Origin of the sequence: Luteimonas fraxinea (assembly GCF_021233355.1) — a bacterium.
Taxonomy (GTDB): domain Bacteria; phylum Pseudomonadota; class Gammaproteobacteria; order Xanthomonadales; family Xanthomonadaceae; genus Luteimonas; species Luteimonas fraxinea.
Genome location: NZ_CP089507.1, coordinates 56,754 through 169,752, shown reverse-complemented (window position 1 = coordinate 169,752; position 112,999 = coordinate 56,754). Strand labels below are relative to the sequence as shown.

The 112,999-nt window shown below is 67.5% G+C and carries 104 protein-coding genes and 1 riboswitch (2 of these 105 only partly in view); of the genes, 62 read left to right on the top strand and 42 right to left on the bottom strand.

Annotated elements, in window-relative coordinates; genetic code table 11:
* From LU699_RS00800 to LU699_RS00775, 6 genes are all read left to right on the top strand, one after another.
* A protein-coding gene (locus LU699_RS00800; RefSeq protein WP_232134833.1) for an HD domain-containing protein crosses the window boundary here: on the top strand, positions 1–70 show its final stretch. Its footprint begins 560 nt before the window's first position; 70 of the gene's 630 nt are visible here — the last part of the coding sequence; its start codon lies beyond the left edge, outside the window; the stop codon is at positions 68–70.
* Positions 71–106: 36 nt separating this feature from the next.
* The gene (locus LU699_RS00795; RefSeq protein ID WP_232134834.1) at positions 107–472 is read left to right on the top strand and encodes a DUF6164 family protein; all 366 of its coding nucleotides are present in this window, start codon (positions 107–109) and stop codon (positions 470–472) included.
* A 128-nt stretch (positions 473–600) separates the two neighbouring features.
* The gene (locus tag LU699_RS00790) at positions 601–816 is read left to right on the top strand and encodes a hypothetical protein (protein ID WP_232134835.1); all 216 of its coding nucleotides are present in this window, start codon (positions 601–603) and stop codon (positions 814–816) included.
* A gap of 264 nt (positions 817–1,080) precedes the next feature.
* Positions 1,081–2,655: a leucyl aminopeptidase gene (locus LU699_RS00785; RefSeq protein WP_232149205.1), complete on the top strand. Its 1,575-nt coding sequence runs from the start codon at positions 1,081–1,083 to the stop codon at positions 2,653–2,655.
* 232 nt (positions 2,656–2,887) lie between these two features.
* Complete coding sequence (locus LU699_RS00780; RefSeq protein ID WP_232134837.1) at positions 2,888–3,637, top strand: sulfurtransferase; 750 nt, start codon at positions 2,888–2,890, stop codon at positions 3,635–3,637.
* A complete protein-coding gene (locus LU699_RS00775) occupies positions 3,634–3,855 on the top strand; it encodes a hypothetical protein (RefSeq protein ID WP_232134838.1) in 222 nt (73 codons plus the stop codon). Before LU699_RS00780 ends, LU699_RS00775 begins: the two co-directional genes overlap by 4 nt.
* A 28-nt stretch (positions 3,856–3,883) precedes the next feature.
* Here LU699_RS00775 and LU699_RS00770 read toward each other — a convergent pair whose 3' ends face one another.
* Positions 3,884–4,639, bottom strand: coding sequence for a type 1 glutamine amidotransferase (locus LU699_RS00770; protein ID WP_232134839.1), 756 nt, complete (start codon positions 4,637–4,639; stop codon positions 3,884–3,886).
* Between the two features lie 261 nt (positions 4,640–4,900).
* Positions 4,901–6,757: a DEAD/DEAH box helicase gene (locus tag LU699_RS00765; protein ID WP_232134840.1), complete on the bottom strand. Its 1,857-nt coding sequence runs from the start codon at positions 6,755–6,757 to the stop codon at positions 4,901–4,903.
* Between the two features lie 210 nt (positions 6,758–6,967).
* On the opposite strand from LU699_RS00765, the gene LU699_RS00760 reads away from it, so the two are divergent.
* From LU699_RS00760 to LU699_RS00745, 4 genes are all read left to right on the top strand, one after another.
* On the top strand, positions 6,968–7,642 hold the full coding sequence (locus LU699_RS00760) for a glutathione S-transferase (RefSeq protein WP_232134841.1): 675 nt from the start codon (positions 6,968–6,970) through the stop codon (positions 7,640–7,642).
* Positions 7,639–9,231 (top strand): protein adenylyltransferase SelO, encoded by a 1,593-nt coding sequence (locus LU699_RS00755; protein WP_232134842.1) that lies wholly within the window; start codon positions 7,639–7,641, stop codon positions 9,229–9,231. Before LU699_RS00760 ends, LU699_RS00755 begins: the two co-directional genes overlap by 4 nt.
* Positions 9,232–9,488: 257 nt before the next feature.
* Positions 9,489–11,375, top strand: coding sequence for an ATP-binding cassette domain-containing protein (locus tag LU699_RS00750; protein ID WP_232134845.1), 1,887 nt, complete (start codon positions 9,489–9,491; stop codon positions 11,373–11,375).
* 40 nt (positions 11,376–11,415) lie between these two features.
* Positions 11,416–12,765, top strand: coding sequence for an aminodeoxychorismate synthase component I (locus LU699_RS00745; protein WP_232134846.1), 1,350 nt, complete (start codon positions 11,416–11,418; stop codon positions 12,763–12,765).
* Positions 12,766–12,782: 17 nt separating this feature from the next.
* Here LU699_RS00745 and LU699_RS00740 read toward each other — a convergent pair whose 3' ends face one another.
* Positions 12,783–13,118 carry a hypothetical protein gene (locus LU699_RS00740; protein WP_232149206.1) on the bottom strand — a complete coding sequence of 112 codons (336 nt, stop codon included), beginning with the start codon at positions 13,116–13,118 and terminating at the stop codon, positions 12,783–12,785.
* A gap of 132 nt (positions 13,119–13,250) precedes the next feature.
* Here LU699_RS00740 and mltG point away from each other — a divergent pair, with 132 nt between their 5' ends.
* From mltG to LU699_RS00720, 4 genes are read left to right on the top strand one after another with little or no spacing between them, the layout of a single operon-like run.
* Entirely contained in the window at positions 13,251–14,429 is a 1,179-nt protein-coding gene (gene mltG, locus LU699_RS00735) for an endolytic transglycosylase MltG (RefSeq protein WP_232134851.1), read from the top strand.
* Positions 14,426–15,067: a dTMP kinase gene (gene tmk, locus LU699_RS00730; protein ID WP_232134853.1), complete on the top strand. Its 642-nt coding sequence runs from the start codon at positions 14,426–14,428 to the stop codon at positions 15,065–15,067. The genes mltG and tmk overlap by 4 nt, the downstream gene beginning before the upstream one ends.
* Positions 15,064–15,996 (top strand): DNA polymerase III subunit delta', encoded by a 933-nt coding sequence (locus tag LU699_RS00725; protein ID WP_232134854.1) that lies wholly within the window; start codon positions 15,064–15,066, stop codon positions 15,994–15,996. Before tmk ends, LU699_RS00725 begins: the two co-directional genes overlap by 4 nt.
* Positions 15,997–16,018: 22 nt before the next feature.
* Positions 16,019–16,378 carry a PilZ domain-containing protein gene (locus LU699_RS00720; protein ID WP_232134856.1) on the top strand — a complete coding sequence of 120 codons (360 nt, stop codon included), beginning with the start codon at positions 16,019–16,021 and terminating at the stop codon, positions 16,376–16,378.
* Between the two features lie 45 nt (positions 16,379–16,423).
* On the opposite strand, the gene LU699_RS00715 is transcribed toward LU699_RS00720, so the two are convergent.
* The gene (locus LU699_RS00715; RefSeq protein ID WP_232149208.1) at positions 16,424–16,687 is read right to left on the bottom strand and encodes a hypothetical protein; all 264 of its coding nucleotides are present in this window, start codon (positions 16,685–16,687) and stop codon (positions 16,424–16,426) included.
* 79 nt (positions 16,688–16,766) lie between these two features.
* Between LU699_RS00715 and LU699_RS00710 the strand changes: the two genes are divergently transcribed.
* A complete protein-coding gene (locus LU699_RS00710) occupies positions 16,767–17,348 on the top strand; it encodes a TetR/AcrR family transcriptional regulator (protein WP_232134861.1) in 582 nt (193 codons plus the stop codon).
* Between the two features lie 170 nt (positions 17,349–17,518).
* Here the strand turns inward: LU699_RS00710 and LU699_RS00705 are convergent, their stop codons facing one another.
* Positions 17,519–19,600: a 3-hydroxyacyl-CoA dehydrogenase NAD-binding domain-containing protein gene (locus LU699_RS00705; RefSeq protein WP_232134863.1), complete on the bottom strand. Its 2,082-nt coding sequence runs from the start codon at positions 19,598–19,600 to the stop codon at positions 17,519–17,521.
* A 274-nt stretch (positions 19,601–19,874) separates the two neighbouring features.
* Here LU699_RS00705 and rpoE point away from each other — a divergent pair, with 274 nt between their 5' ends.
* The 10 genes from rpoE (at position 19,875) to recO (ending at position 29,164) form a co-directional block, all read left to right on the top strand.
* Positions 19,875–20,501, top strand: coding sequence for an RNA polymerase sigma factor RpoE (gene rpoE / locus LU699_RS00700; protein WP_232134865.1), 627 nt, complete (start codon positions 19,875–19,877; stop codon positions 20,499–20,501).
* Positions 20,498–21,448, top strand: coding sequence for a sigma-E factor negative regulatory protein (locus LU699_RS00695; RefSeq protein WP_232134867.1), 951 nt, complete (start codon positions 20,498–20,500; stop codon positions 21,446–21,448). The genes rpoE and LU699_RS00695 overlap by 4 nt, the downstream gene beginning before the upstream one ends.
* Positions 21,449–21,545: 97 nt before the next feature.
* Positions 21,546–23,090, top strand: coding sequence for a Do family serine endopeptidase (locus tag LU699_RS00690; protein WP_425491093.1), 1,545 nt, complete (start codon positions 21,546–21,548; stop codon positions 23,088–23,090).
* A gap of 187 nt (positions 23,091–23,277) precedes the next feature.
* Positions 23,278–25,074 carry a translation elongation factor 4 gene (lepA, locus tag LU699_RS00685; protein WP_232136144.1) on the top strand — a complete coding sequence of 599 codons (1,797 nt, stop codon included), beginning with the start codon at positions 23,278–23,280 and terminating at the stop codon, positions 25,072–25,074.
* A 60-nt stretch (positions 25,075–25,134) separates the two neighbouring features.
* Positions 25,135–25,929, top strand: a complete 795-nt coding sequence (gene lepB, locus LU699_RS00680; RefSeq protein ID WP_232134869.1) for a signal peptidase I — start codon at positions 25,135–25,137, stop codon at positions 25,927–25,929.
* Between the two features lie 28 nt (positions 25,930–25,957).
* Positions 25,958–26,338 (top strand): DUF4845 domain-containing protein, encoded by a 381-nt coding sequence (locus LU699_RS00675; RefSeq protein WP_232134871.1) that lies wholly within the window; start codon positions 25,958–25,960, stop codon positions 26,336–26,338.
* Positions 26,322–27,005 (top strand): ribonuclease III, encoded by a 684-nt coding sequence (gene rnc, locus LU699_RS00670; RefSeq protein ID WP_232134872.1) that lies wholly within the window; start codon positions 26,322–26,324, stop codon positions 27,003–27,005. The genes LU699_RS00675 and rnc overlap by 17 nt, the downstream gene beginning before the upstream one ends.
* Before the next feature lie 66 nt (positions 27,006–27,071).
* On the top strand, positions 27,072–27,977 hold the full coding sequence (era, locus tag LU699_RS00665) for a GTPase Era (RefSeq protein WP_232134874.1): 906 nt from the start codon (positions 27,072–27,074) through the stop codon (positions 27,975–27,977).
* 13 nt (positions 27,978–27,990) lie between these two features.
* Positions 27,991–28,428: a GFA family protein gene (locus LU699_RS00660; RefSeq protein WP_232134877.1), complete on the top strand. Its 438-nt coding sequence runs from the start codon at positions 27,991–27,993 to the stop codon at positions 28,426–28,428.
* Positions 28,429–28,447: 19 nt separating this feature from the next.
* A complete protein-coding gene (gene recO, locus LU699_RS00655; protein WP_232134878.1) occupies positions 28,448–29,164 on the top strand; it encodes a DNA repair protein RecO in 717 nt (238 codons plus the stop codon).
* 3 nt (positions 29,165–29,167) lie between these two features.
* Here recO and LU699_RS00650 read toward each other — a convergent pair whose 3' ends face one another.
* On the bottom strand, positions 29,168–29,905 hold the full coding sequence (locus tag LU699_RS00650) for a response regulator (protein ID WP_232134880.1): 738 nt from the start codon (positions 29,903–29,905) through the stop codon (positions 29,168–29,170).
* A 32-nt stretch (positions 29,906–29,937) separates the two neighbouring features.
* Here LU699_RS00650 and LU699_RS00645 point away from each other — a divergent pair, with 32 nt between their 5' ends.
* From LU699_RS00645 to LU699_RS00610, 8 genes are all read left to right on the top strand, one after another.
* The gene (locus LU699_RS00645) at positions 29,938–31,965 is read left to right on the top strand and encodes a hypothetical protein (protein WP_232134883.1); all 2,028 of its coding nucleotides are present in this window, start codon (positions 29,938–29,940) and stop codon (positions 31,963–31,965) included.
* 33 nt (positions 31,966–31,998) lie between these two features.
* Positions 31,999–32,598, top strand: coding sequence for a YdbL family probable chaperone protein (locus tag LU699_RS00640; RefSeq protein WP_232134885.1), 600 nt, complete (start codon positions 31,999–32,001; stop codon positions 32,596–32,598).
* A 118-nt stretch (positions 32,599–32,716) separates the two neighbouring features.
* Positions 32,717–34,054: a 23S rRNA (uracil(1939)-C(5))-methyltransferase RlmD gene (rlmD, locus tag LU699_RS00635; protein ID WP_232134887.1), complete on the top strand. Its 1,338-nt coding sequence runs from the start codon at positions 32,717–32,719 to the stop codon at positions 34,052–34,054.
* Positions 34,055–34,061: 7 nt separating this feature from the next.
* Positions 34,062–34,565: a CYTH domain-containing protein gene (locus LU699_RS00630; RefSeq protein WP_232134888.1), complete on the top strand. Its 504-nt coding sequence runs from the start codon at positions 34,062–34,064 to the stop codon at positions 34,563–34,565.
* 37 nt (positions 34,566–34,602) lie between these two features.
* Positions 34,603–35,286 carry a DsbA family oxidoreductase gene (locus tag LU699_RS00625; RefSeq protein ID WP_232134891.1) on the top strand — a complete coding sequence of 228 codons (684 nt, stop codon included), beginning with the start codon at positions 34,603–34,605 and terminating at the stop codon, positions 35,284–35,286.
* An 88-nt stretch (positions 35,287–35,374) separates the two neighbouring features.
* Positions 35,375–36,361, top strand: a complete 987-nt coding sequence (nagZ, locus tag LU699_RS00620; RefSeq protein WP_232134893.1) for a beta-N-acetylhexosaminidase — start codon at positions 35,375–35,377, stop codon at positions 36,359–36,361.
* Positions 36,358–36,918: a hypoxanthine-guanine phosphoribosyltransferase gene (locus LU699_RS00615; RefSeq protein ID WP_232134895.1), complete on the top strand. Its 561-nt coding sequence runs from the start codon at positions 36,358–36,360 to the stop codon at positions 36,916–36,918. Before nagZ ends, LU699_RS00615 begins: the two co-directional genes overlap by 4 nt.
* A gap of 191 nt (positions 36,919–37,109) precedes the next feature.
* Complete coding sequence (locus LU699_RS00610; RefSeq protein ID WP_232134897.1) at positions 37,110–37,865, top strand: S-methyl-5'-thioinosine phosphorylase; 756 nt, start codon at positions 37,110–37,112, stop codon at positions 37,863–37,865.
* Between the two features lie 48 nt (positions 37,866–37,913).
* Here the strand turns inward: LU699_RS00610 and btuB are convergent, their stop codons facing one another.
* The 3 genes from btuB to LU699_RS00595 all read right to left on the bottom strand — a co-directional run bounded on the left by btuB (position 37,914) and on the right by LU699_RS00595 (position 41,031).
* Positions 37,914–39,785, bottom strand: coding sequence for a TonB-dependent vitamin B12 receptor (gene btuB, locus LU699_RS00605; RefSeq protein WP_232134899.1), 1,872 nt, complete (start codon positions 39,783–39,785; stop codon positions 37,914–37,916).
* 125 nt (positions 39,786–39,910) lie between these two features.
* A riboswitch (cobalamin riboswitch) is annotated at positions 39,911–40,127 on the bottom strand.
* Between the two features lie 50 nt (positions 40,128–40,177).
* On the bottom strand, positions 40,178–40,552 hold the full coding sequence (locus LU699_RS00600; protein ID WP_232134901.1) for a TfoX/Sxy family protein: 375 nt from the start codon (positions 40,550–40,552) through the stop codon (positions 40,178–40,180).
* The gene (locus LU699_RS00595) at positions 40,549–41,031 is read right to left on the bottom strand and encodes a GAF domain-containing protein (RefSeq protein WP_232134903.1); all 483 of its coding nucleotides are present in this window, start codon (positions 41,029–41,031) and stop codon (positions 40,549–40,551) included. The genes LU699_RS00600 and LU699_RS00595 overlap by 4 nt, the downstream gene beginning before the upstream one ends.
* A gap of 76 nt (positions 41,032–41,107) precedes the next feature.
* Between LU699_RS00595 and LU699_RS00590 the strand changes: the two genes are divergently transcribed.
* Positions 41,108–41,806, top strand: coding sequence for a TMEM175 family protein (locus LU699_RS00590; RefSeq protein ID WP_232134905.1), 699 nt, complete (start codon positions 41,108–41,110; stop codon positions 41,804–41,806).
* Positions 41,803–42,489: a dethiobiotin synthase gene (bioD, locus tag LU699_RS00585; RefSeq protein ID WP_232134907.1), complete on the top strand. Its 687-nt coding sequence runs from the start codon at positions 41,803–41,805 to the stop codon at positions 42,487–42,489. The genes LU699_RS00590 and bioD overlap by 4 nt, the downstream gene beginning before the upstream one ends.
* Before the next feature lie 177 nt (positions 42,490–42,666).
* Here the strand turns inward: bioD and LU699_RS00580 are convergent, their stop codons facing one another.
* The 3 genes from LU699_RS00580 to LU699_RS00570 form a co-directional block, all read right to left on the bottom strand.
* Positions 42,667–45,846: an efflux RND transporter permease subunit gene (locus LU699_RS00580; protein ID WP_232134909.1), complete on the bottom strand. Its 3,180-nt coding sequence runs from the start codon at positions 45,844–45,846 to the stop codon at positions 42,667–42,669.
* Positions 45,847–45,950: 104 nt separating this feature from the next.
* Positions 45,951–47,153 carry an efflux RND transporter periplasmic adaptor subunit gene (locus LU699_RS00575; protein WP_232134911.1) on the bottom strand — a complete coding sequence of 401 codons (1,203 nt, stop codon included), beginning with the start codon at positions 47,151–47,153 and terminating at the stop codon, positions 45,951–45,953.
* An 11-nt stretch (positions 47,154–47,164) separates the two neighbouring features.
* Positions 47,165–47,938, bottom strand: coding sequence for a TetR/AcrR family transcriptional regulator (locus LU699_RS00570; protein ID WP_232134913.1), 774 nt, complete (start codon positions 47,936–47,938; stop codon positions 47,165–47,167).
* A 209-nt stretch (positions 47,939–48,147) separates the two neighbouring features.
* On the opposite strand from LU699_RS00570, the gene LU699_RS00565 reads away from it, so the two are divergent.
* The 5 genes from LU699_RS00565 (at position 48,148) to LU699_RS00545 (ending at position 56,782) form a co-directional block, all read left to right on the top strand.
* On the top strand, positions 48,148–49,398 hold the full coding sequence (locus tag LU699_RS00565; RefSeq protein ID WP_232134915.1) for an efflux RND transporter periplasmic adaptor subunit: 1,251 nt from the start codon (positions 48,148–48,150) through the stop codon (positions 49,396–49,398).
* A 6-nt stretch (positions 49,399–49,404) separates the two neighbouring features.
* Positions 49,405–52,575 (top strand): multidrug efflux RND transporter permease subunit, encoded by a 3,171-nt coding sequence (locus LU699_RS00560; RefSeq protein WP_232580449.1) that lies wholly within the window; start codon positions 49,405–49,407, stop codon positions 52,573–52,575.
* A 159-nt stretch (positions 52,576–52,734) separates the two neighbouring features.
* Positions 52,735–53,982: an FAD-dependent oxidoreductase gene (locus tag LU699_RS00555; protein ID WP_232134919.1), complete on the top strand. Its 1,248-nt coding sequence runs from the start codon at positions 52,735–52,737 to the stop codon at positions 53,980–53,982.
* A gap of 1,025 nt (positions 53,983–55,007) precedes the next feature.
* Positions 55,008–55,310 carry a metalloregulator ArsR/SmtB family transcription factor gene (locus LU699_RS00550; protein WP_232134920.1) on the top strand — a complete coding sequence of 101 codons (303 nt, stop codon included), beginning with the start codon at positions 55,008–55,010 and terminating at the stop codon, positions 55,308–55,310.
* Between the two features lie 5 nt (positions 55,311–55,315).
* Positions 55,316–56,782 (top strand): DUF2867 domain-containing protein, encoded by a 1,467-nt coding sequence (locus tag LU699_RS00545; RefSeq protein WP_232134922.1) that lies wholly within the window; start codon positions 55,316–55,318, stop codon positions 56,780–56,782.
* Between the two features lie 40 nt (positions 56,783–56,822).
* Here the strand turns inward: LU699_RS00545 and LU699_RS00540 are convergent, their stop codons facing one another.
* Genes LU699_RS00540 through LU699_RS00525 form a run of 4 tightly spaced genes read right to left on the bottom strand, consistent with a single transcriptional unit; the run spans position 56,823 to position 60,773 of the window.
* A complete protein-coding gene (locus LU699_RS00540; protein ID WP_232580448.1) occupies positions 56,823–58,601 on the bottom strand; it encodes an ABC transporter transmembrane domain-containing protein in 1,779 nt (592 codons plus the stop codon).
* Positions 58,601–59,191 carry an IMPACT family protein gene (locus LU699_RS00535; protein ID WP_232134926.1) on the bottom strand — a complete coding sequence of 197 codons (591 nt, stop codon included), beginning with the start codon at positions 59,189–59,191 and terminating at the stop codon, positions 58,601–58,603. Before LU699_RS00535 ends, LU699_RS00540 begins: the two co-directional genes overlap by 1 nt.
* Positions 59,191–60,210, bottom strand: coding sequence for a hypothetical protein (locus LU699_RS00530; RefSeq protein ID WP_232134928.1), 1,020 nt, complete (start codon positions 60,208–60,210; stop codon positions 59,191–59,193). Before LU699_RS00530 ends, LU699_RS00535 begins: the two co-directional genes overlap by 1 nt.
* Complete coding sequence (locus tag LU699_RS00525; RefSeq protein WP_232136146.1) at positions 60,207–60,773, bottom strand: RNA polymerase sigma factor; 567 nt, start codon at positions 60,771–60,773, stop codon at positions 60,207–60,209. Before LU699_RS00525 ends, LU699_RS00530 begins: the two co-directional genes overlap by 4 nt.
* 143 nt (positions 60,774–60,916) lie before the next feature.
* Here LU699_RS00525 and LU699_RS00520 point away from each other — a divergent pair, with 143 nt between their 5' ends.
* A complete protein-coding gene (locus LU699_RS00520; protein ID WP_425491649.1) occupies positions 60,917–63,802 on the top strand; it encodes an EAL domain-containing protein in 2,886 nt (961 codons plus the stop codon).
* Positions 63,803–63,863: 61 nt separating this feature from the next.
* The gene (locus LU699_RS00515) at positions 63,864–64,796 is read left to right on the top strand and encodes a M14 family metallopeptidase (protein WP_232134932.1); all 933 of its coding nucleotides are present in this window, start codon (positions 63,864–63,866) and stop codon (positions 64,794–64,796) included.
* A gap of 72 nt (positions 64,797–64,868) precedes the next feature.
* Here LU699_RS00515 and LU699_RS00510 read toward each other — a convergent pair whose 3' ends face one another.
* Complete coding sequence (locus LU699_RS00510; RefSeq protein WP_232580446.1) at positions 64,869–67,664, bottom strand: TonB-dependent receptor; 2,796 nt, start codon at positions 67,662–67,664, stop codon at positions 64,869–64,871.
* Positions 67,665–67,867: 203 nt separating this feature from the next.
* Between LU699_RS00510 and LU699_RS00505 the strand changes: the two genes are divergently transcribed.
* From LU699_RS00505 to LU699_RS00495, 3 genes are all read left to right on the top strand, one after another.
* Positions 67,868–68,770 carry a dienelactone hydrolase family protein gene (locus LU699_RS00505; protein ID WP_232134935.1) on the top strand — a complete coding sequence of 301 codons (903 nt, stop codon included), beginning with the start codon at positions 67,868–67,870 and terminating at the stop codon, positions 68,768–68,770.
* Positions 68,771–68,772: 2 nt separating this feature from the next.
* Entirely contained in the window at positions 68,773–69,168 is a 396-nt protein-coding gene (gene gloA2, locus LU699_RS00500) for an SMU1112c/YaeR family gloxylase I-like metalloprotein (protein WP_232580445.1), read from the top strand.
* Between the two features lie 63 nt (positions 69,169–69,231).
* Positions 69,232–69,795: a DUF6151 family protein gene (locus LU699_RS00495; protein ID WP_232134940.1), complete on the top strand. Its 564-nt coding sequence runs from the start codon at positions 69,232–69,234 to the stop codon at positions 69,793–69,795.
* A 1-nt stretch (position 69,796) separates the two neighbouring features.
* On the opposite strand, the gene LU699_RS00490 is transcribed toward LU699_RS00495, so the two are convergent.
* Positions 69,797–70,759, bottom strand: a complete 963-nt coding sequence (locus tag LU699_RS00490) for a glutathione S-transferase family protein (protein ID WP_232134942.1) — start codon at positions 70,757–70,759, stop codon at positions 69,797–69,799.
* Between the two features lie 265 nt (positions 70,760–71,024).
* Here LU699_RS00490 and LU699_RS00485 point away from each other — a divergent pair, with 265 nt between their 5' ends.
* Positions 71,025–74,132, top strand: a complete 3,108-nt coding sequence (locus tag LU699_RS00485; RefSeq protein WP_232580444.1) for a discoidin domain-containing protein — start codon at positions 71,025–71,027, stop codon at positions 74,130–74,132.
* Positions 74,133–74,216: 84 nt separating this feature from the next.
* Complete coding sequence (locus LU699_RS00480) at positions 74,217–75,176, top strand: glutaminase (protein ID WP_232134946.1); 960 nt, start codon at positions 74,217–74,219, stop codon at positions 75,174–75,176.
* Positions 75,177–75,210: 34 nt separating this feature from the next.
* Here the strand turns inward: LU699_RS00480 and LU699_RS00475 are convergent, their stop codons facing one another.
* Positions 75,211–76,572, bottom strand: a complete 1,362-nt coding sequence (locus LU699_RS00475; RefSeq protein WP_232134948.1) for a glycoside hydrolase family 16 protein — start codon at positions 76,570–76,572, stop codon at positions 75,211–75,213.
* A 246-nt stretch (positions 76,573–76,818) separates the two neighbouring features.
* Complete coding sequence (locus LU699_RS00470; protein WP_232134950.1) at positions 76,819–77,520, bottom strand: pirin family protein; 702 nt, start codon at positions 77,518–77,520, stop codon at positions 76,819–76,821.
* Between the two features lie 100 nt (positions 77,521–77,620).
* Between LU699_RS00470 and LU699_RS00465 the strand changes: the two genes are divergently transcribed.
* Entirely contained in the window at positions 77,621–78,535 is a 915-nt protein-coding gene (locus LU699_RS00465; RefSeq protein WP_232134952.1) for a LysR family transcriptional regulator, read from the top strand.
* A gap of 10 nt (positions 78,536–78,545) precedes the next feature.
* On the opposite strand, the gene LU699_RS00460 is transcribed toward LU699_RS00465, so the two are convergent.
* Positions 78,546–79,550, bottom strand: coding sequence for an MBL fold metallo-hydrolase (locus tag LU699_RS00460; RefSeq protein ID WP_232134954.1), 1,005 nt, complete (start codon positions 79,548–79,550; stop codon positions 78,546–78,548).
* 289 nt (positions 79,551–79,839) lie between these two features.
* Here LU699_RS00460 and LU699_RS00455 point away from each other — a divergent pair, with 289 nt between their 5' ends.
* Both LU699_RS00455 and LU699_RS00450 read left to right on the top strand, forming a co-directional pair.
* Positions 79,840–80,907: a D-hexose-6-phosphate mutarotase gene (locus LU699_RS00455; RefSeq protein WP_232134955.1), complete on the top strand. Its 1,068-nt coding sequence runs from the start codon at positions 79,840–79,842 to the stop codon at positions 80,905–80,907.
* 180 nt (positions 80,908–81,087) lie between these two features.
* Entirely contained in the window at positions 81,088–83,217 is a 2,130-nt protein-coding gene (locus LU699_RS00450; protein WP_232134957.1) for a M13 family metallopeptidase, read from the top strand.
* A 95-nt stretch (positions 83,218–83,312) separates the two neighbouring features.
* Here LU699_RS00450 and LU699_RS00445 read toward each other — a convergent pair whose 3' ends face one another.
* The 4 genes from LU699_RS00445 to LU699_RS00430 all read right to left on the bottom strand — a co-directional run bounded on the left by LU699_RS00445 (position 83,313) and on the right by LU699_RS00430 (position 86,781).
* Complete coding sequence (locus tag LU699_RS00445; RefSeq protein ID WP_232580443.1) at positions 83,313–83,555, bottom strand: hypothetical protein; 243 nt, start codon at positions 83,553–83,555, stop codon at positions 83,313–83,315.
* Positions 83,556–83,596: 41 nt separating this feature from the next.
* Positions 83,597–85,420, bottom strand: coding sequence for a DUF885 domain-containing protein (locus LU699_RS00440; protein ID WP_232134961.1), 1,824 nt, complete (start codon positions 85,418–85,420; stop codon positions 83,597–83,599).
* A gap of 72 nt (positions 85,421–85,492) precedes the next feature.
* Entirely contained in the window at positions 85,493–86,092 is a 600-nt protein-coding gene (locus tag LU699_RS00435) for a nitroreductase family protein (RefSeq protein WP_232134963.1), read from the bottom strand.
* A 137-nt stretch (positions 86,093–86,229) separates the two neighbouring features.
* On the bottom strand, positions 86,230–86,781 hold the full coding sequence (locus LU699_RS00430; protein ID WP_232580442.1) for a M48 metallopeptidase family protein: 552 nt from the start codon (positions 86,779–86,781) through the stop codon (positions 86,230–86,232).
* 29 nt (positions 86,782–86,810) lie between these two features.
* Here LU699_RS00430 and LU699_RS00425 point away from each other — a divergent pair, with 29 nt between their 5' ends.
* A complete protein-coding gene (locus tag LU699_RS00425) occupies positions 86,811–87,347 on the top strand; it encodes a DUF2058 domain-containing protein (RefSeq protein WP_232134967.1) in 537 nt (178 codons plus the stop codon).
* A 78-nt stretch (positions 87,348–87,425) separates the two neighbouring features.
* On the opposite strand, the gene LU699_RS00420 is transcribed toward LU699_RS00425, so the two are convergent.
* The 6 genes from LU699_RS00420 to LU699_RS00395 all read right to left on the bottom strand — a co-directional run bounded on the left by LU699_RS00420 (position 87,426) and on the right by LU699_RS00395 (position 91,224).
* On the bottom strand, positions 87,426–87,791 hold the full coding sequence (locus LU699_RS00420; protein ID WP_232134969.1) for a glycine zipper 2TM domain-containing protein: 366 nt from the start codon (positions 87,789–87,791) through the stop codon (positions 87,426–87,428).
* 119 nt (positions 87,792–87,910) lie between these two features.
* The gene (locus tag LU699_RS00415) at positions 87,911–88,711 is read right to left on the bottom strand and encodes an SDR family oxidoreductase (protein WP_232134971.1); all 801 of its coding nucleotides are present in this window, start codon (positions 88,709–88,711) and stop codon (positions 87,911–87,913) included.
* Positions 88,712–88,791: 80 nt separating this feature from the next.
* Positions 88,792–89,037, bottom strand: a complete 246-nt coding sequence (locus tag LU699_RS00410; RefSeq protein ID WP_232134973.1) for a hypothetical protein — start codon at positions 89,035–89,037, stop codon at positions 88,792–88,794.
* Positions 89,038–89,050: 13 nt separating this feature from the next.
* On the bottom strand, positions 89,051–89,353 hold the full coding sequence (locus LU699_RS00405) for a YkgJ family cysteine cluster protein (protein ID WP_232134975.1): 303 nt from the start codon (positions 89,351–89,353) through the stop codon (positions 89,051–89,053).
* Positions 89,350–90,018 (bottom strand): class I SAM-dependent methyltransferase, encoded by a 669-nt coding sequence (locus LU699_RS00400; RefSeq protein ID WP_232134976.1) that lies wholly within the window; start codon positions 90,016–90,018, stop codon positions 89,350–89,352. The genes LU699_RS00405 and LU699_RS00400 overlap by 4 nt, the downstream gene beginning before the upstream one ends.
* Positions 90,019–90,177: 159 nt before the next feature.
* Complete coding sequence (locus LU699_RS00395; protein ID WP_232134978.1) at positions 90,178–91,224, bottom strand: ROK family protein; 1,047 nt, start codon at positions 91,222–91,224, stop codon at positions 90,178–90,180.
* 104 nt (positions 91,225–91,328) lie between these two features.
* Between LU699_RS00395 and LU699_RS00390 the strand changes: the two genes are divergently transcribed.
* From LU699_RS00390 to LU699_RS00375, 4 genes are all read left to right on the top strand, one after another.
* A complete protein-coding gene (locus LU699_RS00390; RefSeq protein WP_232134980.1) occupies positions 91,329–91,955 on the top strand; it encodes a DUF998 domain-containing protein in 627 nt (208 codons plus the stop codon).
* Positions 91,956–92,056: 101 nt separating this feature from the next.
* Positions 92,057–92,233 (top strand): DUF1328 domain-containing protein, encoded by a 177-nt coding sequence (locus tag LU699_RS00385; RefSeq protein WP_159681721.1) that lies wholly within the window; start codon positions 92,057–92,059, stop codon positions 92,231–92,233.
* A 156-nt stretch (positions 92,234–92,389) separates the two neighbouring features.
* Positions 92,390–92,635 carry a DUF2789 domain-containing protein gene (locus LU699_RS00380; RefSeq protein WP_232134982.1) on the top strand — a complete coding sequence of 82 codons (246 nt, stop codon included), beginning with the start codon at positions 92,390–92,392 and terminating at the stop codon, positions 92,633–92,635.
* The gene (locus tag LU699_RS00375) at positions 92,632–94,002 is read left to right on the top strand and encodes an amidohydrolase family protein (RefSeq protein ID WP_232134984.1); all 1,371 of its coding nucleotides are present in this window, start codon (positions 92,632–92,634) and stop codon (positions 94,000–94,002) included. The genes LU699_RS00380 and LU699_RS00375 overlap by 4 nt, the downstream gene beginning before the upstream one ends.
* A gap of 48 nt (positions 94,003–94,050) precedes the next feature.
* Here LU699_RS00375 and LU699_RS00370 read toward each other — a convergent pair whose 3' ends face one another.
* The 5 genes from LU699_RS00370 to LU699_RS00350 all read right to left on the bottom strand — a co-directional run bounded on the left by LU699_RS00370 (position 94,051) and on the right by LU699_RS00350 (position 100,477).
* Complete coding sequence (locus tag LU699_RS00370) at positions 94,051–95,355, bottom strand: short-chain fatty acid transporter (protein WP_232134986.1); 1,305 nt, start codon at positions 95,353–95,355, stop codon at positions 94,051–94,053.
* Positions 95,356–95,542: 187 nt separating this feature from the next.
* Positions 95,543–95,956, bottom strand: coding sequence for an MliC family protein (locus LU699_RS00365; protein ID WP_232134988.1), 414 nt, complete (start codon positions 95,954–95,956; stop codon positions 95,543–95,545).
* Between the two features lie 105 nt (positions 95,957–96,061).
* Positions 96,062–96,484 (bottom strand): MliC family protein, encoded by a 423-nt coding sequence (locus LU699_RS00360; protein ID WP_232134990.1) that lies wholly within the window; start codon positions 96,482–96,484, stop codon positions 96,062–96,064.
* A 385-nt stretch (positions 96,485–96,869) separates the two neighbouring features.
* The gene (gene ggpS / locus LU699_RS00355) at positions 96,870–99,212 is read right to left on the bottom strand and encodes a glucosylglycerol-phosphate synthase (RefSeq protein WP_232149253.1); all 2,343 of its coding nucleotides are present in this window, start codon (positions 99,210–99,212) and stop codon (positions 96,870–96,872) included.
* Positions 99,209–100,477 carry an MFS transporter gene (locus tag LU699_RS00350; protein WP_269781367.1) on the bottom strand — a complete coding sequence of 423 codons (1,269 nt, stop codon included), beginning with the start codon at positions 100,475–100,477 and terminating at the stop codon, positions 99,209–99,211. The genes ggpS and LU699_RS00350 overlap by 4 nt, the downstream gene beginning before the upstream one ends.
* Before the next feature lie 212 nt (positions 100,478–100,689).
* Here LU699_RS00350 and LU699_RS00345 point away from each other — a divergent pair, with 212 nt between their 5' ends.
* On the top strand, positions 100,690–101,460 hold the full coding sequence (locus tag LU699_RS00345; RefSeq protein ID WP_232134996.1) for a hypothetical protein: 771 nt from the start codon (positions 100,690–100,692) through the stop codon (positions 101,458–101,460).
* 57 nt (positions 101,461–101,517) lie between these two features.
* Here the strand turns inward: LU699_RS00345 and LU699_RS00340 are convergent, their stop codons facing one another.
* Together LU699_RS00340 and LU699_RS00335 are read right to left on the bottom strand one after the other, a co-directional pair.
* Entirely contained in the window at positions 101,518–101,805 is a 288-nt protein-coding gene (locus LU699_RS00340) for a DUF3247 family protein (protein WP_232134998.1), read from the bottom strand.
* Between the two features lie 104 nt (positions 101,806–101,909).
* Complete coding sequence (locus tag LU699_RS00335) at positions 101,910–102,632, bottom strand: Crp/Fnr family transcriptional regulator (RefSeq protein WP_232135000.1); 723 nt, start codon at positions 102,630–102,632, stop codon at positions 101,910–101,912.
* 194 nt (positions 102,633–102,826) lie between these two features.
* Between LU699_RS00335 and LU699_RS00330 the strand changes: the two genes are divergently transcribed.
* The gene (locus LU699_RS00330) at positions 102,827–103,027 is read left to right on the top strand and encodes a hypothetical protein (protein ID WP_232135002.1); all 201 of its coding nucleotides are present in this window, start codon (positions 102,827–102,829) and stop codon (positions 103,025–103,027) included.
* A gap of 7 nt (positions 103,028–103,034) precedes the next feature.
* On the opposite strand, the gene LU699_RS00325 is transcribed toward LU699_RS00330, so the two are convergent.
* The gene (locus LU699_RS00325) at positions 103,035–103,214 is read right to left on the bottom strand and encodes a CPXCG motif-containing cysteine-rich protein (protein ID WP_159681730.1); all 180 of its coding nucleotides are present in this window, start codon (positions 103,212–103,214) and stop codon (positions 103,035–103,037) included.
* 109 nt (positions 103,215–103,323) lie between these two features.
* Between LU699_RS00325 and LU699_RS00320 the strand changes: the two genes are divergently transcribed.
* The 3 genes from LU699_RS00320 to LU699_RS00310 all read left to right on the top strand — a co-directional run bounded on the left by LU699_RS00320 (position 103,324) and on the right by LU699_RS00310 (position 107,390).
* Complete coding sequence (locus tag LU699_RS00320) at positions 103,324–105,654, top strand: FdhF/YdeP family oxidoreductase (RefSeq protein WP_232135004.1); 2,331 nt, start codon at positions 103,324–103,326, stop codon at positions 105,652–105,654.
* Between the two features lie 120 nt (positions 105,655–105,774).
* Complete coding sequence (locus tag LU699_RS00315) at positions 105,775–107,004, top strand: MFS transporter (RefSeq protein ID WP_232135006.1); 1,230 nt, start codon at positions 105,775–105,777, stop codon at positions 107,002–107,004.
* A gap of 5 nt (positions 107,005–107,009) precedes the next feature.
* Positions 107,010–107,390, top strand: a complete 381-nt coding sequence (locus tag LU699_RS00310) for a VOC family protein (protein ID WP_232135008.1) — start codon at positions 107,010–107,012, stop codon at positions 107,388–107,390.
* Between the two features lie 11 nt (positions 107,391–107,401).
* Here LU699_RS00310 and LU699_RS00305 read toward each other — a convergent pair whose 3' ends face one another.
* From LU699_RS00305 to LU699_RS00295, 3 genes are read right to left on the bottom strand one after another with little or no spacing between them, the layout of a single operon-like run.
* The gene (locus LU699_RS00305) at positions 107,402–108,466 is read right to left on the bottom strand and encodes an ATP-grasp domain-containing protein (protein ID WP_232135010.1); all 1,065 of its coding nucleotides are present in this window, start codon (positions 108,464–108,466) and stop codon (positions 107,402–107,404) included.
* Positions 108,463–109,677 carry a peptidase MATCAP family protein gene (locus tag LU699_RS00300; RefSeq protein WP_232135012.1) on the bottom strand — a complete coding sequence of 405 codons (1,215 nt, stop codon included), beginning with the start codon at positions 109,675–109,677 and terminating at the stop codon, positions 108,463–108,465. Before LU699_RS00300 ends, LU699_RS00305 begins: the two co-directional genes overlap by 4 nt.
* On the bottom strand, positions 109,674–110,522 hold the full coding sequence (locus tag LU699_RS00295) for an N-formylglutamate amidohydrolase (RefSeq protein WP_232580441.1): 849 nt from the start codon (positions 110,520–110,522) through the stop codon (positions 109,674–109,676). The genes LU699_RS00300 and LU699_RS00295 overlap by 4 nt, the downstream gene beginning before the upstream one ends.
* A 108-nt stretch (positions 110,523–110,630) precedes the next feature.
* Between LU699_RS00295 and LU699_RS00290 the strand changes: the two genes are divergently transcribed.
* Together LU699_RS00290 and LU699_RS00285 are read left to right on the top strand one after the other, a co-directional pair.
* Positions 110,631–111,182, top strand: coding sequence for a YaeQ family protein (locus LU699_RS00290; RefSeq protein WP_232135016.1), 552 nt, complete (start codon positions 110,631–110,633; stop codon positions 111,180–111,182).
* Between the two features lie 363 nt (positions 111,183–111,545).
* On the top strand, positions 111,546–112,999 hold the 5' portion of the coding sequence (locus LU699_RS00285) for a S46 family peptidase (RefSeq protein WP_232135018.1). Its footprint extends 700 nt past the window's final position; the window shows 1,454 of its 2,154 coding nt (coding positions 1–1,454); its start codon is at positions 111,546–111,548; its stop codon lies beyond the right edge, outside the window.

Here is a 112,999-nt window from a genome sequence, read left to right as displayed (position 1 = left end):
CGGCTTCCACGCGCGGCTCGACGCGCAGGCCCGGCACAACCTGCGCCGCGCGGTGACGACCAAACGCTGACGCGCCCGCGCGGCGCCGTGCCGGTATCATGGCCGCATGGCGAAAATGCTGCTCAATCTGCGTTACGTGCCCGACGATGAAGCCGCCGATGTCTGCGCGTTTCTCGACGAGGCCGGCATTCCCTGGTACCAGACCCGCCCGAGCCCGTTCGGCATCTCGCTGGGCGGGATCTGGCTGCGTGAGAACGACGATCTGCCGCGCGCGAAAGCGTTGATGGCCGAGTACCAGAAGGAACGACAGGCGCAGGCGAAATCCGTGCAGTCGCAGGCCGAGCGTGACGGCACCGCCGAAACCTTCGCTGACATCGTGCGCAACGATCCCAAGCGCGTCGTGCTGATCGTGATCGCGATCGTGTTCCTGATCGGCCTGATGGCAGTGCCCGGTTACATGCTGTCGCGCTGAGTCGCGCTGGCTGTCTGCGCCTGCATCACTTCGCGGCAACGATCGGCACGCGAGACTGCGTGCCTGTCCGTTACCGCTCGCGCCGGCGTCATGTCGCCGGGCGGGGGCGGGCAACCAGAGTCGAGCCCATGACCACGCCGAAAGATCGCTCGCATCCCAAGCCGAAGACGAAGCCGTGGACGCGGCCGAATCCGAAACCGCGCGCCGCGCGTGAGCCTTTGAGCGACGCGCAAAAGGACCGCGCCCGTCAGCGGGCCGATGAAGCCGGTCGCCGCTATCCGAATCTCGTCGACAACATGTGGGCGAGCAGCCATCTCGCGAAAGACGGTGCGTTGAAGGCTTAGCCGTCCCGTGATCGCGCTTCGCCGTTGAAGCGATCGCGATATCGAGTTTCTTGTCGTCGCACGCACGCGGTTTTTTCGCAGAGTCGACGAACGCATGACCCGTGCGGCTCTACATGCACTGCACGTGGTGAAGGGACCACGATGAACAGGCGAATCGCGGCGCGCGCATGACCATCGGCATGGCCTGGACCGTGTGTCGCTTGCTAAGGTCGACGGTTGCCCGCGTCCATGCGCGGTAGACCCCAGCCATTGCCCGGAGATTCCATGCGCTCACGCCGCACGCCCTTGCACACCCTGTTCGCCGCGCCGATCGTCCTGATCGTCGCATTGGCCGCGCTGCCTGCCGCCGCACAGCGCGAGATCCGCTTCGAGGCTGCCGAAGCCCCCGCCAGCGGCACGCTGGTGCTGGCAGTGCCGGAACTGGCGGACGGTGGCGCACGCGACGGTGCGTTCGCGCGTATCGATGCGGGCAGCCAGGGCGCGTTGACGCGTGCAATCACCGCGGCGGGTTTCAGCGGCAAGGCCGACAGCCAGCTGGATCTGCCGGGCATCGCCGGGTTCGATCGCGTGCTGCTGGTCGGCACCGGCAGTGGCACGCCCGATGCGCGTCGTATCGAAGATGTCGGCGGATTGATCGGCCGCTTCGCCGCGCGCAGCAAGGCGCCGCAGGTCGACGTGCTGTGGGAAGGCGCCGAAGCCGACGCCGCAGCGCAGCTTGCATTCGGCGCCGCGCTGGGCGAATACCGCTTCGACCAGTACCGCACCACTGGCAAACCGGACGATGCGGCCGGCACCGGCACGCTGGTCGTGCGCAGTCCGGCGGGCGCTGGCGCCGCCAGTGCCTGGAACGAGGACTGGAAGGCGGTCGCAGCCGGCGTGAAGTTCGCGCGTGATCTGGTCACCGAGCCGGCCAATGCGCTCGGACCGGAAGAGTTCGTGGCCCGCACGCGCGAAGCGTTCGCAGGCAAGCCGAACGTGAGCATCGAAGTGCTGGACGTGCCGGCGATGGAACGTCTCGGCATGGGCAGTCTGCTCGCCGTGGGGCAGGGCAGTGTGCGTCCGCCGCGGATGCTGGTCGTGCGCTACACCGGTGGCACGCGCGGTGAAGCGCCGATCGCGTTCGTCGGCAAGGGCATCACCTTTGATTCGGGCGGTATCTCGATCAAGCCCAGCGAGAACATGTGGCGCATGAAGTACGACATGACCGGCGCTGCGAGCGCGACCGGTGCCGTGCTCGCGCTCGCCGGCCGCAACGCCAAGGTCAACGCGGTGGCGGTCTCGGCGCTGGCCGAGAACATGCCGTCGGGTTCCGCCACGCGCCCGGGCGACGTGATCCGCACTGCGGCCGGCAAGACGTACGAAGTCATCAGCACCGACGCCGAGGGCCGCATGGTGCTGGTCGACGCGCTCTGGTACGTGCAGCGCCAGGACAATCCGCGCGTGATCGTCGATATCGCCACGCTGACCGGCGCCATCGTCACCGCGCTGGGCAACGACTATGCCGGCCTGTTCACCCGCGACGACGCGCTTGCCGCGCAGCTGGAGCGCGCGGGCGAGGCCGCCGGCGAGCCGGTGTGGCGCATGCCGATGCATCCGGGCTACGGCAAGCTGCTGGAATCGCCGATCGCCGACATGCGCAATGGTGGTGGTCGCCCGGGCTCGGGCACGGCGGCGCACTTCATTGGTGAATTCGTCGACGCCGGTCGTTCGTGGGCGCACCTCGATATCGCCGGCATGGCCTGGCGCGACGGCAACGAACTGTCGACGACGCCCGCAGGGGCGTCGGCGTATGGCGTGCGGCTGTTCGACCGGTTCGTGCGGGACAACTACGAGCGTTGATCCGTCTCTGCGCGAGGCGGTGCTACATGCACAGGACGGCTCCTTCCCCGCATGCGGGGGAAGGATGGGATGGGGGCGAAGTCCCCGATCGTCGCGTCTCCTTTTCGTGAGAAGTCCTTGAGTATTTGTGGCGAGCCTTGACCTGAAGGTTCGCCCCCACCCAACCCTCCCCCGCACGCGGGGGAAGGCTTCAAAGCAAAGGCCTGCTGCCGGCCCCGCTACAATTGCGCCCATGATCGACAACCTCGCCGCCTACCACTTCGTCGCCCTCGACGATCCGGATGCCGTCGCCGCGTGGCTGCACGCGTTGGCCGAGGCGGGCGAGCTGCGCGGCACGGTGCTGGTTGCGCCCGAGGGCATCAATCTCTTCCTCGCAGGCAGCATCGAAGCCATCGACACGCTGGTCGACACCGTGCGCGGCGATGCGCGCTTCGCGACGCTGCAGGTCAAGCGCAGCCGCAGTGACGCGCTGCCGTTCGCGCGACTCAAGGTCAAGGTCAAGCCGGAAATCATCAGCTTCCGCAAACCCGAAGCGATGCCGCTCGGCGCACCGGCGCGCGCGCCGGATGTAGCGCCGGAGACGCTGGCGCGCTGGATCGCGCAGGGCCACGACGATGCCGGCAAACGTCTCGTGCTGCTCGACACGCGCAATCGCGAGGAGTTCGGATTCGGTACGTTCGCCGATGCGCTGACCTTGCCGATCGACAACTTCACCGAACTGCCGGACGCGCTGGCCCCGCATCGCGAGGCATTGCGCGATGCGACGGTCGTGAGTTTCTGCACTGGCGGCATCCGCTGCGAGAAGGCCGCGCTGTGGATGCGCGCCGATGGCATGGACAACGTGCTGCAGCTCGATGGCGGCATCCTCGGCTACTTCGAGCAGGTCGGCGGATTCGGCTACGACGGACGCTGCTTCGTCTTCGACGACCGCGTCGCGCTGGATCCGCAACTGCGCCCGCTGCGCGATGGCGTGCCCGCATGACCTGGCTCGGCTTCGTCCTCGTGATTCTCGGCATCTGGCTGGCCTTCAAGGTCGCCGGCGTGGTGCTGCGGCTGATCGTCACGGTGCTGATCGTGATCGCCGCCTACTGGTGGCTCGCGCCGATATTCGGTTGGCCGACGCTGGGCGAGCTGTTCCATGTGCTGGGGCCTGAAGTGCGCCTGCCGGACATGCCGATGCCGGAACTCAAACTCCGGTAATCCCTGTCCGGGTTCCGCGTCCTGTGCCTCAGCCGAACTCGCGCGACGGCAACACGAAACGCCGGTCGGGACGGCCGATGAGATCGAGAAAATTGTTGAACACCGCTTCGGCCTGCGCCTGCATCGGGGCGATGTGGGTCTGCGTCAGTGCGCGGATCGCGGCGTCGTCGTGCGGGAGACCGGACGACGCAAGTTCGTCGCGGTAGGCGGGCGTGGCGAGCCAGCGTTCGATCAACGGCGGGTCCATCTCCAGATGGAACTGGAAGCCGTAGGCGTTGTCGCCGTAGCGGAAAGCCTGCTGCTCGCAGCTGTCGGTGCGTGCGAGATGCACCGCGGTCGACGGCACTTCGAAATGCCGGCCGTGCCACTGGAACACCGGCGACGCGGCGCCGAGCGGGGCGAGCACGGGATCGGCCTGGCCCGCTTCCGTCGTCAGCAGCGGATACCAGCCGATCTCCGGTCGTTCGATGCGCCGCACCGGTGCACCGAGGACATGCGCGAGCAGCTGTGCGCCGAGACAGATGCCGAGTACAGGCCGGCCGAGTTCGAGCATGCGTTCGATCGCACGCAGCTCCGTGAGCAGATGCGGACGCGACTCACGTTCCTCGACATTCATCGGCCCGCCGAGCACGACGAGGCCACGATAGCGATCCACGCTCGGCTGCGCGTCGGGTTCGCGTTCGAAATTGACGAAACGGATGCGATGCCCGCGCCGACGGATCAGCGGATCGAGCGTGCCCAGCGGTTCGGCGGCGACGTGCTGGAAGACAAGAATGCGGGACATGGGTCGATTCTAGTGGGCACGCTCGAGCGACGCGCCTACCGGACTCGATAATCCAGCCGACGCCTCGACAAGTCGGCCGTCGCCGGCCAATGGGCACCGTCATCCCGGCGGCTTTCAACAGACGCATGTCTGGTCACGCCGGGATCCATTTTGATGTAGAGCTTCGTCGTGGAAGATCAAAATGGGCCCCAGCGTTCGCTGGGGCGACGAGCGGCTCTACTGACGTCTTACAACCTCACGCCCTGACGGCTCCACTAAGCCTCAGCGCGGATCGCGACGCGGCGGCGGACCCTTGCGCGGGCCGCCCGGCTTGAAACCGCCCGGCTTGTGACCCGGCGGCTTCGCACCGAAGGGGCGCTTGGCGCGCGGCGGGGCCGCGGTCATGTCGGCGTCTTCGGCGCGGCGGATGCGGATCGGCTGGCCGCCGACGCGGACCTTCTTCAGGTGCTCCAGCAGTTCGCGCGGCATGCCTTCCGGCAGGTCGACCAGGCTGTAGTCGTCGCGGATGTCGATGCGGCCGATGAACTTGCTCTCGAGATCCGCTTCGTTGGCGATCGCGCCGACGATGTTGCCCGGCTGCACGCCGTGCACGTAACCGACTTCAATGCGGAAGGTCTCCATGCCGACGTCCGGATCACGCGGACCGGTGTCGGGACGCGGCGGACGCGCTTCGCGCGGCTCGCGGGCTTCACGCGGTTCGCGCGCGGTACGCGAGGCCTCGCGGCCACCCGGACGCTCGACGAACTCGCGCTCGAACGCAGGCTTCTCCGGCTTGCGTGGCGGCTCCAGCAGCAGCGGCGTGTCGCCCTGGACCACCTTGGCCAGCGCAGCGGCGATTTCGGCCGCCGGCACGTTGTGCTCGCGCTCGTAGCGTTCGATCAGCTCGCGGAACATGCCCAGCTCGCTGCTGCCCAGCGCGGTGGTGATCTTCTCGAGGAACTTCGCCACACGCGCTTCGTTGACGATATCGACGCTCGGCAGCTGCATCTGATCGATCTTCTGCCGCGTCGCACGTTCGATCGCGCCGAGCATGCCGCGCTCGCGCGGGGCCACGAACAGGATCGCCTCGCCACTGCGACCCGCGCGGCCGGTGCGGCCGATGCGGTGCACGTAGCTTTCGGTGTCGTAGGGAATGTCGTAGTTCAGCACGTGGCTGATGCGGTCGACGTCCAGGCCGCGCGCGGCGACGTCGGTCGCCACCAGCACGTCGAGACGGCCGTCCTTGAGGTTCTGGATCGCACGCTCGCGCTGCTTCTGGTCGAGATCGCCGTTGATCGCCGCGGCCGACAGGCCACGCGCCGACAGCTTCTGCGCCAGTTCCTCGGTCGCCAACTTGGTGCGCGCGAAGATGATCATCGCGTCGAAGGGCTCCGCCTCGAGGATGCGTGTCAGCGCGTCGAGCTTGTTGACGCCGCTGACCATCCAGTAGCGCTGGCGGATGTTGGCGGCGGTCGTCGTGGTCGCTTTGATCGCGATCTCGACGGGATTCTTCAGATAGGTCTGGGCAATGCGCTTGATCTGGCTCGGCATCGTCGCGGAGAACAGCGCGACCTGACGCGTTTCCGGCGTCTTCTTCAGCACGGCTTCGACGTCGTCGATGAAGCCCATGCGCAGCATTTCGTCGGCTTCGTCGAGCACCAGGGCGCGCAGCTCGGACAGATCCAGCGAGCCGCGCTCGAGGTGATCGATCACGCGGCCGGGCGTACCGACGATCACCTGCACGCCGCGCTTGAGCGCGCTCAGCTGCTGGGCGTAGCCCTGACCACCGTAGATCGGCAGCACGTGGAAGCCGGGCATGAACGCCGCGTACTTCTGGAAGGCTTCGGCAACCTGGATCGCCAGTTCGCGCGTCGGCGCGAGTACCAGCGCCTGCGGCTTGCGCTGCGCGGGATCGATGCGCGCCAGCACGGGCAGGGCAAATGCGGCCGTCTTGCCGGTACCGGTCTGCGCCTGGCCCAGCAGATCGCGGCCTTCGAGCAGCGGCGGAATGGTCGCGGCCTGGATCGGCGACGGCGACTCGTAACCGACCGCGGTCAGTGCGCGCAGCAGGGTCTCGGGCAGGGCGAGATCGGTGAACTTGGGGGTCTCGGCAGCGGTGATGGGCGACTCGGCGCTCATGGTTCGGTCTCTTAGCGCCGGCGCAGCCGGTCGGGGAACCGCATAGTGTAGCGGGCGGCCCGCGACGCCGCAGTCGCGCGAGTCGGGATTCCGCAGCGCCGATGGCTGGCGTTCACCTGCGGGAACAGATGCGGAAGAGGGTGCACCCGAACGCTTCGGTCCGGGCGATACCGCCCCCATCATGACGGGATTCCGCTTCGAGTTGCCCCCATGATCCGCGTGCACCACCTGAACAACTCGCGCTCCCAGCGCGTGCTCTGGCTGCTGGAAGAACTCGGCCAGCCCTATGAAGTGGTGCGCTACGCCCGCGATCCCAAGACCATGCTGGCGCCGCAGGCGCTGCGTGACGTGCATCCACTGGGCAAGTCGCCGGTGGTCGAGATGGACGGGCGTCGCCTGGTCGAATCCGGCGCGATCATCGAGGCGCTGGTCGAGCGTTTCGATCCCGATCACGCGCTGTCGCCGGCCCCGGATGACGAGGACGAACGCTTGCGCTATCGCCAGTGGCTGCACTACGCCGAAGGCTCCGCGATGCCGCCGCTGCTGCTGTCGCTGGTGTTCGGCCGCCTGCGCACAGCGCCGATGCCGTTCTTCGTGAAGCCGATCGCCCGGGGTATCGCCGACAAGGCCATGCAGAGCTTCGTCGGCCCGCAGCTGACGACGCATCTGCAGTACATCGAGCGCGAACTCGGCGCCTACCAGTGGTTCGCCAGCGACCGTTTCACCGCGGCGGACATCCAGATGAGTTTTCCGCTGGAAGCGGCCGTGGTGCGTGCCGCCGATCGCGTCGGGCCGAACATCCGCCGCTTCGTCGAGCGCATCCATGCGCGGCCGGCCTATCAGCAGGCGCTGGAAGCAGGCGGCCCGTTCGAGCTGGGGCGATGACCGAGACTGCCCCGGCGTCCGTGCCGCTCGCGCATGCGCTGACGTTCGACAACCGCTTCGTCCGCTCGCTGCCGGGTGATGCTGAAACCGGCGCTCGACGGCGGCAGGTCGAGGGCGCGTTGTGGTCGCCGGTACTGCCGACGCCGGTCGCAGCGCCCCGCCTGCTCGCGTACTCGGCGGAGGTGGCGGATGCGCTCGGCTTCAATGCGGGCACGGTCGCGTCACCGGAGTTCGCCGCGGTGTTCGGCGGCAACGCGCTGACGCCCGGCATGACGCCGTACGCCTCGAATTACGGCGGTCACCAGTTCGGCCACTGGGCCGGGCAGCTCGGCGACGGCCGCGCGATCACGCTGGGCGAGGGCGTCGCCGCCGACGGCCGTCGTTGGGAACTGCAGCTCAAGGGTGCTGGCCCGACGCCGTATTCGCGCACCGCCGACGGCCGTGCAGTGCTGCGATCGTCTGTTCGCGAATTCCTGTGCAGCGAGGCCATGCACCATCTGGGCGTGCCGACGACGCGGGCGCTGTCACTGGTGGGTACGGGCGACGCCGTGGTCCGCGACATGTTCTATGACGGCAACGCCGCGCCCGAACCGGGCGCGATCGTGTGCCGGGTCGCGCCGTCGTTCATCCGCTTCGGTCACTTCGAGCTGCCGTCCGCGCGTGGCGATACCACGCTGTTGCGGCAGCTGGTGGACTTCACGATCGCCCGCGATTTCCCGCATCTGACGGGCGAGGGCGAGGCCCTGTACGGCGACTGGTTCGCCGAGGTCTGCACGCGCACGGCGGCGATGATCGCCGGCTGGATGCGCGTCGGCTTCGTGCACGGCGTGATGAATACCGACAACATGTCCATCCTCGGATTGACGATCGACTACGGTCCCTACGGCTGGGTCGACGACTACGACGCGGATTGGACACCCAACACCACCGACGCGCAGGGGCGCCGCTACCGCTTCGGCTGGCAGCCGCGCGTCGCGCACTGGAATCTCGGACGTCTGGCGCAGGCACTGGCGCCGTTGTTCGGCGATGTCGCGCCCTTGCAGGCCGGACTGGATGCGTATGCGGCGACGTACGCGCAGCTGGATCGCGAGACCATCGCCGCGAAACTCGGCCTGCCCGAGTGCCGCGACGACGACGTCGAACGCATGCAGCGGCTGCACGGCCTGCTGCAGGCCGGCGAGGTCGACATGACGCTGTTCTTCCGCGGGCTCGCGGATCTCGACGCCGAGGCGCCGTCGATGGACGTCGTGGCGGATGCGTTCTACGACGATACAAAGCGCGCGCAGGTGCAGGACGAGTTCGACGCATGGCTGGCTGCCTACGCTGCGCGCTTGCGTGAAGCAGGCGAGTCCAGCGACACGCGCCGTGCCCGTATGCACGCGGCCAATCCGCGCTTCGTGATGCGCAACTATCTCGCACAGCAGGCGATCGACCGCGCCGAAACCGGCGATCCGTCCGGCATCGTCGAACTGCTGGATGTCATGCGTCGGCCGTATGACGAGCAACCCGGCTGCGAAGCGTTCGCCGGCAAGCGCCCGGACTGGGCGCGGACGAAGGCGGGGTGTTCGATGCTGTCGTGCAGTTCGTGATGAATTGACGTTCCGCCGCAAGGCGGAACGCGTGCGCCCCTCTCCCCCGGGGAGAGGGGAGGACCATCGGCGGATGCCGATGGTGGGGTGAGGGTTGAGGCCTTCCCAGGGGGCGCCTTTTTTCCGGTTGGCGAGTTGCGCGCGCTCCCTCACCCCAACCCCTCTCCCGGAGGGAGAGGGGCTCAGAGCGCCGCGCAAGTCCACAGCCGTCGCGCCGAACCCGCATCCGATCCACGCCGACCCGCTAGAATGGGCGGATGCCTTTGATGACCTTGAATGACGTCGACTACAGCGTCGGCGGACCCTTGCTGCTGGACGGTGTCGAGCTTTCGATCGAACGCGGCGAGCGGATTGCGCTGATCGGCCGCAATGGCGCCGGCAAGTCCACGCTGATGCGCCTGATCGATGGCGAGCTGAAACCCGACGACGGCGAAATCCGCCGCGAGCAGGGCGTGCGCGTCACGCGGCTCGAGCAGGAGGTGCCTGCGGGCGCGGACGGCAGCGTGTACGACGTCGTTGCAGGCGGGCTCGGCGATGCCGGCGCGGCGCTGGCCGAATACCACCGTCTGCTGCACGCGGAGGATTACGACGCGCTCGCCGATGTGCAGGCGCGGGTCGAGGCGCTCGATGGCTGGCGGATCGATCAGCGCGTGAGCGAAGTGCTCGAACGTCTGCAGCTCGACGGCGATGCGGCGTTCACCAAGCTTTCGGGCGGCATGAAACGTCGTGTGCTGCTGGCGCGTGCGGTCGTGTCGGCGCCCGACATCCTGCTGCTCGACGAGCCGACCAACCACCTCGACATCGCCGCGATCGACTGGCTCGAGGGTTTCCTCAAGCAGTGGCCGGGCGCGCTGGTGTTCGTGACCCATGACCGGCGCTTCCTGCGCGCACTCGCCACGCGGATCGTCGAGATCGAGCGCGGTGCGCTGACCAGCTGGCCCGGCGACTGGGACAACTACGTGCGTCGCCGCGAGGAGCGCCTGCACGCCGAAGCCCAGGAGCAACAGCGCTTCGACAAGATGCTGGCGCAGGAGGAGGTCTGGATCCGCCAGGGCATCAAGGCGCGCCGTGTCCGCGACGAAGGTCGCGTGCGACGGCTCAAGGCGATGCGCCTGGAGCGCAGCCAGCGTCGTGACCTGACGGGCAACGTACGCATGGCCGCCGCGTCGGCGAATGCGTCGGGCAAGAAGGTCGTCGAGATGCAGGACGTCTCGTTCTCGTTCGGCGAGCGCACGCTCATCGAAAACTTCTCGACGACGATCTTCCGCGGCGACCGCATCGGCCTGATCGGCGCCAACGGCACCGGCAAGACCACGCTGCTGAAACTGCTGCTCGGTGAGCTGCAGCCGCAGGCGGGCGAGGTCAAGACCGGCACCCAGCTGCAGATCGCGTACTTCGACCAGTACCGCGCGACGCTGCGCGAAGACTGGAATGCGCTGGAGAACGTTGCCGAAGGCCAGGATTTCGTCGAGATCAATGGCACGCGCAAACACGTGATCGGCTACTTGCAGGATTTCCTGTTCACGCCAGAACGCGCGCGTGCGCCGATCACCCGTCTGTCGGGCGGCGAGCGCAACCGTCTGCTGCTGGCCAAGCTGTTCGCGCAGCCGTCGAACCTGCTGGTGATGGACGAACCGACCAACGATCTCGACGTCGAAACGCTGGAGTTGCTCGAAGAACTGCTGGGCGACTACCCCGGCACGCTGCTGCTGGTCAGCCATGACCGCGACTTCCTCGACAACGTGGTGACATCGACGCTGGTGATGGAAGGCGAAGGCCGCGTCGGCGAATACATCGGCGGCTACGAGGACTGGCTGCGCCAGCGGCCGCAGCCGGGCGCTGCATTGCCGGGCACGACGCTCGCGCCGAAGGCCGCCGTCACGGCCGCGGCAACTGCTGCGCCGTCGACGCCGGCGCCGGTCGCCAAGCGCAAGCTGAGCTACAAGGATCAGCGCGAACTCGAACAGCTGCCGCTGCGCATCGAGCAGCTGGAAGGTGACATCGCGCGCATGACCGGTGAGATGAATACTCCTGCCTTCTATCAGCGCGACGCCGAGGCCATCGCGGCGCACGGGCAGCAGCTGCAGGACACGCAGACCTCACTCGATGCGGCCTACCTGCGCTGGACCGAACTCGACGCCTGATCGCTGCTGCCGCATAACGCGGCCCACTGGAAACGTCGCCGTGCTGATCACCTGTCCGCTGCCTGCCGAGACCGACCTGCTGGCGCTGCAACGCGCGGCGCCCGCGCGTCACCCGCTGCTGCTGCAGTCGGTCGCGCACGGCACTGCGCATGCGCGCTGGGATCTGTTGCTGGCGACGGATGGCACGCGCCTGCAGCTGGATGTCGATGGCATCACCCGGGATGCGACGGGCGCCAGCGTCGGTGGCGATTTCCTCGCGGCACTCGATGCTGCGTGGTCGGCTCTGCGCATGCCGCGTGACGAACCGCGCTGGCCGTTCCGCGGCGGCTGGGCGCTGTATCTGGGCTATGAGCTGGCGGGGCAGGTCGAGCCGGTGCTGGATCTTCCGGCCGCGGTCGGCAGCCTGCCGGTCTCGGTGGCCTGGCGTTGTCCGGCTGCGGTATTGCGTGATCACGCGACCGGCGAATGCATCGCCGTCGCCGAAGCCGGCGCGGATGCATTGCTCGCCGAGCTCGTCGCGGCTGCGGGCGCCACGGTAGCGTCGCCCTCGACGTGGTATCCGCCCGAAACGCTCGATGAAGACGTGCCCGCGCGCTTCACTGACGGCGTGCGCCGGGTGCTCGATTACCTCGCCGCCGGCGACGTGTTCCAGGCGAACCTGTCGCGCGGCTGGCAGGCGCGTTTCCACGGCGCGCTCGATCCTGCGGCGCTGTACGCACGCCTGCGCGAACACAATCCCGCGCCGTTCGCCGGCCTGCTGCAGGGCGACGGCTGGGCGGTGGCGAGTGCGTCGCCGGAACGGCTCGTTTCAGTGCGCGGCGATCTGGTCGAAACGCGCCCGATCGCCGGCACCCGTGCGCGCTTCGACGGCGATGACGATGCCGCGCGCGTGCAGGAGCTCGTCGGCCATCCGAAGGAACGCGCCGAGCACGTGATGCTGGTCGATCTCGAACGTAATGACTTGGGCCGTGTCTGCGTGCCGGGCAGTGTGGAGGTCGACGAACTGATGTGCGTGGAGAGCTACGCGCACGTGCATCACATCGTCAGCAACGTCCGCGGCCGCCTGCGCGCTGACGCGACGCCGGGCCGCACGATTGCCGCGGTGTTCCCGGGCGGCACGATCACCGGCTGTCCCAAGGTGCGCTGCATGCAGATCATCGCCGAGCTCGAAGGGCAGGGCCGCGGCGCTTATACGGGCGCAATGGGCTGGCTCAATCGCGACGGTGATCTCGACCTCAACATCCTGATCCGCAGCGCGGAAGTCGAAGGCGATGTCGCACGCTTCCGCACCGGCGCCGGCATCGTTGCCGACTCGGATCCGGACCGCGAGCTCGAAGAGACCCGCGCCAAGGCCCGCGGCACACTGTGGGCGCTCGGTTTTTCAGGCTGATCCGCGCCGACTTCGCGTCAGTCGCTCCGCGCCATCGCGCGCAGCCGCGGTTCGCCTTCGCCGACGCCTTCCGGGTCGGTCCGCAGGCCGTTCTCGTAACCGCCGCCGCTGCCCGAATACAGCAGCCACACCGGGCTCTCGTTGCGCAGCACGTCGAGCGCGTTGTGGAAATCGTCGAGGTGGTAATGCAATGACGGCGCGGCGCCCTGGATGGCGTCCTCGGGCAGCACTTCACCGTTGGCGTGGAAGACCAACTGGCCGATCGAGCCGTTGCCGCCGTGCAGCCAGATGCGCGGCGGGAAACGGTTGGCCGAATACATCACCTGGTAGCCGGTGATCCGGGTCTGCTGCATGGCGTACTCCGCATGGATGTGCTGTGTCTTTCACAGACGGCGTACGCCGCGCGCACCGGCCATGCCTTGCATGGTCTTCCGCCGGCCACGGTATCCTGCACGCCCCTCCCGCATCGACGGCCCACGCCGCCCATGACCGAATCCGCACCGCCACGTCCCCGTCGCCGCATCGGCAAGATCCTGCTGGGCGGGCTCGTGATCGTCGCGCTGCTGGCCGGTCTCACCGCCTGGTTCCTGCATGCGCGCTACAGCCGCTTCGCGGACGCGCCGCTGACTGGCCTGTCGACCGACGGCACGCTGGTGGTCGCACGCGGCGATTCGTTCCAGCGCGTGCTCGGTCGCCTGCGCGAGGCTGGTGCGGTGGAAGGGCACGAACTCGAATGGCGCCTGCTGGCGCACGAACTGGGCGCCGATGCGCGCATCCAGGTCGGCGAATATCCGCTCGACCCGGCCACCACGCCGCGCGATCTACTGGTACGCATGCGTGACGGCAAGGTCATCCATCACCGCTTCACCATCGTCGAAGGCTGGAACATCCGCGAGCTGCGCGCTGCACTCGGTCGCGCCACGCCGCTTGTGCAGACGCTGCAGGACATCGACGACGCCGCGCTGATGGACGCCCTCGGCAAGGCCGGCGTGCATCCCGAAGGCCGTTTCCTGCCCGAGACCTATCTCTACACCACCGGCGACAGCGACGTGGACCTGCTGCGCCGCGCGAATACCGCGCTGGAAGCCGCAGTCGAGCGCGCCTGGGAGTCGCGCGCGGACGGTCTGGAACTGCAGGACCGCGAGCAGGTGCTGGTGCTGGCCTCGATCATCGAGAAGGAAACCGGCATCGCTGAAGAGCGCCCGGCGATCTCCGGCGTGTTCAATCGCCGTCTGAAGATCGGCATGCGGCTGCAGACCGATCCGACCGTGATCTACGGAATGGGCACTGCCTACGACGGCAACATCCGTCGCAGCGATCTGCAGACCGACACGCCCTACAACACCTACACCCGCGACGGCCTGCCGCCGACGCCGATCGCGATGGCCGGTGCCGCCGCGATCCAGGCCGCGACGCATCCCGAAGACGGCGATGCGCTGTATTTCGTCGCGGTCGGCGACGGCAGCGGTCGCCATGTGTTCTCGCCGACCTACGCGGCGCACAACGTCGCGGTACGTGAGTACGTGCGCCGCTACCGTTCGAAGTTCGGCAGCGGCGACGCCAGCAGCGGCAATGCGGCCGAAGCAGCCGCGGGCGGTGAAGCCGCGCCGCCGAACGAGGTGGAAGTCGAAGCCGCCACGGGCGCAGCGGACGGCGACAAGTGAGCGCACTCCGTACGTTTCCGCGCTTCGTGACGATCGAAGGCGGCGAGGGCGCCGGCAAGACCACGGTGCTGCGCGCCCTGCGTGATGCGCTGGCGGCAGACGGCGATGAAGTGGTGTGCACGCGCGAGCCCGGCGGCACGCCGCTGGCCGAGCTGATCCGCGGCCTCTTGCTCGATCCCGGCCACGAACCCGCGCGCCCGGACACCGAACTGCTGCTGATGTTCGCGGCGCGTACCCAGCATGTGCAGGAGACGATCCTGCCCGCGCTCGAGCGCGGCGCCTGGGTGATCAGCGACCGCTTCACCGATTCCAGTTACGCCTATCAGGGCGGCGGCCGCGGCATCGATCCGGCGCGCATCGCCGCGCTCGAAACCGCGCACGTCGGCATCGCGCCTGCGATCACATTGCTTCTGGATCTGGGCGTGGCGCAGGGCCGCGAACGCGCGCGTGGCCGCGACGCGTTTCCGGACCGCATCGAGGCCGAACAGGACGCGTTCTTCGAGCGCGTGCGCAGCGCCTTCCTCGCGCGTGCACACGCCGAGCCGAACCGTATCCGCGTCATCGACGCGACCCGCAGCGCCGATGTCGTCGCCGCCGATGCGGTGCAGGCCCTGCGCGCGGCGCGGGCCGCGGCATGAGCGCGCAACCGGCATTCGCGCCGTGGCAGGCGCGCATCCATGACCAGGTGCGCAGCGCGCTCGACAGCGGCCGGCTCGGCCATGCGTTGCTGTTCTGCGGCCCGGCGCGTCTGGGCAAGCGCGCGGTCGCCGATGCACTGGCCGCGCACGTGCTCGGCCTCGATCGCGAAGTGCGCAGCGCGCAGCTGCTCGCGGCCGGCACGCATCCCGATTTCCACAGCGTCTCGTTCGTGCCGACCAAGGACGGCACCAAGCTGCGCACCGAGATCGTCATCGACCAGATCCGCGAGCTGTCGGCGAAGCTGTCGCTGACGCCGCAATACGGAAGCGCGCAGGTCGCGATCGTCGATCCCGCCGACGCGGTCAACACGTCCGCCTGCAACGCGCTGCTGAAGACGCTGGAAGAACCGCAGCCGGGGCGTCACCTGTGGCTGGTCGCAGCCAATCCGCTGCGCTTGCCGGCGACGATCCGCAGCCGTTGCCAGCGCATCGAGTTCCGCCTGCCGCCGCACGAGGAAGCGCTGGCCTGGCTTGCAGGGCGTGGCCATCGGGAGGTCGACGCGATCGAAGCGCTGGACGCCGCGCGCGGGCATCCGGGCCTCGCCGCCGAATGGCTCGACGGTGGCGGCATGGCGTTGCGTCGTGAGGTCGCCAAGGATCTCGCCGGTGTGGCGAAGGGTGATCTGCCGGTCGTCGCCACCGCGCAGCGCTGGGCGAGTGGCGACGATGCGTCCGAGCGCGTCGCGCATGCCGCCGATCTCGCACTCGCGCGTGCGTCCGGCTTGACCGATGTCACGGGAATCGGGAAGCTGGCCGCGTGGTTCGACGCTGCCAACCGCACCCGTGATCTGCTCAGGACCACGGTGCGCGCCGATCTCGCCATCGCCGAGCTGCTGCTGGCCTGGCGCGGCACTGTCGCCCGCAACTGACTTCTTCGCTGGAAACCGATCCATGAGCGCAACCGCTGCTGGGGCACGTCAGGGCATCCTTTCGCTCGCCGTCAAGGACAAGGCCGCGCTGTACAACGCGTACATGTCGTATCTCAAGCACGGCGGCATCTTCGTGCCGACGCCGAAGCGCTACTTCCTCGGCGATGAGGTGTTCCTGCTGCTGACGCTGCCCGAGTCCAGCGATCGCCTGCCGACCGCCGGCAAGGTGGTGTGGGTGACGCCAGCCGGCGCGCAGGGCAACCGCACCGCAGGTGTGGGCGTGCAGTTCGCCGATACGCCGGAAGGCGAGGCGGTCAAGAACCGGATCGAGACCTTGCTCGCCGGCACGCTGCAATCCGAGAAGTCGACCCACACGATGTAAGTCCGTCGCCCGCATCGCGCGGGCGACCTGTTGCGACGGATGCGCTCAGCGCGCGTCGTCGAGCATCGCGCGCAAGGCGGGATGCCGGATGTCCATGACATCGAACAGACCCGCTGCGCGCAGATACACCGCGCGGCGCAACAGCTCGTCTTCGTAACTGCGACGCAGGAGCTCGTCGTCCTCTTCTTCGATCGCCAGGCGCGCGAGTTCGGTGAACTCCTCGATCCAGCCCATCGCCGCGTAGGCATCCGGCACGGCCGGCTGCACCCGGGTCGGCGCGTGTCTCGACGGATTCGGAAGGGCATGCATGCGGGGAATCCTTCAGGTCAACTAAACCGGCTGGACGGTATAGTCTAGAATCTCCGCTCCTTCGTCAAGACGCGTGCCCATGACCACCCGCAAGCCCCGCAGCGACGCCCGCGCCCGCATCCTCGATGCGGCGCTCGCCGTGTCCGATCGCGTCGGTGCCGCGCACCTGACCCTCGACGCGGTGGCCGCGGAGGCGGGTGTCAGCAAGGGCGGCCTGCTGTACCACTTCGCGAGCAAGGACCTGCTGCTCAAGGGCGTGGTCGAGCACCACATGGATCAACACCATCGCGATCTGGAAATGGCGGAGACCATGTTCCCGGCCAATCCGGGCGGCTATCTGCAGGCCTTCGTGCATGCCCAGCGGCAGGGGCTCGAGGCCAAGCGGCTGCACGGCCCGAAGGCGACCCAGTCCTTCATCGCTGCGGCGGTCAACACGCCCGACCTGATGGATTCGCCGCGGCAGTACGCGGCCAAGCATGCGGGCCGCCTGCGCGAACTGGGCCCGGATTTCGTCGAAGCGCTGCTGGTCACGCTCGCGTTCGACGGCCTGTTCTTTGGCGACGCGTTTGAGATGCTCGACCTGACGGCCTCAGAGCGCGACGCGCTGATCGCCGCGCTGGAATCGCGCGCCGCGGGCTTGGCGACTCGGCACTCGGACTGAGCTTTTTTCTTAAGCGGATCGTCGCTGAAACGCGCGAACGCTACGGAAGCTGACGCGCAGCAGGCGGGATTCTTCAGACGCTGCGTATCCAACGACGCGAGCGCATAAGCGCATCGCTGCAGACGATCTACCCCCACATAGGCGCGACGTGCGTCGCGCCTGCGGATGCATCAGGCCGTACGCGGCACCGGCTGCAGCGCCGGATTGTCCCAGCCCGGACGCGGTGCGAAGCGGTCGCCGTGGCGTGCCTGCAAGGTGCGCAGGCGCTCGACGATGACGTCGGCGCCGGTTTCGCGGATGTACTGGATCGGACCACCACGGAACGGTGCGAAGCCGGTACCGAAGATCACGCCTGCATCGAGCAGATCCGCATCGGCGACCACGCCGTCGTGCAGCGCGGCGACGGCCTCGTTGAGCAACGGCAGGATCAGGCGGTCCTGCAGATCCTCCGGCGCCTTGTAGTCCTTCGGCAGTTCGGGCTTCTGCGCCTTGCCCTCGACCCAGGTGTAGAGACCCTGGCCGTCCTTCTTGCCGCGCTGGCCCGGTTCGGGCGGCGTGGCCAAGGAGGCGGGGATGCGCAGTCCGAGGAACGGTGCGAGTTCCTGGCCGACGCCGGAGGCGACATCCAGACCCACGGTGTCGATCAGTTCGATCGGGCCCATTGGCATGCCGAAGTCGACTGCAGCCTTGTCGATCGCCTTGCCCGGAATGCCTTCGGCGTAGGCGCTCGCGGCTTCGAGCATATAGGGGAACAGCAGGCGGTTGACCAAGAAGCCCGGCGTGCCAGCAACGGGAACGGGCAGCTTGTCGATGGCTTTGCAGAACGCGGCCAGACGCTGCGCGGTGACCTCGTCGACACCGTCGTGGTGGACGATTTCGACCAGCGGCATCGACGCGACCGGATTGAAGTAGTGCAGGCCGGCGAACTGGCCCGGGCGCTGCACGCCGGTGCACAGTTCGTCGAGCGGAATCGACGAGGTGTTCGTCGTCAGCAGCGCATCGGCCGGCAGACGCGGTTCGACATCGGCATAGAGGCTGCGCTTGGCCTCGGCATTCTCGACGATCGCCTCGATCACCAGATCGGCATCTGCAATGCCGTCGCCGGCGAGATCGGAGCGCAGGCGCGCAGCGACTTCGGGGCGCTTGGCGGGGTCCTTGACCTTCTTCTCGAACAGCGTCGCAGCGCGGGCCTGCGCCTTGTCGATGAACTGCTGCTCGCGGTCCTGCAGCGTGACGTCGAAGCCCTTGTAGGCCGACCACGCCGCGATGTCGCCGCCCATGACGCCGGCGCCGACCACGTGCACGCGCCGGATCGGTGCATGACCACTGGCGGCCTTGCCGCCGAGGCCCTTGAGGCGCTCCATCAGGAAGAACACGCGGGTGAGGTTGCGCGCGGTTGGCGTGCCGGCGAGCTTGACCACCGACTTGCGCTCTGCCGCCAGCAGGCTGCGCGTGTCGCCCGACGCGCGGCGCCAGGTTTCGATCATCGCGTAGGGCGCGGGGTAATGCTGCTTCTTCGCCTTGCGCGCGACCTGCTTGACCAGCACCGGTGCCAGCGCCTGACGCACTGGCCAGATGTTCGTCGCCCAACCCATGAAGCGCTGCTTGAACGGACGCGTCGTGCCCTTGCGCGCGAGTGCGATCGCCGCATCGACGAGCAGCGCCGGCTCGACCACCTTGTCGACCAGGCCGATGCTGCGCGCGGCCTTCGCCGACAACGCGCGACCGGTGAGCATCATGTCGAACGCGGCCGGCGCACCGACCAGTCGCGGCAGACGCACGCTGCCGCCCCAGCCCGGATAGATGCCGAGCTTCACTTCGGGCAGGCCGATCTTCGTCGAGGGATCGTCGCTGGCGACGCGGTAGTCGCAGGCCAGCGAAATTTCAGCGCCGCCGCCCATGCAGAAGCCGTGGATCGCGGCGACCGTGGGGCAGGGCAGCTCGGCCAGCCGCTGGAACGTCATCTGGCCGCGGCGGATCGAATCGCCGATCGTGCCCTTGGCGTCGAACGCCTGGAACTCGCGGATATCGGCGCCGGCGATGAAGCCCTTGGCCTTGGCCGAGCGGATGACCAGCGCCTTGGGCGGATCGAGCGCGAGGCGTTCGAGCAGGGCATCGAGTTCGATCAGCACGTCCTGGGCGAACGTATTGACCGATTCGTTTGCGCGGTCGAAGGACAGCACGAGCACACCGTCTTCCCGCGGCTCGGCTTGCCAATGACTGAAGCGAAGCCCGTCAAGGCCTGCAAACATACGGCACCATTCTTGAAGGTATGGGGGATCCGCCTATGATCCCGAGGTTGCTTCCACGCCGTCAAATCGGCGCTTGAAAGCGGCGTTTGAATCGATCGCCGCGTGCGGTGTCGAATGGAGGCGCCTCCACGACTTGCAGGGCGCAGGCGCCGCCCCAAGAACTGCAGCACGGTGACGCGGCGACGATGCCACACCGCCTGTGACGGAACTTTTCGCGCAGTGACCTGTCCTAACTACCCGAGCCAGGCCGGGTGTCCCTAAGGAGATCCGGCCGATGGTCGAAGAACACGACAGCCAGGAGCGGATTCAACTGGACGAGGAACTGGTCAAGCGGGTGCAGGCGGGCGACACCGCGGCGTTCGATCTTCTGGTACGCAAATACCAGCATCGGATCGCGGCGTTGATCGGGCGCTATGTGTCCGACTGGAGCGAAGTGCAGGACGTCGCCCAGGAAACCTTCATCCGCGCGTATCGCGCGTTGGGGAACTTCCGCGGCGATGCGCAGTTCTATACCTGGCTGCACCGGATTGCGGTCAACACCGCGAAGAACTATCTGGTGGCGCACAACCGCCGGCCCCCGACCGACGACATCGACATCGAGGACGCCGAGCATTTTGAAAGCGGTATCCGCTTGCGTGACAGCGATACGCCCGAGCGCGAACTGATGCGTCAGCAGCTGGAACAAACGGTGATGCGCGCGGTCGAAGCACTGCCCGAAGAACTCCGGGTCGCGATCAACCTGCGCGAGGTCGATGGCTTGAGCTACGACGAGATCGCCGAACGCATGGGCTGCCCGATCGGCACCGTCCGCTCCCGGATCTTCCGGGCGCGCGAAGCGATCGATCGCGAATTGCGACCTTTGATGGACAACGAAAGACAAGTGGAGCGCGTGACCCGATGAACACTGCCGACGACATCGATACCCTGCAGATCGGCCCGGACCCCGACAAGCTCGAGCGGTTCCACCGCCAGCAGCTGTCGACGATGCTCGATGGCGAGCTGTCGCAGGACCAGGCGCGTTTCCTGCGCCGCCGGCTCGAACACGATGCGGAACTGTCCGGCTGCTTCGAGCGCTGGCAGGTCTGCGGCGACGTACTGCGGGGCCGTCAGGTCTCGCTGCTGCCGCCCGATTTCGCCGACCGCATCGCGCGTGGCATCGCCGCAGGCGATGTGGTGATCGCGCCGGTCACGTCAGCGAAGCGCCCGCGTTTTCTGCGTTGGGGCGGTGGTGCCGCGCTGGCGGCATCGGTTGCACTGGTCGCGCTGTTCGTCGGCCGTCCGGGCGCGTCCTTCGACGATACGGACGATGTTCTGCCGATGGTCGCCGACGCCGCGCCTATCGCGCCGGCGATCCCCAGTGCCCATGACGCCACCGCGGATGCGTCCGCGCTCGTGGCGGCATCGCCGCTCGAAGCCACCGCTGCGGTGGCCGGCGCCGCCGCACTGGCAGTGGCTGAAGTGCCGCGTCGCGGCAACGGCGATCGCGCCTCGCGCGGCCAGTCGCAGCGCGCCGCATTGCGCAATACGCAGACGCGCCAAGTGTCGGAGGCGCGTATGGTCGCGTCCGCTGCGCCGCCGCGGCCTGCGGTGTCGAACGATGCCGCTGCGGCGCGTGCGCTGGCGTCCACATCGGCGATCGCGACCGGCTTGCCGGAAGCGCCTGCCGTGTCGCGTCCTTGGCCGAAGGCGTCTTCGCTGTCGGCCAACAGCAGCTTCTCGGTGCGCTATGGCGATGCGTTCGCCGCACCGTCGTGGGATGCGCCGCAGGCGTCGGGCAGCCACGTGCTGCCGAGCTTCCCGGTCGATCCCGCCGATGCCGCACGCCCGCAGCTGCGCGCGGTGCCCTGAGTCGTATCGGCACGCCTTCTGACCCAGTGCGCGGCCACGCGGTGGCCGCGACATCGTGTCGCAACGCATATCCCCCTCAGAGTCCGTCATGTCCTCGATGAAGAAATCCCTGCTCGCGGTGTCGCTCGTCGCCGTGCTTTCCGCCGGCACCACCGCGTTCCTCCTGCCAAACGCCACCGCCCAGTCCGGCGCGCAGACGCCGGCCGATGCGGCGGCCAGCGTGTCGTCGACGCCTGAAGCACCGCTGGTCTCGGGTCTGCCCGATTTCACGCGTCTGGTCGAGCGCGTAGCGCCGGCTGTGGTCAGCATCGAATCGACGATCGGCGCGCGACAGACGCGCGGCCAGCAGATGCCTGACGACGCGCAGATCCCCGAGATCTTCCGCCGCTTCTTCGGCCCCGGTTTCGAAATGCCGGGCGGTCCGGGTGGTCCCGGTCGTGGCGGCAGCGCGCCGCGCGGCACCTCGATGGGCACCGGTTTCATCATCTCGGCCGATGGCTATCTGCTGACCAACCACCACGTCGTCGACGGCGCGGAAGAGGTCAAGGTGCGGTTGTCGGACCGTCGCGAGTTCACAGCCAAGGTCGTCGGCAGTGATGCCGAATCCGACGTCGCGGTCCTGAAGATCGACGCGACCGGCCTGCCGACGCTGCGCTTCGGTAACGGCGCAAGCGTCAAGCCCGGCCAGTGGGCGGTCGCGATCGGCTCGCCCTTCGGTTTCGAGCAGTCGGTAACCGCCGGCATCGTCAGCGCCGTGGCGCGCGCCAACCAGTACGCCGACCAGCGCTATGTGCCTTTCATCCAGACCGACGTGCCGATCAACCAGGGCAACTCGGGCGGTCCGCTGCTCAACGTGGCGGGCGAGGTGATCGGCATCAACTCGCAGATCTTCAGCAACTCCGGCGGCTACATGGGTGTGAGTTTCGCGATTCCGATCGATCTGGCGGCCAATGTCGCCGAGCAGATCAAGAAGACCGGCAGCGTGCAGCGCGGCTCGCTCGGCGTGCAGGTCTCCAATGTGACGTCCGAAGTCGCAGCCGGTTTCAAGCTGCCCGACACCAAGGGTGCACTGGTGCAGGAAGTGCTGCCGGGCAGTCCCGCCCAGCGTGCCGGCATCGAGCCGGGTGACGTGATCCGTGCGGTCGACGGCACCGAGATCATCGCGTCGAGCGAATTGCCGCCGCTGGTGGGTGGCAAGACGCCGGGCACCAAGGTGCGCATGAGCATCCTGCGCGAAGGCCGCACGCGCGATTTCGAGGTCACGTTGACGGCGCTCGATTCGGCGACGGCGGGCGCGACCACGCGGGGCGAGCCGGCGCCGGCGTCCGCATCGTCTGCGAGCGGCAATCCGCTCGGTATCACCGGCCGCGATCTCGACGCCGCCCAGCGGCGCCAGTTCGGGCTCGCCGGCGATGAGGGTGTCCTCGTCGCCAGCGCCGGCCGTGGCGCGGCGGCGAATGCCGGAATCGCGCAGGGTGACGTGATCCTGCGTGTCGGCCGCACGCCGGTGGGCAGCGCGGCCGCGCTCGACCGGGCGCTGCAGAGCGTCAAGCCCGGCGACACGGTGATGTTGCTGGTCCGCGGACGCAGCGGCGCGACCCAGTACCGCGCGATCACCTTGTCGGAGACCGCAGAGCGCTGATCAATCGCGTCATTGCGACACCGACGGCCCGCGCACTCCGCGGGCCGTTTTCGTATGCGCGCCGGTCGTTGCGGTGAACGGCGCACCCGGCCCGATCCGCCGACCGCGTGCGACGCAGGCGCTGTGCGATAATCGCCCGTTACCTTTTCGACGACGGCCCGGCCGCCGCCCAATGACCCACGATCCGATGCGGAACATCCGCAACTTCTCCATCATCGCCCACGTCGACCACGGCAAGTCGACGCTCGCCGATCGCATCATCCAGATCTGTGGCGGCCTCCAGGCGCGCGAAATGGAAGCGCAGGTGCTCGACTCGAACCCGATCGAGCGCGAGCGCGGCATCACGATCAAGGCGCAGTCGGTCTCGCTGCCGTACAAGGCGCGCGACGGGCAGACCTACCATCTGAACTTCATCGACACGCCCGGCCACGTCGACTTCTCCTACGAGGTCAGCCGCTCGCTGGCGGCGTGCGAAGGCGCGTTGCTGGTCGTCGACGCGGCGCAGGGCGTGGAAGCGCAGTCGGTCGCCAACTGCTACACGGCGATCGAGCAGGGGCTGGAAGTGATCCCGGTGCTCAACAAGATCGATCTGCCGACGGCCGACATCGAAAAAGCCAAGGCCGAGATCGAAGCGGTGATCGGCATCGACGCCGAAGACGCGGTCGCGGTGAGCGCCAAGACAGGCCTCAACGTGGAAGAGGTGCTCGAGGCGATCGTGCATCGCATCCCGCCACCGAAGCCGCGCGATACCGATCGCCTGCAGGCGCTGATCATCGACTCCTGGTTCGACAACTACCTCGGCGTGGTGTCGCTCGTGCGCGTGATGCAGGGTGAGATCACGCCCAAGACCAAGATCCTGGTGATGTCGACCGGGCGTACGCACGACGTCGACAAGGTCGGCGTGTTCACGCCCAAGCGCAAGGAACTGCCGGCGCTGCGCGCGGGCGAAGTGGGCTGGATCACCGCGTCGATCAAGGACGTGCACGGCGCGCCGGTCGGCGACACGCTGACCCTCGCCGCGAAGCCCGCCGACAAGCCGCTGGCCGGCTTCCAGGAAATGCAGCCGCGCGTGTTCGCGGGTCTGTTCCCGGTCAATGCCGAGGACTATCCGGACCTGCGCGAAGCGCTGGACAAGCTGCGCCTCAATGACGCCGCGCTGCGCTTCGAACCTGAAAGTTCGGAAGCGATGGGCTTCGGCTTCCGGTGCGGCTTCCTCGGCATGCTGCACATGGAAATCGTGCAGGAGCGCTTGGAGCGCGAGTACGACCTTGACCTGATCAGCACCGCGCCGACGGTGATCTACGAGGTGCTCAAGACCGACGGCGAAGTGATGCCGCTCGACAATCCGGCCAAGCTGCCGCCGGCGAACCTGATCCAGGAAGTGCGCGAGCCGATCATCCGCGCCAACATCCTGACGCCCGAGGCCTACATCGGCGCGATCATCAAGCTGTGCGAAGACAAGCGCGGCGCGCAGATCGGCATCCAGTACCTCGCCAGTCAGGTGCAGATCAGCTACGAGCTGCCGATGGCCGAAGTGGTGCTCGACTTCTTCGACAAGCTGAAATCCGCCAGCCGTGGCTACGCCTCGCTGGACTACCACTTCGTGCGGTTCGACGCCGGTCCGTTCGTGCGCGTGGATACGCTGATCAATGGCGACAAAGTGGATGCGCTGTCGTTGATCGTGCATCGCAGCCACGCCGATCGCCGTGGCCGCGAGCTGACCGAGAAGATGAAGGAACTGATTCCGCGCCAGCAGTTCGACGTGGCGATCCAGGCCGCGATCGGCGCGCAGGTCATCGCCCGCACGACGGTCAAGGCGCTGCGCAAGAACGTGCTGGCCAAGTGCTACGGCGGCGACATCTCGCGCAAGAAGAAGCTTCTGGAAAAGCAGAAGGAAGGCAAGAAGCGCATGAAGCAGGTCGGCCGCGTGGAGATCCCGCAGGAAGCCTTCCTGGCGGTGCTGAGCACGTCGCGCGAGTCCTGATTCGTGTTTTCATAGCGGCGGCCCAGCGCGGCCGTCCGATCCCGTGTCCGAGGATGCTGCATGAAATGGTTTGAGACCGCCCTGGTCGTGCTGACGCTGCTCACCGGCGTCATCTGGCTGCTCGACAAGCTGGTGCTGGCCAAGGCGCGCGCGCGACGCGCCGGACTGCTCGAGGAAAAGGAACCGATCGTCGTCGATTACGCGAAGGCGTTCTTCCCGGTGCTGTTCGTCGTGCTGATCCTGCGCAGCTTCGTCTCGGAGCCGTTCCGCATTCCGTCTAGTTCGATGATGCCGACACTGCTGATCGGCGATTTCATCCTGGTCAACAAGTTCGCCTACGGCATCCGTCTGCCGATTACGAACAAGAAGATCATCGACATCGGCGAGCCCGTGCGTGGCGACGTGGTGGTGTTCCGCCCGCCGCAGCATCCCGACCAGGATTGGATCAAGCGTGTGATCGGTCTACCTGGCGACACGGTCGAGTTCCGCGACAACCAAGTCTTCGTCAACGGCACGCCATTCGAGTACCAGCGCGTCGGTACCTACGAGGGCGTGGGCCGTGGCGCGGAGATGACCGGCGCCTCGCTCATGACCGAGCAGATGCCGGACCGCAGCCACCAGATCCTGCACATCGACCAGGCCGCGCCGTTCCATCTGGGTGAGGGCACGTTCCACGTGCCGCAGGGCCATTATTTCGTCATGGGCGACAACCGCGACCGCAGCGATGACGGGCGCTTCTGGGGTACGCTTCCCGAGACCCAACTGCGCGGCAAGGCGTTCCTGATCTGGATGAACGTCGACACGGCTGCGCCGGGATGGGTCGACTGGGGAAGGATCGGTCAGGGCATCAAGTGACCAACGGCATCGGCTCGAGGGGACGTCCATGAAACGCACGCAACGCGGCATCACCCTGCTTGGATTCATCATCGTCCTGGCAGTCGTCGGCTTCTTTGCCTATGTCGGCATGAAGCTGTTTCCGATGTATTCGGAGTACTACAGCGTCAAGACCGCGCTCAAGGGACTGGCCAGCGAGCCGGGCACCGCCGCGTCCGATCCGGCCCGTATCCAGGACCTGTTCTTCCGCCGGCTGTACATCAGCTACTCGGAGAACGTGAAGCCCGAGAACGTGAAGATCCGCCGCGCCGACAACGGCTGGCAGATGGACGTGCAGTACGAAGTGCGTCGTCCGCTGGTCTTCAATCTCGACGTCGTGGGCAAGTTCCACGCGACGCAGACGCTGACCCGCGGTGGCGACGGAATTTGACCGTCAGCAGGGTCGGTTCGCCGGGCACGTCTTCCGTGATCCCGAGCTGCTGATCCAGGCGCTGACACATCGCAGTGCCGGCGCCCCGCACAACGAACGTCTGGAGTTCCTCGGCGACGCCGTGCTCGGCGCGCTGGTCGCCGAGTCGCTATACGCCCGCTGGCCGAATGCCGACGAAGGCACGTTGACCCGTGCCCGCGCGGAACTGGTGCGCGAGTCCTCGCTGGCCGCAGTCGCGCGCGAACTCGAGCTCGGCGCGCGGCTGGTACTGGGCGCGGGTGAACTCAAGTCCGGCGGTCATCGGCGCGATTCGATCCTGTCCGATGCGCTCGAAGCGGTGATCGCCGCGATCTATCTCGACGCGGGCCTCGACACCTGCCGCGAAGTGGTGCTGCCCCTCTTCGAGAAGACCATGGTCGCGCTGGCCAGTGGCCGCGTCGCCAAGGACGCCAAGACCCGTCTGCAGGAATGGCTGCAGGGGCGGCAGAAGGCGTTGCCGGTCTACGAACTGCTGTCGGAAAGTGGCGAGGAACATGCCAAGACCTTCCTCGTACGCTGCGCGCTCAACGACGCCAGCGTCGCTGCCGAAGGACAGGGCAGTTCGCGCCGTGCGGCCGAGCAGCAGGCCGCGGAAGCGGTGATGGGCCTGCTCGAAAGTCCGGGCTGAGCAGCCCGTAACGCCAGCCGAAGCGGTTTCCGCGTCGCGCCACCGGCATTTCCGTAGAATGCGGACATGACCGAACCCCACACCACGCCCCACCATGCCGGCTATGTCGCCGTCATTGGCCGACCCAACGTCGGCAAGTCCACCCTGGTCAACGCCCTCGTCGGCGCCAAGGTGAGCATCGTCTCCAACCGTCCGCAGACCACGCGCCATCGTCTGCTCGGCATCGCGACGTTCCCGGAAGGCCAGCTGCTGCTGGTCGACACCCCCGGCATCCATCACGAGCAGAAGCGCGCGATGAACCGGATCATGAACCGCGCGGCGCGCGGCGCGCTGGAAGGCGTCGATGTGGCCCTGCTGGTCGTCGTCGCCGGTCGCTGGGACGACGAGGACAGCCTGGCCTTCGATGCGCTGCACGAGGCCGGTGTGCCGGTGGTGCTGGTCGTCAATCAGGTCGACAAGATCAAGGACAAGACCCTGCTGCTGCCGTATCTGCAGAAGGTCACCGAAGGCCGTGACTTCGCCGGCGTCGTGCCGCTGTCGGCGCTCAAGCGCAAGGGGCTGGAGCAGCTGAAGTCGACCGTGCTCCCGCTCGTGCCGGAGCAGGACGCGCTGTTCGGCGAGGACGAGATCACCGACAAAAGCCAGCGCTTCCTGGCCGGTGAACTGGTGCGCGAGCAGCTGATGCGCCAGCTCGGCAACGAGCTGCCGTACGCGACCACGGTCGAGATCGAAAGCTTCGTGCTCGACGGCCGGATGCTGCGCATCGGTGCGGTGATCTGGGTGGAGCGCGAAGGCCAGAAGGCGATCGTCATCGGCAAGGCCGGCAGCCGGCTCAAGGACATGAGCACCAAGGCGCGCATGGGCATGGAGCGCCTGTTCGACGCCAAGGTGTTCCTGGAAACCTGGGTGCGCGTGCGTGAGGGCTGGTCCGACGACGAGGCCGCACTCAAGGCACTCGGCTACGGCGAATAAGAGACGCGCACGCATGAGCGAAGCCATCGACAGCGCCGACCGTCTGCACGGGCACTGCCTGTGCGACGGCGTCACGCTCAGCGTGCCGGCGACGGCGCACGCCGTGCACGCCTGCCACTGCGGCGCCTGTCGTCGCTGGCACGGCGGTCCGGCGATGGTGCTGCAGGCCGGCGACGATCTGCGCATCGAAACCGGCGATGCGCTGGTGCGCGCGTTCGCGTCATCGGAGTGGGCCGAGCGGGCGTTCTGCAGCACCTGTGGGAGCAGTCTGTACTTCTGCACGCCCGGTGACGGTCAGCATTACGTCGCTGCCGGTCTGTTCGATGCGATTCCCTGCGCGCGTTTCGAGGCCGAAATCTTCATTGACGCCAGGCCGGACTGGTATGCGCTCGCCGGTTCGGACGAGCAATTGACCGGCGAGGCGTTCCTGGCCCGTATCGGCGCCGGCTGACGCAGCCCGCGGGCCGACCGTGCGCATCGAGGATCAGCCCGCATTCGTGCTGCATGCACGACCGTGGCGCGAGACCAGTCTTCTGGTCGAGGTGCTGACCCTGGATCACGGCCGCCTGGGCCTGGTCGCGCGTGGCGTGCAGGGGCCGAAGAAGCACGTGCTCCGCGCCGCGCTGCAGCCGCTGCAGCACATCCGCCTGACCGCCGTGCTGCGCGGCGAACTCGCTCAGCTGCATTCCGCCGAAGCGCTCGATGCCGCGCCCCGGCTCACCGGCGACGCGATGCTCGCCGGCTTCTACATCAACGAACTGGTGTTGCGGCTCGCACCGCGACAGGATCCCGCGCCCGAACTCTACGAGGCATTCGCGAATGTGCGGCTGCGGCTGGCGCTCGACGGACTGGCGTGGACCCTGCGCCGGTTCGAGCGCGATCTGCTCGATGCGATCGGCCTGGGCTTCGCGTTCGATACCGATGGCGACGGCAACGAGATCGAACCGGCGGCGCGGTATCGACTCGATCCCGAACATGGTCCGCGTCGTCTGCAGCGCGATGGCGAAGCGGCGGATCGCAGCGCCGCGGCTACCGGGCATGCGCTGCTGGCGCTGGCCGCCGATATCGCGCCTGAGGCTGCCGACATGGCCAGCCTGCGGCGCGCACTCCGTGCGGTGCTGTCGCATCACCTCGGCCCGCGTGGGCTGAAATCCTGGGAACTGGCCGCGAACCTGTCGCGGCGCTGAGCCTCAAGCGTTCGCCAGCGCGTTCGCGCTCGTGCGGGTGGCGTCGAGTGTGTCGAGGAACGCCTTCAGCGCGCTCGCCGATGTCGGATCGACATGGAGCACGCGTGCCGCCAGTCCGAGGCGTTCGGCGCCGACGAAGCCGCAACCCGCACGCAGGCGGTGCAGATCGCCACGGACCGCAGTCCCGTCGCCGGCCGTGGAGGCGGCGGCGATGCGTGCACGCGTGCCGTCGAGCTCGCCGACGAACAGCTCGCGCAGGCCGCGCACGTTGCGACTGTCTCCGCCGACCGCGGCCAGCGCGGTTTCGCCATTCCACAGCGGCGCCTCGCCACTGCGGCGGGCGTCGGGCAGCGGCATCAGCGGCGCTGGGCGTGCACCCGAACGTCGCACCAGCACGCGCCGGATCGCGCCCCGCCAGACATCGGCGGCCACCGGCTTGCTGACCGCGATGTCGAAGCCCTCGGCGCGCAGGGCGTCGAGTTCCCGGCGTTCGCGCGCGGCGGTGTGGGCAATCGCAGGCGTCGTCCGGCCGTCCGCACGCAGGCGGGCGAGCAGAGCGCCGCCGGTGCCGTCGGGCAGGTTGGCGTCGATCAGCCAGGCGTCGTAGGCGTTTACTGTGGCCAGTGCGTAGGCGGCTTCCACCGAGTCGGCAATATCGACTTCGGCGGGCAGTGCGGCACTTGCGGCTTGCAGAAAACTGCGGCTTGTGGGGTCGTCCTCGACCAGCAGCAATCGATTCATCGCGTCCTCGATGTCACGGGTATCCTGCGGCGATGCCGCGCCCCGTTCTGTCGATCCTACCCCTGTTTCTCGCCTGTGTGCCGATTGCGGTGCAGGCGCAGTCGATCCAGGCCCGGATTTCGAAGGTGGAAGCGGCCGGTGCGACCCTGCATGACGTGCGCCTGACGCTGGACTGGCCGTCCACGGCGCCGGATGGCCAGCTGCGTCTCCGCGCTGGCGATATCGACGCCGGTGCGCTGGGGTGGCGCTTCGAGAATGTCGACTGGCGCTGCCCGCTGCGCCGCGAGACCTTGGGCGACGACACCCGCTGGCGCTGCGACGGCCCGCTGCGCACCGGCCGGGGCGCGCCGTTGCAGCTGTCGCTGGTGCTGGATGCCGCCACCACGACAGCCGCGCTGTCGGGCGGTGGCGCGCGTGTCGGCCTATCGCGCAACGCGGCGGCGCCCGATGCCACACGCATTGACCTGCGACGCGTGCCGGCGGCCTGGGTCGATGCGCTGGTCCGCGCGGGCTGGAGCTCCGCGCGGTTGACCGGCGGCACGCTGGACGGTGACGTCCGGATCGCGACGCCGGCTGGCCGGCCGATGCGTGTGGACGCGGACCTCGCGATCGCGGGACTGGCCCTCGAAACCGAAGACGGCAGCGTCGCCGCCGGCGATGTCGATGGCGATCTCAAAGTGCGTCTGACGTTTCCTGATGACGCATTGCAGGCGCGCGTCGAAGGCAGCCTGCTCGGCGGCGAGCTGCTGTTCGGTAACGCCTATGTATCGCTGCCGGAGACGCCGGTCGGTGTCGGCGTGGACATGACCCGTGTCGGCGACGGCGACTGGACGCTGCCTCGGCTGCAGTGGCGCGACGGCGATACCCTGCACGTCGACGGCCATGCACGCCTGACGCCGGACTTCGACATCGGTGCACTCGCGCTCACACTGGCCAGCGACGACACCACGGCGCTGCCGGCCCGCTATCTGTCCGGTTGGCTGGGCCCGGCCGGCGTGCCGGGTCTGTCGCTGTCGGGCGGCTTCCGTGCCGGGCTCGAACTGGACGGCGCGACGCTGCGCAGCGCCTACATCGCGCTGCGCCGGCTCGACATCGGCGACGCCGGCGGCCGCTTCCGGCTCGATCGTCTCGACGGCGCGGTGCGCTACTCGGCGTCGGCTCCTGTGCGTAGCGCCTTCGCCTGGCGTGGGGGTGCGCTGTACGGCATGCCCTTCGATGCGGCGGCGTGGAGCCTGGAAAGCGGCGCCGGCCTGTTGCGCCTGCGCGAGCCGGTGGCGTTCTCGTTCCTCGGGGGCGAGATCGGCTTCGAATCGTTGCAGCTGCAGCCGCCCGCTGGCGACACCGGCCTGCGCATGCAGACCGAACTGCGGCTCGATGCACTCGATATCGGCGTGCTGGCGAAGTCGCTCGACTGGCCTGCCTTCGAAGGCACGCTTGCCGGTCGCATCCCGACGGTGCGTTATGCCGACAACCGCATCGATTTCGATGGCGGCCTGTCGATGGAACTGTTCGACGGTCGTATCGACGTGTCGTCGTTGGCGATCGAGCGGCCGTTCGGCGTGCTGCCGACGGTTACCGGCGATCTCGCGTTGTCGGCGCTCGATCTGCATGCGCTGACCGGTGTGTTCGGCTTCGGCAGCATCGAGGGCAAGCTGCACGGGCGCATCGACGGACTGCGACTGGTCGACTGGAATGCGACCGCCTTCGATGCGGAATTGCACACCGAGGCCGCGCGCGGCGTGCGCCAGCGCATCAGCCAGCGCGCGGTGCAGGACATCTCCAGCGTCGGCGACGCCTCGTTCGTGACCACGTTGCAGGGCAGGGCGATCGCGCTGTTCGACGACTTCGGCTATCGCGGGATCGGCATCTCGTGCCGCCTGCGCAACGCCGTCTGCCGGATGGGCGGCCTGCGTTCAGAGGGCAACGCCTTTACTATCGTCGAAGGTGCCGGCCTGCCGCGGCTCGATGTCGTGGGATTCAATCGCGACGTCGACTGGCCCACATTGGTCGAGCGTCTGGCGGCCGCCGCAGGTGGTGATGTCGCGCCGGTGATCGAATGACCGGCGCCCCGAATTTCTGACAGGAGAGTGTCGATGGCGCGTTGGATGGGTTTGCCGGCCGTGGCCGCACTGGCGTTGACCGCCTGCGTGACGATCAATGTGTATTTTCCCGCCGCCGAAGCAAAGGAAGCGGCGCGCGAGTTCGTCGAGAACGTGATCGGCGACCAGGCGCCTGCCACCGACACGCCACCTGCGACCGTGCCCGGCGGCGGCATGGCGCAGACGTCGACGCGCTTCGACCCGTGGATGCTGATCGGCATCGGCAGCGCGCAGGCGCAGACGCCCGACATCAGCATTCGCACGCCCGCTATCCAGGCGATCCAGGCGCGCATGGAGCAGCGCTTCAACGGCACGCTGCGTCCGCATTTCGATTCCGGCGCGCTGGGTTTCGGCGGCAATGGCTCGATCGTCGTGCGCGATGCCTCACAGCTCCCGATCAAGGACCGCGTCGCGGTGAACTCGGCTGTCGCCGACGACAACCGCGACCGCCAGGCGGTGTACCGCGAGATCGCGGTCGCGAACGGACACCCCGAGTGGGAATCGCAGATCCGCGACGTGTTCGCGCGGCAGTGGATTTCGAGCGCACGCGCCGGCTGGTGGTACCAGCAGGGCGGGAGCTGGACGCAGAAGTAACGCGCATCGTGGATGCAAGCGGAGGCCGCCTGCGGGCGGCCTTTTGCGTTCCGGGCCGGGCAGCCCGCGCGCCGCTTCTGCGACAATACGCGGCCCTTCTGCCCGCAGCCTTCGCCACGTGGCCCGTAAACGTCTCGATCAGACCCCTTTCGAGGTCGATGTCCTCAATCTCACTCACGACGGCCGTGGCGTCGCCCGATTGCCCGATGGCAAGGCGCTGTTCGTCACCGGCGCGCTGCCGGGTGAGCGGGTCTTCGCCCAGCGCTTCGCGCGTTCGCGCAGTTTCGACGAGGCGGTGACGCTCGACGTCCTGCGCGCGTCCGAACATCGCATCACGCCGCGCTGCCCGCATTTCGGTACCTGCGGCGGCTGCGTGCTGCAGCATCTCGATGCCGAGCAGCAGATCATCGCCAAGGACCGCGTGCTGCGCGAGAATTTCGAGCGCATCGGTCATGTCACGCCGAAACGCTGGATGGCGCCGCTGGTCGATCACGCCTGGGGCTACCGCCGCAAGGGCCGGTTCTCGGTGAAGCGCGTGGAGAAGAAGGAGAAGACGCTGGTGGGCTTTCGCGAGCGCGATCCGCGCTTCGTCGCCGAGTTGCAGGAATGCCACACGGTGATCGAGCCGATCGCCGCGATCATTCCAGCGCTGGCGCAGCTCATCGACGGCATGGAAGCGCGCAGCACGATCCCGCAGATCGAGTTCATCGCGGGCGATCCGCGTCCCGAGTTCGATGGCATCGCGCTGGTGTTCCGCCACCTGCAGCCGCTGATCGAATCCGATGTGGCGGCGCTGCTCGCGTTCGGGCAGCAGCACCGCATGGCGATCTTCCTGCAGCCCGGCGGCAACGACAGCGTGCATGCGCTGTGGCCGGACGCGCCCGCACTGTCGTTCCGTCTCGAGGACTGGGACATCGAACTGAAGTTCCGGCCGCTGGATTTCATCCAGGTCAATGCGGGCCTCAACCGCACGATGATCGCGCGCACGCTCGAGCTGCTCGACGTGCAGCCCGAAGACCGCGTGCTCGACCTGTTCTGCGGACTCGGCAATTTCACCCTGCCGCTGGCGCGCCGCGTGCGCGAGGTGGTCGGCGTGGAAGGCGAGGCCGGACTGGTGGCGCGGGCGAAGGAAAACGCGGCGCACAACGGGCTGGCGAACGCGCAGTTCCACGCCGCCGATCTGATCCAGGACCAGCGCAGCGCATCCTGGATGCGTCAGGGTTTCGACAAATTGCTACTCGATCCCCCGCGCTCCGGCGCGATCGACGTGCTGCGCCAGCTGCCGTTAGAGCGCTTCAAGCGCATCGTCTACGTCAGCTGCCATCCGGCTTCGCTGGCGCGCGATGCGGGCTATCTGGTCAACGAACGCGGCTGGACGCTGGCCGACGCCGGGGTCATGGACATGTTTCCGCAGACCGCGCACGTCGAATCCATCGCCCTGTTCGAGAAGCGCTGAGGACCGGATGGGTATCGAGATCGAACGCAAGTTCCTCGTCGCAAGCGACGCCTGGCGCGCCGCTGCGCATGCGGTCGTGCCGATGGCCCAGGGCTATCTCAACGATGCGGCGTCGATCGCCAGCGGCGCGCAGAACGCGTCGGTGCGCGTGCGCATCGAGGGCGATGTCGCCTTCCTCAACATCAAGTCGCGCGAGGCAGGCACCACGCGGCAGGAGTTCGAACTGCCGCTGCCGGTCGACGACGCGCAGGCGCTGCTGAAGCTGTGTGTCGGCGGCCTGGTCGAGAAGCGCCGACACCTCGTGCGTCATGGCGCGCATTTGTGGGAAGTCGACGAATTCCTCGGCGACAACGCCGGGCTCGTGGTGGCCGAGATCGAGCTGGACGCCGCCGACGAAGTCTTCGCACATCCCGACTGGCTCGGCGCCGAGGTCACTGCGCACCAGCGCTATTTCAACCTCGCGCTCGCGGCGCGGCCGTTCTCGCGCTGGGACGCTGCGGAACGCGGCTGAGGTCTCCGCGCGCACGCATCGGGTGCATGATCCGCGCATGAGAATCGACATCTGGTCCGACGTGGTCTGCCCCTGGTGCTGGATCGGCAAGCGCCGGCTGCAGGCCGGTATCGAACTGCTGGGCGATGACGCGCCGGCGTTCGAGATCCACTGGCATCCCTATCAGCTTGACCCGGATGCCGACGCCACACCGGTGCCGTTGCGCGAGGTGTATGCGAAGAAGTTCGGCGGCGCCGAGCGCACCGCGCAGATGCTGGCGCAGACGCAGGCCACCGCACGCGCCGAGGGCCTGCCCTTCGATTTCGATCGCGACCAGGTCCGGGTCACGACGCTGCCGGCGCATCGCCTGCTGATGCTGGCCGCACGCGAGGGCGATGCCGATGCGGTAGGCGAGGCGCTGTTTCACGCGCATTTTGCCGAAGGCCGCAATCTCGCCGATCCAGAGGTGCTCGTCGCAGCTGGCGCTGCCGGCGGTCTGGACGCCAAGCGCGTTCTCGCGATGATCGACAACAAAGAGTTCGACGCCGAGGTCCGTGCGGAGATCGCGCAGGCACAGGCGATGGGCATCCGCGCCGTGCCGACGTTCGTCATCGACGGGCGATTGGCGGTGCAGGGCGCGCAAACGCCCGACGCGATGGCCGATGCATTGCGCCAGGCGTTGGGCAGCGCTGCGCCGAGCGCTGCGTCCGCGCCTGCGTGCGGCCCGTCGGGCTGCGACTGAACACGCCGCGCCGCCTGACGGCACGCGCGGCCGCATCTGCGACAATGCCCGTCCGCGCCATGGGGCGTGTTCGATGGAGAGGTCCGCAATGCTCGTGATCGGCGTCGCCGGCACCGAACTCACCGCGCAGGAGCGCGACTGGCTGCAGCACGATGCCTGCGCTGGCGTGATCCTGTTCAAGCGCAACTTCGCCTCGCGCGCGCAGATCGCCGAGTTGTCGGCCGCGATCCGCGATGCCGCGCCGCGTCCGCAGCTGGTCTGTGTGGACCAGGAAGGCGGCCGCGTGCAGCGCTTCCAGGACGGCTATTCCGAGTTGCCGTCGCTGGCCGGTTTCGGCGCGCAGTACCTCGCCGATCCGGATGCCGCGATGGCGGCCTCGCGCGCGCATGCGCGGTTGATGGCGCAGGAAGTGCGCGCCAGTGGTGTCGACCTGAGCTTCGCGCCGGTGGTCGATGTCGGTCACGGCAATCTCGCGATCGGCGATCGCGCGTTTTCCGAAGATCCTCGAATCGTCGCCGCGCTCACGAGCGCCTACGTCGAAGGCATGCACGAGGCCGGCATGGCGGCGACGCTCAAGCATTTCCCGGGTCACGGCTCGGTGCGCGAGGACACGCATTTCGACGATGCCGTCGACAACCGCAGTCTCGACGCCATCCGCGCGCACGATCTGGTGCCGTTCGTCGCCGGTATCGATGCCGGCGCCGATGCGGTGATGCTCGCGCACGTGGTCTACCCGCAGGTCGCGCCGGAACCTGCCGGCTATTCGCCGCTGTGGATCAACACGATCCTGCGCGAGCAGATGGGCTTCCGCGGCGTGGTGTTCTCCGATGACATCGGCATGGCCGCGGCATTCTCTGCTGGCGGCATCAAGGCGCGGGTCGACGCACACCTCGACGCCGGTTGCGATGTCGTCCTTGTCTGTCATCCCGAACTGGTCGCCGAATCGTTGGCCGCAGTCGAAGGCCGCACTCTCAACACCATGGCGCTGACCGGCCTGATCGGACGCGGTCCGCTCGGCTGGGACGGCGCGCTCGCCGGTGACGCGTCCACCCCCCGCACCGGAGACATCGCATGAACGTCCCACGCCTCGACGACGTGATCGACACCGCCGACCTGCTGTTCGACCGCGATGCGCTCGAAGACGCCATCGAATCGATGGCCGAAGAGATCGCCGACGAATACGGCGACGACGACGTGCCGCCGGTGTACATCACGATCATGCACGGCGGCATGCCGTTCGCTACGCAGCTCGCGTTCGCGATCGGCGAGAACGAAGTCGACCTCGAGTTCGACTATCTGCACGCCACCCGCTACCGCGGCAACACCACCGGCTCGGGCCTCGCCTGGCTGCACCGCCCCGCGACCCCGCTGCAGGGACGCCGCGTGCTGCTGGTCGACGACATCCTCGACGAAGGCCACACCCTGAAGGCTGTGCGCCAGTGGGTCGAAGACCAGGGTGCGGCCGACGTCCGCGTGGCCGTACTCGCGGTCAAGGTGCACGACCGCGGCGTGGACGGTGTCGAAGCCGATTACGTCGGCGTGGAAGTGCCGGATCGTTATGTGTTCGGTTATGGCATGGATTTCCACGAGCAGGGGCGGAATCTGCCCGGGATCTACGCGCTCGCGGAGTGATTCCGTTCCCGGTGTTGCCTGCCGTGACGCTTTGGGCGAATTGGCAGGCTTCCGGGTGAGTGTTGCGGCGTCGCGCAGGCGGCTTCAGATGCGTTTCGCCCCAATCGGCCCACCCGCGCGTCCGGCTGCCGTTTCAAGGCGCGTCATCGGACAATAGCGAACCGCTCCCGTCCCCATCGCGAGAAACCCTCATGCACCTCGACATCGACCTCGCCGTCATCGGCGGCACCGGCCTCTACCAGCTGGCCGACCTGCAGGACGTGGAGCCGCATCAGCCGGTCACGCGCTATGGCGCGCTGTCGGGGCCGGTGCGGGTGGGCACGCTCGACGGCAAGCGGGTGGCGTTTCTGGCGCGGCATGGTGAGGGGCACTCGGTGCCGCCGCACCGGGTGAATTACCGGGCCAATCTGTCGGCGCTGCAGGCGCTGGGCGCGACGCGGGTGCTGGCGCTCAATACCGTCGGTGGCATCACCGAGCGCTTCGGGCCGCGCGTGCTGGCGTGTCCGGACCAGTTGATCGATTACACCTGGGGTCGCGTGTCGACCTATTGCGAGGAAGAGGGGACCGACGTGCTGCACGTGGACTTCGGCGATCCCTACACGCCGACGCTGCGCAGGCGCGTGCTCGATGCGGCAGCAGCGGCTGGCGTGACGCTGGTCGATGGCGGCTGCTACGGCGCGACACAGGGTCCGCGGCTGGAGACGCGCGCGGAGATCGCGCGCATGCGCCGCGATGGTTGCGATCTGGTCGGCATGACCGGCATGCCGGAAGCCGGGCTCGCGCGTGAGCTCGGGCTCGACTACGCGTGTCTGGCGATCGTCGCGAACTGGGCGGCCGGTGCAGGCCCGCAGGTCGACGAGGTGATCACGTTCGAGGACGTGCTCGACAATGTGGCGGCGGCTTCTTCGGGAATTCCGCAACTGCTACGCGCGATGCTGGCGGTCTGATCGAAGGTCAAAAAAAAAAGCCCCGCGGAAGCGGGGCTTTTCCATTGATCAGCGCGTGACCGGCGACCAGCGCAGCGCCAGGCCGTACTCGCGACCGGGCTGGTAGTACCAGTTCACGGTCTCGTAGTTCTTGTCGAGCACGTTGGTCGCGCGGGCTTCCAGCGTCCAGTCGGGGTTGAACGCCCACGCGGCGCGCAGGTCCAGCGTGCCGTGGCCGGCGACGCGCACCGTATTGGCGGCGTTGTCGTAGCGGCTGCTGCTGGCGCGCAGCGTGGTGCCGACACGGAACTCGCCGAAGCTGCGGTCGATGTCGAGACGTCCGCTGTTGCGCGCGCGACGGGCGAGCAGATTGCCGTTGTTAGCATTGTTGCTGCGGTCGCGCGGATCGACGTGGCTCAGTTCGGTCGACAGATCGAAGCCCGCCAGCGTGGTCGCGAACGTCAGCTCGGCGCCGCGGATGCGCGCTTCCTGGATGTTCTGCGGCACGAAGTTGCGGTCGAGGAAGATCAGATCATCGACGCGGCTTTCGAACACGTTGATCGACCAGTTCCACGCATCGGCGTACTGGGACAGGCCGAGATTGGCCGTCTTTGCGCGCTCGGGCTCGAGATCCGGATTGCCGCTGCCGAACGGGAAATACAGATCGTTGAACGTCGGCGCCTTGAAGCTGGTCGCGGCGCTGGCGTTGAGGCGCAGCCCGTGGTCGAGGTCGAGGCCCCAGCCGAGGCTGCCGGTGGTGTGGCCGCCGAACTGTTCGTTGTCGTCGTGACGCACGCCGGCCTGCACGCGGTGTGCGCCGAAACGCGCCGTGTAATCGGAGAACACGGCGAAGTTGTTGCGCGAGGTCGACGCATAGTCGGTGTCGCTCTCGACGTTGTCGGACATCCAGTCGAAGCCGAGCGAGAAGCGCTGGGTCGGCGCCAGACCGAAATCGGCCTGTACCGAAGCGGTGTCGCGACGCGTGTCGATCTGGCCGACATCGACGCGTGTGCCGGCATCGATGTCGCGGAAGTAGGTCGTCGACTCGTCGTAGTTGCGGCCGGCCCGCGCGGTCAGCGTGACGACGTCCGACGGTGCATAGGTCAGCTTGCCGCCGGCGACCTGCTGCACGTTGTCGGCCTCGTTGCCGCCGAACACGCTGCCGTCGTACTCGTTGAAGGCTTCGGCGCGCAGGGCGTTGGCTTCGAACGTGAGTCCTTCCGCAAGCTCCACGCCGCCACGCAGGTTGAGCGAACGGTTGCGGTAGCCGTCACGGTCGGGCTCTTCGACGCCGCAGCCGCCAAAGGGAACGCTGGAACCACGGCAGCTGTCGATGCCGTCGGTGCGCTGGAACGCGGCATCGACACCGAACCAGCCGCGGCCGGCGCGGCCACCGATGCCCGCGCTGGCTTCGCGCAGGTCGTGGCTGCCCACGCCGATGCGTGCGTGCGGGCTGATCGCGCCGGTGTTGCGACGGGTGAAGATCTGGATGACACCGCCGATGGCTTCCGATCCGTACAGGCTCGAGCGCGGGCCGCGGACGATTTCGACACGCTCGATCTGGTCGACCGGAATGTCCTGGAATGCGGCCAGGCCAGCGGTCGCCGAGCCGATGCGCACGCCGTCAACCAGCACCAGCACGTGATCGGATTCGCTGCCGCGCATGAAGATCGAGGTTAGCTTGCCGGGACCACCGGAGTTGCCGATCTGGATGCCGGCGCGGCCGCGCAGCAGTTCGGGCAGATCACGTGCCTGGGTGCGTTCGATCTCGGCGCGGTCGATGACCTGGGCCGGCACGATGGTGTCGCCGAGCGTGCTTTCGCCACGGTTGGCGGTGACGAGCACGGTGTCGAGATCGCGCGCATCGGCGGCGGTCGCGGCAGCGGCGAATGGCGAAGCGAGAGCGGCGACGATCGCCACGGTCAGAGTACGGAACGGCATTGCAGTCTCCTTGTCGCGTGCGCCCACGCACGCGGGGTGTCGGGAGATCGCGAGGACGGACACGGCCGCCGACCGGACGCGCGCAAGGCCGTCCGGAACGCCGCCGCAATGCCCGCCGCATCGCAATCGAGGAAGACTTCGTGGCCGGTCTCCGGACTCGCGCGTGGGAGGACTCCCGGGCGTCGCGCCTTCCCGTGCATGAGCACAGTGGCGGATGCGATGCCTTGAACACGCTTACCGTTGCGGGGGCAGTGCCGGGCTGGCGCCTGAGCGCGTCACCGGCTTCCCGTTTCAACCCGGACGGCGATGCGCCGGCGGGTCACCATGAAGCTGGCGCGGATTGTACGTGAGCGCGGGGCTGCGGGCGCGGGCAGGGCGCGCCGGCGGTGCGGTCAGTCGTCGCGGCGGTCGAACAGGCGATCGAAGGGCGATTCGGACTCGACGGGTTCGGTCACCGTCGTCGTCACCGGGCCGGCGGCCTGGCGCGAGCGCGGATCGGGCAACAGGGCGGTCGCGGCCTCGGCGGCTTCGACCAGTTGCAGGCGGCGCGCCTCGGGCACGTCCTGCCAGTGGCAGTCGAGCAACGCGCCTTCCAGCGAATACAGCAGATTGAGGCTGGGCTTGAAACCGGCGCGGCGCACCTTGACGAACGCATCCACCGCGCCCGCCGCTTCCAGATCCTCGCGCGTGCGCAGACCCACCTGACGCAGCCAGGCCGCGGACTTGGGTCCGATGTTGCGCAGCTTGAGCGGCGTCGGTGCGGTCATTGCAGTGATTCGAGATAGAGGGCGGCGAGGGACTCGATGCCTGCCTGGTCTTCAACGTCGAAACGCGCCGGCACCGGACTGTCGATGTCGAACACGCCGATCAGGCGCTCGCCGATGTGCAGCGGCACGACGATTTCCGAGCGCGAGGCGCTGTCGCAGGCGATGTGGCCCGGGAACGCATGGACGTCGTCGACGCGCTGCGTCGTGCGCGTGCGCGCAGCCGCGCCGCACACGCCTTTTTCTAGAGGAATGCGCACGCAGGCCGGCAGACCCTGGAACGGGCCGACCACGAGTTCGGTGCCGTCGAAGAGATAGAAGCCGACCCAGTTGAGATCCGTCAGCGCGTGATAGACCAGCGCCGAGAGGTTCGCCGCATTGGCGATCGCATCGCGTTCGCCGTGCAGCAGCGCCCGTGCCTGTGCCGCCAGCGCGGCATACTGTTCGGCCTTGGAGCCGGTCAGGGGAGATGAAGTGAACATGCCGAGGAGTGTAGCAGCGGCCCCGCAGGGGCTCGGGGGACAGGACGCGTGGCCGCGCGATGCGGACGGATTCCGCTTGCGTGGTACGCAGGCCTCGCGTCTGGAAACTTTCGTCGACGCCGCATTCGCGTTCGCGGTGACACTGCTGGTCGTGTCGTTCGACGCGATGCCGGCAAGCGTGTCCGAACTGCATGAGGCGCTGCGGCGCGCACCGGCGTTTCTCGCCGGATTCGCGATCCTGGCGATGTTCTGGGCCACGCATCACCGCTTCAGCCGTCGCACCGGACTGAGCGACGCCCGGGTGACCACGCTCGGCCTGCTGCTGATCGCCGTCGCACTGCTTTACGTGTATCCGCTGCGCCTGATCATGGGCGTCGGCCTGCATTTCCTGACGTTCGGCTGGGCGCCGTCGCCGATTCCGATCGGCTTTGCTGCCGGCGAGTTCCGCAGCCTGTACGTGATCTATGGACTCGGTTTCGCCGCGATGTGCATCACGATGCTGCTGCTCAATCGCCACGGCCTTGCACGCGCCGAAGCGCTCGGACTCGATCCGGTCGAGCGTTGCCTGCTGAAGCAGGAAGCCGGCGCGATGGTGTGGCTGCTGATTCCGACGGTCGCCTCGATCGTGCTCGCGCTGCTGCCGATGCCGCCGCGCACGCTGTTCCAGGGGCTGCCGGGCATCGTCTACTGCACGCTGGCGGTGTTGATGCCGTGGTATGGCGTGCGCAGCGCGCGCGAGCTCGCGCGCGTTCGCGCCGAAATGGACGCTGCATGAGCGCCCGCAGCTTTCTGGTGACCGGCACCGATACCGGCATCGGCAAGACCCATTCGAGCGTGGCCCTGCTGCACGCACTGCGCGCGAGTGGTCTGAGCGCGGTCGGGATGAAGCCGATCGCCAGTGGCTGCGACTGGATCGACGGCCGCTGGCGCAACGAAGATGCGCTGGCGTTGCAGGCGGCCAGTGATCCGCGGCCGGAGTACGCCGACATCAATCCGGTCGCGTTGCCCGAACCCACGGCGCCGACCTTGGCGGCGATCACGGCGGGTGTGACGGTCGACATCGCGGCGCTGTATGCCGCGCATGCGCGGCTCGCATCGAATGCGGATGTGGTGCTCGTCGAAGGCGCTGGCGGCTGGGATGCGCCGCTGGCCGAAGGACTCGAACACAGGGATCTCGCGCGGCAGCTCGGCGGCGCCGTGGTGCTGGTGATTGGATTGAAGCTCGGTTGCCTGAGTCATGCGCGGCTGACCGCGCGTGCGATCGAAGCGGACGGCTGTCGGCTGGTCGGGTGGATCGGCAATCGCATCGATCCGGCGTTCGCGCGGGCGGACGACTACGTCGGCCTGCTGACGGCCGCGTTGCCGGCGCCGTGTCTAGGGGTGTTGCCGTTCGTTGCGGAGAAGAGCGATCTGCCCGCGAGGTTGTCGCTCGATGCTGAGTGGATCGCGACCCTTTAGCGAGCTGCGCGATGGGTTTCGCTGCGCTCTACCCATCCTAAGAACGCGCCGGCACGCCCAACGTAAGATGGGTAGAGCGCAGCGAAACCCATCATCACAATCTGATCGAGCGGATAACCCCCAGAAGAAAAGGCGCGACCGAAGTCGCGCCTTTTTCATTTCACTGCTCGCCGAGACTCAATGCCCCTGCGGCGCCGGCGTCAGATCGTCGTCGTCGCGACGGTCCGCGTTCTTTGCTTCGGTCGCTTCGCGATCGTGGCTTTGGTCGCGGGCCAGCAGCAAGTAGAACGCCGGCAGCACGAACAGGGTGAACGCAGTGCCGATCGACATGCCGGCAGCGATCACCAGACCCATCGAGAAGCGTGCGGCCGCACCAGGACCGCTGGCGATCAGCAGCGGCACCATCGCGAACACGAGCGCGGCGGTCGTCATCAGCACCGGACGCAGGCGGATCGCGGCGGCGCGTTCGATGGCTTCTGCTTTCGACACGCCTTCGTTGACCTGCAGCTTGTTCGCGAATTCCACGATCAGGATGCCGTGCTTGGAGATCACGCCGACCAGCGTCACCAGACCCACCTGCGTGTAGATGTTGATCGACATGCCGGGGAAGGCTTCGATGCCGGCGAACTGCAGCACACCCGACAACAACGCCAGCGCGTTGAGCACCAGCAGCGCGCCACTGATTGCCATCGGCACCGTGGCCAGCATGATCACCGCATCGCGGAAGCTCTCGAACTGCGCGGCCAGCACCAGGAAGATGATCACCAGCGCGAAGGCGAGGGTGATCAGCATCGTCGTGCCTTCCTGCTTGAACTGCCGCGACTCGCCGGCGTAGTCCACGCTGTAGCCCTGCGGCAGCACCTCGGCCGCGATCTCGTCGAGCACGCGCAGCGCCTCGCCCTTGGTCACGCCGGGGCGCGGCGCGAAGGTGATGCCCACTGCGTTGAGCTGCTGGAAGCGCTTGAGCGATTGCGGCTGCGCGCTTTCCTTGAACGAGATCACCGTCGACAACGGAATCAGGTCGCCGTCGCGGGTGCGGGTGTAGTAGTTGCCCAGCTGCTCGGCATTGAGCCGGTCGCTGCGCTGCACCTGCGGGATCACGCGATAGGAGCGGTTCTGCATCGCGAAGCGGTTGACGTAGCCGCCGGCCAGCAGCGCACTCATGTCGGCCGCGAGCGTGCGCATGTCGATGCCGAGCAACGCCGCCTTGTCGCGGTCGATCTGCACTTCCACGCGCGGCTTGTCGATCTTCAGATCCTTGTCGAGGAAGATGAAGCGACTGCTGGCCTGCGCACGCGCCACGACTTCGTCTGCGATCTCCGACAGCTGTTCCAGCGAGCCGATGCCGCCGATCAGGAACTCGCCACCACCATCACCACCGGCAGATGGCAGCGACGGCGGTACCAGCGCGAAGATGTTGAGACCGGTGATCTCGGCGAGCTTGGGCTGCAGATCCTGCTGCAGAATCTGGTTGGTCGAGCGCTCGCGCTGGCTCCACGGCTTCATGACGAAGCCGCCCATCGCGCTGTTGCTGCCGCCCATGCCGCCCATGCCGCCGTTGAACAGGAAGAAGTCGTTGATCTCGGGGATCTGCTCGACCACCGCGGTCATCTCTTCGGTGTAGCCCTCGACGTAATCGAGCGTACTCGCCGCATCGGCGCTGCCGATCGCGAACACGAAGCCTTCGTCCTCCGGCGGCGCCGGTTCCTTGGGCGCGCCGATGTAGAGGAACACGCACGAGACCAGCACGATGGCACCGAAGGTGAGGATCACCGCGCGGGTCTGCAGCGCGCCGTGCAGCCTGCGCTGGTAGCCGCGCTCGACCGAATCGAAGCGACGGTCGAGCCACTTCTCCAGTTTGCTCTTGCTGTGCTCACCATGCGGCTTGAGGATCTTCGCGCACATCATCGGCGTGAGCGTCAGCGCGATGATGCCCGACAGGAACACCGCGCCGGCGAGCGTGAACGCGAACTCGGTGAACAGCACGCCGGTCAGACCGCCCTGGAAACCGATCGGCAGGTACACCGCGATCAGCGTCGTGGTCATCGCGACCACCGGCCATGCGAGTTCGCGCGCGCCGCGGATCGACGCGTCGTAAGGCGTCATGCCTTCTTCGATGTGGCGGTGGATGTTCTCGAGCACGATGATCGCGTCGTCGACCACGATGCCGATCGCCAGCACCATCGCCAGCAGCGTCAGCAGATTGATCGTGAAGCCCATCAACAGCATCAGGAACAGCGCACCGACCAGCGACAGCGGCACCGTGACGGCCGGAATCAGCACGCTGCGGAACGAGCCGAGGAACAGGTAGATCACCACGATCACGATGATCACCGCTTCGATGATCGTGCGGATGACCTCGTTGATGCCGTCCTGGATCGACTCGGTGCTGTCGTAGGGGATCGTCGCTTCGATGCCTTCCGGAAGCTGCGGCACGATCTCCTCGTCCCAGGCCTTGCGCACCTCGGCGATGACATCGAGCGCGTTCGCGTCCGGTGACACATAGATGCCCATAAATGTCGCCGCGGCGCCGTTGATGCGCACCGACGAACCGTAGTTCTCCGAACCCAGCACGACATCGGCGATGTCGCCGAGCCGCACGATCGCACCATCGGCCTCACGCACGACGAGCGCGCGGAATTCCTCGGGCGTGCGCAGGTCGGTGCGCGCGGTCAGATCAACCGAGACCATCTGGCCCTTGGTCGAGCCCAGTGCGGACAGCACGTTGTTGGACTGCAGCGCGGTCGACACGTCGCTCGCGGTGACGCCGAGCGCGGTCATGCGATCGGGTTTGAGCCACACGCGCATCGCGAACGAACCCGGGCCCATGATCTCGGCACGCTGCACGCCCGGAATCGTCGCGATCGTCGGTTCGACGGCGCGGGTCAGGTAGTCGGTGATCTGATTGTCGTTGAGCGCGTCGCTGGCGAACGAGACGTACATCGCCGCGACCTGCTGGCCCTGCTGCAGATCGATGACCGGATCTTCCGACTCGGCCGGCAGTTCGCTGCGCAGCTTGTTGACCTTGGCCGCGATCTGCGTGAGCGCTTCGTTCGGGTCGTAGTCCAGACGGATGTAGGCCTGGATCACGCTGACGCCGGCCGAACTGGTCGAGGTCAGATAGTCGATGCCCTCGGCGCTCGCGACCTCGCGTTCCAGCGGGGTCGTGATGAAGCCCTGGATCAGATCGGCGTCGGCGCCGAAGTAGGTCGTGCTGATGTTGACGACCGCATTCTGCAGCTCGGGATACTGACGCACGTTGAGCTCGGAGAACGCGCGCAGGCCGAACAGCAGGATGAAGAGGCTGACGACCATCGCCAGCACGGGTTTGCGGATGAAGATGTCGGTGAATTTCATCTCGGTCTCCCCCGCACGGTGGCGCGCGGGTCAGGGAGCGGGGCGGGCGCAGGGCGCCCGGACACATCGATCAGGCAGCGCCGATCGCGATCAGCGGCGCACGCTCATCGGTTTTCGGGCGTCGGTGCGGCATCCGCGCTCGGCTGCACCTTGTTGTTGATCGTCACGACGGCGTCGTTGCGCAGCTTGAGCAGGCCGCTGGTCGCCACGCGCTCGCCGGGCTTGAGGCCGTCGGTGACCGCGATCAGATCGCCGCGGGTCGCGCCGGTCTTGATGAAGCGCTGGCGCACGATCAGGGTCGGGCCCTGCTGCGCGTCTTCGCCTTCGGCCTTGGGGGCTTCGGGATCGACCGGCTTCTCGGACACCACGTACACCGCGTTGCCGTAGGGATTGAAGGTCACCGCGGTCTGCGGGATCACCACCACGCTCTGCTCGCCGCCGACCGCGAGGCCGACGCGCGCGAACGCACCCGGGCGCAGCTTGCCGTCGGGATTGGCCAGCGTGGCCTGCACCATGAAGTTGCGCGTGCCGGCATCGACGGACGGCTCGATCGCGGTGATCGTGCCTTCGAACTGCTCACCCGGCAGCGAGTCGACGACTGCCTGCAGCGCCGCGCCGGTCTCGATCAGCGGCAACTGCTGCTCGGGCAGGGTGAAGTCGAGGAAGATCGGATCGAGCTGCTGCAGGCCGACGATCGGCGTGCCCGGCGAGATGAACTGGCCGAGGTTGACTTTGCGGATGCCGAGCACGCCGTCGAACGGTGCGCGGATGGTCTTCTGCGCGATCAGGGCGCGCTGCGCCTCGACCTGCGCGATCGACGTCGCCGCCTGCGTCGCGCGTTCCTCGACCTCGGCCTTCGAGACCAGCTGCGTCTCGCCGAGTTCGCGCCAGCGATCGCGCTGCACGACGGCGAGCTTCGCCGCCGCTTCGCTCGATCGCAGCACCGCGAGTTCGTTGTCGGTGTTGAGTTCGACCAGCACCGTGCCGGCCTTGACCGGCTGGCCGGGTTCGAACGACAGCTTGCGGACCACGCCACCGGCTTCGGTCGTGACATCGGTGCCGTTGACCGCGACCAGCGTGCCGACCGCTTCGAGCGGCGTCGACCACGACTGCTGCGCGGCATCGAAGGTCGTGATCGCGACCGGCGGCTGCGGCATGTTGTCGAAGAAGTCGTTCATGCCCTTGCCCATCAGGGCCTTGGCCAGAAAGACACCGCCGAAGATCACGGCGACGAGGATCAGCATCACGATCATCCGCAAACGGGGACGCGGTTTGCGCGGCGTGGACGGGGTTTCGGTCCTGGACATGGCGGTTTCCGTCAGGAAGGAGGAAGGGGAGGCGGCAGGTCGGGCGCGATGCTCGACCAGTCGGTATCGAAGACGTCACGGCTGACGCGGGCGATCAGCGCATCGAGCGCGGCATCGTCCTCGGCGTCGAAGATCGGTTGCCAGGCGTAGCCGTTGAACAGGTACTGCAGTTGGCGGATCAGCAGGCGATAGGGATCGCCGGTCACGGCGGTATCGACCAGACCCTGCTGCTGCACGAGCGCGTGCATGCCGACGGTCATTGTCCAGGGGCCCATCATCAAAGCCCCCACCGGCAACACCGATGCCGGCAGTTCGCCGCGTGCCCGGCCCTCGGCGGCGATGCCGTCGATCAGTGTGCTCAACGGCTCGCAGGCTTCGAGCGCGCGGCGGCGGCTTTCGTTCGACGCCGCGCCCCAGACCACATCGGTCCAGACGAACTGGGCGAGGCGGAAGTGCTCGGGCTGCTCGCGGAGGATCAGCATGTCGGCGAGCGCGACGGCGAGCATGCGTTCGCGGGTCGGGCCGTTCCATTTCGCGGCGCGTTCGAACAGCTCCACACGATCGAGGCTGTTGCGCGTGGCCAGTGCCACCAGCAGGTCTTCCTTGCTGGCGAAATGCTTGTACAGCGTGCCGATGGCATAGCCGCATTCCTCGGCCACGCGCGCCATCTGCAGCGACAACAGTCCGTCGCGCTGGATCTGCGCCTGCGCGGTGTCGAGCAGCGTGCGTTCGCGCGCAGCGATCTCGCGCTGGCGACGTGCAACGGCGGGGGGCAGGGGCGGCATGGAAACCTGAATGGATCGGAAGCGGCGCGGATTATGAACTTGATTCATTCTGTGAGCAAGGTTCGATTTCACCGGCTTCGCACCGCGTGCAACGCAGCATCGCGCCGGAATCGCGCCAATGACTTCCTTCACGGTGCGAACCGCAATCTGAATTAGCTATACTGGCCGGTATAGTAAATCCCGTCCCACCTCTCCCAGGTCTCTCCCCCATGCGCCGACTCCTCTCCATTGCCGTGCTCGCTGCGGCACTTTCCGCCTGCGGTCAACAAGAGGAGCAGGCCGCGCCGCCACCGCCCGAAGTCGGTGTGTTGACCGTCCAGCCCACGAGCATCGCGCTGGAACAGGAACTGGTGGGCCGTCTGGCACCGTTCCGCAGCGCCGACGTCCGCGCCCGCGTGCCGGGTGTGCTCGAAAGCCGGGTGTATCAGGAAGGCAGCGACGTCAGCGAAGGCGACGTGTTGTTCCGCATCGATCCCGCGCAGCTGCAGGCCGCGCTCGGCACCGCGCAGGGTTCGCAGGCACAGGCGCAGGCCAATGCGATCAACGCCAAGAGCGCCGCGGATCGCGCGCGCCAGCTGGCGCCGACCAACTTTATCTCCAAGTCGGATCTCGACAACGCGCTCGCTGCCGAGCGCAGTGCGGAGGCCGCGCTGCAGGCCGCGCGCGCGTCGACCCAGACCGCGCAGATCAATCTCGGCTACGCCACCGTGCGCGCGCCGATCTCCGGCCGCGCCGGCAAGCAGCAGGTGACCGAAGGCGCGCTGGTCGGGCAGGGTGATTCCACGCTGCTGACCACCGTCGACCAGATCGATCCGCTGTACATCAACTTCTCGATGAGCGCCGGCGAGTTCGCCCGCATCCGCGCACTGCCGCTCGACCGCGACGCCGGTGGTGGTCAGGTCGAGATCGTCCTCGGCGACGGCACGGTGCACGACCAGCGGGCGACGCTGGACTTCTCCGGCGACGTGGTCGACCCGGCCTCGGGCGCGATCCAGCTGCGCGCGACGCTGCCCAATCCCGATCGTCGTCTGCTGCCCGGCGTCTACGTGACGCTGCGCGCGAACATGGGCCAGCAGAGCGGCGTGTTCCTGGTGCCGCAGGCCGCGGTGCTGCGCGACGCCAACACCGCCTACGTGCTGGTGGCAGGCGAAGGCGACAAGGTCGTCCGCAAGTCGGTCCGCACCGATCGCGCGCAGGGTGGCCAGTGGGTGATCACCGACGGCCTGGTGGCCGGCGACCGCGTGATCGTCAGCGGCGTGCCGAAGGCGCGTCCCGACGCGGTGGTCTCGCCCAAGCCGTGGACGCCCGAGCAGGCCCAGGCGCAGGCTGCTCCAGGCGCAGCGCCCGCGGCGCAGCCCGCAGGCGAGGCCGCTGCACCCGCGACGCCCGGCGACGCGGCAGCGGCACCGACGCAGGAAGCCGCCGGCCAGGCGCCCGCTGCGAACGACACGCAGGACTGATCCGCCATGCCCAAGTTTTTCATCAACCACCCGGTCTTCGCCTGGGTCGTATCCATTCTGATCTCGCTCGCGGGCGTGATCTCGCTGCTGAACATGGGCGTGGAGTCGTACCCGAGCGTCGCACCCCCGCAGGTCACCGTCTCGGCGACCTATCCCGGCGCCAGCGCCGACACCACCGAACGCGCGGTCACACAGGTCATCGAGCAGCAGCTCACCGGTATCGACAACCTGCTGTACTTCAGTTCGACGTCCAGTTCTTCCGGCCGCGCCAGCGTCACGTTGACCTTCGAAACCGGTACCGACGCGGACATCGCGCAGGTGCAGGTCCAGAACAAGGTCTCGCTGGCCACGCCGCGTCTGCCCAGTGAAGTGGTGCAGCAGGGCGTCGTCGTGGCCAAGGCCAACGCCGGCTTTCTGATGGTCGTGGGTCTGCGCTCGGAAGACACGACGGTCACCCGCAACCAGCTCAACGATCTCATCGGTTCGCGCGTGCTCGAGCAGATCGCGCGCGTGCCCGGCGTCGGCAGCACGCAGCAGTTCGGTTCCGAGTACGCCATGAACATCTGGCTCAACCCGGACCAGTTGCAGGGCTACGGCATGTCGGCGACCGAGGTCATGGCCGCGGTGCGTGGACAGAACGTGCAGTTCGCCGCGGGTTCGGTCGGTTCTGACCCGGCACCGGAAGGCCAGGGCTTCACCGCGACCGTCTCGGCGGAAGGCCGCTTCAGCACGCCCGAACAGTTCGAGAACATCATCCTGCGCGCCGACAACGACGGCGCCACCGTGCGCCTGAAGGACGTCGCGCGCGTGGAGATCGGCGCGTCGGGTTACGGCTTCGACACCAAGTACAACGGCCAGGCCACCGGTGCGTTCGCGATCCAGTTGCTGCCCGGCGCGAACGCGCTGACGGTGGCCACGGCGGTCGAATCACGCATGGACGAGCTGCAGCCCTCGTTCCCGCAGGGCATCGAGTGGTTCAAGCCCTACGACACCACCACGTTCGTGACGCTGTCGATCAAGGAGGTCATCAAGACCTTGATCGAGGCGGTGATCCTCGTCTTCCTGGTGATGCTGCTGTTCCTGCAGAACCTGCGCGCGACGATCATCCCGACGCTGGTCATTCCGATCGCGCTGCTCGGCACGTTCCTGGGCCTGAGCATGCTCGGCTACACGATCAACCAGCTGACATTGTTCGCGATGGTGCTGGCGATCGGCATCGTGGTCGACGACGCGATCGTGGTGATCGAGAACGTCGAACGCATCATGGCGGAGGAACACCTGCCGCCACGCGAAGCGACGATGAAGGCGATGGACCAGATCACCGGCGCCGTCGTCGCGATCACCGTCGTGCTGGCCGCGGTGTTCATCCCCAGCGCGCTGCAGGGCGGCGCCTCGGGCGAGATCTACAAGCAGTTCGCGATCACGATCGCGGTCGCGATGGGCTTCTCGGCCTTCCTCGCGCTCGGCTTCACGCCGGCGCTGTGCGCGACCTTCCTCAAGCAGCACGCACCGCCGGGCGAGCGCAAGGACAACGTCGTCGTCCGCACGTTCAACAAGTACTACGACAAGGTCAACGCGACCTACGTCGGCCACATCGGCAGCGCCGTGAAGCATGCGCCGCGCTGGATGGCGGTGTTCGCGGTGCTGTGCGTGGTCTGCGCGTTCCTGTACATCCGGTTGCCGTCGAGCTTCGTGCCCGACGAGGACCAGGGCTATGCGCTGGCGATCGTGCAGCTGCCGCCGGGCTCGACCCTGCAGCGGACCAACGCCGTGTTCGAGGACGTGCGTGCGCGTCTGGAGCAGAACCCGTCGTACGAGGCGATGCTGCAGGTCGCGGGCTTCAGCTTCGTCGGCCAGGGCGAGAACGTCGGCATGGGCTTCATCAAGCTCAAGGACTGGGGCGAGCGCGACGTCGACATCAACGGCTTCCTCGGCGAGGCCAACGGCGCGCTGCAGGGCGTGCAGGACGCGACGATCTTCGTCGTGAACCTGCCGACCGTGCAGGGTCTGGGCCAGTTCGGCGGCTTCGACATGTATCTGCAGGACCGCACCGGCGCCGGTAACGCGGCGCTGCAGCAGGCACGCAACCAGCTGCTGGGCGCGGCCGCGCAGAAGACCGACGTGCTGCAGGGCGTGCGCCCGAACACGCTGGAAGACGCGCCGCAGCTGCAGCTGCACGTCGACCGCGTGCAGGCGCAGTCGATGGGCCTGTCGGTGACCGACATCTACGGCGCGATCCAGCTGATGCTGGCGCCGGTCTACGTCAACGACTACGTGTCCGACGGCCGCATCAAGCGCGTCAACATGCAGGCCGATGCGCAGTACCGCACCGAGCCGGGTTCGATCGGCCGCTTCTACACGCCGAGCACCGCGTCGACGAATGCCGACGGCACGCCGACGATGATTCCGCTGAGCACCGTGGTGAAGCCGGAGTGGGGCGCGAGCACGCCGTCGCTGACGCGCTACAACGGCTATTCGGCGATCAACATCGTCGGTTCGCAGGCACCCGGTCGCAGCACCGGTGAAGCGATGGCCGCGATGGAGGAGATCGTCGAGAACGAACTGCCGGAAGGCTTCGGCTACGACTGGGCGGGCATGTCCTACCAGGAGATCATCGCGGGCAACACGGCGACGCTGCTGTTGCTGCTGTCGGTGGTGGTGGTGTTCCTGTGTCTGGCCGCGCTCTACGAGAGCTGGTCGATTCCGGTCGCGGTGCTGCTGGTGGTGCCGCTGGGCATCCTCGGCGCGGTGGTCTTCACGATGCTGCGTCCGGGCCTGTCGAACGACATCTTCTTTAAGATCGGCATGGTGACGGTGATCGGTCTGGCGGCGAAGAACGCCATCCTGATCGTCGAGTTCGCTGTGCAGCAGTACAAGGAAGGCAAGACGCTGCGCGATGCGACGATCGAAGCGGCGAACCTGCGCTTCCGCCCGATCCTGATGACTTCGTTCGCCTTCATCATGGGCGTCACGCCGATGGCGCTGTCGAGCGGCGCGGGTTCCAGCGCACGCCACGCACTGGCCACCGGCGTCATCGGCGGCATGCTGTTCGCGACGTTCCTCGGTCTGCTGCTGATCCCGGTGTTCTTCATCATCGTGCGGCGCGTGCTGGGCGACAAACTCGACGAGCCGGATCCGCGTTTGGAAGCGGCACGCGAGCGTGATCGCCAGCTGTAACACGACGGCGACGAACGACCGGCGCACTGACCGCACGTTCGTCCGATCGACGAGGGCCGCCTTGGCAACAGGGCGGCCCTTTTTTATGGCGCGCGATGCATGTGGCTGCCGGAATCCGCAACGCGCCGGATATGCTGGCCGCCCTGCCGCGGAGCCGTCATGACGTCATTGCGTATCGCCATCGTCGGTTACGGCACGGCCGGCCAGGCCGCAGCGGTGTTGCTGGCACGCGACGGGCATCGCATCGAGGTCTTCGAACGTGCGCCCGAGCCGGGCCCGGTCGGTGCGGGCTTCCTGCTGCAGCCCACCGGTCTGCAGGTGCTGTGGCGCATGGGACTGCTCGACCAGGTGCTCGCGCATGGCGCGCGTGTCGATCGGCTGTACGGCGAGGCGCCCTGCGGCCGCGCGGTCATGGACATGCGTTACGCCGGGCTCGACGCGCGCCTGTGCGGCGTCGGCCTGCAGCGCGGCGCGCTGTTCTCGATCCTCGACCAGGCGCGCGACGACACTGTGCGCCTGCATGCCGGCATCACTATCGAAGGGCCGGACGACACGGACGATCGCTGGCTGTGCAATGCCGATGGCGGACGGCATGGCCCGTTCGATCTGGTGCTCGCCGCCGACGGTGCCGCCTCGCGTCTGCGTGGCCGGCTCGGTGGCGTGCGGCGCGACGCGGTGTATCCCTGGGGCGCGTTGTGGTGCCTGATCGATGCCGACGACTGGCCGCATGTGAACGAGCTCCGCCAACGCTACGTCGCCGCGCGCCGGATGATCGGCCTGCTGCCGGTCGGCACGCGCCCGGGCGATGCGACACAGCGCCTGAGCTTCTTCTGGAGCCTGCCGATCGCCGCCTTCGACGGCTGGCAGTCCGCCGCGCTCGATGACTGGCGCGACACGGTCACCGCGATCTGGCCCGAAGCGGCGCGACTGCTCAAAGCCACGACGACGCACGCACACCTCGCACGCGCGACCTATCGCGACGTCACGCTGACGCAGTGGCATCGCGGCCGCTGGGTGCTGCTCGGCGACGCCGCGCACGCGATGAGCCCGCAGCTGGGGCAGGGCGTCAACATGGCCCTGCTCGATGCCGAGGCCTTGCGTGATGCCTTGCGAGGGCAGGCAGTGTCCGATGCGTTGGCCACGTATGCGCGCGTCAGGCGCCGACATGTGGCGATCTACCAGTTCTGGAGCCGCTGGCTGACGCCGGTGTTCCAGTCCGAGCGCGACGTGATCGCGAAGGCGCGCGATGTCGCATTCCGGCCGATGGGGAATCTGCCGGGTGGGCGTGGGCATATGTTGCGGGTGCTGAGTGGTACGCAGCACGGGGTGTTCGGGTCGATGGCGTTGGCGCCAGAGTTTGTGGATGCGTTGGGGGCATTTCGGGTATCCGGGGTTTCGACGAAGTAGTTGCGCCTCTGCCTGGTTTTCGTTGTTGCTCAGGTTTCTGGTTTCTGGTTTCTGGTTTCTGGTTTCTGGTTTCTGGCTTCTGGCTTCTGGCTTCCTGCTTTCCGCTTTGGATTTGTTCTTCGGCTCTTGCTCTAGCTCTAGCTCTAGCTTTGGCTTTGGATTTGGATTTGGATTTGGCTTTCGACTTCAATCGAGCCGTAGAGCGAGCCGAGCACCGGAGCCTGACGTGGCCGAAGAGCAGCCCATGTCTGAGCGCAGCGAGTTTGGGCTGCGTGCCGCGTCAGGCGAGGAGCGGAGGGGACCGATGCGGCTTCATCGCATCGGCTCGCGTCCGGCGAAGACGGTTTGACTCACGCCTTCGGCGCTCGCCCTTCGGGCCGGCTTCGCCGTTCGCCAGCGCATTCGCACGTCGTGCTTACTTTTGCCAAGACAAAAGTAAGCCGCGCGACAGCGCGGAAGCCCTGTCCTTGATTTCTGCTCTTGCGATTGATCCTTCTTCCGAAATATCAAAGTCGCAAAGCGACGAGCAAAGAAGCTCAGGCAAGTGCAGAGCTTTCGCCCGCTACGCGTGCGAGTTCCTTTTTGACGGGCCAAAAAGGGAACCAAAAACCCCCTTCGCCGGACGCGATCCGACACGGCTGCGCCGTGCCGGTTCCCTGCGCTTCTCGGACGACGGGGCACGCAGCCCAAACTCGCTGCGCTCAGACATGGGCTGCTCTTCGACCCCGCCGCCCTGCGATGCTCGGCTCGCTTTACGGCTCGATTGAGATCAAAAGCTCGAAGCCAAGGCCACAGCCACAGCTAAAAGCACAGTCAGAGCAAAGCTACAGCCACAGCTGCAGCCAAACGGCCGCAGCCGTACCTCATCCCGGAGGGCAGTCAACGCAGGCAGCGCAAGCCGGCGCTCGACAGCTCGCAGCCTGACGCCGATCCCAGCGGCGCCGCCGCCAGCGCGCATCGAACAGACTTGACACCCCACCATCAACGGAGTAATTAATTAGGTAATTAGTTAACTGGATGCCGCCATGGAACGGGTCTTTGAAGCCCTTGCATCGACGCCGCGCCGCCAGATCCTGGCCTACCTCAATGCTGGCGAACTCACTGCGGGCGAGATCGGTGCGCGGTTTGAGTTCAGCAAGCCGGCGCTGTCCGGGCACCTGCGGGTGCTGGAAGAGGCCGGTCTGATCGAACGCGAAAAACGTGGCCAGTTCGTGTTTTTCCGGCTGGTGCCCGACCGGCTGGCGAACACGATTTTTGCGTGGGCGGCGGAGGTGTGTCCGGTGGGGCGTCCGCTCAAGCGGGAGCGTCGCAAGGCGGGTGCGGGTTGAACACGGTGAGCGGCGACGCGCTGCGGGCTGAATCGACTGCGCGCGCGGGCTTCACCGCAATCCGAGCGTCGTCGACGTTTCCGTCGGTGCGTCTGCCGTCGCACTGCGGTGGACTGCCGGTCGAAGTCACGCTGATCGCGCAGTTCGCGCCGGGGCAGGGGGATGTCGCGATCGGCGATGCGCTGCGTCGGCAACGGGCCCATCCGGCTTTCGTCGATGCGTTGGACGAGCCGTCGACGCGACTCGGTGCGATGGATCTCGCGCGTGGCGATCCCTCTTCGTTGTACACCTTCGGCGTCGGCGCGAACGGGCACCCGTTCCATCGCCACGCCGGCAACCGCATGTTCACCGCGGTGTCCGGCAGCGCTGGCGCGCATTTGCGGTTCTCGACCGCATCGCAGGCGCAGATCGATGCCGATCCGCGCGCGTTTCTCGATGCATTGCATGTGGTCGAAGTGCCACCGGATTGCCTGTTCTCGGTACGCTTCGGCGGCGGCACCTGGCACCAGTTCATCGCAGCGCGTCCGGGCGGTCCGCATCCCACCTTGTTCGCGCTGTCCTGCCATCCCGATGAGACCGCCGGCGGTCTCGATGCCGCGACACAGGCACGCGTGCTCGGCAATAGGGCAGACATTCCCGCGCTGACCGAAGTGCTGACGCCCGGCGTGCAGGTGCTGCTCGACGCGGCATGGCGCAACCCGGCATCGATCGCGACCACGGCGCTGTCGTTGCATGCACCGCCGGCGTCGATCGCCGCGCGCTTCTGTGCCGGGGTGCGCGGCGCGATGGGGCGTCTGCGGGCGGGCATCGCGCAGCGCCGCGCCGCTGCGGGCTTCCGCGCGGACAATGGCGGCGGACGCGATGTCGTCGCGAGTGGCGTGGACGCGGATTCGCTGCTGCAATCGCAATTGCCGGGCCGTATCGCACACGAGGACCAGGTCGCGCTGCGGCTCGATGCGGCGCAGATCCACAACGCGACACCCGCACGCGTCATGGATCATCTGCTGGCCGGCTTCGTCGAGAATCCGCCCGATGGCGTGTCGCGATTGATGGCGCTGCGCAATGTGCTGGTGCGGCCCGCGGGCCTGCGCACCTCGCCACTCGGATGTCCTGCATCCTCGCTGCTGTCACCCGATGCGCCGCTGAAGTTCGCCGGCCGTCATCCGGTGGTGTCCGAGCGCCGCAGTGACGACGGGCGCCGCGTCGAAGTCATCCTCGGCGCCGACGACAGACATCTGATGTTCCGCACCTGCGTCGGCGTGCGCATCGAGGCCGATGGCGCGGTCGTCTGCACGATGGCGACGCGCGTGCGCACGCGCAATACGTTCGGGCGTTTCTACATGGCCGCGATCAGCGGCGTGCATCGCAGCTACATCGCGCCGGCGATGTTGCGGCATGCAGCGGATCACGCGGTGCGATCGCTGCGCGGCGTGGACGCCGTCGGCACGGCACTGCTCACGCGGAACGGGTAGCGCGAAGCGAGACCCGTCGAAGGGCGACTCGCGCGCAACCTCAGTCGATGAACTGCAACCGCGCCAATTCCGCGTAGAGCCCGCCCTGCGCCAGCAGATCCGCGTGCGTGCCCTGGGCGACGATGCGACCGCGGTCCATGACCACGATACGGTCGGCCTTGAGGATGGTCGCCAGCCGATGCGCGATGACCAGCGTCGTGCGGCCTTCCATCAGCCGCGCCAGCGCTTCCTGTACCGCGAATTCGCTCTGCGCATCGAGCGCGGAGGTCGCTTCGTCGAGCAGCAGAACCGGCGCGTCGCGGAGCAGGGCGCGGGCGATCGCGATGCGCTGCTGCTGACCGCCGGACAGACGCGCGCCGCGCTCACCGAGCTGGGCGTCGTAGCCGTCGGGCAGTTCGCGGATGAAGGCATCGGCCTCGGCTGCGCGCGCCGCCGCTTCGATGTCGGCATCGCTGGCATCGAGCCGTCCGTAGCGGATGTTCTCGCGGGCGCTCGTGGCGAAGATGGTCGGCGACTGCGGCACCAGCGCGAGATGGTCGCGCAGCGCGGCGGGATCGAGGCCGCGGATGTCGACGCCATCGATCGAGACCGCACCTTCGGCCGGATCATGGAAGCGCAACAGCAGCGACAGCACGGTGCTCTTGCCGGCGCCTGACGGCCCGACCAGCGCGACCGTCTCGCCGGGCGCGACATGCAGGCTGAAATGCTCCAGCGCGGGCGCGTCCGGGCGCGACGGATAATGGAAGCGCATGTCCTCGAAGCGCAGCTCGCCACGCACAGGCACTGGCAACGTGGCGGGTGCGTCCGGTGCGCGGATGCCGGGACGCTCGACCAGCAGTTCGCCGATCCGGCCCATGCCGCCGGCGGCGCGTTGCAGCTCGTTCCAGACTTCCGCCAGCGCGCCGACCGAGCCTGCGCCGAACAGCGCATAGAGCACGAACTGGCCCAGCGTGCCGGCGGTCATGCGGCCTTCGATGACGTCGTGCGCGCCCGACCACAGCACGACGACGACGGCGCCGAAGATGAGTGTGATCGCGACCGCGGTGATGATCGACTGCAAACCGATGCGTCGGCGCGCGGTGGCGACCGACTGCGCGACCGCATCGCCGAAGCGTCCGCGCTCCCACGGCTCGCGCGCATGCGCCTGCACGGTGCGGATCGCAGTCAGTGTCTCGTTGGCGAGTGCGTTGGCATCGGCCACGCGGTCCTGGCTCTGGCGTGAGATCTTCGCCAGCTTGCGGCCGCCCAGCACCAGCGGCAGCACGAACAGCGGAATGCCGATCAGGGTGAACGCCGCGAGCCGCGGGCTGGTGACGACCAGCATCGCGACACTGCCGATCACCATCACCGTGCTGCGCAGCGCGACCGACATCGTCGAGCCGACGACCGCGCGCAGCAGTTCGGTGTCCGCGCTCAGGCGCGAGACCAGATCGCCGCTGCGGGTCTGCTCGAAGAAGGTCTGGTCGAGATCAAGCAGATGGCCGTAGAGCCGGTTGCGCAGATCGGCGACGACGCGCTCGCCCAGCAGCGAGACGAAGAAGAACCGCGCTGCGGTGAATACCGCCAGCGCGATCGCGACGAGCAGCAGCAGCGCGAATGCGCGGTCGATCTGGTCGCCGCCGGTGAACCCGTGATCGATCATCTGCTTGACCGCCAGCGGCAGGCTCAGCGTCGCCGCCGACGACAGCGCGAGCGCGACCATCCAGGCCGTGAACAGACCGCGCTGGCGCATCACGAACGGCCACAGGGTCTTGAGCACGCTGATGCGCGCCTTGGGTTCGCCGGCGTCAGGCGTCGTGCGGGGGGATTGGAATGCCATCAGCCATTGTCGTCGATGCGGACCCGGTCACGGGTGGCATCGCGCAGACGGGTTTTCAAGTCGTCGACACGGTCGGCCGGCAGGTCCAGCACCACGGACACGCCGTGGGTGTCGAAGGTTTCTTCGCGCTTGACCGCCAGTGCGCCCGGCAGCGCGGCGTGCACGCTGCCGATCGCATCGAACGGTGCATGCAGCCGCAGCGTCGCCATCTCGACCAGCGCGACGCGCGGCGTGGTGCGCAGGCATTCGGCTGCGCAGCCGCCATAGGCGCGGACCAGGCCGCCGGCGCCGAGCTTGATGCCGCCGTACCAGCGCACGACGACGACCGCGATGCGATCGAAGCCCTGGCCATCGATCGCGGCGAGGATCGGTCGACCGGCGGTACCGGCCGGTTCGCCATCGTCGCTGGACCGGTACTGGTCACCGATGCGCCAGGCCCAGCAATTGTGCGTGGCATCGGCCACGTGCACCTGCTGCATGAAAGCGGCGGCGCCGTCGGCATCGTCGACCGGCGCCGCGTGCGCGATGAAGCGGCTGTGCTTGACCTCGAGCGTGTGATCGACCGGTCCGGCCAGGGTATCGAGCGGCATCAGTCCAGCAACGCGCGCAGGTCCGGCGGCAGTTCGGCCTGCGGATGGCGACGATGGAACTCGGCCAGGCTGGCCTTGGCCTCGCCGATGCGGCCGGCATCGAGCAGTTCGCGGACGCGCGCCAGCCACGCGGCGCGCACTTCGGGTGCATCGGCCGACGCGGGCGGATCACCGTCGTCGGGACCGTCGTCGATCGAGTCGAGCATCAGCGCCTGCGACTCCGCGCGTGTCTGGCGTGCTGCGGCAGGCGCGGGCGCTGCCGGCGCCGCGCGACGCGCCGCTGACTCAGCGGGCGCCTGCATCGGCGCGGGCGCGGGCGGCGAGGGTGGGGCCGGCGGCGGTGCGCGTGCAGGTGCTGGAGGTGCGGGCACAGACTGGGCGGCGGCGGGGATCGCAGGCGGAGGCGGCGGTGCAGCGGCCGGATGCATCTCCGCGCCGAACGCGGTCGGTCGCTCGACCGGTGTCTGCACGTTCGCAGCCGCAGCCGAAGCCGCGTTGTCCGCGGACTCGGCGGCCACCGTCTCCTTGCGTGTCGATGCAGCAGCCGGCGTTGCGTCTGCGGCCGGAGCCGCAGGCGCCGGTGCGTCAGTGACGGCTTGCGCGGGCGGCGGTGCAGGTTCGGCGGGCGGCGGTGCCGGGACCTCACGGGAACGCATCATTTCGGGCGCTGGCGCGATGTCTGCCGCGGGTGCAGCCGCGGGTGCAGCCGCGGGCATCTCGGACGCTGTTCGCATCTCGGTATCGGGTACTGGACGCAACTGCCACGCGATGCCGACCGCCAATGCCAGCGATGCGGCGATGCCGGCGGCGAACGGCCAACGACGGCGACGCGCGGCCACCCGTCGATGCGCGACCGCGGGTTGCGCCTGCACGGGCGCTGCACCTGCGGCTTCGCGCGCGGCGCCGAGGATCGCCGCGTCCAGCGCAGCCGACGGAGACGCAGCACTGCCGTCGCGTGCCAGGCGGTCGGCCAGCATGCGTTCTTCGGGCGTCAGCGGTTCGTGGTCGGGTCGGTTCATGGGTTCAGCAACGTGCGCAGTTTGTCCATCGCGTAGCGCAGTCGCGATTTCACAGTTTCGCGGCCGACGCCGGTGATCTCGCCGATCTCCTCCAGCGTCAGGTCCTGTTCCAGCCGCAGCAGCACCACTTCGCGCTGCTCTTCGGGCAAGGACTCCAGCGCGAGCTGCAGCTGGCGACGCTGCTCGAACTCGGAGAGCTGCCGTTCGGGCGAATCGGGATCGACGATCCGCGCGGTGCGCAGGTCCGCATCTTCGGGCGGCGGCGGCCGATGTTGCGCAGCGCGCCAGTGATCGGCGAGGCGATTGTGGGCGATGCGGTAGAGCCAGGTGGTGAACATCGCGTCCGGTTTCCAGTCGGCGCGCGCGGCGATCACGCGCTGCCAGATGTCCTGGAACACCTCGTCGGCCAGCGCGCCATTGCGCAGCTGGCGGACGAGAAACCGGTAGAGCTTGTCGCGATGCCGGCGGTAAAGCGTTTCGAATGCCGCGACATCGCCCGCGACCCATGCCTGCATCAGGGCATCGTCGCCGGGCGGCTCCTGCTGGCTGGCGATGTCGGGCATGGCCTGCAGGTTACGTGCTGCGGACGTGGCCGGGAAGACCGGACGGATCGGAAACGCGGGAGCGGCGTGCGCGTGCATGGACGGTCGAACGTGCGGATGTCGCAGATGGGGTCGCGGGCACGGATCGATGTGACGATTTGGTTATGCTCGCGTCAGCCAACGCCCGCCAAGTTCCCGTGTCCGATCGTCACCTCCTGGAGTCGCCCGCCCAGCCGTCCGCCGACGCGGCTGCACGTGCGCGGGAGATTCTCGACACCGCGCCTGGCGGGCTGGCGCTCGCGATCGCCTGGCGTTGCCCGTATGGCGGCCGCGGCGCGATCCACGCGCGTGAAGCATCCCGTGCATTGGCGGATGCCGCGCAGAACGCGCTCGATGACGATGGGGCCGCCGAAGACGCGCGCATCCTTAGCGCCTCACGCGGTGGCGCGCGTGTCGCTGTCGCCATCGATGCCGGGCATGACGATGCGATGTGCGCGTCCTGGGCCCGCCTTGCGGCGAACAGCCTGCTGGCCGCGCTCGATGCACTGGCCACCGATCACATCGTCGCGACCCTGCAGCGCTCCGAGCGGCTGCAGCAGGCGCTTTATGAGATCGCCGACCTGGCCGGTTCGTCGCTGGAAATGGGCGAGGTGCTGGCGCGCATCCATGGCGTCGTCGGCGGGCTGATGACCGCCGAGAATTTCTACATCGTGCTGTACGACGATCTCAGCGAGACACTACGGTTCCTGTATTTCGTCGACGCGCTCGATCCATGGGTTGCCGATCCCGAGCAGGAACTGCATGTCAGCGACATGCCCAACAGTCTGACCATCGCGCTGCTGCGCGGGGGACAGCCGATGCTGGGGCCGTCGGCGCAGCTGCGGCGTGCTTACGGTGTCGACGACGGCGACCTGCTTCACGGTCCTGACAGCGCCGACTGGTTGGGCGTGCCGCTGCGGCGCGACGGTCGTGTCGCAGGGGCCATCGTCGTGCAGAGCTACGACCGGCCGGACCGCTACAGCCAGGACGACCGGGCGCTGCTCGAATTCGTGGCCCAGCACATTCTGACCGCGCTCGACCGCAAGCAGGCGCACGCCGAACTGGAACGCCGCGTCGACTCGCGTACCCAGGAGTTGCAGGAAGCGAACTTCGGCCTGCAGGCGCAGATCGCCGAACGTGCACGCGCGGAACGCCTGCAGCGGGCGCTGTACCGGATCAGCGAACTGTCGGTCGCCGCCGGCAGCGTCGAACGCTTCTATGCCGACCTGCACGCGATCGTTGGCGAGCTGCTGTACGCGCGGAATTTCTACATCGCGATGCTGAGCCAGGACGGCCAGCGTCTTGAATTCCCGTACTCGGTCGACGAACGCGACGTCGCGCGGCGACCGCGCCAACGGGCCAATGGCCTGACCGAATACGTGATCGACAGTGGCGAACCGCTGCTCGCGCGGCGCGAGAGCATCGTGCTGCTGGAGGCCAGCGGCGAACTGCAGAGCCGCGGCACCCAGGCGCAGTGCTGGCTGGGCGTGCCGCTGAGTCGCGATGGCCGGCCGGTCGGCGCGATCGCGGTGCAGAGCTACGACCCCGAGATCAGCTTTGCGCACAGCGACCAGGCGCTGCTGACCTTCGTCGCCCATCACATCGACAGCGCGCTGGAGCGCAAACGTGCGCAGGAAGCGTTGAAGGCGGCGCACACCGAGCTCGAATTCCGCGTCGATGCGCGCACGCGCGAACTGGAAGAAGCCAACCGCGAACTGCGTGCGCAGATCGGCGAGCGCGTGCGTGCGCAGCAGCGGCTGGTGCACCAGGCGCGTCACGATCCGCTGACCGGGCTGCCGAACCGCGTGCAGCTGCTCGAACGTCTCAATGCCGCGCTGGCCTCGTCGGAAAGCCGCCAGGAACCGTTCGCGGTGCTGTTCCTGGATCTCGACCGCTTCAAGCTGGTCAACGACAGCGTCGGTCATGCGGCCGGCGACGCGATGCTGGTCGAGATCGCGCAACGCATCTCCGCGCTGCTCGGTCCGCAGGACATGGCCGCGCGGCTCGGCGGCGATGAGTTCGCGCTGGTGTTGGGCGGCGTCGACGACGCCATCGTTGCCGACACGATGGCGGCCGCGCTGCTGGCGACGCTGTCGCGGCCGATGTGGGTGGCCGGTCGCGAGCTGTATCCCTCGGGCAGCATCGGCATCGCGATGTCGCATGCGGGCGCCGATGGAGACGGTCTGCTGCGCGACGCGGACGCGGCGATGTACCGCGCCAAGGCCTGCGGCCGCGACCGCAGCGAACGTTTCGACGAAGCGATGCGCGCCGAGGCGACGCGCCTGCTCGATCTCGAAGCGGATCTGCGCCGCGCGATCCTGCAGGACGCATTCGAACCATTCTTCCAGCCGATCGTGCGCCTGACCGACGGCGCGGTCATCGGCCACGAAGCCCTGCTGCGTTGGCGCCACGAACTGCACGGCATCCTGCCGCCTGCCGACTTTATCGGCGTGGGCGAGGACAGCGGTCTGATCGAGCAGGTCGACTGGCTGATGTACCGCAAGGTCATCGGCATCATGGCGAGTTCGAACGCGCCGGGTTACGTGTCGATCAACGTCTCGCCGCGGCATTTCCGCTCCGACGATTTCGTCGAGCGCCTACTGTTCCTGCTCGAAAGCGCCGGCGCCGATCCCGGGCGTCTGCGCATCGAGATCACCGAGGTCGCGCTGCTCGACGATGCGCCGCGTGCGCTGCGCATGCTCAGCCAGCTGCGCGAGCGCGGCGTGCTCGCCTTGCTCGACGATTTCGGTACCGGTTTCTCGGCGCTGTCGTATCTGCACCGGTTCCCGATCCACGCACTGAAGATCGACCAGAGCTTCGTGCAGGGGCTGGGCAGCGATCTCCACGCCGAAAGCTTAGCGCTGGTGCGCGCGATCCTCGCGCTCGCCGGCACGCTCGGCATCGACACGATCGCCGAGGGCATCAAAACCCAGGCGCAGCGCGACATGCTCGACGAACTCGGCTGCCAGTACGGGCAGGGCTATCTTTACGGACGGCCTGCGCCGGTCTGAGCCTGCGGTTCCGGTACGCGATGCTAGAGTGCCCGCGATTTTTCCAGCGCCGGAGCACGTCATGCAGCAGACCCCGTTCTATCCGATCGGCACCCCCGGCCAGCCCTGGGGCGACGCCGAACGCGCGGCCTGGCGGGCCCGTCAGGTGCGACAGCGCAGCCACGCCGACGATGTCGTGACGCGCGTCGATGCGCTGCGCGATCGTTTCGACATCGAGACCTATGACACGCTCGATTACAGCCGGCGCGAAGGCGGCGGTCGTTATCCGCTGCTCGCGATCCGCAGCCGTGACTGGAACCCGGACCTGCCGGTCGGCGTGATCACCGGTGGCGTGCACGGCTACGAGACCAGCGGCATCGAAGGGGCATTGGACTTCGTCGAGCACGCTGCCGCCGGTTACGCAGGCCGAATCAATCTGCTGGTCGTGCCCTGCGTCAGCCCTTGGGGCTACGAGCACATCCAGCGCTGGAACTTCGACGCAATCGACCCAAACCGCTCGTTCCGCGCCGGCAGCCCGGCGCAGGAGTCGGCGGCGCTGGTCGCGCTGCTCGCGCCGCTGCGGGGCACCGTGCTGGTGCATGTGGATCTGCACGAGACCACCGATACCGACGAATCCGAATTCCGTCCTGCCCTTGCTGCGCGCGACGGCGTGCCGTTCGAGCCGGGCGGGATTCCCGACGGCTTCTATCTGGTCGACGACAGCGTGCGTCCGCAGCCCGCATTCCAACAGGCGGTCATCGCCGCGGTGGAGCAGGTCACGCACATCGCGCCGGCCGATGCCGACGGCGAGATGATCGGTTCGCCCGTCGTCGCGCACGGCGTGATCGAGTATCCGGTCGAAGAACTCGGCCTGTGCGCCGGCATCACCGGCGCGCAGTATGTGACCACGACCGAGGTCTATCCCGACAGCCCGCGCACCACGCCGGTCGAATGCAACGCCGCCCAGGTGGCGTCGATCGTCTCCGCACTGGATTACGCTCTGGCGCATCGCTGACCACGCTGTCTGCGCGGAAAAAAAAGGCCACCGCAAGCGGTGGCCTTTTCCATGTTGCCTTCGCAGCCGGACTCAGAAATCCGCGCGCAGTCCCAGCGAAAGGCGGCGGCCCGACAGTTCGTACATCGTCGGGAACGACGGATCCATGGTGTAGCCGGTCGTCGCCTCGTCGGTCATGTTGATGCCCTTGAGGCTCAGCTTGAGGTTGTCGGCCAGACGCAGGCCGATCGACACATCGAGCTGGCCGTAACCGTCGCGGTAGATCGGATACATGTTGTAGCCGATCGATTCCACGTACTCGCTCTTGTGGTTGTAGGACACGCGGGCGTCGAAGCGCGCGTTCTCGTAGTACGCGGTGAGGTTCCAGGTCTTCTCGGCCAGGCCGGGCATCGGCGTCTGGATACCGAGGTCCGATTCGCCAGCCAGCGAGCTGTCGAGCATCGTGTAGTTGGCGTTGATGCCGAACCCTTCCAGCGCCGGATGCAGCATCGTCAGCGGCAGCTGCGCGATCAGCTCGATGCCGTCGACCTCGTAGGCGCCCGCCGCATTGACCGGCTGGTAGACGTCGAAATCGAAGATGCCGTTAAGCGTGCCGTTGGCGTTGTAGACCGGCACGTCCTCGACCACGCCGGTCAGCGCGTTGATCACCACGCCGTCGATCTTCTTGCGGAAGTAGGACGCGGCGAGCAGGCCGCCGTTGTCGAGATACTGCTCCAGGCCCACCTCCCACTGGTCGGCATAGGTCGGCTTGAGCGCCGGGTTGCCATCGGTAAAGCGGTAGGAGCTCCAGCTCGCTGTGCGCTTGTAGGCGATGTCGGTCATCGCCGGGCGGATCAGCGTCTGCGACGCAGCGGCGCGCAGCAGCAGGCCGTCGCGCAGTTCGGCGGTGAGGTTGAGGCTGGGCAGCACGTCGCTGTAGTCGCCGTCCATCGACACAGGCGTGTCGGTATAGCCGGTGCTGCCGTCCGGATTCTGCACCGGGTGATAGCCGAACGAAGTCACCGAAGTATCGACGTAGCGCACGCCGGCGTTGATGTCGACCGGCACGCGGCCCATATCGAACGCCACGTCCGCCATCGCGTACAGCGCCGTCGCCTGTTCGTCGACGCGGTAGTACTGGGCGTCGTCGAACAGGGTGGAGAAGCCTGCATAGCGGAAGGTGTCGCGCGCGTAGTCGTTGCCGACCATCTGCCAGTCGAGATCGCGCGCGGTGTAGGCGCCGCCGGGCACGATGCTGCCGATCGGCTGCAACTGGCTGTCGGCCAGCGTGCGCGTGTTGACCCATCTGTTGTTGCCGGCCGAGGGGCCACCGATCTTGGCCTCGCCGTACTGGCGTTCCTTGGACTTGTCGGTGTGCCGCGCGCCGAAGCGGATGCTGCGCAGCGCCGGCAGGAACGCGAGGTCCAGCGTCTTGCCCACGTTGACCTGCGCGGCGTACTTGTCGTCGCTGATGTGCTCGAGCGTCGTCTCGTAGGCTTCGAACAGGTAGCGCTCCGGCGAGGCGTACATGTCGAAGCCGTTCGACGACGCGCTCGGAATCGTCTCGCCGCCGCGATCGGTCCAGCGCGTGCGCGAGGGCGCGTAGGCCACATGCTTGAGGTTGGCGTAGTCGAGGGTCTTCTTCGCGCCCGAGTAGCCGAGCAGGGCATCGACGGTCCAGCTGTCGCCGCGCCAGTCGAGCGCCGCGCTGTACTGGCGGAAGTCGGTTTCGTTGCGGCGTTCCTTGCTCAGGAACTCGTGCTGCGTGGCGGTGTACGACACGTCGCGCAGCACCAGGATGCCGTGCTCGGCCAGTGTGGTGTCGTCGTAGGCGTGGATGGTCTCGAGGGTGCTGCGGCTCGATGCGGAGTACGCAGCGGCGTCGTACTCGTCTTCGGTCGAGTCGTAGCCGCCGACCAGCGCGTCGAAGGTGAGGCTGAAGTCATTGCTGGGCTTGAACTGCAGCGACGCGGTCGCGCCCCACTTGTCCTGTTCGTTGAGGAACACGCGGTCACCGACCTTGTCCTGGAACACGATCAGGTTCGATTCGGCCGTGTTCGCGCGATTGCCGATCTGGCGACCGGTATCGCGTTCGATCACGGCCTCGGCCTGCGACCCGCGCACGCCCGATGCGCCGAGAAAGCGCGACATCGGGCGGAAGTTGATGCCCGACGTGCCGTCGGTACGGTTGGTGCGCTTGGCCTTGGAAAACGACACCAGCGCGCCCCAGTCACCCCAGGTGTCGGAAGCGAGGAAAGACACCTTCGGATCGGTCTCTTCGGAGATCGAGTTGTGTGCGCCTTCGACCGAGCCGACCAGCTGGCGCGTGCTGTAGTCGAACGGGCGCGCGGTGGAAATCTTCACCGAGCCGGCGATGCCGCCTTCCTCATCCGCCGCGGTCGGCGACTTCTGCACCGTGACCTGCTGGATGATCTCGGACGCGAAGATGTCGAATTCCACTTCACGGCCGCCGCTGCCCGAGGCCGTCGCGAGATCGTTGATCGACACATGCGTGTAGTCGGACGGCAGGCCGCGCACGTTGACGCGCGAGCCCAGGCCCTTGTTGCGTTCGATGGTGACGCCGGGCATGCGCTGCAGCGCTTCGGCGAGATTCTGCTCGGGGAAATCCGCCACGTCGGTGGCGACGATCGAATCGGAGAAGCCCACGTTGTCGCGCTTCAGATCGACGGCCTGCTCGAGGCTGCGACTGTAGCTGCCGGTGACCGAGACGGCGTCCAATGCCTGGATGTCGTCGGCTGCCGGCGCGTCCTGCGCGAGGGCGAGCGTCGGAATGGCGACCATGCCGCCGACGAGAAGGGAATGGATGCTGCGGCTCAGGCAGCGCGGGCGCGGCCCGGACGCGCGGCGCGCCGGGTGGTAGGACTTCATGCCAGGTGTTCCCCTTGGAGACGGATGGACGAGCGCGCCGTGCGCTTGCACGCGACGCGATGGGCCGACGTGCGACCGGGGCCGGAGGCTAACGACGATGTATTGAAGTTTTGTTGCGGTGCAACGCGGCGTTGCGGCGGCCGCACGCCGCACGTCACGCGCGGCGATTACCATCGAGGCCCGATCCGCCGCAGGAGCACGTTATGGCTACACCGCCGAAGCAGACCGCACGCGATTTCGATCCCGACGTCCTCGCGTTGTTCGACGACTATGTGCACGGCGCGATCGATCGCCGCGGCTTCCTGACGCGCGCGGGCCGTATCGCCGGCGCCGCGGGCGCGGTCGGACTGTTGGCCGCACTGAGCCCGCAGTTCGCGAGCGCGCAGCAGATCGCGCCGGACGATGCGCGTCTGCAGACGCGGCACGTGGAATTCGATTCGCCAAAGGGCAATGGCCGCGGCCGTGGCTATCTCGCGCAGCCGGCCGGGACGAGCGGTCCTCTGCCGATGGTGCTGGTGGTGCACGAGAACCGCGGCCTCAATCCGCATATCGAGGACGTCGCGCGGCGCATCGCGCTCGAGGGCTACATCGCGTTCGCGCCGGATGCACTGTTCCCGAAGGGTGGCTATCCGGGTGAGGAAGACGCCGCGCGTGCGCTGTTCGCCACGCTGGACCAGGACACGGCTCGGCAGGACTTCGTCGCCGCTGCAGGCTGGTTGCAGAAGACCGAGGGCGGCAACGGACGTCTCGGCGTCGTCGGCTTCTGCTACGGCGGCGGCATGGCCAACTGGCTGGCGACGCAGCTGCCGACGCTGCGCGCCGCGGTGCCGTTCTACGGACCTGCTGCGCCGCTGGAGGACGTGCCTAAGATCACGGCGGAACTGCTGGTGGTGCTCGCGTCCAACGACGCGCGCGTCAATGCGCAATGGCCGGACTACGAAGCTGCACTAAAGGCGGCCGGCAAGACGTTCGCGCTGTACCAGCCGGCCGATACCGAACACGGCTTCAACAACGACACCACGCCGCGCTACGACGAAGCCGCCGCCAGGGAAGCCTGGACGAAGATGCTGGCGCTGTTCGCACGCACGCTGAAAGTCCCGGCCTGACGATGCTGCGCGGCCTCCACCATGTCGCGGTGATCTGCGGCGACTACGCGGTGTCGAAAGCGTTCTACGTCGAGACGCTCGGGCTGCGGGTGCTGGACGAGCATTACCGCGAAGAACGGCAGTCATGGAAGCTCGATCTCGCCCTGCCGGACGGCGGGCAGGTCGAGCTGTTCTCATTCCCGGATGCACCGGCGCGACCGTCGTGGCCGGAAGCGCGTGGTTTGCGCCATCTCGCCTTCGCCGTCGAAGACACCGACGCGGCCTGCGCACGTCTGACCGCGCGTGGCGTCGTGCTGCAACCGGTGCGTGTCGACCCGTATACCGGCCAGCGCTTCGTGTTCTTCGCCGATCCCGACGGCCTGCCGCTGGAACTCTACGAGATCGCCGCGGCAGGATGAGCGTTCACATGGCCCGTCGCGATGCGGGCGCAGCATCCGGGCGTTGAATCCCACGAGACGGTCATGCACGTCGAACTGCGATGCCGCTGCGGACAGTTGCGCGGCGAAGTGGACAACGCCCACGCCTACGGACATGCGCGATGCTACTGCCGCGATTGCCGCGCCTATGCACGCTTTCTGGGCGCCGACGAAGTCCTCGATGCGCACGACGGCACCGCGATCGTCGCCGTGCCACCGGACGCGATCCGGTTCACCACCGGGGAAGCGCGACTGGCCTGTCTGTCGCTGTCGGACAGGGGTCTGCTGCGCTGGTACGCCGACTGCTGCAAGGCGCCGATCGCCAACACGGCGCGCGATGCGCGTGTTGCCTATGTCGGTGTAATCGCCGACGCGCTGGAACCGCAGGATCGCGATGCGGCGTTCGGCCCGCCGCGCTTCGTACTCAACCAAGCGTCGGCCGAAGGACATGTGCCGGGCACGCCCCTCGCGACCGCGATCGGCGGCGGCCGCATCTTCCTGCGCCTGCTCGCAGCGAGACTGCGCGGCCTGCGCAACCGGGCCTTCTTCAATGCCGACGGTGCGCCGGTGCGCACACCGCAGGTCGTCGACGCACCACGCGGCGCCTGACTCAGAACGGCGCCGGAAACGCGAGTTCGGGACCCACCGGCACGATGCCGGTCGGATTGATCTGGCGATGGCTCTGGTAGTAGTGGCGACGGATGTGGTCGAAGTTCACCGTCGGCGCGACCGCCGGTTCGGCGTACAGCCGTTGCGTGTATGCCGACAGCACCGGGTAGTCCTTGAGCTGCCGCAGATTGCATTTGAAGTGGCCGTGATAGATCGCGTCGAATCGGAGCAGGGTGGTGAACAGCCGCCAGTCGGCTTCAGTCTGCACATCGCCGCACAGCCAGGTGCGTCCGGACAGATGCGATTCGAGCCAGTCGAGTGTCTCGAATACGCCGCGCACCGCATCGTCGTAGGCAGACTGTCGGGTTGCGAAGCCGGCCTTGTACACACCGTTGTTGAGGCCGTCGTAGATGCGCGCGTTGAGGGCGTCGATCTCGCCGAGCAGCGCCGCGGGCGCGTAGTCGCCGGGCGTCGCACCGACACCATCGAACGCGCGGTTGAACATGCGGATGATGTCGGCCGATTCGTTGCTGACGATGGTCTCGCGCTGCGTGTCCCACAGCACCGGCACGGTCACGCGGCCGGTGTAGTGGGGATCGGCGCGCACATAGAGCTGCCAGACCGTCCCGGCGCCGTACAGCGGATCGGCGATCACGCCGGGGCCGGTGGCGAACGTCCAGCCGTCGTCGGCCATCAGCCAGTGGGTGACCGACAGTCCGATCATCGCCTGCAGGCCCTTGAGTTCGCGGAACAGCGTCGCGCGATGCGCCCAGGGACAGGCGCGCGCCACGTAGAGGTGATAGCGGCCGGGCTCGGCGGCGAATCCACCTTCGCCGGTCGGACCAGGCGCGACATCGGGCGTGATCCAGTTGCGGAACGCCGAGTCGGGCCGTTGCAACGTGCCGTCCTCGCGGACGAGCTTGTCGTCGTCGGATTCCCAGCGGCCTTCGATCAGCATGCCCATGCGTTCAATGTCCTGTGCGGTTGCGGCGCGGTGCGCGCGGGGGCCAAGCCTGGCCGATGCCGGGTCAAGACCACGTCCCCGGGGGAGTGGTCAGTCGTACAGGCAGCACATTCGGGAGACGCGTACACCGGAATCCCGGCTGCAGCAGGCCGTCGCCCGGCTCGACTGAAAACGGTTACGCTCCCGGTCGCGACGGCCCACGTGCCGGCGTCGCGACCCTGGGGAGGGCGTGCGAAGACAGGGCAGGTGCGCGATGCGGAACCGGATGCGGTGGCTGTGTGGTGTGGTGTGTGCGCTGGTCGGCGCGTCTGCGTTCGCGCAAGACAGCCTGCCGCCGCGTGCGTCGTGGACGGCGACGAGTTCGTCGGCGCAGGTGCAGGCCGAGGCGATCGATCATCTGATCGACGGCGATCCGGCCACGAAGACCGGCGGCGCCTTCAGCGCCGGCCACTGGTTCCAGGTCGATCTGGGGCGCGCGGCCGAAATCGGTGGCGTGCGTATCCGTTGGGATCTCGCCAATCCCGAAGGCTTCGTGCTGCAGGCGGCCGAGCGCGAAGGCGACTGGCGCGACGTGCACGTGCAGGCGGATTCGCTCGGCGGCGTCGAGACGCTGTTCTTCGCGCCGGTGCGTGCGCGCTGGCTACGGCTGGCGGCGCTTCCGAAAACCTCGGACTGGGGCGTGTCGATCTTCGAGTTCGAACCGTTGCCGGTCGCCGAGGCGCCGCGTATCGCAGGCCTGGACGATCCGGAAAACGCACGCGTGTGGCGCAAAGACGAGTCGCCGGTGCCGGTCGAGATGGACGGCGATTCGGGACGCATTGCGCTGTCGTTCGCATCGCCGCAGCCCACTGCCGGGTTGCGCGTCGAATGGGCCGGTACGCGCAGCGGCGCGATGCTCGAAGCACGCGACGCCGCCGGCGACTGGCAGATCGTGGCGCGCGATCCGTTCCCCGGCGACGGCGGCATGTCGACGCTGGCAAGTCCGGTCGCGCTGGAAGCGCGCGAGCTGCGTGTTCGCGTCTCCGCCGCCGACGGTGCGCCACCCGCTGTCGCACGCCTGCGTCTGCTCGGGCCAGGCGACGTGCTTACGCCGATGCGCGCCTATCAGGCGGCTGCGGCGCGCGGCACCGCGGCGCTGTTTCCGCCCTCGCTGCGCATGCAGCAGACCTACTGGACAGTCGTCGGCGTGCACGGCGGCCTGCAGAAATCGATCTTTGACGAGTGGGGCAATCTCGAAGCCTTTAAGGGCGCGCCGCTGGTGCAGGCGATCTGGCGCGATGCGCGCGGCGCGGCCAGCGCGTCAACCGGTACGCCGGTGCACACACTGCGCGAGCGCTGGATGCCGATGCCGGCCGTCGAGTGGACGGCGACGCCGGACATAGCAGTGCGCAGCGAGACCTTCACTGCGACGCTCGACGGTCAGCCGGTCACGTTGCTGCGGCATCGCGTGACCAATCACGGCGCGACTGCGATCGACGGCACGCTGTCGCTGCTGGTGCGACCGATGCAGATGAATCCGCCATGGCAGAACGGCGGGCTGTCGCCGATACGCGAGATCGCGATCGTTGCCGATCCACTCGGCACCGCGGTCCGCGTCAACGACCGCATGTTGCTGACATCGCTGACCCCGCCGACGCACCAGGGCGCGGCACCGTTCGGCGAAGACGGCGCGAGCGAACTCACGCCGCATGCCGCAGCCGGCACCGCGCCGGATGCGCAGGCCGCGCACGACGATGCGGGCCTCGCCGCATCGCTGCTCGGCTACCGCATGCGGCTCGCGCCCGGCACCAGCGAATCGGTGGTCGTCGCGTTTCCGCTAGGCATCACGCGCACGGACCGCGGTCATGGCCCCTTGCCCGAAGCGCCGGCGCTGGTGCCGGCGTCGCTGCGCGTCGCGGGCACACCCGATACGAGTTTCGATGCGCTGGCCGCGGACGTTGCCGACGACTGGCGCGCGCGCTTCGGTGATGTGCACATCGCATTGCCCGATGCCGACATGGTCGACGCGCTGCGCACGCAGGCGGCCTACATGCTGATCAATCGCACCGGCCAGGCGATGCAGCCGGGGCCGCGCAACTACGACCGCTCCTTCATCCGCGATGGCGCGGCAACCGCCGCTGTGCTGCTGCGCATGGGCCAGGCCGACGTGGCCCGCGATTTCCTGCGCTGGTACACCGATCACGCGGTGCGCGAATCGGGTCTGGTGTCGCCGATCATCAACGACGACGGCACGCTGTTCACCGGCTTCGGCTCCGACATCGAGTTCGATGCACAAGGACAGTACATCGCACTGGTGGCCGATGTCGCGCGCCTCGACGGCGGGCCGGAAACCGTCCGCGACTACCTGCCGCAGGTGACGTCGGCGATGCGGTTCCTGCAGACGCTGCGCGAACGCACGCTCGTCCCGGGCTACATGGCCGATGCGCCGGCACCCGAGCGCTTCCGCGGCATCATCGCGCCGTCGATCAGCCACGAAGGCTATTCAAGCCCGACGCACAGCTACTGGGATGACTACTGGGCGCTCAAGGGCTGGCACGATGGCGCGTGGCTCGCCGAACAACTGGGCGATGCGGAAACCGCCAGCTGGGCGCGGGCGCAATACGACGCGCTACGCACCGACGTGGCCGCGTCGATCCGCGCGACCATGGCCTGGAGCGGCCAGGACACCGTGCCCGCGGCTGCCGATCTCGGTGGCAACGACCCCACCAGCGTCTCGATCGCGCTCGACCCGACCGGGCAGCAGGACCTGTTGCCCGCCGATGCGCTGCGCAACACCTTCGATCGTTATCTCGCCGACTTCCGCCGCAACGGCGCGCCCGACGCGCTGTATGCGTACTCGCCCTATGAACTGCGCAACGTGCTGACGTTCGTCCATCTGGACCAGCCCGATGCCGCATGGGAGATGCTCTCGCGCATGCTCGACGACCGGCGCCCGCAGCCCTGGCACGTCTGGGGCGAGGTCGTGCATTCGCGGCTGCGCTTCCCGCGCTATCTCGGCGACATGCCGCACACCTGGATCGGCGCCGAATACGCGCGTGCGGTGTTCGGCATGCTGATGCGCGAGGAAGACACCGTGCTGCAGCTGCTGCCCGGCACGCCGACCGACTGGCTGGCGGGCGAGGGCCTGCGACTCGATGCGCTGCCGACGGCGTACGGGCCGCTGACCCTGCACGCGCGTGGCGATGCCGCGCGCCTCGATCTCGCACTCGGCGACGGATTGCGTGCGGGCAGCACCGTGCATCTCGCATGGCCGCAGCGCACGCGGCCGCAGCGGGTGCGCGTCGACGGCGTGGAGGCACGCGACTACGACGCGCACGGCATCACCCTGCCAACATCGTTCCGCACACTCGAAGCGGACTGGTCCAAGGACTGAGGCCGTGCTGGCGTGACCGGATGGTCACGCCTTCGACGCCATGCTGCGGAGCCGGCACTTCCGCCGGTCCCCAGCCGAGGCGTCATGCGCAGTCCCCCGCAGAATCCGCACGATCTGAGCCGCCACGATCTGCAGGACATCCTGAAGACGATCCACGCGGAGGTCCGAGAACGCTTCGACGCGCAGAAGGGCAAGGTCGCCGATTACATTCCTGCGCTTGCGTCCGTGCCGCGCGACACCTTCGGCATGGCGGTGGCGACGCTCGACGGCGATGTCTACACGGTGGGCGAGGCGCATGCGCCGTTCTCGATTCAGAGCATCTCCAAGGTGCACACGCTGACCCTGGCGCTCGACAAGGCTGGCGACGATCTGTGGAAGCGGGTGGGGCGCGAGCCCTCGGGCGATCCGTTCAATTCGCTGATCCAGCTCGAGCACGAGGCCGGCATTCCGCGCAATCCCTTCATCAATGCCGGCGCGATCGTTGTCGCCGACGTCATCCTCTCGCACTACGACGACCCGGAAGCCGCGCTGCTGCAGTTCATGCGCGAACGCACGGGCAATCCGGACATCGGACGCGACGACGAGATCTGGGAATCGGAACGCAAGAGCGGCTACCGCAACGTGGCGCTCGCCAACTTCATCCGCAGCTTCGGCAACATCAAGAACGACGTGCAGGCGGTGCTGGATTTCTACTACTTCCAGTGCGCCTTGAAGATGAACTGCATCGACCTCGCACGCAGCCTGCAGTTCCTGTCCGACCGCGGCAAATGCCCCTCTTCGGGCGCGCAGGTCACCAGTATCGAGCGCGCCAAGCGCATCAACGCGGTGATGATGACCTGCGGCACCTACGACGCCGCTGGCGAGTTCGCGTTCCACGTCGGCCTGCCGGCCAAGAGCGGCGTCGGTGGCGGCATCGTTGCGGTGGTACCGCACGTGCTGAACCTCTGCGTCTGGTCGCCGGCGCTGGACGAGAAGGGCAATTCGCTGCTTGGCGGCTACGCGCTGCATCGCTTCACGCGCATGACCGGCCTGTCGGTCTTCTAGAACCGGGCGCGGCGCGCCGCGCCCGGTCCCGTGGTCACGGACTCTGGTAGTAGACGTTGTCGATGACCAGTTCGACGTCCTGCGCCGGCGGATCGGCGACGACCATGAACATCTGTTTCACCGCGTGCAGGTCGAGATCGTAGAAGGCGCTGAAGGGGATCGTGACCTGGTGCCACTGCCCGTCGCGCACCAGCCCGTAGTTCGGCCCGCCAGAGGCGAAGTCGACCCAGCTGTCACCGAACGACGTATTGATGCCGATCTTGAACGTCGACGACGTGGTCGTGCGCATGTGGAACTTCAGCGCACCGCCAGCATAAGCACTCATGTTGCGGTAGTCGGTCAGGATGCCGAGACCGAACCACTGCCCGGCGCTCGCACGGAACGCCATCGCCTCGTTGCCTTCGAATGGCGCGGCGCTGATCGGGGCGAGGTTGTTCCACACGAACAGATCGGCGTCGCTGCCGAAATCCAGTGCGCCAGCCAGGCCGCCCTGTTCGGAATAGACCCCGAAGCGACCGGCCGGCACCGCGCTGTCGCCGCCGATCTGCAGTTCGCTGTCGGGATGGTCCTGGTACAGACGGATCCAGTCGACGAGCATCCTGCCCGGCAGCGGCGCGGTGACGCCGTTTGGATTGGAAATGCCGGTGTAAGTGCCGCCGACTGCGAGATTGAGCAGCAGGAAATGCGGCGCGTGGAATTCGTGCAGCGAGGCGCCCGCGATGTCGGAGATCGCCATTTCGAAGTACTGAAGCCCGTCGACGGTGACGCGGATGAAGTCCGGATCCCAGGTCATGCGATAGGTGCGGTAGTCGTCGTGCAGATTGCTCGGGAAGTCCGCGTAATCGGCATGGCTGGCGTGGCCGCCGCCGTAGTTCCAGTGCACGGCGCCGCCGACGCGGCGATTACCCATGCCTGCAGCGATGCCGTCGACGTGACCGATCTCCATGATGTCGATCTCGCCGCGGTCGGGCCACACACCGATCGCGCCGAGCATCCAGTACGCCGGCCAGATGCCGTTGCCGGCTTCGGGCGTCTTGATGCGTGCTTCGAGCGTGCCGTACTTGAAGTGCACGCGGCCTTCGGTCTTCAGGCGCGCGGACGTGAAAGGGCTGCCTTCGAAGGTCTCGCGACGCGCTTCGATGACGAGATTGCCGTTCTCGACGCGCGCGTTCTCCGGGCGGCTGGTGTAGTACTGCAGCTCGTTGTTGCCCCAGCCGCAGATGCCGATCTGGCAACCGGTGCCGACGTCGAATGTCCAGGTGTTGCCGTCGATCGTTGTGCCGTTGAAGTTCTCTTCCCAGACCGGCGTCTGTGCCTGCGCAGCTGCGGGCAGGGCGAGGGCGGCGAGGCCAACGCATGCGGCGATCGGAAGGGCGATGAGGGATGTGCGATCCATGTGGGCTCCTTGCGTGATGGTGTTGGGCCCACCCCCTGCGCTGGACCGGCATCGACGCTGCCGCCAATTGACAACGCTGTCAAAAGCGCGCCGCGCGTATGTCTCGTTCGGCGCACGAGGTCACGGAATTGCGTTCGGATCCTGTGAAACGACGCGCATACACACGCCGCCGATGCTGCGCGTGCAGCATCGGCGGGCGAGTGCGAAGCGCTTCCAGCGAAGCGCGATGAAGGCGGATGGACGCGATTACCGCGCGGTGTCGACCAGCACCAGTTCCGCGTCTTCCAGCGCAGTCACGCGGATGACCGCCTCGTCGCGGATCGCCGCGCCATCACGTGTATCGATGCGCGTGCCGTTGATCTCGACCGCGCCCGAGGCCGGCACCAGATAGCCGAGACGTCCATCTGCAAACGTGTACTCGGCGGTGTCGCCGGCCTTGAGCGTTGCGCCGAGGACGCGCGCCGCGGCGCGGATCGGCAGCGCATCGTCATCGCCGTCGAAACCGCTGGCGAGTGCGATGAAATCACCGCTGCGCCCGTCCTTCGGGAACGGCTTGGTGCCCCAGGCCGGTGCGCCACCGGGCGCATCGGGAATGATCCAGATCTGGAAGATCCGGGTCTGCTCGCCTTCCATGTTGTATTCGGCATGCTGGATGCCGGTGCCCGCGCTCATCACCTGCACATCGCCGGCGGTGGTGCGGCCGGCGTTGCCGAGATTGTCCTTGTGGCTGATCGCCCCCTCGCGGACGTAGGTGATGATCTCCATGTCGGAATGCGAATGCGGCGGAAAACCGGTACGCGGTGCGATCAGGTCGTCGTTCCAGACGCGCAACGCGCCCCAACCCATGCGCGCCGGCTCGTGATAGCTGGCGAACGAGAAGTGGTGGTGCGCATCGAGCCAGCCGTGGTTGGCGGCGCCAAGTGTGTCGAATGGGCGGCGTTCGATCATGTCGTTCTCCAATATGTGTCGGGAATGGCGCCACGTTACGCCTTGCGTCCCATGTGGGGAACGGAAAGAATGGAACACCATCCATTCCATTTATGACGCCATGAAGCTTCCCGATCTCGAAGCCTGGGCGATCTTCGCGCGCGTCGCGGAGCTCGGCTCGTTCGCCTCGACCGCCGAGGCGCTGGGCATCACCCAGCCGACGGTGTCGAAAGCGATTGCCCGGCTGGAGAAGCGCATCGGCACGCCGCTGCTGCATCGCACCTCGCGCCGGATGACCTTGACCGCGGCAGGCGAGGACGCCGTCGACCGTGCGAGCCGTCTGCTGACCGAGGGCGAAGCGGTCGAGGCGTCCGTGACCGCGCAGGCGGTCAGTCCGCGTGGCCACGTGCGCATGGCCGCGCCGATGTCGTTCGGCGTCGCCCATGTCGCGCCGCTGCTGCCGGCCTTCATGGCGAAGTTTCCGGACGTGACCCTCGAACTCGCGCTCAGCGACGAGACCGTCGACATCGTCGGCGGCGGCTTCGATCTCGCGCTGCGCATCGGCACGCTGGAGGATTCCAGCCTCGTCGCGCGCCGGCTGTGCGGCGTGCGCATCCTGCTGGTCGGCGCGCCGGTGTATTTCGAACGATTCGGTCGACCGAAACATCCGCGCGATCTGGGCACGCATCGCGGCCTGACCTACGCCTACGCGCGCTCGGGCGCCGCGTGGCGCTTCCACCACGCGCGGCACGGTGACTATTCGGTGGGTGTGCCGTCGGTGCTGCGCGCGAACAACGCCGAAGCCCTGACGCCGGCGCTGCTGGCCGGCGCCGGGCTCGCCTTGCAGCCGGAGTTTCTGGTGTGGCGCGAGCTGCGCCGCGGCGCGCTCGAAGTCGCATTGCCGGGCTGGCAACCGCCGGAGATTGCGGTCCACGTGGTCATGCCGCCGGGGCGCGGCCGACCCGCGCGCGTGCAGGCGCTGGTCGACCATCTGGCCCGCAAGCTCGCGCAGGCGCCGTGGGCCTCGGGCGAATGACGCTGCGGCGTTAGCGGCCTGCGCTGTGGTCGTGCACGTGGTCGCCGCGCAGCGCGAGCGCGCGATAGGCGGTCCGCTCCGCATCATCGAACACTGCAGCCGCGCCACGCGGACGGTCAGGACCCGAGGCGGCGTCGAGCACCAGCGTCGCGCCCAGACCCGCGTAGAGATAGCGATCGCCATAAGCGCGCTGCAGGGCGGCGAATGTCGCCTCGCCGGTGCAATGCCCGGGTGCGATGAAGTCGATGTCGTACGGAGCCAGCGCCTCGACGACGCCGGCGATCGCCGCGTCATCGGCATTGACGTAGTGGAAGCCGCCGATGACGAGGTGGATGTCCGGATCGAGCTTCGCCGCTTCGGCGACGATCACCGGCAGCCCCGGATGCGAGCAGCCGACGACCAACAAGAGGCCTTCGGGCGTGCGCACGGCCAGCGACAGCTCGCGTAGTTCGCGTGTGCCCGGCACGTCAGACACCGTTGCGATCGCCCAGACGCCCGGCGCGATTTCCGTGGTCTGCGCGACGGGCTGCAGCTTCGCGCCGGACCAGGCGCTGCCGAACTGCAGGGTCTCCGGAGGCGCGCCATCGAAGTAGCGCATACGCGCGGGCAGGGCAGCATCCTTGCGGTAGAAGCTCGACGGCAGCGAGGAGCCGTAGATGCCGAAACCTTCCTGCGGCGCGTGGATCACGACGTCGGGATTCGCTTCGAGCACCACGGACAGACCGGCCATGTGGTCGGCGTGGCGATGCGACATCACCACCATGTCGAGATCGGCCAGGTCTACGCCTTTCGCCGCGACATTGCGACGGAATGTTTCTGCATCATTGCCGGTGTCGAACAGGATGCGCTGGCCGTCGACCTCGATCAGCGCAGCGAATCCCCAGTCCTTCTCGAGCGTGGGGTCGTCGCCGAAGGCGTCGTAGAGCACGGTGATCTTCGGTGCGTCGTCCTTCGCGAAGGCGGGCAGGGCGATGGACAGCAGCAGGCTCAACAGCAGCAGAGGGCGCAATGTCATGGCAGTGGCTCGACGTGACCGGACCTGCAGCTTAGAACCTATTCAATGTCCTGCTGCGCTTGCCAGCTGGCGCGCGTGCGGTGCTCGGAATGCTCACGTACCACCCGTACGCTGCGCTTCCTGCGCTCCACCACGCGCCATCTGGCGGCGCTCGCGACGGACCTTGAACAGGTTCTGAGCTCGCGCGGAGGACACGCGACGCGTCGATTCCGGCACACCGTGTTGCCGCATCCGCGATGCTGGCCGCGCGTCGTGCGTTACCCTGCGCCGGTTTCCCACGAGCCCTGCCATGCACCGTGCCATCCGCCTGCCGCTGCCCTGCCTGATTGCCGCGCTCGCCGGCTGTGCTGCGGGCCTGCCGAACACCACGCTTCCGAAGACCGATGCCATGACCGAATCCGCAGCCTTCACCGAAACCCGTTTCACCACACCCGCGCGCTACGCGGACGAAGTCACCGCTGCCGGCGCGCCGGTTACAGCGACTGCTGCGCCGGACGTGGATGGCGTGCGGATCGGCACGTTCGCCGGCTATCCGGCGGTGCTGGTCGAAACCGCCGACGCGCGTGCGGCGATCGCACTGCATGGCGGGCATCTGCTGTCGTATGTGCCGACCGGTGGCGAGGACCTGCTGTGGCTGTCGCCGCGCCTGGCCGATGCGCCGGCTGCGATCCGCGGTGGCGTGCCGGTGGTGTGGCCGTTCTTCGGCCGTCAGGGCCAGAGCAACGATGTGCCCTCGCATGGCTTCGTGCGCACGGTGCGCTGGCAGCTCGTCGAGGCCACGCGCGACGCCGAGGGCAGCGTGTCGCTGACACTCGCGCCGCCGCACTACGCCGATCTCGGCCTGGACTTGCGCATGCATCTGCGCATTGGCAAGACGCTCGAGCAGACGCTCGAAACCACGAATACCGGCGACGCGCCCGTCGCGTTCACCCAGGCGCTGCACAGCTATTTCCACGTGTCCGATGTCGCCAACGTGCGCGTCGAAGGACTCGACGGGCTGCGTTTTCGCGACAAGAACGACGGCTACGCCGCGCATGCGCAGACCGGCGACTGGGTGCTGGACGATGCGCGCGATCCGGGCCGCAGCGATTACATCTATGCCGATGCCGGCGGGCGCTATCTGCTGGACGATCCCGGTCTCGACCGCCGCATCGAACTCGAGACCTCGGGCAGCCGTTCGCTGGTGGTGTGGAATCCGGGCGAGACCGCAGCGGAACGCAGCAGCGACATGAACGACGGCAGCTGGCGCGGTTTCCTGTGCCTCGAAGCGGCGAATGCGGGTCCGGACATCGTCCGTCTCGCACCCGGTCAGACGCATGTTCTGACGCAGCGTGTCCGCGTGCTGCCGCGCGACTGAGTCACCGGTCATTCGCCTCGGCTTCCGGAATTCGCGCGTTTCTTCCGCGATTTCCAACACCGCGAGTGCCATTCGTTGGGTCCGGATCAGGACGGCGTGCACGCCCGGGCCGGTATGCTGGGCGCCCGGTTTCGCGTGCAACCGCGCGGCCGGACCCGAACGAATTCCCGGAGATCGACTTTGAAGAAGACCCTGCTGTCCGCGGCCACGGCCGTCGCGCTGACGATGGCGGCCTCGTCCGCCATCGCCCACGACCACGAGCACGCCTGCCTCGACGACCTGTGCCAGCTGCAGTCGCTGTTCCAGGCCGATACCTCCGCCGGCGGCAGCGCCGAAGCGACGGTCGCCGCCAAGCGCATGGGCACCTGGGGCATCGACACCGCCGGCATGGACACCAGCGTGCGTCCGGGCGAAGACTTCTTCCGCTACGTCAGCGGCAACTGGGCCCAGAACACCGAGATCCCATCCGACAAGTCGAGCTATGGCGCGTTCCTCGTGCTGCGCGATCTGTCCGAAGCGCGCGTACGCCAGCTGGTCGAAGGCTATCCGACCGGCGATCCCGCGACCGACGGCGACCAGGCCAAGGTCGCCGCGCTGTATGCCGGTTTCATGGACGAGTCGGCGATCGAAGCGCTCGGCGCCAAGCCGCTCGCACCGAAGCTGGCCGCGATCCGCGCCGCCGACAGCCGTGAGGCGCTCGCGACCCTGATGGGCGAGAGCCAGGGCGACTTCGGCCGCAGCTTTTTCGGTCTGGGCGTGTCCGACGACCAGCGCGATCCCGATCGCTACACGCTGTACATGAGCCAGTCGGGCCTCGGCCTCGGCGATCGCGAAATGTACCTGCGCGAGAACTTCGCGCCGCAGCGCGAGCGCTACCAGGCCTACATCGCGCAGATGCTCGAGCTCGGCGGCTGGGACAACCCGCAGCAGAACGCCGAAGCCATCCTCGCGCTGGAGACCAAGATCGCCGAGGCGCACTGGACCCGTGCCGAGAGCCGCGACCGTGACAAGACCTACAACCCGGTCGAGCTGTCCGCGTTCGAGACCACCGCACCGGGCTTCCCGTGGGCCACGTATTTTGCCGCGGCCGGTGTGCCGCAGGCGCCGCGCGCCGTCGTGCGCCAGAGCACCGCGATTCCGAAGCTCGCGGCGATCTTCGGTGAGACCGACATCGCTACGCTGCAGGCCTGGCAGGCGTTCGGCACCATCGACAGCGCCTCGCCGCTGCTGTCGAAGGCGTTCTCCGATGCCCGCTTCGAGTTCCGCAACAAGTTCCTGTCGGGCCAGCCCGAGGAGCAGGAGCGCTGGAAGCGCGGCGTGTCCTTCGCCGAGAACACGATGGGCGAGGCGATCGGCCGCGACTACGTGCAGCTGTATTTCCCGGCCGACTCCAAGGCCAAGATGGACGAGCTGGTCGCCAACGTGAAGGTGGCGATGGGCGCGCGTCTCGACCAGCTCGACTGGATGGGCGCCGAGACCAAGGCCGAGGCGCACAAGAAGCTGGAAGGCTTTGGCCTGAAGATCGGTCACCCGGACACCTGGCGTGACTACAGCGGCCTGCAGGTCGCGCGCGGCGACGTGTTCGGCAATGCCGAGCGCTCGATGGCGTTCGAGTGGGACTACCGCCGCAACCGTCTTGGCCAGCAGGTCGACAAGGGCGAGTGGGGCATGACCCCGCAGACCGTCAACGCCTACTACAACTCGGTCAAGAACGAGATCGTGTTCCCGGCCGCGATCCTGCAGCCGCCGTTCTTCGATCCCGATGCCGATCCGGCGGTCAATTACGGCGCCATCGGCGGCGTGATCGGCCACGAGATCATCCACGGCTTCGACGACCAGGGCCGCAAGTCCGACGGTGAAGGCGTGCTGCGTGACTGGTGGACGGCCGAAGACGCGGCGAAGTTCGAGGCCCAGGCCGCCAAGCTCGGCGCCCAGTACGAGGCCTATGAATTCCCGCAGCTGCCGGGCATGCACATCAACGGCAAGGTGGCGATGGGCGAGAACATCGGCGATCTGGGCGGCATCACGATCGCGCTCGAAGCCTACCGTCGTTCGCTCGACGGCAAGCCCGCGCCGGAGCTCGACGGCTTCAGCGGCGAGCAGCGTCTGTTCATGGGCTGGGCGCAGGTGTGGCGCACCTTGTGGCGCGACGATGCGCTGCGTCAGCAACTGGTCAACGGCACGCATTCGCCGGGCCACATCCGCGCGTTCGCGCCGCTGCGCAACGTCGACGCCTGGTACGACGCGTTCGACATCACCGCGCAGGACACACTGTGGATCGCACCGGAAGACCGCGTCCGCATCTGGTGATCCAGCGGATCGATGATTGAAGAAGGGGTCGGGATTTCCCGGCCCTTTTTATTGCTGGAGTAATGCGGTCGCTTATGTCGACGCCCAAAAGATCGTCATTCCCGCGAAGGCGGGAATCCAGAGGCTTTCAAGCCATCGAGAGAAAACGCACTGGATTGATCAGCCATTTGGCTGTGGAGAAGCGCATCCGATTCCACGGGAATGAAGAACAAGAACAGATTTTGAGGGTGTTCCCCTAGACAGGGGGGGTGCTGTGGGCTCAACCCTTCAGCGCGCTCGACGACGTGGAAATCGGCGCCGTCGGTACGGGCCGAGAGTCGGGCGCGCGGTGTGCTCATGCTGTGGACTCCGATGATTCGTCTGTGTGGCCCGGCGCCGCCTAGCTGGCGCTGGCGGCGTCTGCAATGAAGGCATCCACTTCGCGCTCCAGCAGTTCGAGCGGCACCACGCCGGTCAGCAGCACGCGGTTGTGGAAGGCCCGCGGGTCGAAGCGGTCGCCGAGTGCATCGCGGGCCTTGTCGCGCAGACGCACGATTTCGAGCTGGCCGATCATGTAGGACGTCGCCTGTCCGGGCATGACGACATAGCGGTCCACTTCGGAGGCGGGAATGCCGTAGTCGATCGTCTGCTGGCGGGTCCACCGCATCGCGTGCAGGCCGGTGTCGGCGACCAGGCGACGCGCGCGGAACAGTTCGGCGTCGAGCTGGCCGAGGCGGCCTTCCGGATCGCCTTCGTACCAGCCTTCCTCTGCGGCGAGACGTTCGGCGTACAGCGCCCAGCCTTCACTGAAGGCGGAGATGCCGCCGAGCGCGCGGGTCTGGCGGAACTTCGGCAGCGCAGTGTTCTCGACCGACAGCGCGACCTGGAAGTGATGGCCGGGCACGGTCTCGTGGTAGACCAGCGTGCGCAGGCCGAAGCGGGTCAGGCGGTCCTTACGCAACGGCATCTGGTAGACGCCCGGGCGCGAGCCGTCGAGCGGCGGCGCGGTATAGCTCGCGGCGGCGCTGTCCCAGCGATATTCGGGGTAGGGCTGGGCGATCACCGCCGAGCGCGGACGGATGTCGAAGAGTGCATCGCTGCGACGCTCGGCGTCGCGCATCATCGTGTCGATGTCGGCCATGATCGCGGCGCGGCCGGCATCGTCGTCGGGATACGCGAGGTCGATGCGCAGCTGTTTCAGTCGCGCTTCCACGCTGCCGTCGGTGCGACCGATGGCACGCAGGATGGTGTCCATCTCGGCTTCGATGCGCGCGACTTCGCGCAGACCGATCGCATGGATCTCCTCTGCACTCAACGCGGTCGACGTGAAACGCCGCAGCTGGAATGCGTAGGCCTCCGCGCCATCGGGGAAGCGCCACAGACCGGCATCGTCGGTCGTGCGCGGCAGCTGACGTTCGAGTTCGGCAATGGCGCGCGACCATGCGGGATAGACGCCGCTTTCGACGACCTGTGTCGCCCTGTCGACGAGCGCCGCACGTGCGGACGCATCGATGGCGTCAACGGTCTGCAGTCGCGTGTCGAACGTCGCCACCAGCGGATTGCGCGCGGGCGCATCGGCGATGAAGCGACGCATCTGCGCGATCGTCGCTTCGACGATGAAGCGCGGCGGCAGCACGTCGCGCGCCGCGAGTTCGGATGCACGGGCGGTGGACTCGTCCATGCGCGCTTCGAACTGCGACAGGCGCGCGAGATAGCTGTCGGCGTCCGCGGCGGTGCGCAGCGGATGCACGACCGTCATCAGGTTCGGCAGGTTGACGTTGGCGCCGCTGAACTGCTGCAAAGGAAAGCCGTAGTCATCGAAGCGGTCGCCTTCGATGAGGCTGCGCAGCTGCCAGTCCATCAACGCGGCGGATACGCGGTCGGTGTCGCCCATCGACGCACGGTCGAGCGCGGACAGTTCGGTCAGGCCGCGCTGCGCGAGCGCGATCGTCTCCGCGCGGAACGCTTGGGTCTGCGAGGTGAGTTCGCGATCCATGCGCGCCTGCTCGGCGTCGCCGAAGTAGCGGCTCGCAGTCGAGGCCGACGGCTGGCGCCGCATCCACTCATCGGTGAACCGCTCGAAGAAGATCGACGCCTGCGTCGGTGATTCGACGCTGGCGCGCGCGTCAGCCGGTTCGCCGCGTTGCACGGGCACGCATGCGCTGAGCAGGCAGGCGCCGGCGAGCGCAAGCGCGAGAGACGCGGGACGGATCGGCAGGCGCATCGGAACTCCAGACGAGGCAGGGCCCTGCGATTCTACGCAGGGCCTGCCGACGACCGGAACGCGTGGCGAAGATCAGCCGTGGACGCGGAACCGGATCGCGTCGTCGATGAAGGTCTTCTCGCCGAAACCGTCTTCGTGCGAACCGAACGGCATCTGCGCGCGCAGGCGCCACGTCGACGGAAGATCCCACTCGGCCGCGACGGCAGCGTCGGGCAGCGGGTTGTAGTGCTGCAGGCTCGCGCCGATGTCTGCTTCCGCGAGTGCGGTCCACACGGCGTACTGCGCGATGCCGCTCGCATGCTCGGACCAAACCGGGAAGTTGTCGGCATAGAGCGGGAACTTCTCCTGCAGCGCCTGCACCGTGGCGGTGTCCTCGTAGAACAGCACCGTGCCGGCGCCGGCAGCGAAGCTGTCGAGCTTGGCCTTGGTGTCGGCGAAGCCATCGGCCGGCACGATCTTGCGCAGCGCGTCTTCGACGAAGCCCCAGAACTTCAGGCTCTCATCGCCGAACAGGATCACGGCGCGCGAGCTCTGCGAGTTGAACGAGGAGGGCGCCTGGCGCACGGCTTCCTGGATCAACGCGGTGGCGTCGGACTGCGACAGCGGCAGCGACTTGCCGAGGGCGTACTGGCTGCGGCGGCGGGTGGCAGCGGCAATGAAGGTGTTGGACATGGTTGGGGCTCGTGATGGACGGATCGATGCCGCGTGCTGCGGCCTGTTCACAAGTCTGGCGATGCATCACGAATAGAACGACCCGGCAGATCGGGAAGGATCGTTGCATATGGATCAACGATCCTTCCAGGCCCGATTCAGCCCTGCATGGTGTTCGGCGTGTCCCGGTGCATCAGGTACAGCCGCAGATCGAACTCCAGCTGGTGGTAGTCCGGCGACATGTGCGTGCACAGGTTGTAGAAGGCGCGGTTGTGGTCGCTTTCCTTCAGATGCGCCAGTTCGTGCACGACGATCATTTCGAGAAACGGGGCCGGCGCCTCGCGAAACACGCTGGCGATGCGGATTTCGCGATTCGCCTTGAGCCGTCCGCCTTGCACGCGCGAGATGGTCGTATGCGTGCCCAGCGCGTGCTTGAGCACCTGCAGCTTGCCGTCGTAGATCGCCTTGTGCAGCGGCGTGGACTGGCGCAGGTGCCGGTCTTTGAGCGCCTGCACGTAGTCGTAGAGCTGGCGATCATTGCGGATCGCATGCGGGTCGGGATAGCGGCGTTCGAGGTAGTCGCCCAGACGCCCGTCATCGCGCAACGCACGTACACGCATCTGGACGTCGGCCGGATAGCCGGCAAGATTGGGCAGGGGATCCATCGCGGCACGATAGCGCCGGAGCGGATATCGCGCAGCCGGTATCATCGACGTCCGAACACCGTGGACGATGTGGCATGCGCAATCCGCTGCAGGAACAGCTGTTGAAGGCCGGTCTGGTCAAGAAGGGCAAGGTTGCCGAAATCGCGCGTGAGCAGACGAAGGCGCGCCATGGCAAACAGCCCACGGCCAAGACCGATTCGCAGCGCGAGGCCGAACGCCTGCGTCAGGAGAAGGCCGAGCGCGATCGCGCGCTCGCGCAGGCCCGCAACGAGGAAGCCCGCGAGCGCGAGCGTCGGGGCCAGGCGCGTCAGCTGATCGTCGACAACCAGGTCAAGTCGACCGGCGAGCGCGCGTATCGATTCGATGTCGACGGCGGCATCCGCAGCATCGTCGTGGACGACGCGCAGGCGCGCCAGCTGGCCAGCGGTGCGCTGGTGATCGCGCGGCTCGACAGCAGCTTCGTGCTGTTGCCACGCGCGGTGGTGGCGCTTGTGCGCGAACGCGATCCGCAGGCCATCGTGCTCGATCACGGCAGCGACGCGCCGGCGCAGGGTGGCGATGACGATTACGGCGATCCGACGTACGCCGTGCCCGACGACCTGGTCTGGTGACACCCGCCCATACGCGAACGGGCCGGCACATGGCCGACCCGTCCGGGTGATCGAATTGTCGGAACAAAGGCTCCGGAATCAGCGACGCACGCGTTCACAGTGGGTTTCGACGACGCGGTTGCCATTCGCTTCCTGACGGTTGCCCTGCACGTTGCGGCCGATCGCGCCACCTGCGACCGCGCCGCCGACCGTGGCCAGCTTGCGGCCATTGCCGCTGCCGATCTGGTTGCCGACCAGACCACCGATCACGGCGCCTGCAGCGGTGCCGCCAACGCGATTCGGATCGGTGCTGTTGCGACGCACTTCGACGTCGTTGCAGACCACACGGCTGCCGTCGTTGAAGCGGCGTCCTTCGTCCTGCGGACCATAGCTTTGCGCGTGGACGAGACTCGTTCCGGCCAGCGACAGCAGGCCAAAGACAACAAGGGTACGGATCGGCTTCATGGGTGTTCTCCGTGCGGATGACAGGACCGCATGCTTGCAGTCGTGTGCGCAATCGCAGGTGAAAAACGCGAGCCGCCTCGATAGCGGTTCAGCGCCGGGGGTGCAGCGTGACGCCAGCGTTAGGCGTACTGCATTTTCCGTGTCATGCCGCCATCCACGACCAGGTTCTGTCCGGTGATGAATCCCGACGCGTCCGAGAGCAGATGCACCGCGAGCGCGCCGATGTCGTCAGGCGTGCCGGCGCGACCCGCCGGATGCTGGGCGTGATCGCGCTTCGATAGCTTCGGCGTTCGACGCGCTGACGGCTTGCGCCAGTCATCGGTGACGATCCAGCCCGGACTGATCGCGTTGACGCGTACCCGGGGCCCTTCGCTGATTGCCAGTGCATGGGTGAATCCGGCGATGCCACCCTTGGCCGAGGCATAGGCTTCTGTATGCGGCTCGGACTGCACGACCCGACTGGATGCGATGTTGACGATCGCACCGCGTGCCTCGCGCAGCGCGGGCAGTGCGTGTTTGCTGCACAGAAAGGTGCCGGTCAGATGACCGTCGATGAAGCGCCGCCAGTCGGCCAGCGACAGCGTCGACACGTCATCGATCACCGGGTCGGCGGGCCCTGCATTGTTGACCAGGCCGTCGATACGCCCGAAGGCTAGAAGCGCTTTCGATATGAAGGCGCGGACCGAGGTCTCACGCGACACGTCGAGCGGCAGGAAGCGGGCGCGCTCGCCGACGTCCCATTCCGTGAGGCAGGCCTTGCCGGCATCGCGATCGAGATCGCCGATCACCACACGTCCGCCAGCGCCGAGCACGGCCTGCGCGATGCCACGGCCGATGCCCTGCGCGCCGCCGGTGACCAGCACCACGCGATCGAGCAGGGGTGTCGCATCGAACGGTCGGATCGGCGGCGTCAGCGACATGCGGGCAGCTCCTGGAAGTCAGGCCCACACGATAAGGACACGTGGATCGTCGCGCCGTCGTCGAAGCGACGGCGGCGGATTCAGCTCGCGCGGCGCTTGCGCGGTGCGGCTTCGACCGGCGGTGGCACCGCGGGTCCGTCGATACGGGTCAGGGTGCGCGTGTTGCCGAGCACTTCGATCTTGCCGCCCGACTTGCGGAACGAGGCCAGATCATCGGCGATGCGGTCGCTGGTCAGCGACGCGCCACGCTCGTTGGGCTTACGCGCGCCTGCGAACAGGTGACGCGTGTCGGACTGCGGGGGACTCGGGGTTTTGGTACGGGACATCCGGTGGACTCCGTCAATACATCGCCAGCGGTATACCGCGACTGCCACGCTCGATGTAATCGGCCCGGATGTCACGGCAGTAGGGACCATCCATGACGAAACGTCGGCAGACGTCAGGACGGCTTTCGTAGATCGAACAACACATGCGGGCGCTGTCGATGGCGACGCACCAGCCTTCCTCGTCACGCGCCATGACCGGCAGTCCGGCGTCGGTGACATCGGTGAAACGTTCCGGGACGACATCCCCCGGCTGCAGCACCACCGTCAGGCGGCAACACACGGCATCGCAGCGGTCGCAGTCGGCACGCTCGCTCACTGCAGGCGGCCCATCGCGCGGCGGTAATGCAACACCCGACCACGCGGCAACGCATCCGCCTCGTTGTCGATGCCCGCGCGCGACTCGTGCAGCGAGAAGCCCTGCGCGTCGAGCAGCCGGCTCAGCGCCGCGCTGTTGCCGCGACCCGGATCGCTGATCACGACCTCGGCACTCGGCTGCGCGTAGCGCTCGACCACATCGGCCAAAAGCGTGGCGTGCGCGCGCTCGTACAACACGTCGGACGCGATGATCATGTCGAACCGGCCCAGCGTGGCGAGTTCGATATCCCAGCGCATCTGCCGGTAGTGCACCGCGTCCAACGCATTGAGCGCTGCGTTGTACGCGAGAAATCCTTCGGTCAGCGGATGGATGTCAGATGCCACCACGATCGCGCCGCGACGCTGCAGCACCAGACTCGACAAGCCGATGCCGCAGCCGGTCTCGAGAATGCGCTTGCCTGCCACATCTGCGCGCTCCATCGTCTGCGCGAGCAGGCGACCCGACGGCCACAATTGGCCGAACAACGACCACTGCGCCGACGAAATTCCAAGATCCGCACCATGGCCGTCGGGATCGGCGAACTGCTGCAGATCGCCGAGCACGCGCAGGCGGTAGGCATGGCCACCGACCTGGACGGTCACGATACGTGTGGAGTAACCGGGCACGAAGCTTCCTGTGAGCGGAGCCCCGAACGGGGCGGTCACGCGGGAGAGAAAGCGAGGCGGGCGACGGCTCAGGTCGCGCGGAGCGCACGGATCGGGCGCGGCCCGAGGATCGAGCATAGCACCCGGGGGCTATGCTCGGCCCGAAGCGCTCCGGGCGGTTCAGGCGCGGTGGTTGGTGTAGCTGGCGTTGCCCAGACCGGTACCGATGGTCAGCACACCCCAGCGCTCGACGGAGGCCATGCGCGGGCGCTCGCTGAGCCCCTGCACGACAGCATCGTTGTGCAGCAGCACCAGCGGTGCGCGCGTGCCGATGCGATCCAGTCGCTGCCGCAGGGCGTCCGCGAGCCGGAAGTGCTCGGCTTCCCAGTCGCCCGGCAGGTTCTGCGCGCCGTGCAGGATGCGCCCGTCGACAGCGATCTGACCCGGGCAGGCGATGCCCACGAAGGGCGCCAGCCGCAGGCCCAGCGTGCGCGCATGCGCGATCAGGCCATTGAGCATCGCCGCCATGCGGATCACGGCGTCCTCGCGATCAGGCGACTCGGTGGCATGGCGCCACTGGCTGCGTTCGAGCACACGGGCGCGACTGCCGTCCTCGCGCTGGCCGAAATGCGGCGCGACGATGCCGCAGCGGATGTTGGTGCCGCCGATGTCGACCGCGAGAAAGGCGTCGTGCCGATGCGTCGCGGCCGGAGCGAGCGGCACCCAGCCGAGCAGGCCAGCATCGTCGCCGTCATGGCGCAGCAGCGACAGATCCACGCCGCTGCGCGCGAGTTTGAGCAGGCGCGCGGCGCGGCGCACCGACAGGGCACCGACGCGACTGCCGGGAAATCCGCCGCCGATCACGATGCGGCGCACGCCGTGCCAGTCGTCGGTTTGTAGAAATCCCCGCACCACACCGGCGAGCTGGTGCGCATGGTCTTCGACTGCGGCATGCACCAGATGCGCGGCATCTGCATTGCCCCCGACCAGCACCAGGTCGATCTCGTTCTTGGGAATCGCATGCGTCGCGGTACGGCCGAAGGGATCGCGCTGTCCGGTGAAGTGATGCCGGCGCCGGATATCGAGGAACCGGCGGAACGCCGTCTGGCTCGCGCGGTCGCCGAGAAACCCGTCGCCATCGGGATCACGCAGGGGCAGATTGCAGCTGTCGATGCGAAGATCGGGCAGGCGGATCGCGGCGTGTCGGTTGCGGGTATCGCGCGGCATCGGGGCACGGAAATTCGAAGTGGACCGCATCGTCGCGGGCGGGCGGCTAGCGCAACGTGACGGCTCCGGTAGCATGCGTCGCGAATTTCCGACGCCTGTTCCCGATGTCCACATCTTGTCTCCCTGCGCAACGCCCGGCAATCCGCCGCGCGCGCCACATCGCGGCCGCGAGTCTCGCCGCGTTCGTCGCCGCGGCGATCGCGCTGCATCTGCTGCGTCCCGAACTCGATCCCGTCTCCAGCCAGATGAGTCTGTATCTGATCGGCGACTGGGGTCCGCTGCTGCAGATCGCCTATGTCGCGCTCGGCGTCGGCATGGTCGCGCTGGGCTGGGCCTTGCGCGAAGCGCACGCGCCACCGGCGCGCAGCGCGGCTGCGCTGCTGCTGTTCGCGCTCGCGGGCACGTCGCTGTCGATCACGGCGTATGCGTGGATGGACATGCCGGGCGTGGACCGCTCTCTGGAAGGTCTGATCCATGGCGTGTCCGCGCAGGGCGCGTTCCTGTTCGCGACGACCGGCATGGTGGTGCAGGCGCTCGGCTTTCTGCGCGATCCCGCGTGGCGCCGCACGGCGCGTTGGGCACTGCCGTGGGCGTTGCTGTGTTTCGCGTCGGTGTGGGTGCTCGCCGTGTGGCGCGACGTGCCGCGCGGTCTCGCGCAGAAGACGGTGATCGTATTGATTCTCGGATGGATGATCTGCGTACTGCGCGCGCTCGCCAGCCGCCTGCGTTGACGCGACACGCAGCCTGCGTTCACGCGATGCGCACCGCACGCGGCGGAAGATTTCGGCCACTGGCGGCGCGGGATCGCGTCGCCCCGCAAGGAGAACGTTTCATGATCAAGTGGGCCATCATTTTCGCAGTCATCGGCCTCGTCGCCGGCGCGCTCGGCTTCAGCGGCATTGCCGGTGGGGCGATGGGCATCGCGAAGTTCCTGTTCTGGGCAGCGGTCATCATCGCTGTCGTGCTGTTCGTGCTGGGCTTGACGGTCGCCAAGAAAGTCGCCAGTTAGCACGCACTGCCGCACACGTGTCGACCGAACCGCCCGCATGCCGGGCGGTTCGCGTATCCGGGATCCGGAAAACCGCATGCATCGATGCACCTGCATCTGAAATGGCGTTGACGCAGGTCGCGTTAGGCTCGGTGCACGACCAATCTGGAGTGCATCGTGGAATCGACCGTCCATGCGTTCTCAGAACTCTTCGCCCAGCTGGGCCTGCCCAACGACGAGGCCTCGATCCGCGGCTTCATCGCCGAACATGGTCCGCTGCCCGATGACGTGCGCCTGGAAGAAGCGCCGTTCTGGACTAACTCGCAGGCGCAGCTGCTGCGTGAAGAACGCATCGAGGACGCCGACTGGATCGTCGTGATCGACCAGCTCAATGTCGCGCTGCACGCGCGTCCATCCACATGAGGTGGTGGCACGGCCTTGCGGCCACGAGCCTGCTGCTGGCAGGCGCCGCGCAGGCGCAGACCACCACGGACGCCGGCAATGCGGGCACGTTCGCATTCGTCGGTGTCGATTTGCTGCCGATGGACCGCGACGTGCGTCTGTCCTCGCAGACCGTCGTCGTCCGCGATGGCCGCATCACCGCCATCGGCCCGCGCGACGACATCGAAGTGCCGGGTGATGCGACGCGGATCGACGGCTCGGGGCGCGTGCTGATGCCGGGTCTCGCCGAATTCCATGGCCACGTGCCGGGCGGCGACGATCCGGTTTACGTGCAGGACACGCTGGATCTGTATCTGGCGAACGGCGTCACGCTGGTGCGCAACATGTCGGGCGACGTCTCGCATCCGGAGCTGCGCACGCGTATCGAACGCGGCGAGGTGAACGGTCCGACGATGGTGGTCGCCAGTCCGTGGCTGCGCAGCCAGGACGCTGACGAAGCCGTGCGCGAGGTGCGCGCGCATCACGCCGCCGGTTTCGATCTGGTCAAGATCGGCAGCATTCCGGCCGATGCGTATCCGCGCATGGCCGAGACCGCGCACGCGGTCGGCATTCCGTTCGCCGGCCATATCCCCGAAGGTGTGCCGCTGGAGGTGGCGCTCGATGCGAAGCAGGCCTCGATCGATCACTTCGATCGCTACGTCGAGTTCCTGGTGCCGCCGGGCACCGAGACCGGCGAGCGCGAAGCGGGCTGGTTCGGCAGTGGCTGGGTGCAGTGGGCCGATCGCGGCCGCATCGATGAAGCCGTCAGCCGCACACGGGCGGCCGGCACCTGGAATGTGCCGACGCTGACCCTGGTCGAGCACATGGCCTCTTCCGAAACACCGGAAGCGATGCTGCAGTGGCCGGAGATGCGCTACATGCCGGCTTCGGAGCGTGAGCGCTGGCGCCGTGCGAAACACGAGTATGCGGCGCGCGACACCTTCCAGCCCGATGCCGCGCAGGCACTCGTCATTCTGCGCCGCGAACTGCTCAAGGCGCTGCACGACGGCGACGCGCCGATCGTGCTCGGTTCCGATGCACCGCAGTTCTTCAACGTGCCGGGCTTTTCGATCCATCGCGAGATGGCGATGATGCAGGCCGCCGGCCTGACGCCTTACGAGGTGCTGGTCACCGGCACGCGTAACGCCGCGCTGGCGCTCGGCACGCCCGACGCGTTCGGCACCGTCGAAGTCGGCCGCCGCGCGGATCTGGTGTTGCTGGCCGGAGATCCGCGCGAAGACCTCTCGCATGCGCAGGCGCCGCTCGGCGTCATGGCACGGGGTCGCTGGTCGCCGCGCGAAGCGCTCGATGCGCGACTGGCGGAGATCGCCGAGCGTCACGCGGACTGAATCAGGACCCGCCGCGCGTCATGCGCGCGGCGGGCTCTGCGACTGCGATCAGAGCAGCAGGAACACCAGGCCGATGATCACGCCGGATGCGAACAGCAGCATCAGGCAGTAGCCCATGATGTCCTTGATCTTGAGCCCCGCGATCGCGAGCAGCGGCAGGGCGAAGAACGGCTGCAGCATGCTGGTCCACGCATCGCCCCAGGCCACGGCCATCGCCACGCGCGGCAGGTCGGCGCCCAGCGCCTGCGCGGCCGGAATCATCACCGGGGCCTGCACCGCCCACTGGCCACCGCCCGACGGCACGAACATGTTGATCAGGCCGGCCGACAGGAAGGTCCAGAACGGCAGGCTGCCGGCGCTGGCGAAGGACACGAACCATTCCGACATCGTCGTTGCCAAGCCCGAGCCGACCAGGATCGCCATGATGCCGGCGTAGAACGGGAACTGGATCACGATGCCCGCGCCGCCCTTGATCGCTTCCTGCAGCGCGGCCAGCAGCCGGGCCGGCGTGCGGTGCAGCACGATGCCGAGCATCAGGAAGCCATAGTTGACGATGTTGAGGTTGAGTCCGCCGCCAGCGATGAAGTGATCAGCGAGGAACACCAGACCCGCGACACCGACCGCGACCGACAGGATCCAGCCGTGCTCGAGACGCTCGGCCGGGCTCGAATCCTGCGCGAGTACCGGCGGCTCGGGATCTTCGGGCGGGGTGAACAGCACGGCGTCCTTGTCGGACGGTGTCATTGCGCGGTTGATCAGCGGGATGGCGATCACCAGCAGCGCGACGATCAGCAGATTGAACGGCGCGAAGATCGTCTCCGAAGTCGGAATCAGTCCGATCGCCTCCTGCATGAAGTGGCCTTCGGTCGCGATCGTCAGCGGAATCGAACCCGACAGGCCGCCATGCCAGATGATGAAACCCGAGTAGGCGCTCGCGACGAGCAGGCGGTAATCGACCTTGACGAAGCGGGCGACCTCACGCGCGAACAGCGCGCCGATCACCAGACCGAAACCCCAGTTGATCCAGTTCGCGGCCATCGCGACCAGCGTGACGACGACGATTGCGTTCTTCGGTGTGCGACAGCGCGAGGCCATCCAGGTCAGGCCGCGTTTGACCGGCGGCGTCTTGGCCAGAATGAAACCGGTCACCAGCACCAGCAGCATCTGCATCGAGAAGCCGAGCAGCTCCCAGAAACCGGTGCCCCAATAGCGGACGAGTTCGAGCGGCGGGGTCTGTTCGATCGCGAAGGCAGCGATGAAAGCCAGCGCGGTAAAGATCAGGACGAAGACGTAGGCGTCGGGCAGGAACCGTTCGACGAGTCGGACGGACAGGCGCGTGGCGCGCTGGAACATGGTGGGTACCGTCGTGGGGAACGACCGCCCAGCTTAGCGGCGCACGCGCGGTATGCCTGCTGGACGATGGTCTACCTGCGTGCGATGCATGAGATGACACATGCGCACGATGAGATTGCGAGCTGCACCACGTCGCGTGAGGTGAGACGCGGAAAAGCGAGCGCGTCGAGACGCGCTCGCGAAAGCCTCAGACCGGCGCCGCAGCCGAACCTGTGCAGGTGCGGTCCGGATGATCGGGGCGCGTCAGCAGTGCATCGTTTGCACCGCGTGTCCACAGCACGATGCCGGCGTCGTCGACGTACTTCGTGCCTGACGCCGCTTCTTCGGTACGCAGGACGTACGTGGCCCCATCGACCGCGATACTCACTTGGCCGCGGCCATCGAACGTCGCGTCGACCGGCGTGCCTTCGCAGTCGTAATGCATCACCTGCGGCAGCGGCGCTGCGTCGGTGCTGGGGGTTTCTGGATCAGATGGTGTTTCTTCCGTACTACCGCTTGCCGGCGGCGTCGCCGCATCGTCGACGGGTGGTGCATCTGCCGGCGAACACGCCGCCAGCGACAGGCCGATGGCCACAGTGAACACGGGGGTGAACCAGCGCATGGTCGTCTCCTTGCCTTGGGTGGATCGGATCGACGCGAGGGGGCGGGGAGGGGCGTGGCGAGCATATCGCCTCCGTTTGCCGGAGGCGATGAATGCGCCGGTGCGTCAGTAGACGCGTGCGCAGTTGCGCTCGTGCTGGCCCTGCAGGGTCAAGCGTGCTTCGTCGGTGCCGTGGCTCCAGAACGCATTGCCGTCGGCATCGGCGAAGCGATCACCCTGCGCGGTCTCGGCGCGCGGCAGATCGAGTGTCACGCCGTCGACGACGAACTGCACGCGGGCGTCGTCGCCTTCGCCTTCCTGGGCGAGGGTGATGCGCGTGCCTTCGCAGTCGTAGTTGATCGTGTTCGACGGCTCGGTCTCGGCTTCGCGCGCCGCGAGCGAACCGGTCGGTGGCACTTCTTCTGCAGCGGTCGCGGCAGGCGGCGGAGGCGGTGGCGTGTCCGTAGCCGGCGATGCAGGCGTCGATTCACCGCCGCATGCGGCCAGGGCGAACGTGAGCAGGAGAGCGGTGGCGGGTGCTGCGCGCATGTGGCGTCCTCTTCGAGTCGGGCGCCGGCGTGGTGCCGACAGGTGCCTGCAGGCTAGGGAAGGCGCGGTGAACGGAGAGTGGCGTCGTTGGATCGCGATGCCTGCGCCGTTCGTAGGATGGCTAGAGCGCAGCGAAACCCATCGTTGCTATCGTCCATCGTGCTCGCAGCCCTGAAGTTGCGAGGAAGCTCGGGACTTCAGACTTGCTCTGTCAGCCCCGTTCCCTCACCAGATGCGCGATGCGCATCGAACCCGGATCAAATCCGGGGCGGGCTTGCTCCCGGAGGGAGAGGTGCTGTGGTCGCTCGGCCGTTCCGGCGCGCGACACCAAGCCGACACACGAAAGCGCTTCGCACATGCCTGCACGAAGCGCTCCCGCATCCGATCAGGCGGCAAGTCCCCGCGCCGCATACCGGTGCTGGTCGGCGCCGCTGCCGGCAGTGTTCACCGCTGCGAGGAAATCACGGCCCCAGCGTTCCACGTCGTAGTAGTGGACGATGTCGAACAGTTGACGCTGGCGGCCGACGGCTTCGTGTTCCGGCATCGAAAGCGCCTGTCGCAGACCGGCGACGAGATCGGTCAGATCGTGCGGATTGGTCAGCACCGCGCCTTTGAGTTCGGCGGCGGCGCCGGCGAATTCCGACAGCACCAGCGTGCCCGACGAACCTTCGATGCCCTGCGCGGCGACGAATTCCTTGGCCACCAGATTCAGTCCATCACGCAGCGGCGTAATCCACATGACGTCGGCGGCCGCGTAATGCGCAAGTACTTCTTCGAACGGCAGGCTGCGGGCGAAGAAGCGCACCGGGCTCCAGTCGAGCATCGCGTGGCGACCGTTGATGCGACCGACCGCCTGTTCGATCTGCGTCTGCAGTTCCTGGTAGACGGTCATCTCCTTGGACGCCGGCACGCAGATCATCAGCAGCGTGACCTTGCCGCGCAGATCGGGTTGTTCGCCGAGCAGGCGTTCGAACGCGAGCAGTTTCTCCAGCGTGCCCTTGGTGTAGTCGAGGCGTTCGACCGACAACACCAGCTTGCGACCGGAGAACTCGCGCCGGATCTGTTCCAGGCGCACACGCACCTTGGGCTGCGCCAGCCCCTTTTCGATGCGCTTGATGTCGGTGCCGACCGGATGCGCGCCGAGGCCGACGACGCGATCGCCGACACGGATGCGCGTCGTGGTCTCGTCCAGCCCCACTGCACATCCGTAGGTCAGGAAGCGCGGCGCGCAGCCTTCGCGTTCCAGCACTTCGGTCGGCATCGCACCGCGGACCACGTCGACGAAATTCTCGACCTGGCGCGGAATGTGGAAGCCGATGTAGTCGCACTGCAGCAGGCTGCCGAGGATCTCGCGGCGCCACGGCACCACGTTGAACACGTCGGCCGACGGAAAATACGTGTGGTGGAAGAACGCGATGCGCACGTCCGGGCGCAGCTCGCGCAGATAGGCCGGCACCATCCACAGGTTGTAGTCGTGCAGCCACACGGTCGCACCGGGCGCGGCTTCGGCAGCGGTCGCTTCGGCGAACTTGCGGTTTACGCGCAGATAGATGTTCCAGTCGTCTTCATTGAAGCGCGCGCGCTCCCAGAACGTGTGCAGCATCGGCCAGAAGGCTTCCTTCGAGAACCGCTTGTAGAACGCGTCGACCTCGGTCTGGGTCAGCGGCACGCGCGCGACGGTGAGATCGGGATACGCGTCGGGATCGACCGGCGTGCGCGTTTCGAACTTGCCGAGCTTGGGGTCGTCGACGCTCCACGCGACCCAGGAGCCTTTCTGGCCGCTGCCGAAGAAGCCGAGCAGGCTCGGGATGATGCCGTTGGGCGAGGTCGGGCGCCGGCGCTTGCGCTGGCCGTCCTCCACGTATTCCTCGTAGGGCAGACGGTGATAGACCATCACCAGATCCGACTGGCCGGTGCTGCGCTCGATCGTCTGGCGCAGATAGGGGTCGTCGGATTCGAGCAGATCGAAGTGCGTGATCGCTTCGAGAATGCCGCCGCAGCCCGGCGCCTGCGCCTGGAACACGTTCGACAGCTGGTCGGTGGCCTTGACGAGTGCGGGCTCGGATTCGCCCACGCAGACGCCCTGGAATCCGGAGGTGTACATCGACAGATCGTTGAGCGTGTCGCCGGCGACGAGCACGCGATCGCGCGGCAGCTCCAGATGGTCAGCGAGCGCGGCGAGCGTGCGGCCCTTGTCGGTGTCCGGCGGCAGGATGTCGAGGTAGCGGTCGGCCGAATACAGCACCGAGCAGCCGAGCTTGCGTGCGGTGGCCTCGATGTCGCCACGGATGCCGGCCAGCGCTTCCGGTTCGCAGAAATAGGAACAGCGGCGCTCCTGCGGCACGTCCTGGCGCACGAGGCCGGTGAAGCCGGCCATCGCATCGGCCACCGCGCGCTCACCCGGCCAGCGACGGTCGATGCGCGTCTGCAAGGGCTGGATCGGCTGCAGGGTGTGGCCGTCGACGACGGTGCCGCCGACATCGCAGATCACGTAGTCGGGACGCGGCAGGCTGGGGTCGGACAGCAGCGGCATGACGGCTTCGAGGCCGCGGCCGGTGACGAAGGTCAGGCGGATCTCGGGATGGCGGTCGACCAGACGGTAGAGCTGCTGGCGATGCGCGGGCGATCCGGCGAGGAAGGTGCCGTCGAGGTCGGTCGCGAGCATCAGTCGCGGCACGAACGGGGTATTGGCGGGGGTGAGGTCGGTGGTGGTGGTTTCCTGAGTCAACGTGGGTCCTTGTGGTGTGGATCGGAAAGGTCGGGCCCCTCGGGTGCGGGGCCGGTTTCGGGCAGCAGTTCGAGCGCGGACGGGGTGGTGCGCAGCATCGGATGGAAGACGGACGGATGGTCGCGGTCGCGACGACGGATCAGGCGACGGCCGGCGGCAATGATCGCCAGCGCGCCGAGCACGATCGCGAACGAAGCGGGCAGGGCGGATGGCCCGAAGCGCACCATCGCTGCACCTGCGAGCGCCGGGCCGATCGCCGAGCCCACGCCGTTGAGCAGCAGCAGGCTCGAGCAGCCCGACAGCGTGTCCTCGACCGGCAGATGGTCGAGCAGGTGCGCGACGCACAACGGATAGATCGCGAACGCCACGCCGCCGAACAGGAAGAACAGGCCGAACAGGGCGAAATGCGACCGGTCGGCAGCGAACATCATCGCCACGCCGATCACCGCCGCGATCGCGCAGATGATCGCCAGCGTCGTGCGGCGATCGCCGCGATCCGAGGCGCGGCCGATCGGCCATTGCAGCAGCGCGCCGCCGAGGATCGTCGCGCTCATCAGCGCGGCGATGCCCTGCAGATCGAGGCCGAGCCCGGTCGCGTAGACCGCGCCCATGCCCCAGAAGCCGCCCATTGCCAGGCCCGCCAGCAACGAACCTGTGGCCGCGGCGGGTGCCGCGCGCCACAGCGCCGCGAGTGCAAGCCGAGGTACCGCCGGCAGCGTCGGCTGCACCATGCGGCTGGCGACGACCGGCAACGCCGCGACGCAGATGAAGATCGCGACCACGCTGAAGAGCACGAAGGTCGACGGATCCATGAAGCTGATGAACCACTGGCCGGCGGCCAGCGCCAGCAGATTCACCGCCATGTAGACCGCGAAGACCTGGCTGCGCTTGTCCGGCGGCGCCTGCACGTTGAGCCAGCTTTCGATCACGGTGTACAGGCCGACGAGGCCGACGCCGGTCAGCACGCGCAGCGCGCCCCAGGCCCAGGGATTCACGAATACCGGATGCAGCAGGATCGCCGCGGCGACCAGCGCCGAATAGAACGCGAAGGCGCGGATGTGGCCGATCCGCTGGATCAGCCCCGGCGCCAGATAGGTGCCGAGGAAGAAGCCGACGAAGTAACCCGACATGATCAGGCCCATCGTCTGGTCGTCGAAGTTCTCGATCCGGCCGCGCACCGCCAGCAGGGTGCCGAGCAGGCCACTGCCCATCAGCAGCAGGGCGACGCCGACGAACAGCGCGGCGAGATTACGGACGACTGGAATGACGGACCTCCGGCAATATCAGCGAAGGTCTGAAAGTATAACATATTGAAAATGCTGGATATTTTCACCTGGAATCGACACCGGGCGACCATGCTGCGCTGCAGCGAAAACCGCAACGCAATCATGCGCTTGCAGCAGTTCCCGGACCGGATGACCAAAAATGAACACGCGTCCGGCGATGCTGTCGCGACGCCGCTCCGAGGACACCTGCCATGCGAATCCACCCGGTCCATCTGCTGCTTCCAGCCGCATTGCTGCTGGCCGCCTGCCAACCCGACATTGCGCCCGGCAGCGCCACCGCGCCTGCGTCGCCAGCACCGGATACGACTGCGCCGACTGCGGCCAGCGACGACGATGTGGTCGTATCGACCAACGAACCGTTCTGGCAAGCCACTGTCGAGGGCGACACGGTGATCCTGCGCGGTGTCGATGCGCCGGAGCGTCGCCTCACTGGCGCACGCGCATCGATGACCGCCGACGGGCGGCGTATCGACGCATCGGATGCGGACGGCTCCGTTGTATTGATCGTGCGCCGAATGCGCTGCGAGGACGACATGTCCGGCGCGCGCTTCCCGATGACCGGCCTGCTGACGATCGATGGCCGCGGCCCGTTCCGCGGCTGCGCGCGCCCCGCATCGATGCCGGTGCCGACGCCGCCGGGCGAGTTGGTCGACGAAGACGCGTCGACGACACTTCCCGATCGCTTTCTCGGCCGCTGGGATGCGGATGCCGAAGCCTGCAAGTCAGGCGGCAGCGATATGACGCTGCGTGTCGAACCGGGCGCGCTGCGCTTCCACGAAAGCATCGCCACGCCGACATCCGTGCTGGCACTCGACGACGACGCGGTGCGCGTGGCTGCGGATTACGAAGGCGAAGGCCAGACCTGGACTGCCGAGCGGCTCCTGCGTCTGGACGGCCCGGACACTCTGTTCGTCGGTGACGATGCCGGCGAAGGTGTCACGCGCGTACGCTGCGAGGATTGAGGGCAGGGCGGTGGCACCGCGCTGACGTACGACGGGTGCCACCGTGATCGATGCGGCTCAGGCCGTACCGAGCTGCTCGATGTCGCGGACGTCGCCCACCCACACGTAGTGCGGCGTCGCCGGTTGCCCGAAGTCGTCAAGCCGCAAGCGCGCGTTGTGGCCTTCATCGCCATCGCGGTTTCGGAAGATCTCCAGCGTCGGCCGGGCAGACACCGTGCCTTCGACGACGTTGCCGTCGTCGAGCGTGACGCGAACCCGGGCCTCGTCATCGAGCAGCATGATGCGCTGTTCGATCGCGTCGAGATCCTCGCGGCTGGTGAAGATGCGGGGTGGTGTCTGGCTCATTGGCAACTCCTTCGAGGGAATGCGCCCATGCTCGCGCGGCCCGCGCAACAGGCCGTGACGAATTGGTCTTGCGATGCAGGGGCCGGCGCGGGCGCCGGCGACACTCAGCCTTCGAGTGCGGGGCGCAGCAGCCGGTCGTACTCGGTCCGCACCACGCCATAGCACTCGCAGGAACGGGCCACGAGACATTCGCGGTCCAGCACCTGGATCACGCCGCGGCTGTAGCGGATGCAGCCGTCTTCCTGCAGGCGGCGCGCGGCCTCGGTGATGCCTTCACGGCGCACGCCCAGCAGATGCGCGATCTGCTCCTGGGTCATCTTGATCTCGACTGAGCCCACGCGGTCGTTGACCAGCAGCAGCCAGCGTGAGAGCTGCTTGTCGACCGTGTGATGACGGTTGCAGACGCCGGTCATCGCGGTCTGGGTCACCAGCGCCTGGAAGTAGCGCAGCAGGATTTCCTGGAACGCGCCGCCACGCTGGAACTCGCGGATCGCGAACTCGCCACGCAGGGCCAATGCCTCGCCGCCAACCTTGACCACGGCGCGCGTCGGCACGCTGCGTGCGCCGGTCAACAGACCGATGCCGACCACGCCTTCGTTGCCGACCATCGCAAACTCGCTGGTGTCGCCACTCTCCAGCGCATACATCAACGACACGATGCCTTCGCGCGGGAAGTAGATCGTCGTCTGGGCCACGTTGGCTTCGTGCAGCACCTTGCCGGCCGGCATGTCGACCAGCTGGACTTCGTCGCCGACGCGGTCACAGACGTCGTCGGGCAGGTCCTGCAGCAATCCATTGAGCGGCGCCCAGGGCGCTTTCTTCTTCATGCGCAGCGAAAGGTCTATCGGATGAACGAGTATGGATTTTCCCGTCTGAATGCGGTGTCGTATGTACGGCAGCGCGCATACAGCTGACTGAACTACGTGCGTTACCGAACAGACCCTGACTGCGCCCTGTTCACATGCTGTCGACCTGATGCAGCCCTGGTGGGCTGGGTCGCGCCCCCAACAAGGAAGCCGACGTGAACGCTGAAGACGTCGAGTTGTGCCGGGTGTACGGACAGATGTCCCGGGAATACATGAGTGAGCGTTCGTGGGAAGAGTGCGAGCCGCAGCTGCGCGAAGGCTGGTTGCGCTTGCGACGCAATCCCGATCTGAGCTGGGAGGACGCCGCGCCTCTGGTGCAGACGTTCTGGCAACTCACGCCCGCCAGCCCCGCCTGACGGTGTCTCAGTCCTCGCGTCCGGCGTCGAGCCGGATGCCGTCATCGTCGACGGCAAGATGCATCTCGATGGGCCGGCAGCAGACCGGACAGTCCTCGACGTAATCCGCATCGCCCACGCTGGCATCGACCAGCGTCTCGAAACGTTCTCCGCACCAGGGGCAGCGCAACTTGGCGACATCCTGCATCGCACGACCATAACGCATTGGCGTGCGCGCACCGTGAGCCGGTGACTTCACGTGGCGGGCAGATGCATTCGGCGACGGTAGGAAGCCGAGTCAAAAGCCGGAGTCCGCCATGACCGAGTCGCACCCCACGTTCAAGCCTTATGAGGCGCCCGCGGGCGGGTGGGGGTCGGTGCGATCGCTGCTGCGTTACGGCACCGGCGAAGGTGCGCAGACGATCGAAGGCGCGCGACAGCTGCAGCGCCAGAACAAGATCGACGGGTTCGCCTGCGTGAGTTGTTCCTGGGCCAAACCGGCCGAGCCGCACACTGCCGAGTTCTGCGAGAACGGCGCCAAGGCCACGATGTGGGAACTCGACACGCGTCGCGCGGATGCCGCCTTCTTTGCGCAGCACACTGTGACCGAACTGCTGACCTGGGCCGATCACGATCTCGAAGCCGCCGGCAGGCTGGTCGAACCGATGCGCTACGACCCGGCCAGCGACCACTACGTGCCGGTATCCTGGGATGATGCGTTTGCCATCGCCGCTGACGTGATGCGTGACATGCCACCCGAGCGCGCGGTGTTCTATGCGTCCGGCCGCGCATCGCTGGAAACGTCCTACATGTATGGCCTGCTGGCGCGCATGTACGGCAACAACAATCTGCCCGACAGCTCCAATATGTGTCACGAGAGCACATCGGTCGGCCTGCCACGCAGCATCGGCGTGCCGGTCGGCACCGTGCTGCTGGAAGACTTCGAACACACGGACTGCATCATTTCTTTCGGCCAGAACGTCGGCGTCAACAGCCCGCGCATGCTGCATCCGCTGCAGGAAGCTGCGCGCCGCGGCGCCGAGATCATCACCTTCAATCCGCTGTACGAGCGCGGGTGGGAGCGTTTCACCAATCCGCAGGAACCGCTGGCGATGGCCACCGGCGCGTCGACGCGCATCAGCAACGCCTACTTTCCGGTTCGTGCGGGCGGCGACATCGCGCTGATGCAGGGCCTGGCGCGTGCGTTGCTGGATCTCGACGACGCGGCGCAGGCGGAAGGCCGCGCGCGCGTGCTCGATGTCGGTTTCATCGAGACCCACACCAATGGTTTCGAAGCATTCGAAACCTGGCTGCGCGCGGCGGACTGGACCGACATCGAACGCGAGAGCGGACTGTCGCGTGCCGACATCGAAGGCGTGGCCGGCGTGTACGCGCAAGCCGAGTCGTCGATCCTGATCTACGGCATGGGCCTGACCCAGCATCGCCACGGCGTCGACAACGTGCGCATGGTCTGCAATCTCGCCCTGATGCGCGGCAATGTCGGTCGTCCGGGCGCGGGTATCTGCCCGGTGCGTGGGCATTCGAACGTGCAGGGGCAGCGCACCGTCGGCATTTCCGAGAAGCCCGAGCTCGTGCCGCTCGACAAGCTCGCCGCGCAGTACGGCTTCGAGCCGCCGCGCGAGAAGGGACTCGATACCGTCGGCACGGTGGAAGGCATTCTCGACGGCAGCGTCGAAGCCTTCATCGGACTCGGTGGCAATTTCTCCCGCGCCGCGCCCGATACCGGACGACTGGAACCCGCGTGGCAGGGACTCGCGTTGAGCCTGCAGGTCGCGACGCATCTCAACCGCAATCATCTGCTGTGCGGACGGGAGACCTTGCTGCTGCCGTGCCTGGGCCGGATCGAGGAAGACGTGCAGGATGGTGTGGCGCAACGCGTCAGCATCGAGGACAGCACGACCTGCATCCATGCCTCGTTCGGCAACAGCCCGCCGGCGGGTCCGATGTTGCGCTCCGAGCCCGCGATCGTCGCTGCGCTTGCGCAGGCGATCCTGTCGCCGGAACGCGCCGCGTGCGCGCCGTGGCAGTCGTGGGTCAGCGATTACGCCCGCGTGCGCGATGCGATCGAAGAGACGTATCCCGAACAGTTCCGCGATTTCAATGCACGGCTGTACACGCCGGGCGGCTTTCCGCGTCCGGTCGCGGCACGCGAACGGCGCTGGTCGACCCAGAGTGGCAAGGCCGAGTTCCACGTGCCCGACGTGATCTGCGCGACAGGTTTTGCCGACAAGGCGGGGCGCTATCGACTGCTGACCGTGCGCAGCAACGACCAGTTCAACACCACGGTCTACGGTTATCACGACCGCTTCCGCGGCATCGACGGCACGCGCCGCGTGGTGCTGATGAACGCCGACGACATCGCCGAGTTGGGTCTGGGTGATGGCGAACAGATCACCCTGGCGGCGGATTTCGACAATGATCCCGAGATCCGCGAAGTCGGCGGCCTGCGCGCGATTCCGTACCGCATTCCGCGCGGCTGCATCGCGGCCTATTACCCGGAATGCAATCCGCTGATCCCGGTCTCGCACCATGCGATCGACAGTCATGTGCCCGCGGGCAAGTCGGTGCCGGTGCGCGTTGTGCGTGGCGGCAATGCGCCGGTGCCGGCGGGGCCTGCGCCGGGCTGAGACCTGCGCGCCGGTCGTATACGTGTGCGAGCGACCGTGACACACCAATCCATCCCTTTGACTGGCCTGCGTGACCCCGCAGACCGATACTGACCGCCCACGTCGCTGCACCCGTCCCCGATGTCTGTCACTTCGCCGGCGCCTCTGCGCCCCGGCCGTATCCGCCTTGCGTTGTTCCTCGCCGGCTTCGCCACGTTTTCGCTGCTGTACGGCGTGCAGCCGCTGCTGCCCGAATTCGCGCGCGAGTTCGGCGTGGGGCCGGCGGCGAGTTCGCTGCCGCTGTCGCTGGCTACGCTGGGTCTGGCGCTGTCGATCTTCTGCGCCGGCGCGGTCTCGGAAAATCTCGGACGCCGCGGCCTGATGTTCGTATCGATGGCCGTCGCGGCGGTACTGACGATGCTCGCCGCGATGCTGTCGCACTGGCCGAGTCTCGTGATCGTGCGGGCGCTCGCCGGCATCGCGATGGGCGGTGTGCCGGCGGTGGCAATGGTCTATCTCGCTGAGGAATTCCCGGCCCAACGGCTGGGGTCGGCAGTCGGGCTGTACGTCGCCGGCAATGCCTTCGGCGGAATGATGGGGCGGCTGTCGGTGAGCTTTCTGACCGACTGGTTCGACTGGCGCACCGCGCTCGCGCTGCTCGGTGGATTCGATCTGCTGGTCGCGATCGCCTTCGTCTGGCTGCTGCCGAAATCGCGGCATTTCGTGCGCCAGCGCGGGGTCAATCTGCGCTTCCATCTGCGCGCCTGGGGCGGACATCTGCGCGATCCGCTGCTGCCGTGGCTGTTCGCGATTCCCTTCCTGGTCATGGGCGTGTTCGTCAGCGTCTACAACTATCTCGGCTTCCGGCTCGGCGCGGCGCCGTTCGATCTGTCGCAGGCCGAAATCGGCTGGATCTTCAGCGCATACGTGTTCGGCATCGTCAGTTCGACGGTCGCCGGCGGACTGTCGGATCGTTTCGGCCGCGGCCCGGTCGTCGTCGCCGGGGTACTGCTGGCCGCCGCCGGCGTGCTGCTGACGCTCGCGCCGACGCTGTGGATGATCGTGCCGGGCCTGGTGCTGCTGACGATCGGCTTCTTCATCGCGCATGCCGCGGCGAGCGCGTGGGTAGGCCGGCTCGGCCGCACGCATCGCAGCCATGCGGCCTCGCTGTATCTGTTGTCGTACTACATGGGCTCGAGCCTGATCGGTGCGACCAGCGGCTGGCTGTGGGCGCATGGCGGCTGGCCGGTGCTGGCCGGCGGCGCGCTCGTGATGCTGGTGCTCGCGTTCGTCGCGGCGCGGCACCTGCAGCGTCACGCACCGGATACGCGGTCGCCCCCGCATCCGTCCACCGCCTCGACCGGAGACTGATCCCCATGCACATCGACGCCCTCGACCATCTGGTGCTGACCGTCGCCGATATCGACGCGACCTGCGCGTTCTACGGCCGCGTGTTCGGCATGCAGGTCGTGACCTTCGGCGAAGGCCGGCGCGCGCTCGCTTTCGGCGTGCAGAAGATCAATCTGCACCAGGCCGGTCACGCGTTCGAACCGAAGGCGTTGCGACCGACGCCCGGTTCGGCGGACCTGTGTCTGCTGACGACAACGCCGCTGGACCTGGTGCAGGCCGAACTGCGCACTGCAGGCGTCCACATAGAAGACGGGCCGGTGCCCCGTACGGGGGCGACCGGCCCGATTCTGTCCGTCTATGTCCGTGATCCGGATGGCAACCTCATCGAGATCGCCAACCGGATCTGACGCGTCACGTCTTACAGCATCGCCAGTTCGACGTTGCTGAGCGTCTTGCCGTAATGCTTGCGCAGGCGCAGCTTGCGCTCGAGGTCATCGAGGATGCGGCCGGAGAAATCGAGACCGGTCAGCTCCTCGAGCATGTTGATGCCGCCGGGCGTGTCGACGTTCACTTCCATCAGCTTGTCGCCGACGATGTCGAGACCGACGAAGTACATGCCGTCGCGGATCAGCTTCGGCGCGACCAGTTCGGCCAGACGCAGTGCATCGGCATCGGGCTTGGCCATTTCGTACTTGCCGCCGGCGCTGATGTTGCTGCGCGCATCGCCGCTGTCGTTGTAGCGACGGATACAGGCGTAGGTGCCGTCGACTTCGAGCGGGCGGCCGTTGAGCATCAGCAGACGCAGGTCGCCGTCTTTCGCCTTGGGCAGATATTCCTGCGCGATCGCATAGCCGTCGCGCAGTACCGCGTCGATCATCTGGTTGAGGTTGCCGGCGCTTTCCGGCGTGACCACGAAGACGCTCTGGCCACCGGAGCCCTGCAGCGGCTTGATGACGCCGTAGCCCTCGCGCGCTTCGATGAAGGCCTTGATCTCGTCGATGTTGCAGCTGATGCAGGTGACCGGCCGGACGTCTTCGGGAAAATGCTGGAAATAGGTCTTGTTCGAGGCATCGGTCAGGTGCGTGGGATCGTTGACCACCAGCGCGTGCTTCAGCGCGCTGAGCTGCGCGAACAGCAGGCCGCTGCCGGGTGCCCAGGGGCGTTCGACCATTTCGTCGGCGGGATCGCTGCGCAGCATCAGCACGTCGAGATCATCGACGGAAATGCGCTCGGTGGGACACTCGTCCGACTGCAGGTCGGCGAGGAGCGCCGCATCGTCGGCGTAGTCCTGTCCGCAAGGCATGTGCGCGCAGGCGCGCACGGTGCCGTCGGCGTCGTAGGTGAAATCGGCGAGACCGACCAGGGCGATCTCATGGCCGCGCGACAGGGCGCGGCGGGCTAGACGGATCGTCGTGTAGTTGTCCTGCTCGGTGTCGACGTCGTTGACGACAAAGCCGAAACGCAGGGGATGTCCGTCTGTCATGCAGCATGCTCCGGGGTGCGGTGTGTGTGGAAGAGGCGCTCGACCGGCGTACGCCGGCAGGCGTCGAGGCGGCTGCGGAAATCCTCGTGGGTGGTGTAGCGGGGCAGCAGGGCAGGCGGCACGATCCAGCCGTCGTCGACCAGCGCGTCCAGCAGTTCCAGCTGCGGCAGTGCGAATTTGCCGAGGAACAAAGCATCGAAGTCGCCGCCGGCTTCCAGATAGGCGAGCAGATCGCGCAAGCCGCGCAGATAGACGGCGTCCTTGGTCAGGCCGCCGCCACGTCGCGCGCGCACGGCGACGTCGAAAGCGTCGTCGGTCGGCATGTCATGGGTTTCGTGCAGGCAGGCGAAGATCGCCGGCAACTGTTCGCCATGTGCGGCCATCGAGGTCGCGACCACACGTGCAGCGAGGATGCGCAGGCGTTCTCCGGGCAGATAGCCGGTGAGGAATTCGCCGAGCACGCCGAGGCCTTCCTGCATCGGGTCGTAGTGCGCCAGACCGACTTCGAGCTGGCGCAGGGCCTGCTGGCGGCCGTTGTGGCGGGTGACCACATGCGTGCCGATCTCGTGCTGGATCAGCGGCTGCACGCGTGCGCGCGGCAGGCGGATGTTGCCGTCGATGTAGAACGTGCCGTGCGAGACCATCAGCATCGAACTGATGTCGGTATCGACGACGACATCGATATGGAAGTCCGGCGCCTGCGCGCGATACCAGGCGATCTCGGCGTCGACCTGGCTGCGCACCTCGTCGATGCCGCAGTCGGCGGCCAGCGGTTCACCGCTGCCCACGCTCGCGAGAATGCGCTCGGCGAGCACCAACAGTTCCGGTTCCACCGCGCCGAACAGCGCGACGCTGGCATCGACGAAACCGACCTGGTCGCGCTGTTCGACCAGATCGATCATGCGGCCGAGTTCGCCCTGCTTCTCGGCCAGCAGAGACCGCAGCGCGGGGGATTCGATGTCGGCGACAGGCAATGAATCGAGCGCCTGGCGCGTCTCGACCAGATCGGTGTCGAGATCGACATAGCGCAGCGTGGGTTCGAGTGTTCGGCCCGACGTCTCGAATGCATTCCAAAGGCCCACGCCATCGAGCGGCGACAGCGCGAGCAGCCAGTCGAGCCGCGCGTCGAGCGCGGCGAGCGCGTTGTCCACACGCGCGGCCACCGGCGGCAACGGTCGTGCGACCGGCCGCCGGGCAACGCCCGCGCTCACTTGAGGAACTCCGGACGCACCGCGTCGACCGCATGCGATAGACCATCGCGCAGTTCGTACAGCGCGGGGATGTCCGCCTGGCCGCTCCATTCGTCCATGAAGATCTTCTTGTACTCGGGCGAGATCGTGCAGACGCGATCGCCCCAGTTCTCGAAGACCCATTCGGGAAAGTGGCCGCCGGTCGGGAAGCGCACATTGCAGCGCACGTCAGGCAGCGCGCCGCGTACCGGATGTCGGCGCAGCACGTTGGCGAAGCGCTTCGCGGTTTGGCCCCAGCGCTCGGGGTCGAGCGTGGTGATGCCGAGTTCGATATCCGGATTGGCGTCCTGCGACGCGGGCGCGGCGTCGGGTCCATCGCGGCGGTGGTTGTAGCTGTGGATGTCGATCAGCAGCGCGCTGCCCCAGCGGGCCACGGTGCGGTCGATCAGCTCGCCGATCGTGTCGTAAAAGCGGTCATGCAGCGCCAGCGAGGTTTCGCGTTCGGCGTCGTCGAGCGGCGTGGTCCAGACATCGAGACCCCAGCAGGCCTCGGGACCGGTGTAGACGGCCTCGGCCCGCGGGCGATTGAGATCGATCTCGAAGCGCGACTGGCGCACCCTCAGTCGGGTGTCGCCGACCTGGGTCAGCAGGCTGGTGAGTGGGTCTTCCTCGCGCCAGCGCGCATCGTCGTCGAGCTTGACGCGTGAGCGCAGGGACGGACGCAAGGCGTGGCCGTCGTGGATCGCGGTCGCGATGACCGGGCCGTCGGCGACGGCAAGATCCCAAGCGTCGACGCGCTCGAGCAGCACGGGCGGCGTGGTGTCGGAAAACAGGGGGGCGGGGGCGGAACGGCGTGGATCAGGCATGTCGCGCATGCTCGCAGCCAAGGAATGATGTGCTCGTGACCACATCCGCGCCCGGCCTTGACGCCTGTTTAACCTACAATCGCGCCTCTCTCGCGCAGACCTTTCCTCATGGCGCCCAAGGCCACCGTCTACAAAGCCGAACTCCAGGTCACCGACATGGACCGGCATTACTATGCTTCGCGCGATCTCGTGCTGGCGCAGCATCCGTCGGAAACCGAAGCGCGTCTGATGGTGCGGCTGATCACCTTCGCGCTGTTCGCCGATGAACGCCTCGAGTTCGGCCGCGGCCTCAGCAACGAGGAAGAACCGGATCTGTGGCGCCGCGATTACACCGGCGACATCGAGCAGTGGATCGACCTCGGCCAGCCCGACGAAAGCCGCATCCGCAAGGCCAGCGGCCGCTCGCGCCAGGTCGTGGTGGTGAACTACAGCGGCAACGCCGCGCAGATCTGGTGGGACCGGATCGCGAACTCGCTGACGCGTCTGAAGAACCTCACCGTGGTCGATCTCGATCCGGCGAAGATCGATGAGGCGGTCGGCCTGCTGCAGCGGAGCATGCGCCTGACCGCAATGATTCAGGACGGCGAACTGCAGCTGATGAGTGAGTCCGAGACGGTCACGATGATCCCGGTCTGGCGGGTGCGACCGGCGGAGAGTTGACTGGCGATTGTCCCAGGCTGCGAGTTTTTCCAGTTCGCGCGAGGCAAACACCTCTCCCTTCGGGAGAGAGCCTGCCCCGGACCCGATCCGGGGTCGGCGCGCCAAGCGCGTCGGGTGAGGGCTGGGGCACTACAGGAAGACTCCCCCAAAGCACCCTGATCCGCCCCCGCCTTCGCGGGGGCAGGCTCTCCGGGCACCCCGTATCAAGCACGGGGCAGGCGTTCCCCCCAGAGGGGGAGGGGGAAAACATACTCACCTCGAGCCCCGGCGATACCGAATCGCCCCGCCATGACCTCCGACCGTTGCCCCGGCCGCGACCGCTGGCTAAGGTCGCGGCTCGCCAGGTTCTTTCGGATGTCCCGCATGCCGCTCCGCCGTCCCGCCACCGCCGCGCTTGCCGCTGGCCTCGCCCTGTCCGCCGTGACCGCACACGCCGATGAAGGCATGTGGATGCCGACCCAGCTGCCCGACATCGCCAAGCCGATGCGCGAGGCGGGTTTCCGAGGTCGCGCCGATGCGCTGGCCGACGTCACCGCGCCGCCGCTCAGCGCCGTGGTCAAGGTCGGTGGCGGCACCGGCGCCTTCGTCTCCGATGAAGGCCTGCTGCTGACCAACCACCACGTCGCCTACGGCGTGATCCAGTACAACAGCAGCGCCGAGCGCAACATCATCGACGGCGGTTTCATCGCCGAAGGCCGCGGAGACGAGCGTCCGTCGAACCCGGATTTCCGCGTGCTGGTGACAGTCGGCTTCGACAAGGTCACCGACGAAGTATTGGCTGATGCCCGCGGCAAGACCGGGCGCGCGTACTTTGATGCGGTGGACGCCGCCGGCAAGCGCATCGTTGCCGCGTGCGAGCAATCGGGCGAGGTGCGTTGCAGCGTCGCCAACATGTATTACGGCACCGATTTCTATCGCATCCGTCAGCTGGAGCTGCGCGACGTGCGTCTGGTCTATGCGCCGCCGCGTGCGATCGGCAACTACGGCGACGAGATCGACAACTTCATGTGGCCGCGCCACACCGGCGATTTCATCCTGCTGCGCGCCTATGTGGGCCGCGACGGCAAGCCGGCCGACTACAGCGCTGACAACGTGCCGTACGCACCGCCGGCGCACCTGCAGATCGCCCGCGGCGGCTTGCACTCCGGCGATTACGCGATGCTCGCCGGCTATCCGGGCACGACCTTCCGGCATCGCACCGCGGCCGAGTTCGATGCCCATGTCGCGCGCGTGCTGCCGCAGCGTGTGACGGTGTTCGATGCGCTGATCGACGCGGTCGAGACCGCGGGCGCCGACGATGCCGACATCCGCACCCGCTACGCCTCGCAGCTGCAGTCACTGAAGAACAACCGCAAGCGCGCCGCCGGTGAGCTGGAAGGCCTGCTGCGCAGCGACGCCGTGCGCCTGCGTGGCGAGGACGAGGCCGCGATGCTGGCCGCGACCACGGGCGAAGACGCGACCGACATCGCCGCGCTGCAGGCGATCCTCGGCCAGGCCGATGCCGCGGCTGCGCGCGACCAGTTGCTGACCCTCGTCGCCAGCCAGACCCAGCTGCTGCGCTCTGCGCTACTGCTCGAACGCCTGCGCATCGAATCGGCGAAAGCCGACGATGCCGCGCGCGAGACCGGCTACCAGCGGCGCGACCACGCGCTGATCGAAGGCGTGCTGCGCCAGGCGCAGCGTCGCTACGCGCCGTCGGCGGAGAAGGCCGTGCTCGGCGTGCTGGTCGGCCGCTACCAGCAGTTGCCGGACGCGCAGCGCCTGCCAGCGTTCGACGCCGCGTTCGGCCGCACGCCCGAATCGTTGAAGACGGCGCT

Bases quoted from the DNA above. Each gene is read 5' to 3' on its own strand.
- LU699_RS00795 (WP_232134834.1), top strand. From the start codon at position 107: ATGGCGAAAATGCTGCTCAATCTGCGTTACGTGCCCGACGATGAAGCC.
- LU699_RS00790 (WP_232134835.1), top strand. From the start codon at position 601: ATGACCACGCCGAAAGATCGCTCGCATCCCAAGCCGAAGACGAAGCCG.
- LU699_RS00785 (WP_232149205.1), top strand. From the start codon at position 1,081: ATGCGCTCACGCCGCACGCCCTTGCACACCCTGTTCGCCGCGCCGATC.
- LU699_RS00780 (WP_232134837.1), top strand. From the start codon at position 2,888: ATGATCGACAACCTCGCCGCCTACCACTTCGTCGCCCTCGACGATCCG.
- LU699_RS00775 (WP_232134838.1), top strand. From the start codon at position 3,634: ATGACCTGGCTCGGCTTCGTCCTCGTGATTCTCGGCATCTGGCTGGCC.
- LU699_RS00770 (WP_232134839.1), bottom strand. From the start codon at position 4,639: ATGTCCCGCATTCTTGTCTTCCAGCACGTCGCCGCCGAACCGCTGGGC.
- LU699_RS00765 (WP_232134840.1), bottom strand. From the start codon at position 6,757: ATGAGCGCCGAGTCGCCCATCACCGCTGCCGAGACCCCCAAGTTCACC.
- LU699_RS00760 (WP_232134841.1), top strand. From the start codon at position 6,968: ATGATCCGCGTGCACCACCTGAACAACTCGCGCTCCCAGCGCGTGCTC.
- LU699_RS00755 (WP_232134842.1), top strand. From the start codon at position 7,639: ATGACCGAGACTGCCCCGGCGTCCGTGCCGCTCGCGCATGCGCTGACG.
- LU699_RS00750 (WP_232134845.1), top strand. From the start codon at position 9,489: ATGCCTTTGATGACCTTGAATGACGTCGACTACAGCGTCGGCGGACCC.
- LU699_RS00740 (WP_232149206.1), bottom strand. From the start codon at position 13,118: ATGCAGCAGACCCGGATCACCGGCTACCAGGTGATGTATTCGGCCAAC.
- mltG (WP_232134851.1), top strand. From the start codon at position 13,251: ATGACCGAATCCGCACCGCCACGTCCCCGTCGCCGCATCGGCAAGATC.
- LU699_RS00725 (WP_232134854.1), top strand. From the start codon at position 15,064: ATGAGCGCGCAACCGGCATTCGCGCCGTGGCAGGCGCGCATCCATGAC.
- LU699_RS00720 (WP_232134856.1), top strand. From the start codon at position 16,019: ATGAGCGCAACCGCTGCTGGGGCACGTCAGGGCATCCTTTCGCTCGCC.
- LU699_RS00715 (WP_232149208.1), bottom strand. From the start codon at position 16,687: ATGCATGCCCTTCCGAATCCGTCGAGACACGCGCCGACCCGGGTGCAG.
- LU699_RS00710 (WP_232134861.1), top strand. From the start codon at position 16,767: ATGACCACCCGCAAGCCCCGCAGCGACGCCCGCGCCCGCATCCTCGAT.
- LU699_RS00705 (WP_232134863.1), bottom strand. From the start codon at position 19,600: ATGTTTGCAGGCCTTGACGGGCTTCGCTTCAGTCATTGGCAAGCCGAG.
- rpoE (WP_232134865.1), top strand. From the start codon at position 19,875: ATGGTCGAAGAACACGACAGCCAGGAGCGGATTCAACTGGACGAGGAA.
- LU699_RS00695 (WP_232134867.1), top strand. From the start codon at position 20,498: ATGAACACTGCCGACGACATCGATACCCTGCAGATCGGCCCGGACCCC.
- LU699_RS00690 (WP_425491093.1), top strand. From the start codon at position 21,546: ATGAAGAAATCCCTGCTCGCGGTGTCGCTCGTCGCCGTGCTTTCCGCC.
- lepA (WP_232136144.1), top strand. From the start codon at position 23,278: ATGCGGAACATCCGCAACTTCTCCATCATCGCCCACGTCGACCACGGC.
- lepB (WP_232134869.1), top strand. From the start codon at position 25,135: ATGAAATGGTTTGAGACCGCCCTGGTCGTGCTGACGCTGCTCACCGGC.
- LU699_RS00675 (WP_232134871.1), top strand. From the start codon at position 25,958: ATGAAACGCACGCAACGCGGCATCACCCTGCTTGGATTCATCATCGTC.
- era (WP_232134874.1), top strand. From the start codon at position 27,072: ATGACCGAACCCCACACCACGCCCCACCATGCCGGCTATGTCGCCGTC.
- LU699_RS00660 (WP_232134877.1), top strand. From the start codon at position 27,991: ATGAGCGAAGCCATCGACAGCGCCGACCGTCTGCACGGGCACTGCCTG.
- LU699_RS00650 (WP_232134880.1), bottom strand. From the start codon at position 29,905: ATGAATCGATTGCTGCTGGTCGAGGACGACCCCACAAGCCGCAGTTTT.
- LU699_RS00645 (WP_232134883.1), top strand. From the start codon at position 29,938: ATGCCGCGCCCCGTTCTGTCGATCCTACCCCTGTTTCTCGCCTGTGTG.
- LU699_RS00640 (WP_232134885.1), top strand. From the start codon at position 31,999: ATGGCGCGTTGGATGGGTTTGCCGGCCGTGGCCGCACTGGCGTTGACC.
- LU699_RS00630 (WP_232134888.1), top strand. From the start codon at position 34,062: ATGGGTATCGAGATCGAACGCAAGTTCCTCGTCGCAAGCGACGCCTGG.
- LU699_RS00625 (WP_232134891.1), top strand. From the start codon at position 34,603: ATGAGAATCGACATCTGGTCCGACGTGGTCTGCCCCTGGTGCTGGATC.
- nagZ (WP_232134893.1), top strand. From the start codon at position 35,375: ATGCTCGTGATCGGCGTCGCCGGCACCGAACTCACCGCGCAGGAGCGC.
- LU699_RS00615 (WP_232134895.1), top strand. From the start codon at position 36,358: ATGAACGTCCCACGCCTCGACGACGTGATCGACACCGCCGACCTGCTG.
- LU699_RS00610 (WP_232134897.1), top strand. From the start codon at position 37,110: ATGCACCTCGACATCGACCTCGCCGTCATCGGCGGCACCGGCCTCTAC.
- btuB (WP_232134899.1), bottom strand. From the start codon at position 39,785: ATGCCGTTCCGTACTCTGACCGTGGCGATCGTCGCCGCTCTCGCTTCG.
- LU699_RS00600 (WP_232134901.1), bottom strand. From the start codon at position 40,552: ATGACCGCACCGACGCCGCTCAAGCTGCGCAACATCGGACCCAAGTCC.
- LU699_RS00595 (WP_232134903.1), bottom strand. From the start codon at position 41,031: ATGTTCACTTCATCTCCCCTGACCGGCTCCAAGGCCGAACAGTATGCC.
- bioD (WP_232134907.1), top strand. From the start codon at position 41,803: ATGAGCGCCCGCAGCTTTCTGGTGACCGGCACCGATACCGGCATCGGC.
- LU699_RS00580 (WP_232134909.1), bottom strand. From the start codon at position 45,846: ATGAAATTCACCGACATCTTCATCCGCAAACCCGTGCTGGCGATGGTC.
- LU699_RS00575 (WP_232134911.1), bottom strand. From the start codon at position 47,153: ATGTCCAGGACCGAAACCCCGTCCACGCCGCGCAAACCGCGTCCCCGT.
- LU699_RS00570 (WP_232134913.1), bottom strand. From the start codon at position 47,938: ATGCCGCCCCTGCCCCCCGCCGTTGCACGTCGCCAGCGCGAGATCGCT.
- LU699_RS00565 (WP_232134915.1), top strand. From the start codon at position 48,148: ATGCGCCGACTCCTCTCCATTGCCGTGCTCGCTGCGGCACTTTCCGCC.
- LU699_RS00560 (WP_232580449.1), top strand. From the start codon at position 49,405: ATGCCCAAGTTTTTCATCAACCACCCGGTCTTCGCCTGGGTCGTATCC.
- LU699_RS00555 (WP_232134919.1), top strand. From the start codon at position 52,735: ATGACGTCATTGCGTATCGCCATCGTCGGTTACGGCACGGCCGGCCAG.
- LU699_RS00550 (WP_232134920.1), top strand. From the start codon at position 55,008: ATGGAACGGGTCTTTGAAGCCCTTGCATCGACGCCGCGCCGCCAGATC.
- LU699_RS00540 (WP_232580448.1), bottom strand. From the start codon at position 58,601: ATGGCATTCCAATCCCCCCGCACGACGCCTGACGCCGGCGAACCCAAG.
- LU699_RS00535 (WP_232134926.1), bottom strand. From the start codon at position 59,191: ATGCCGCTCGATACCCTGGCCGGACCGGTCGATCACACGCTCGAGGTC.
- LU699_RS00530 (WP_232134928.1), bottom strand. From the start codon at position 60,210: ATGAACCGACCCGACCACGAACCGCTGACGCCCGAAGAACGCATGCTG.
- LU699_RS00525 (WP_232136146.1), bottom strand. From the start codon at position 60,773: ATGCCCGACATCGCCAGCCAGCAGGAGCCGCCCGGCGACGATGCCCTG.
- LU699_RS00520 (WP_425491649.1), top strand. From the start codon at position 60,917: ATGCTCGCGTCAGCCAACGCCCGCCAAGTTCCCGTGTCCGATCGTCAC.
- LU699_RS00515 (WP_232134932.1), top strand. From the start codon at position 63,864: ATGCAGCAGACCCCGTTCTATCCGATCGGCACCCCCGGCCAGCCCTGG.
- LU699_RS00510 (WP_232580446.1), bottom strand. From the start codon at position 67,664: ATGAAGTCCTACCACCCGGCGCGCCGCGCGTCCGGGCCGCGCCCGCGC.
- LU699_RS00505 (WP_232134935.1), top strand. From the start codon at position 67,868: ATGGCTACACCGCCGAAGCAGACCGCACGCGATTTCGATCCCGACGTC.
- gloA2 (WP_232580445.1), top strand. From the start codon at position 68,773: ATGCTGCGCGGCCTCCACCATGTCGCGGTGATCTGCGGCGACTACGCG.
- LU699_RS00495 (WP_232134940.1), top strand. From the start codon at position 69,232: ATGCACGTCGAACTGCGATGCCGCTGCGGACAGTTGCGCGGCGAAGTG.
- LU699_RS00490 (WP_232134942.1), bottom strand. From the start codon at position 70,759: ATGGGCATGCTGATCGAAGGCCGCTGGGAATCCGACGACGACAAGCTC.
- LU699_RS00485 (WP_232580444.1), top strand. From the start codon at position 71,025: ATGCGGTGGCTGTGTGGTGTGGTGTGTGCGCTGGTCGGCGCGTCTGCG.
- LU699_RS00480 (WP_232134946.1), top strand. From the start codon at position 74,217: ATGCGCAGTCCCCCGCAGAATCCGCACGATCTGAGCCGCCACGATCTG.
- LU699_RS00475 (WP_232134948.1), bottom strand. From the start codon at position 76,572: ATGGATCGCACATCCCTCATCGCCCTTCCGATCGCCGCATGCGTTGGC.
- LU699_RS00470 (WP_232134950.1), bottom strand. From the start codon at position 77,520: ATGATCGAACGCCGCCCATTCGACACACTTGGCGCCGCCAACCACGGC.
- LU699_RS00465 (WP_232134952.1), top strand. From the start codon at position 77,621: ATGAAGCTTCCCGATCTCGAAGCCTGGGCGATCTTCGCGCGCGTCGCG.
- LU699_RS00460 (WP_232134954.1), bottom strand. From the start codon at position 79,550: ATGACATTGCGCCCTCTGCTGCTGTTGAGCCTGCTGCTGTCCATCGCC.
- LU699_RS00455 (WP_232134955.1), top strand. From the start codon at position 79,840: ATGCACCGTGCCATCCGCCTGCCGCTGCCCTGCCTGATTGCCGCGCTC.
- LU699_RS00445 (WP_232580443.1), bottom strand. From the start codon at position 83,555: ATGAGCACACCGCGCGCCCGACTCTCGGCCCGTACCGACGGCGCCGAT.
- LU699_RS00440 (WP_232134961.1), bottom strand. From the start codon at position 85,420: ATGCGCCTGCCGATCCGTCCCGCGTCTCTCGCGCTTGCGCTCGCCGGC.
- LU699_RS00435 (WP_232134963.1), bottom strand. From the start codon at position 86,092: ATGTCCAACACCTTCATTGCCGCTGCCACCCGCCGCCGCAGCCAGTAC.
- LU699_RS00430 (WP_232580442.1), bottom strand. From the start codon at position 86,781: ATGATACCGGCTGCGCGATATCCGCTCCGGCGCTATCGTGCCGCGATG.
- LU699_RS00425 (WP_232134967.1), top strand. From the start codon at position 86,811: ATGCGCAATCCGCTGCAGGAACAGCTGTTGAAGGCCGGTCTGGTCAAG.
- LU699_RS00420 (WP_232134969.1), bottom strand. From the start codon at position 87,791: ATGAAGCCGATCCGTACCCTTGTTGTCTTTGGCCTGCTGTCGCTGGCC.
- LU699_RS00415 (WP_232134971.1), bottom strand. From the start codon at position 88,711: ATGTCGCTGACGCCGCCGATCCGACCGTTCGATGCGACACCCCTGCTC.
- LU699_RS00410 (WP_232134973.1), bottom strand. From the start codon at position 89,037: ATGTCCCGTACCAAAACCCCGAGTCCCCCGCAGTCCGACACGCGTCAC.
- LU699_RS00395 (WP_232134978.1), bottom strand. From the start codon at position 91,224: ATGCCGCGCGATACCCGCAACCGACACGCCGCGATCCGCCTGCCCGAT.
- LU699_RS00390 (WP_232134980.1), top strand. From the start codon at position 91,329: ATGTCCACATCTTGTCTCCCTGCGCAACGCCCGGCAATCCGCCGCGCG.
- LU699_RS00385 (WP_159681721.1), top strand. From the start codon at position 92,057: ATGATCAAGTGGGCCATCATTTTCGCAGTCATCGGCCTCGTCGCCGGC.
- LU699_RS00375 (WP_232134984.1), top strand. From the start codon at position 92,632: ATGAGGTGGTGGCACGGCCTTGCGGCCACGAGCCTGCTGCTGGCAGGC.
- LU699_RS00370 (WP_232134986.1), bottom strand. From the start codon at position 95,355: ATGTTCCAGCGCGCCACGCGCCTGTCCGTCCGACTCGTCGAACGGTTC.
- LU699_RS00365 (WP_232134988.1), bottom strand. From the start codon at position 95,956: ATGCGCTGGTTCACCCCCGTGTTCACTGTGGCCATCGGCCTGTCGCTG.
- LU699_RS00360 (WP_232134990.1), bottom strand. From the start codon at position 96,484: ATGCGCGCAGCACCCGCCACCGCTCTCCTGCTCACGTTCGCCCTGGCC.
- LU699_RS00345 (WP_232134996.1), top strand. From the start codon at position 100,690: ATGCGAATCCACCCGGTCCATCTGCTGCTTCCAGCCGCATTGCTGCTG.
- LU699_RS00340 (WP_232134998.1), bottom strand. From the start codon at position 101,805: ATGAGCCAGACACCACCCCGCATCTTCACCAGCCGCGAGGATCTCGAC.
- LU699_RS00335 (WP_232135000.1), bottom strand. From the start codon at position 102,632: ATGAAGAAGAAAGCGCCCTGGGCGCCGCTCAATGGATTGCTGCAGGAC.
- LU699_RS00325 (WP_159681730.1), bottom strand. From the start codon at position 103,214: ATGCAGGATGTCGCCAAGTTGCGCTGCCCCTGGTGCGGAGAACGTTTC.
- LU699_RS00320 (WP_232135004.1), top strand. From the start codon at position 103,324: ATGACCGAGTCGCACCCCACGTTCAAGCCTTATGAGGCGCCCGCGGGC.
- LU699_RS00315 (WP_232135006.1), top strand. From the start codon at position 105,775: ATGTCTGTCACTTCGCCGGCGCCTCTGCGCCCCGGCCGTATCCGCCTT.
- LU699_RS00310 (WP_232135008.1), top strand. From the start codon at position 107,010: ATGCACATCGACGCCCTCGACCATCTGGTGCTGACCGTCGCCGATATC.
- LU699_RS00305 (WP_232135010.1), bottom strand. From the start codon at position 108,466: ATGACAGACGGACATCCCCTGCGTTTCGGCTTTGTCGTCAACGACGTC.
- LU699_RS00295 (WP_232580441.1), bottom strand. From the start codon at position 110,522: ATGCCTGATCCACGCCGTTCCGCCCCCGCCCCCCTGTTTTCCGACACC.
- LU699_RS00290 (WP_232135016.1), top strand. From the start codon at position 110,631: ATGGCGCCCAAGGCCACCGTCTACAAAGCCGAACTCCAGGTCACCGAC.